Origin of the sequence: Micromonospora trifolii (assembly GCF_022229005.1) — a bacterium.
Lineage (GTDB): Bacteria > Actinomycetota > Actinomycetes > Mycobacteriales > Micromonosporaceae > Micromonospora > Micromonospora trifolii.
The window spans coordinates 1-114,585 of the sequence record NZ_JAKKFD010000027.1; the positions used below are offsets into that span (position 1 = coordinate 1).

At 71.4% G+C, this 114,585-nt stretch carries 106 protein-coding genes; 53 read left to right on the forward strand and 53 right to left on the reverse strand.

The features are described 5' to 3' along the window. Nucleotides 1–34: 34 nt before the first annotated feature. Together NIE79_RS17940 and NIE79_RS17945 are read right to left on the reverse strand one after the other, a co-directional pair. Nucleotides 35–2,503, reverse strand: coding sequence for a transposase (locus NIE79_RS17940; RefSeq protein ID WP_238679777.1), 2,469 nt, complete (start codon nt 2,501–2,503; stop codon nt 35–37). Nucleotides 2,504–2,542: 39 nt separating this feature from the next. Beyond that, a complete protein-coding gene (locus NIE79_RS17945; protein WP_238679662.1) occupies nt 2,543–3,484 on the reverse strand; it encodes a SatS C-terminal domain-containing protein in 942 nt (313 codons plus the stop codon). Nucleotides 3,485–3,644: 160 nt separating this feature from the next. Between NIE79_RS17945 and NIE79_RS17950 the strand changes: the two genes are divergently transcribed. Then, nucleotides 3,645–3,983: a PadR family transcriptional regulator gene (locus NIE79_RS17950; RefSeq protein ID WP_238679663.1), complete on the forward strand. Its 339-nt coding sequence runs from the start codon at nt 3,645–3,647 to the stop codon at nt 3,981–3,983. Nucleotides 3,984–4,004: 21 nt separating this feature from the next. Here the strand turns inward: NIE79_RS17950 and NIE79_RS17955 are convergent, their stop codons facing one another. The 10 genes from NIE79_RS17955 to deoC form a co-directional block, all read right to left on the reverse strand. Next, on the reverse strand, nt 4,005–4,679 hold the full coding sequence (locus tag NIE79_RS17955) for a permease prefix domain 1-containing protein (protein ID WP_238679664.1): 675 nt from the start codon (nt 4,677–4,679) through the stop codon (nt 4,005–4,007). A 69-nt stretch (nt 4,680–4,748) separates the two neighbouring features. Further along, a complete protein-coding gene (gene cydC / locus NIE79_RS17960; protein ID WP_238679665.1) occupies nt 4,749–6,536 on the reverse strand; it encodes a thiol reductant ABC exporter subunit CydC in 1,788 nt (595 codons plus the stop codon). After that, nucleotides 6,533–8,209, reverse strand: a complete 1,677-nt coding sequence (gene cydD, locus NIE79_RS17965) for a thiol reductant ABC exporter subunit CydD (RefSeq protein ID WP_238679666.1) — start codon at nt 8,207–8,209, stop codon at nt 6,533–6,535. Before cydD ends, cydC begins: the two co-directional genes overlap by 4 nt. Beyond that, nucleotides 8,206–9,213 (reverse strand): cytochrome d ubiquinol oxidase subunit II, encoded by a 1,008-nt coding sequence (locus NIE79_RS17970; protein ID WP_238679667.1) that lies wholly within the window; start codon nt 9,211–9,213, stop codon nt 8,206–8,208. The genes cydD and NIE79_RS17970 overlap by 4 nt, the downstream gene beginning before the upstream one ends. A 10-nt stretch (nt 9,214–9,223) precedes the next feature. Further along, the gene (locus NIE79_RS17975) at nt 9,224–10,477 is read right to left on the reverse strand and encodes a cytochrome ubiquinol oxidase subunit I (protein ID WP_238679668.1); all 1,254 of its coding nucleotides are present in this window, start codon (nt 10,475–10,477) and stop codon (nt 9,224–9,226) included. Nucleotides 10,478–10,799: 322 nt separating this feature from the next. After that, nucleotides 10,800–11,705, reverse strand: a complete 906-nt coding sequence (locus NIE79_RS17980; protein WP_238679669.1) for a M56 family metallopeptidase — start codon at nt 11,703–11,705, stop codon at nt 10,800–10,802. Nucleotides 11,706–11,715: 10 nt separating this feature from the next. After that, complete coding sequence (locus NIE79_RS17985) at nt 11,716–12,189, reverse strand: BlaI/MecI/CopY family transcriptional regulator (RefSeq protein ID WP_112601951.1); 474 nt, start codon at nt 12,187–12,189, stop codon at nt 11,716–11,718. Nucleotides 12,190–12,521: 332 nt separating this feature from the next. Continuing rightward, entirely contained in the window at nt 12,522–13,346 is an 825-nt protein-coding gene (locus tag NIE79_RS17990) for an aldehyde dehydrogenase family protein (RefSeq protein WP_238679670.1), read from the reverse strand. Next, nucleotides 13,339–14,769: an aldehyde dehydrogenase family protein gene (locus NIE79_RS17995; protein WP_238679671.1), complete on the reverse strand. Its 1,431-nt coding sequence runs from the start codon at nt 14,767–14,769 to the stop codon at nt 13,339–13,341. The genes NIE79_RS17990 and NIE79_RS17995 overlap by 8 nt, the downstream gene beginning before the upstream one ends. A 6-nt stretch (nt 14,770–14,775) precedes the next feature. Next, complete coding sequence (deoC, locus tag NIE79_RS18000) at nt 14,776–15,735, reverse strand: deoxyribose-phosphate aldolase (protein WP_238679672.1); 960 nt, start codon at nt 15,733–15,735, stop codon at nt 14,776–14,778. Nucleotides 15,736–15,868: 133 nt separating this feature from the next. Between deoC and upp the strand changes: the two genes are divergently transcribed. After that, the gene (gene upp, locus NIE79_RS18005) at nt 15,869–16,501 is read left to right on the forward strand and encodes a uracil phosphoribosyltransferase (RefSeq protein ID WP_238679673.1); all 633 of its coding nucleotides are present in this window, start codon (nt 15,869–15,871) and stop codon (nt 16,499–16,501) included. Nucleotides 16,502–16,574: 73 nt separating this feature from the next. Further along, nucleotides 16,575–17,252, forward strand: coding sequence for a GOLPH3/VPS74 family protein (locus NIE79_RS18010; protein ID WP_238679674.1), 678 nt, complete (start codon nt 16,575–16,577; stop codon nt 17,250–17,252). Nucleotides 17,253–17,265: 13 nt separating this feature from the next. Here the strand turns inward: NIE79_RS18010 and NIE79_RS18015 are convergent, their stop codons facing one another. Both NIE79_RS18015 and NIE79_RS18020 read right to left on the reverse strand, forming a co-directional pair. Beyond that, nucleotides 17,266–18,933: a phospho-sugar mutase gene (locus NIE79_RS18015; RefSeq protein WP_238679675.1), complete on the reverse strand. Its 1,668-nt coding sequence runs from the start codon at nt 18,931–18,933 to the stop codon at nt 17,266–17,268. 48 nt (nt 18,934–18,981) lie between these two features. After that, nucleotides 18,982–21,051, reverse strand: coding sequence for a serine/threonine-protein kinase (locus NIE79_RS18020; protein WP_238679676.1), 2,070 nt, complete (start codon nt 21,049–21,051; stop codon nt 18,982–18,984). 206 nt (nt 21,052–21,257) lie between these two features. On the opposite strand from NIE79_RS18020, the gene NIE79_RS18025 reads away from it, so the two are divergent. Both NIE79_RS18025 and NIE79_RS18030 read left to right on the forward strand, forming a co-directional pair. Beyond that, nucleotides 21,258–22,841, forward strand: coding sequence for an acyl-CoA mutase large subunit family protein (locus NIE79_RS18025; RefSeq protein WP_238679677.1), 1,584 nt, complete (start codon nt 21,258–21,260; stop codon nt 22,839–22,841). Nucleotides 22,842–23,297: 456 nt separating this feature from the next. Next, entirely contained in the window at nt 23,298–24,557 is a 1,260-nt protein-coding gene (locus NIE79_RS18030; protein WP_238679678.1) for an amidohydrolase, read from the forward strand. Here the strand turns inward: NIE79_RS18030 and NIE79_RS18035 are convergent. Continuing rightward, nucleotides 24,514–25,479: a DUF4349 domain-containing protein gene (locus tag NIE79_RS18035; protein ID WP_238679679.1), complete on the reverse strand. Its 966-nt coding sequence runs from the start codon at nt 25,477–25,479 to the stop codon at nt 24,514–24,516. The two genes, NIE79_RS18030 and NIE79_RS18035, sit on opposite strands and share 44 nt — an antisense overlap. Nucleotides 25,480–25,572: 93 nt before the next feature. Between NIE79_RS18035 and NIE79_RS18040 the strand changes: the two genes are divergently transcribed. The 4 genes from NIE79_RS18040 (at nt 25,573) to NIE79_RS18055 (ending at nt 29,054) form a co-directional block, all read left to right on the forward strand. Next, the gene (locus NIE79_RS18040; protein WP_238679680.1) at nt 25,573–26,205 is read left to right on the forward strand and encodes an MBL fold metallo-hydrolase; all 633 of its coding nucleotides are present in this window, start codon (nt 25,573–25,575) and stop codon (nt 26,203–26,205) included. A gap of 5 nt (nt 26,206–26,210) precedes the next feature. Further along, nucleotides 26,211–27,194 (forward strand): hypothetical protein, encoded by a 984-nt coding sequence (locus NIE79_RS18045; RefSeq protein WP_238679681.1) that lies wholly within the window; start codon nt 26,211–26,213, stop codon nt 27,192–27,194. A 104-nt stretch (nt 27,195–27,298) separates the two neighbouring features. Then, complete coding sequence (locus tag NIE79_RS18050; RefSeq protein ID WP_238679682.1) at nt 27,299–28,033, forward strand: SCO6745 family protein; 735 nt, start codon at nt 27,299–27,301, stop codon at nt 28,031–28,033. Between the two features lie 61 nt (nt 28,034–28,094). Further along, nucleotides 28,095–29,054, forward strand: a complete 960-nt coding sequence (locus NIE79_RS18055) for a GNAT family N-acetyltransferase (RefSeq protein ID WP_238679683.1) — start codon at nt 28,095–28,097, stop codon at nt 29,052–29,054. Nucleotides 29,055–29,129: 75 nt separating this feature from the next. Here NIE79_RS18055 and NIE79_RS18060 read toward each other — a convergent pair whose 3' ends face one another. Next, nucleotides 29,130–29,585 (reverse strand): gamma-glutamylcyclotransferase family protein, encoded by a 456-nt coding sequence (locus NIE79_RS18060; RefSeq protein ID WP_091394460.1) that lies wholly within the window; start codon nt 29,583–29,585, stop codon nt 29,130–29,132. A 106-nt stretch (nt 29,586–29,691) separates the two neighbouring features. Here NIE79_RS18060 and NIE79_RS18065 point away from each other — a divergent pair, with 106 nt between their 5' ends. Next, nucleotides 29,692–31,095: an NAD(P)H-quinone dehydrogenase gene (locus tag NIE79_RS18065; RefSeq protein ID WP_238679684.1), complete on the forward strand. Its 1,404-nt coding sequence runs from the start codon at nt 29,692–29,694 to the stop codon at nt 31,093–31,095. Here NIE79_RS18065 and NIE79_RS18070 read toward each other — a convergent pair. From NIE79_RS18070 to NIE79_RS18085, 4 genes are all read right to left on the reverse strand, one after another. Further along, nucleotides 31,073–31,693 carry a DUF998 domain-containing protein gene (locus NIE79_RS18070; protein ID WP_238679685.1) on the reverse strand — a complete coding sequence of 207 codons (621 nt, stop codon included), beginning with the start codon at nt 31,691–31,693 and terminating at the stop codon, nt 31,073–31,075. The genes NIE79_RS18065 and NIE79_RS18070 overlap by 23 nt on opposite strands. Nucleotides 31,694–31,845: 152 nt before the next feature. After that, complete coding sequence (locus NIE79_RS18075; RefSeq protein ID WP_238679686.1) at nt 31,846–32,178, reverse strand: helix-turn-helix domain-containing protein; 333 nt, start codon at nt 32,176–32,178, stop codon at nt 31,846–31,848. Then, entirely contained in the window at nt 32,175–32,543 is a 369-nt protein-coding gene (locus tag NIE79_RS18080) for a type II toxin-antitoxin system RelE/ParE family toxin (RefSeq protein ID WP_238679687.1), read from the reverse strand. Before NIE79_RS18080 ends, NIE79_RS18075 begins: the two co-directional genes overlap by 4 nt. Nucleotides 32,544–32,587: 44 nt before the next feature. Beyond that, nucleotides 32,588–33,214, reverse strand: a complete 627-nt coding sequence (locus tag NIE79_RS18085) for a DedA family protein (RefSeq protein ID WP_238679688.1) — start codon at nt 33,212–33,214, stop codon at nt 32,588–32,590. A gap of 506 nt (nt 33,215–33,720) precedes the next feature. On the opposite strand from NIE79_RS18085, the gene thrS reads away from it, so the two are divergent. Then, complete coding sequence (gene thrS / locus NIE79_RS18090) at nt 33,721–34,938, forward strand: threonine--tRNA ligase (protein WP_238679689.1); 1,218 nt, start codon at nt 33,721–33,723, stop codon at nt 34,936–34,938. 39 nt (nt 34,939–34,977) lie between these two features. On the opposite strand, the gene NIE79_RS18095 is transcribed toward thrS, so the two are convergent. The 4 genes from NIE79_RS18095 to NIE79_RS18110 all read right to left on the reverse strand — a co-directional run bounded on the left by NIE79_RS18095 (nt 34,978) and on the right by NIE79_RS18110 (nt 39,761). After that, nucleotides 34,978–36,903, reverse strand: coding sequence for an ABC transporter ATP-binding protein (locus NIE79_RS18095; protein WP_372471649.1), 1,926 nt, complete (start codon nt 36,901–36,903; stop codon nt 34,978–34,980). Between the two features lie 176 nt (nt 36,904–37,079). Beyond that, nucleotides 37,080–38,813, reverse strand: a complete 1,734-nt coding sequence (locus NIE79_RS18100; RefSeq protein ID WP_238679690.1) for an ABC transporter ATP-binding protein — start codon at nt 38,811–38,813, stop codon at nt 37,080–37,082. After that, nucleotides 38,807–39,289, reverse strand: coding sequence for a MarR family winged helix-turn-helix transcriptional regulator (locus tag NIE79_RS18105; protein ID WP_238679691.1), 483 nt, complete (start codon nt 39,287–39,289; stop codon nt 38,807–38,809). Before NIE79_RS18105 ends, NIE79_RS18100 begins: the two co-directional genes overlap by 7 nt. A 25-nt stretch (nt 39,290–39,314) precedes the next feature. Continuing rightward, nucleotides 39,315–39,761, reverse strand: a complete 447-nt coding sequence (locus tag NIE79_RS18110) for a DoxX family protein (RefSeq protein ID WP_238679692.1) — start codon at nt 39,759–39,761, stop codon at nt 39,315–39,317. An 83-nt stretch (nt 39,762–39,844) separates the two neighbouring features. Between NIE79_RS18110 and NIE79_RS18115 the strand changes: the two genes are divergently transcribed. After that, nucleotides 39,845–40,405, forward strand: a complete 561-nt coding sequence (locus NIE79_RS18115; RefSeq protein ID WP_238679693.1) for a TetR/AcrR family transcriptional regulator — start codon at nt 39,845–39,847, stop codon at nt 40,403–40,405. A 150-nt stretch (nt 40,406–40,555) separates the two neighbouring features. Here the strand turns inward: NIE79_RS18115 and NIE79_RS18120 are convergent, their stop codons facing one another. Then, entirely contained in the window at nt 40,556–41,995 is a 1,440-nt protein-coding gene (locus NIE79_RS18120) for a GuaB1 family IMP dehydrogenase-related protein (RefSeq protein WP_238666740.1), read from the reverse strand. A 97-nt stretch (nt 41,996–42,092) separates the two neighbouring features. Further along, nucleotides 42,093–42,689 (reverse strand): LysE/ArgO family amino acid transporter, encoded by a 597-nt coding sequence (locus tag NIE79_RS18125; protein ID WP_238679694.1) that lies wholly within the window; start codon nt 42,687–42,689, stop codon nt 42,093–42,095. 70 nt (nt 42,690–42,759) lie between these two features. On the opposite strand from NIE79_RS18125, the gene NIE79_RS18130 reads away from it, so the two are divergent. Next, nucleotides 42,760–43,653 (forward strand): LysR family transcriptional regulator ArgP, encoded by an 894-nt coding sequence (locus NIE79_RS18130; protein ID WP_238679695.1) that lies wholly within the window; start codon nt 42,760–42,762, stop codon nt 43,651–43,653. 16 nt (nt 43,654–43,669) lie between these two features. Here NIE79_RS18130 and NIE79_RS18135 read toward each other — a convergent pair whose 3' ends face one another. Next, the gene (locus NIE79_RS18135) at nt 43,670–45,421 is read right to left on the reverse strand and encodes an acetyl/propionyl/methylcrotonyl-CoA carboxylase subunit alpha (RefSeq protein ID WP_238679696.1); all 1,752 of its coding nucleotides are present in this window, start codon (nt 45,419–45,421) and stop codon (nt 43,670–43,672) included. A gap of 150 nt (nt 45,422–45,571) precedes the next feature. Between NIE79_RS18135 and NIE79_RS18140 the strand changes: the two genes are divergently transcribed. The 3 genes from NIE79_RS18140 (at nt 45,572) to NIE79_RS18150 (ending at nt 48,038) form a co-directional block, all read left to right on the forward strand. Continuing rightward, a complete protein-coding gene (locus NIE79_RS18140; protein WP_238679779.1) occupies nt 45,572–46,183 on the forward strand; it encodes a PadR family transcriptional regulator in 612 nt (203 codons plus the stop codon). Between the two features lie 121 nt (nt 46,184–46,304). Then, nucleotides 46,305–47,264, forward strand: coding sequence for an ATP-binding cassette domain-containing protein (locus tag NIE79_RS18145; RefSeq protein WP_238679697.1), 960 nt, complete (start codon nt 46,305–46,307; stop codon nt 47,262–47,264). An 18-nt stretch (nt 47,265–47,282) separates the two neighbouring features. Beyond that, on the forward strand, nt 47,283–48,038 hold the full coding sequence (locus tag NIE79_RS18150) for an ABC transporter permease (protein ID WP_124823257.1): 756 nt from the start codon (nt 47,283–47,285) through the stop codon (nt 48,036–48,038). Between the two features lie 97 nt (nt 48,039–48,135). Here NIE79_RS18150 and NIE79_RS18155 read toward each other — a convergent pair whose 3' ends face one another. The 6 genes from NIE79_RS18155 to NIE79_RS18180 form a co-directional block, all read right to left on the reverse strand. Further along, nucleotides 48,136–48,789, reverse strand: coding sequence for an O-methyltransferase (locus tag NIE79_RS18155; protein WP_238679698.1), 654 nt, complete (start codon nt 48,787–48,789; stop codon nt 48,136–48,138). Then, nucleotides 48,786–49,454, reverse strand: a complete 669-nt coding sequence (locus tag NIE79_RS18160) for a Maf family protein (protein WP_238679699.1) — start codon at nt 49,452–49,454, stop codon at nt 48,786–48,788. Before NIE79_RS18160 ends, NIE79_RS18155 begins: the two co-directional genes overlap by 4 nt. A gap of 299 nt (nt 49,455–49,753) precedes the next feature. Continuing rightward, nucleotides 49,754–50,893 (reverse strand): S8 family serine peptidase, encoded by a 1,140-nt coding sequence (locus NIE79_RS18165; RefSeq protein ID WP_372471650.1) that lies wholly within the window; start codon nt 50,891–50,893, stop codon nt 49,754–49,756. Between the two features lie 29 nt (nt 50,894–50,922). After that, nucleotides 50,923–52,290 carry a hypothetical protein gene (locus NIE79_RS18170; RefSeq protein WP_238679700.1) on the reverse strand — a complete coding sequence of 456 codons (1,368 nt, stop codon included), beginning with the start codon at nt 52,288–52,290 and terminating at the stop codon, nt 50,923–50,925. Continuing rightward, a complete protein-coding gene (locus NIE79_RS18175) occupies nt 52,287–52,745 on the reverse strand; it encodes a hypothetical protein (RefSeq protein WP_091394404.1) in 459 nt (152 codons plus the stop codon). Before NIE79_RS18175 ends, NIE79_RS18170 begins: the two co-directional genes overlap by 4 nt. 91 nt (nt 52,746–52,836) lie before the next feature. After that, a complete protein-coding gene (locus NIE79_RS18180; protein WP_238679701.1) occupies nt 52,837–53,031 on the reverse strand; it encodes an acyl-CoA carboxylase epsilon subunit in 195 nt (64 codons plus the stop codon). Nucleotides 53,032–53,121: 90 nt separating this feature from the next. Between NIE79_RS18180 and NIE79_RS18185 the strand changes: the two genes are divergently transcribed. Further along, complete coding sequence (locus NIE79_RS18185) at nt 53,122–55,149, forward strand: serine/threonine-protein kinase (RefSeq protein ID WP_238679702.1); 2,028 nt, start codon at nt 53,122–53,124, stop codon at nt 55,147–55,149. An 87-nt stretch (nt 55,150–55,236) separates the two neighbouring features. Next, nucleotides 55,237–55,470 (forward strand): hypothetical protein, encoded by a 234-nt coding sequence (locus NIE79_RS18190; RefSeq protein ID WP_238679703.1) that lies wholly within the window; start codon nt 55,237–55,239, stop codon nt 55,468–55,470. Nucleotides 55,471–55,552: 82 nt separating this feature from the next. Here NIE79_RS18190 and NIE79_RS18195 read toward each other — a convergent pair whose 3' ends face one another. Together NIE79_RS18195 and NIE79_RS18200 are read right to left on the reverse strand one after the other, a co-directional pair. Further along, complete coding sequence (locus NIE79_RS18195; RefSeq protein ID WP_091394392.1) at nt 55,553–56,305, reverse strand: GH25 family lysozyme; 753 nt, start codon at nt 56,303–56,305, stop codon at nt 55,553–55,555. Between the two features lie 126 nt (nt 56,306–56,431). Next, nucleotides 56,432–56,983 carry a Uma2 family endonuclease gene (locus tag NIE79_RS18200; protein ID WP_238679704.1) on the reverse strand — a complete coding sequence of 184 codons (552 nt, stop codon included), beginning with the start codon at nt 56,981–56,983 and terminating at the stop codon, nt 56,432–56,434. Between the two features lie 101 nt (nt 56,984–57,084). Here NIE79_RS18200 and NIE79_RS18205 point away from each other — a divergent pair, with 101 nt between their 5' ends. The 4 genes from NIE79_RS18205 to NIE79_RS18220 all read left to right on the forward strand — a co-directional run bounded on the left by NIE79_RS18205 (nt 57,085) and on the right by NIE79_RS18220 (nt 60,282). Then, complete coding sequence (locus NIE79_RS18205) at nt 57,085–57,831, forward strand: M50 family metallopeptidase (protein ID WP_238679705.1); 747 nt, start codon at nt 57,085–57,087, stop codon at nt 57,829–57,831. 54 nt (nt 57,832–57,885) lie between these two features. Continuing rightward, nucleotides 57,886–58,866 (forward strand): ketopantoate reductase family protein, encoded by a 981-nt coding sequence (locus NIE79_RS18210; RefSeq protein WP_238679706.1) that lies wholly within the window; start codon nt 57,886–57,888, stop codon nt 58,864–58,866. Between the two features lie 62 nt (nt 58,867–58,928). Beyond that, entirely contained in the window at nt 58,929–59,429 is a 501-nt protein-coding gene (locus tag NIE79_RS18215) for a SigE family RNA polymerase sigma factor (RefSeq protein ID WP_238679707.1), read from the forward strand. Further along, on the forward strand, nt 59,422–60,282 hold the full coding sequence (locus NIE79_RS18220) for a hypothetical protein (RefSeq protein ID WP_238679708.1): 861 nt from the start codon (nt 59,422–59,424) through the stop codon (nt 60,280–60,282). Before NIE79_RS18215 ends, NIE79_RS18220 begins: the two co-directional genes overlap by 8 nt. Before the next feature lie 32 nt (nt 60,283–60,314). Here NIE79_RS18220 and NIE79_RS18225 read toward each other — a convergent pair whose 3' ends face one another. Next, nucleotides 60,315–61,898 (reverse strand): acyl-CoA carboxylase subunit beta, encoded by a 1,584-nt coding sequence (locus tag NIE79_RS18225; RefSeq protein ID WP_238679709.1) that lies wholly within the window; start codon nt 61,896–61,898, stop codon nt 60,315–60,317. 84 nt (nt 61,899–61,982) lie between these two features. Between NIE79_RS18225 and NIE79_RS18230 the strand changes: the two genes are divergently transcribed. Beyond that, a complete protein-coding gene (locus tag NIE79_RS18230; protein ID WP_238679710.1) occupies nt 61,983–62,858 on the forward strand; it encodes a biotin--[acetyl-CoA-carboxylase] ligase in 876 nt (291 codons plus the stop codon). A gap of 107 nt (nt 62,859–62,965) precedes the next feature. After that, entirely contained in the window at nt 62,966–63,538 is a 573-nt protein-coding gene (locus NIE79_RS18235; RefSeq protein WP_238679711.1) for a PH domain-containing protein, read from the forward strand. Nucleotides 63,539–63,582: 44 nt separating this feature from the next. Here the strand turns inward: NIE79_RS18235 and NIE79_RS18240 are convergent, their stop codons facing one another. The 3 genes from NIE79_RS18240 to NIE79_RS34220 all read right to left on the reverse strand — a co-directional run bounded on the left by NIE79_RS18240 (nt 63,583) and on the right by NIE79_RS34220 (nt 65,576). Then, nucleotides 63,583–64,272, reverse strand: coding sequence for a MaoC/PaaZ C-terminal domain-containing protein (locus tag NIE79_RS18240; protein WP_238679712.1), 690 nt, complete (start codon nt 64,270–64,272; stop codon nt 63,583–63,585). Beyond that, complete coding sequence (locus NIE79_RS18245) at nt 64,269–64,976, reverse strand: GtrA family protein (RefSeq protein WP_238679781.1); 708 nt, start codon at nt 64,974–64,976, stop codon at nt 64,269–64,271. The genes NIE79_RS18240 and NIE79_RS18245 overlap by 4 nt, the downstream gene beginning before the upstream one ends. 63 nt (nt 64,977–65,039) lie before the next feature. After that, nucleotides 65,040–65,576, reverse strand: coding sequence for a GtrA family protein (locus tag NIE79_RS34220; RefSeq protein ID WP_274524284.1), 537 nt, complete (start codon nt 65,574–65,576; stop codon nt 65,040–65,042). A gap of 439 nt (nt 65,577–66,015) precedes the next feature. On the opposite strand from NIE79_RS34220, the gene NIE79_RS18255 reads away from it, so the two are divergent. The 4 genes from NIE79_RS18255 to NIE79_RS18270 all read left to right on the forward strand — a co-directional run bounded on the left by NIE79_RS18255 (nt 66,016) and on the right by NIE79_RS18270 (nt 70,949). After that, complete coding sequence (locus NIE79_RS18255; RefSeq protein ID WP_238679714.1) at nt 66,016–67,860, forward strand: phosphoenolpyruvate carboxykinase (GTP); 1,845 nt, start codon at nt 66,016–66,018, stop codon at nt 67,858–67,860. A gap of 37 nt (nt 67,861–67,897) precedes the next feature. Further along, nucleotides 67,898–68,755: a hypothetical protein gene (locus NIE79_RS18260; RefSeq protein WP_238679715.1), complete on the forward strand. Its 858-nt coding sequence runs from the start codon at nt 67,898–67,900 to the stop codon at nt 68,753–68,755. Nucleotides 68,756–69,004: 249 nt separating this feature from the next. Next, complete coding sequence (locus tag NIE79_RS18265; RefSeq protein ID WP_238679716.1) at nt 69,005–70,147, forward strand: geranylgeranyl reductase family protein; 1,143 nt, start codon at nt 69,005–69,007, stop codon at nt 70,145–70,147. A 31-nt stretch (nt 70,148–70,178) separates the two neighbouring features. Then, nucleotides 70,179–70,949: an isoprenyl transferase gene (locus NIE79_RS18270; RefSeq protein ID WP_091394347.1), complete on the forward strand. Its 771-nt coding sequence runs from the start codon at nt 70,179–70,181 to the stop codon at nt 70,947–70,949. Nucleotides 70,950–70,990: 41 nt separating this feature from the next. On the opposite strand, the gene otsB is transcribed toward NIE79_RS18270, so the two are convergent. The 3 genes from otsB to NIE79_RS18285 all read right to left on the reverse strand — a co-directional run bounded on the left by otsB (nt 70,991) and on the right by NIE79_RS18285 (nt 72,842). Continuing rightward, nucleotides 70,991–71,815 (reverse strand): trehalose-phosphatase, encoded by an 825-nt coding sequence (gene otsB, locus NIE79_RS18275; protein ID WP_238679717.1) that lies wholly within the window; start codon nt 71,813–71,815, stop codon nt 70,991–70,993. Between the two features lie 67 nt (nt 71,816–71,882). Continuing rightward, on the reverse strand, nt 71,883–72,236 hold the full coding sequence (locus tag NIE79_RS18280) for a hypothetical protein (protein ID WP_091394345.1): 354 nt from the start codon (nt 72,234–72,236) through the stop codon (nt 71,883–71,885). A 162-nt stretch (nt 72,237–72,398) separates the two neighbouring features. Further along, the gene (locus NIE79_RS18285; RefSeq protein ID WP_091394342.1) at nt 72,399–72,842 is read right to left on the reverse strand and encodes an XRE family transcriptional regulator; all 444 of its coding nucleotides are present in this window, start codon (nt 72,840–72,842) and stop codon (nt 72,399–72,401) included. Nucleotides 72,843–73,106: 264 nt separating this feature from the next. Here NIE79_RS18285 and NIE79_RS18290 point away from each other — a divergent pair, with 264 nt between their 5' ends. The 7 genes from NIE79_RS18290 (at nt 73,107) to NIE79_RS18320 (ending at nt 80,183) form a co-directional block, all read left to right on the forward strand. Continuing rightward, complete coding sequence (locus NIE79_RS18290; protein ID WP_030328857.1) at nt 73,107–73,451, forward strand: hypothetical protein; 345 nt, start codon at nt 73,107–73,109, stop codon at nt 73,449–73,451. A gap of 31 nt (nt 73,452–73,482) precedes the next feature. Next, a complete protein-coding gene (locus tag NIE79_RS18295; RefSeq protein WP_124854368.1) occupies nt 73,483–73,818 on the forward strand; it encodes a hypothetical protein in 336 nt (111 codons plus the stop codon). A 412-nt stretch (nt 73,819–74,230) separates the two neighbouring features. Next, the gene (gene phoH2, locus NIE79_RS18300; protein WP_238679718.1) at nt 74,231–75,646 is read left to right on the forward strand and encodes an RNA 5'-3' helicase PhoH2; all 1,416 of its coding nucleotides are present in this window, start codon (nt 74,231–74,233) and stop codon (nt 75,644–75,646) included. A 277-nt stretch (nt 75,647–75,923) separates the two neighbouring features. Then, nucleotides 75,924–76,601, forward strand: a complete 678-nt coding sequence (locus NIE79_RS18305) for an aggregation-promoting factor C-terminal-like domain-containing protein (RefSeq protein WP_238679719.1) — start codon at nt 75,924–75,926, stop codon at nt 76,599–76,601. Between the two features lie 105 nt (nt 76,602–76,706). Beyond that, nucleotides 76,707–77,360 carry a rhomboid family intramembrane serine protease gene (locus NIE79_RS18310; protein WP_238679720.1) on the forward strand — a complete coding sequence of 218 codons (654 nt, stop codon included), beginning with the start codon at nt 76,707–76,709 and terminating at the stop codon, nt 77,358–77,360. 106 nt (nt 77,361–77,466) lie between these two features. Beyond that, nucleotides 77,467–78,435 carry an NAD(P)/FAD-dependent oxidoreductase gene (locus NIE79_RS18315; protein ID WP_238679782.1) on the forward strand — a complete coding sequence of 323 codons (969 nt, stop codon included), beginning with the start codon at nt 77,467–77,469 and terminating at the stop codon, nt 78,433–78,435. A 65-nt stretch (nt 78,436–78,500) separates the two neighbouring features. Then, a complete protein-coding gene (locus NIE79_RS18320) occupies nt 78,501–80,183 on the forward strand; it encodes a hypothetical protein (RefSeq protein WP_238679721.1) in 1,683 nt (560 codons plus the stop codon). Here NIE79_RS18320 and NIE79_RS18325 read toward each other — a convergent pair. Beyond that, nucleotides 80,145–80,843: a TetR/AcrR family transcriptional regulator gene (locus NIE79_RS18325; protein WP_238679722.1), complete on the reverse strand. Its 699-nt coding sequence runs from the start codon at nt 80,841–80,843 to the stop codon at nt 80,145–80,147. The two genes, NIE79_RS18320 and NIE79_RS18325, sit on opposite strands and share 39 nt — an antisense overlap. Before the next feature lie 139 nt (nt 80,844–80,982). Here NIE79_RS18325 and NIE79_RS18330 point away from each other — a divergent pair, with 139 nt between their 5' ends. After that, entirely contained in the window at nt 80,983–81,894 is a 912-nt protein-coding gene (locus NIE79_RS18330; RefSeq protein WP_238679723.1) for an NAD-dependent epimerase/dehydratase family protein, read from the forward strand. Between the two features lie 35 nt (nt 81,895–81,929). Here the strand turns inward: NIE79_RS18330 and NIE79_RS18335 are convergent, their stop codons facing one another. Both NIE79_RS18335 and glpX read right to left on the reverse strand, forming a co-directional pair. After that, complete coding sequence (locus NIE79_RS18335) at nt 81,930–82,901, reverse strand: DMT family transporter (RefSeq protein WP_238679724.1); 972 nt, start codon at nt 82,899–82,901, stop codon at nt 81,930–81,932. Continuing rightward, nucleotides 82,898–83,929 carry a class II fructose-bisphosphatase gene (gene glpX / locus NIE79_RS18340; RefSeq protein ID WP_238679725.1) on the reverse strand — a complete coding sequence of 344 codons (1,032 nt, stop codon included), beginning with the start codon at nt 83,927–83,929 and terminating at the stop codon, nt 82,898–82,900. Before glpX ends, NIE79_RS18335 begins: the two co-directional genes overlap by 4 nt. 159 nt (nt 83,930–84,088) lie before the next feature. On the opposite strand from glpX, the gene NIE79_RS18345 reads away from it, so the two are divergent. Then, nucleotides 84,089–84,736: a DUF4245 domain-containing protein gene (locus NIE79_RS18345; RefSeq protein WP_238679726.1), complete on the forward strand. Its 648-nt coding sequence runs from the start codon at nt 84,089–84,091 to the stop codon at nt 84,734–84,736. A gap of 208 nt (nt 84,737–84,944) precedes the next feature. Then, nucleotides 84,945–85,805, forward strand: a complete 861-nt coding sequence (locus NIE79_RS18350; protein WP_238679727.1) for a hypothetical protein — start codon at nt 84,945–84,947, stop codon at nt 85,803–85,805. Nucleotides 85,806–85,848: 43 nt separating this feature from the next. Here the strand turns inward: NIE79_RS18350 and NIE79_RS18355 are convergent, their stop codons facing one another. Next, nucleotides 85,849–86,070: an exodeoxyribonuclease VII small subunit gene (locus NIE79_RS18355; RefSeq protein WP_238679728.1), complete on the reverse strand. Its 222-nt coding sequence runs from the start codon at nt 86,068–86,070 to the stop codon at nt 85,849–85,851. Nucleotides 86,071–86,115: 45 nt separating this feature from the next. Further along, complete coding sequence (gene xseA, locus NIE79_RS18360; protein ID WP_238679729.1) at nt 86,116–87,360, reverse strand: exodeoxyribonuclease VII large subunit; 1,245 nt, start codon at nt 87,358–87,360, stop codon at nt 86,116–86,118. A gap of 154 nt (nt 87,361–87,514) precedes the next feature. Here xseA and NIE79_RS18365 point away from each other — a divergent pair, with 154 nt between their 5' ends. Next, nucleotides 87,515–88,501 carry a 4-hydroxy-3-methylbut-2-enyl diphosphate reductase gene (locus NIE79_RS18365; RefSeq protein WP_238679730.1) on the forward strand — a complete coding sequence of 329 codons (987 nt, stop codon included), beginning with the start codon at nt 87,515–87,517 and terminating at the stop codon, nt 88,499–88,501. A 41-nt stretch (nt 88,502–88,542) separates the two neighbouring features. Next, nucleotides 88,543–88,977 carry a hypothetical protein gene (locus tag NIE79_RS18370; protein WP_238679731.1) on the forward strand — a complete coding sequence of 145 codons (435 nt, stop codon included), beginning with the start codon at nt 88,543–88,545 and terminating at the stop codon, nt 88,975–88,977. A gap of 71 nt (nt 88,978–89,048) precedes the next feature. Here the strand turns inward: NIE79_RS18370 and NIE79_RS18375 are convergent, their stop codons facing one another. Both NIE79_RS18375 and NIE79_RS18380 read right to left on the reverse strand, forming a co-directional pair. After that, nucleotides 89,049–92,345 carry a S8 family serine peptidase gene (locus tag NIE79_RS18375; RefSeq protein ID WP_238679732.1) on the reverse strand — a complete coding sequence of 1,099 codons (3,297 nt, stop codon included), beginning with the start codon at nt 92,343–92,345 and terminating at the stop codon, nt 89,049–89,051. A 149-nt stretch (nt 92,346–92,494) separates the two neighbouring features. After that, nucleotides 92,495–93,655, reverse strand: coding sequence for a DNA recombination protein RmuC (locus tag NIE79_RS18380; RefSeq protein WP_112698465.1), 1,161 nt, complete (start codon nt 93,653–93,655; stop codon nt 92,495–92,497). A 54-nt stretch (nt 93,656–93,709) separates the two neighbouring features. Between NIE79_RS18380 and NIE79_RS18385 the strand changes: the two genes are divergently transcribed. Then, nucleotides 93,710–94,543: a hypothetical protein gene (locus NIE79_RS18385; protein ID WP_238679733.1), complete on the forward strand. Its 834-nt coding sequence runs from the start codon at nt 93,710–93,712 to the stop codon at nt 94,541–94,543. A gap of 69 nt (nt 94,544–94,612) precedes the next feature. Here NIE79_RS18385 and ppc read toward each other — a convergent pair whose 3' ends face one another. Both ppc and NIE79_RS18395 read right to left on the reverse strand, forming a co-directional pair. Next, a complete protein-coding gene (ppc, locus tag NIE79_RS18390; RefSeq protein ID WP_238679734.1) occupies nt 94,613–97,399 on the reverse strand; it encodes a phosphoenolpyruvate carboxylase in 2,787 nt (928 codons plus the stop codon). A gap of 129 nt (nt 97,400–97,528) precedes the next feature. Further along, nucleotides 97,529–98,581 (reverse strand): hypothetical protein, encoded by a 1,053-nt coding sequence (locus NIE79_RS18395; RefSeq protein WP_238679735.1) that lies wholly within the window; start codon nt 98,579–98,581, stop codon nt 97,529–97,531. A gap of 365 nt (nt 98,582–98,946) precedes the next feature. On the opposite strand from NIE79_RS18395, the gene mfd reads away from it, so the two are divergent. The 4 genes from mfd (at nt 98,947) to NIE79_RS18415 (ending at nt 106,173) form a co-directional block, all read left to right on the forward strand. Continuing rightward, on the forward strand, nt 98,947–102,585 hold the full coding sequence (gene mfd, locus NIE79_RS18400; RefSeq protein WP_238679736.1) for a transcription-repair coupling factor: 3,639 nt from the start codon (nt 98,947–98,949) through the stop codon (nt 102,583–102,585). 116 nt (nt 102,586–102,701) lie between these two features. Continuing rightward, nucleotides 102,702–103,457, forward strand: coding sequence for a hypothetical protein (locus NIE79_RS18405; protein WP_238679737.1), 756 nt, complete (start codon nt 102,702–102,704; stop codon nt 103,455–103,457). A gap of 2 nt (nt 103,458–103,459) precedes the next feature. Beyond that, entirely contained in the window at nt 103,460–104,446 is a 987-nt protein-coding gene (locus tag NIE79_RS18410) for a nucleoside triphosphate pyrophosphohydrolase (RefSeq protein WP_238679738.1), read from the forward strand. Nucleotides 104,447–104,553: 107 nt separating this feature from the next. Beyond that, entirely contained in the window at nt 104,554–106,173 is a 1,620-nt protein-coding gene (locus NIE79_RS18415; RefSeq protein WP_238679739.1) for a DUF885 domain-containing protein, read from the forward strand. A 24-nt stretch (nt 106,174–106,197) separates the two neighbouring features. Here the strand turns inward: NIE79_RS18415 and NIE79_RS18420 are convergent, their stop codons facing one another. Together NIE79_RS18420 and NIE79_RS18425 are read right to left on the reverse strand one after the other, a co-directional pair. Further along, the gene (locus NIE79_RS18420; RefSeq protein WP_238679740.1) at nt 106,198–107,049 is read right to left on the reverse strand and encodes an NAD(+) diphosphatase; all 852 of its coding nucleotides are present in this window, start codon (nt 107,047–107,049) and stop codon (nt 106,198–106,200) included. After that, nucleotides 107,046–107,741 carry a hypothetical protein gene (locus tag NIE79_RS18425; protein WP_238679741.1) on the reverse strand — a complete coding sequence of 232 codons (696 nt, stop codon included), beginning with the start codon at nt 107,739–107,741 and terminating at the stop codon, nt 107,046–107,048. Before NIE79_RS18425 ends, NIE79_RS18420 begins: the two co-directional genes overlap by 4 nt. 213 nt (nt 107,742–107,954) lie before the next feature. Between NIE79_RS18425 and eno the strand changes: the two genes are divergently transcribed. The 8 genes from eno (at nt 107,955) to NIE79_RS18465 (ending at nt 114,455) form a co-directional block, all read left to right on the forward strand. Next, entirely contained in the window at nt 107,955–109,238 is a 1,284-nt protein-coding gene (eno, locus tag NIE79_RS18430) for a phosphopyruvate hydratase (protein WP_238679742.1), read from the forward strand. A 32-nt stretch (nt 109,239–109,270) separates the two neighbouring features. Beyond that, nucleotides 109,271–109,909 carry an FtsB family cell division protein gene (locus NIE79_RS18435; RefSeq protein ID WP_238679743.1) on the forward strand — a complete coding sequence of 213 codons (639 nt, stop codon included), beginning with the start codon at nt 109,271–109,273 and terminating at the stop codon, nt 109,907–109,909. A gap of 34 nt (nt 109,910–109,943) precedes the next feature. Next, complete coding sequence (locus tag NIE79_RS18440) at nt 109,944–110,501, forward strand: DUF501 domain-containing protein (protein WP_238679744.1); 558 nt, start codon at nt 109,944–109,946, stop codon at nt 110,499–110,501. Continuing rightward, nucleotides 110,498–111,034: an amino-acid N-acetyltransferase gene (locus tag NIE79_RS18445; protein ID WP_238679745.1), complete on the forward strand. Its 537-nt coding sequence runs from the start codon at nt 110,498–110,500 to the stop codon at nt 111,032–111,034. The genes NIE79_RS18440 and NIE79_RS18445 overlap by 4 nt, the downstream gene beginning before the upstream one ends. A 201-nt stretch (nt 111,035–111,235) precedes the next feature. Next, nucleotides 111,236–112,165 (forward strand): Ppx/GppA phosphatase family protein, encoded by a 930-nt coding sequence (locus NIE79_RS18450; RefSeq protein ID WP_238679783.1) that lies wholly within the window; start codon nt 111,236–111,238, stop codon nt 112,163–112,165. Between the two features lie 224 nt (nt 112,166–112,389). Then, nucleotides 112,390–112,722: a PadR family transcriptional regulator gene (locus NIE79_RS18455; protein WP_074316865.1), complete on the forward strand. Its 333-nt coding sequence runs from the start codon at nt 112,390–112,392 to the stop codon at nt 112,720–112,722. Then, nucleotides 112,719–113,729 (forward strand): HAAS signaling domain-containing protein, encoded by a 1,011-nt coding sequence (locus tag NIE79_RS18460; RefSeq protein ID WP_238679746.1) that lies wholly within the window; start codon nt 112,719–112,721, stop codon nt 113,727–113,729. Before NIE79_RS18455 ends, NIE79_RS18460 begins: the two co-directional genes overlap by 4 nt. Nucleotides 113,730–113,861: 132 nt before the next feature. Beyond that, nucleotides 113,862–114,455, forward strand: coding sequence for an LppU/SCO3897 family protein (locus NIE79_RS18465; RefSeq protein ID WP_238679747.1), 594 nt, complete (start codon nt 113,862–113,864; stop codon nt 114,453–114,455). Nucleotides 114,456–114,585 lie beyond the last annotated feature (130 nt).

Genomic DNA, 114,585 nt, shown 5'->3' on the forward strand with positions numbered 1-114,585 from the left:
GCTGACTGAGGGCGCTCTCACATATGCGCAGGGATCAGGACTGATAACCCGCCGAGCGGTACTCGTACTCCCGGTCGTCGTCGCGGTCTCCGTGGTCACGGCTGAAGTCCCAGCCGCCGGCCGCCTCACGACCGGGCCGACCACCCACCGCGAAACCGCCGATCTCCTGGCCACGACGCCAGCCACGGAAGTAGCCTGTCGTGTTCTCCGCGAGGCTTGCCGCATCACGCACTATCCGCAATGGGCGCTCCTCGCGCAGCGGCGAACCGGGCACCAGGTTGGCCTGCGGCACGCGCTTCGGCAGCCCGGCGTTGGTCTCGGCGCCCACCGCCGGGCGGGCGGCCTGCTCCGCGGCCTGCCAACCGGTGTCGGCGGTGGTCGACCAGTCCAGGTCGGACTCCTCGGCCTGCCCGACGAACCAGGCCGACTTGGCCTGGGCGAAGATCAGCAGATCGCCATCGCCCTCGTCGGCGACCGGCGGCGGCCGGTGCTCCATTGGCGGTGGCCGGTGCTCCAGCGGCGGTGGCCGGTGCTCGACCGGGGGCGCCGGCCGGTGCTCGGTGGCACGCTCGGTGCGGGCGGCCGCCCGACCGTTGCGAGCGGCCTGCTCGCGGTCGACCAGGCGCAGCGGCGGCGTCTCCAGGTGCTGGTCCGCGGGAGGGTTGAGCCCTTCGCGCAGCGCCCTGTCGGCCAGCGGCGGCGGCTCCACCAGCCGCAGCATCGGCGGCTCCGGCGGCAGGTCGTCCGCCAACCACGGCGGGGTGACCCGACCGTCGGCCCGGCCCGGGTCGGTCGGGGCGTCGACACCGCGGCTGCCGCCGTACGAGTAGGCCACCGGGTTGTTCGGTGAGCTGTCGGACGGGTCCTCCGGGTTGTTGACCAGCGGCCAGTTGGCACGGGAGCCGGGCGGGGGTGCGGCCTCCTGCCCGGGTCGGGGGGTCGGCACCGGAATGCTGAGATCGGTGGCGCTGAACCCGCCGGTGGGTGGCTCGTCGACCGGGCGTTGCAGGTGGCTCGGCCGGGGCTCGCCGTTGGTCTTGGGCCGGGGCGGAATGACGGTCCGCTGACGTTCGGCCCGCGCGTTGTTGATCGCGGCAGTCGTCAGGGTCGGGCGGAAGGGCTCGCCGGCCTCGGCCGGCGGCACCATGCCGCGCTGTGCCGGCGCGATCGGGGTGATCCCGGGCGGCGGAGGCGGCGGCGAGGAGACGGGCCGGTTGGTCGGGCCGTCGATCCGGCTGGGGAGCGGTTCGCTGCGACTGGGCAGCGTGGAGGCCGGCGGACCAGCCATCGCCGCCGGCGTCATCGGCGCGGGTGCGACCGGTGGCGGCGTGACCGGCGCCGGGGCGACTGGCGGTGGCCCGAGCGGGCGGGGCGACGCCAACGGCGCGTTACCGGGGACCGGCTCGGGACGACTGCGCCGCCCGACAGCGGGTGCCGGGTCGGCGGCCGGCGGAGTGGGTCGGACAGACCGCAACCCGGCGTTGGTGCCGGCCAGGCCGGTCATCCCGGCACTGGTGCCGGCCAGGCCGGTCAACTCGCCGACGGACTCGCCACGGCGGGCCGCGGCCCGGCGGCCGGGTGCCTGGACAGGCGTGGTGACCCGTGAGCTGAGCGCGCTGACCAGCGCCTCACACCCGGCGTCGCAGGCCCGTACGGAGGCGACGGCCTGGCGGACAGTCTCGGCCACCGCGGACGTGAGCGCCCGGTTGACCGCAGCCCGTCGGGGTGTCTCGGAGATGGCGACCCGCAGGGCGGTGACCGCCTCGTTGATCTCCTCGGCGTCGGCGACCCCGTCCGCGGCGAGGTGCGCGGCGATGGCATCCGCCGCGACCGAAACCTCGCGACCCCGGGCGACGGTGCCCCCGAGCATGCCCGGCTCGGGCAGGGCGTCCAGCACGGCCAGAGAGACCGGCTCGGCCGGGTCCGGGTAGGCGCGCAGGGCCGCCGGGTAGAGCTCCCGCAGAACCTCGCGCAGCGCCACGGCGGCGGAGTGCCGCCCACTGGCCAGAGCGGCGTGTGCGGAGAGCACCTGCTTGTAGCCGGCGAGGTCCCGGGGTGCCGGCAGGGTGACGGCGGAGAGTGCCCCCGCCTGCAACGCGCGGGCGAGGCCGACCGCCCGTCGTTCGGCCGGAGGCGACTGCATCTCCTCAAGGGAGTCGTCGTCGGCGAACCGCTCGGCGAAGTCGTCCACCGAGTCGTCGTCGGCGATCGCCAGGGGCCGCCCCGCCGCGCTCAGCAGCGAGGTGACCGTGTGGTCGTCGCTGTCGGCGGCGATGGCCGCACCGCTCGGCCCGCCCGACCGCTCCACGAGCAGCGCGACGAGCTGGGCGTAGCCAGCGGCGTCATCGCTGATCTCGCAGACATGCAGCAGACGGCCTGCGTCGTCGACCACAGCGGACGTCAGCGTCGAACCGGCGGAGGCCGGTCGGTCAGCCGGATCCGCCGAGGCCAGACCGCAGTAAACGCGCACGAGCGCCACGGCGTCGTCCTCCTCCCGGGACAGGTCTTTCCTCTGCCAGCAACTGATGCTCCCCGGTACGGGTCAGTCGCGCCAGTCCACCACCGCAGAGATCTTGCCGACAATGGTGCGCCAACCCAAACTTGCGGTCTGCGCACCGATCTTCTTCAGCCGTCGCCGACCCATGAACGCGCCGATCCCACCGTTGGCGGTGGCACGCAGCGCCTCGTCCAGGTCGTCGAGGCTGGAGCCGGCGGAGAGCATGTCGAGTACCGCAGGCAGCCGCAATGCGTACGAGAGGTCACGTGCGGCCTCGCCCGCCTCGATCAGCAGGCTCGAATCCCACGTGTCGTGCCCGCCGCGCAGGTTCTCCACGACCAGGTCGAGCTCGTAGGTGTCCTCCTCGAGCGGAGCGATATCTGCCGGCTCCACCCGTTCGGACAATTCATTCCAGCTGTCCAGTTGGGACAGATCGTTTGGCGCACCGGATCGGATGAAACTGACAAGCGACTCGGGGGTCTTGAACAGCAGCAGCTTGCCGCGGTTGCTGAGGAAGACCGGCACCTCCTCGTCGTCCGCCTCGTCCGTGACGGCCTCGTCCGACTCGTCGTCGGTGTCGGCGCCGTCCCGGCGGCGCTTCGACTCGTCGTCGTCCTCGGCGAACTCCTGGGCCAGCTCCTCGTCGAGGATGACGACGGTCTCGTCGTCCTCCTCCTCCTCGATCGCCTGACGGCGGGCGAGGAACGGGTCGTCAAGGTCGCGCTCGGTCACGTCGGTCGGGGTCAGCGAGCTGGCCGGTCGGTACGCCCGGAGCGTGAAGCCGGTGCCGGCGGGCAGGGCGATCTCCACTGGGTCGATACGCAGCTCGTCCCAGAGTGAACGGTCGATCGACGCCGCCGGGCGGTCGGTCTCGGTCTCGTCTGGCTCGGCCGCGCCGGTGGTGTCGTCGAGCTCGGGCTCGTCGGCGTCGGGCCGTTGGGGCGACTGGCGGGCCACGCTGACCTCCGTGTGCTTCGGGTTGCCCACCCACCGGGGTCTCTGACCGGCGAGTGACTCTGGGCACATACCCTAGTCGGCGGCCCTGGGTGACCGATGCCCGCACCCCGGTGGCCGGTTGACGCACGGGTCCGACCTGCTGGTCGTCACCGCTGGCGAAGCGGCGGTTCGACAAGTAGCGTAGCTACGCATGAAGGCCCAGGCGCTGCACGGCCATCTCGACGCTCTGCTGCTCGCCGTGCTCGAACAGGGCGCGCTGCACGGCTACGCGATCATCGAGGCGTTGCGCGCCCGCAGTGACGGCAATCTGGATCTGCCCACCGGCACCATCTATCCCGCGCTCCGTCGCCTGGAACGCGCCGGTCATGTGGCGAGCACCTGGAGCACTGTCAGCGGCCGGGAACGGCGGACGTACCAGCTCACCGACTCCGGCAGGCGGGCGCTGGCCGGGGAGCGGGCCGGTTGGCGCGAGTTCCAACTGACCGTCGGCCGGTTCCTCGATCCCGGCAACCCGCCGACCCCGGCCTGACCCGCTCGGATCCGCCGCCGATCAGCGGGTGGTGGCCAGCAGCCAGCCGCGTGCCGCGCGGGTCAGCGAGAAGTATCCGCCGCCCACCAACACCGCCCCGATGATCATCGGGGGCCAGTGTGCCGCCGCGTCCCAGAGGTTCAGCGACCAGGTGAAGAGGGCGCTGCCGGCCACGATGCCGAGGATCAGGACGCCGGTCAGGCCGGTGCCCACCGCACGCTGGGCCAGAGCCAGGCCCGGCCGGGGCGCCCGCGCGCTCGCCCAGACCACCAGCAGACCGGCCACCGAGAGCAGCAACGCGCTCATCCAGATCCAGTCCACCGAGTTGGAGAGCAGCAGGTAGCCGGTCGGGGGACGTGGGCCCCCACTCCAGCTCGACCCCCGCCAGGTCAGGTCACCGGCGACCACCCCCACCCCGGCGATCGCCAGCATCCGCAGGGAGAGCCCCCGCAGGGCGCCCACCGCCAGCTCGGCCTGCCAGGACGGGAGCACCTGCGCCGGTGAGCCGAACTCCACCACCGCCCGGCGCTGCGCCTCGGTGGGTGGCACCCCGCTCTCGCGGTACGCCTCGACGGCGTCCAGCAACCCGTGCCGGGCCTCGGTCAGCAGGTCGGACTTGAGTCGCGCCGGCCCCTGCAACCGAGCGGCCAGCTCCCGCAGGTGCTCGTCGACCATCACGTCCTCACCGCGCCCCATGGCCACCACAGTGCCACGGAATCCCGCCGGTCGACGTCCGGGAGAACCCTGGTCCGCCCCCGAGTCGGGTCAGGGAGCGAGCGCCAGGTAACCCCGTTCGGCAGCGGCCTGGAGAAGCCACTGGTCCCGGTACCAGCCCGGGGCGGCGACCAACTCGGCGTGCCGGCCGCGCTGGATCACCCGGCCGCCGTCCAGGACCACGATCTCGTCCAGCTCGGCCAGCCCGCTGAGCCGGTGGCTGATCAGCAGCACCGAGTGCCCGGCGGGGGTGGCGGCGAGGGCGGACGCGAGCACCGCGTCCGCGGCGGACGGGTCAAGACCTTCGGTGGGTTCGTCGAGCACCAGCACCGGCGGCGCGGCGAGCAGGGCACGGGCGAGCGCCAGCCGCTGCCGCTGCCCGCCGGAGAGCTGCCCGCCCTCCTCGCCGACCAGCGTGTCCCAGCCCGCAGGCTGGGCGCGGACCCAGTCCAGCAGGCCGGCGGCGGCGGTGGCCGCGGTCAGCTCCTCCTCGCCAGCCGCGGCCCGCCCGAGCAGCAGGTTCTCCCGCACCGTGGCATGGAAGACGTACGCCTCGGCGAGCAGCCCGCCGACCGCGCGGGGCAGCGCCTCCTCGGCGTACGTCGAGAGGTCGTGACCGTCCAGTGTGACCCGGCCGGACGCGGGCCGGACGGTGCCGGTCAGCACGGCGGCCAGGGTGCTCTTGCCGGCGCCGCTCGGGCCGACGACAGCGATCCGACGTCCCGCCGGCAGGTTCAGGTTGACCCCGTCCAGGGCGGGCGCCGCACCGGCCCGGTACCGCACTGTCACGTCGACGAAGCGCAGCTCGTGCGGACCGCTCAGGTCCGTTGGACCGGTCGCGGCCGGCGCGGTCGGCGGGTCGGCGTCGAGCAGGTCGGCCACCCGGGTCAGGCCGGGCCGCAGCTGCGTCCACTGCCGGGCCGCCGCGACAAGCGCCAGCGTCACCTCCACGGCGGCCAGTGTGCCGACGGCCAGGACGCCCACCAGCACCCCCGGCACGTCGGCGGCGAGCGCGACCAGCACCACAGCCGCGGCGGTCACGCCGGCGGCCAGCACGCCGGCCGCGTCCACGGCGAACCCGGTGGCGGCCAGTCGACGTTCCAGCCGGGCCAGCCGGTGGGCGCGCTGCTCGGCGGCGCGCAGCGTGACGTCTGTCGCCCCGAACGCGGCCAGGTCGGCGGCGCCGTGGGTGAGGTCGATCGCGTCGGTGGCCAGCGCGCCCCGCAGGGGGGCCACCTCGGCCGCGCTGCGGCGGGTGACCGCTGTGGCCAAGGCGGGCAGCGCCACCCCGGCGACCAGCAGCCCGACGGCGAGCGCGCCGGCGGCCGGTGGCGAGATCAGCGCCGCCACGGCGACCGCCGACACACCGACCACTGCCGCCGCCGAAGCGGGCACGAGCACCCGCAGCAACAGGTCCTGGACGGCCTCCACGTCGGAGACCAGGCGACTCAGCACGTCCCCCGAGCGGTGCGTCGTGCCACGGCGGGCCGCCAGGGTGGCGAAGACCCGGGCCCGGACGTCGGTGATCATGCGGAGCACCGCGTCGTGCCCGGCGAGCCGTTCGGTGTAGCGGAACACGCCCCGGCTGATCGCCAGCGCCCGGACCGCGACGATCGCCACTGTGAGGCGGTCCAGCGGAGGCTGACCGGCGGCACTCATCAGCAGCCAGGTGGCGGTGGCCATCAGGGCGAGCCCGGCGAACTCGGTGGCTGCCGCCAGCAGCCCGGCTCCGACCAGGCGGCCCAGGTACGGCCGGGCCAGTCGCAGCACCACCCGCTCGGCGGCGGCCCGCCCGGCCGGGGCCGCGTCGGCCAACGCCGGCCCCTGGTCCCCGGTCATCGGGTGGCCTTCCCGGTCGGTTCGGGCGTCAACTCGGTGACCCGACCGTCCTCGATGCGCAGGATCCGGTCGGCGTCGGCCAGCAACGCCGGTCGGTGCGCGACCAGCAGCGCCGTCCGCCCGGCGACCAGGCGGCGGGTGGCGTCGAGCACCACCGCCTCCGCCGCCGTGTCGAGTCGGGCGGTGGGTTCGTCGAGCAACACCACCGGGGCGGCACGCAGGAACGCCCGGGCCAGTGCCACCCGCTGCCGCTGCCCGCTGGACAGCCCGTGACCGCGTTCGCCGAGCAGGGTGTCCAGCCCGTCGGGCAGGCCGGCCACCACGTCGTCCAGGGCGGCGTCGTGCACGGCGGCGGTGAGTGCGTCGGCCGGGGTGTCCGGCGCGCCGAGGCGGATGTTGTCGGCCAGCGAGGCGGCGAAGAGGTGCGCCCGCTGCGGCACCCAGGCGAGCTGACGACGCCAGGCGTCCGGGTCGGCGGTGGCGAGGTCGACCCCGTCCACTGTGATCCGGCCGGTGGTCGGCACCACGAAGCCCAACAGCAGGCCGAGCAGGGTGCTCTTGCCGGCGCCGCTGGGCCCGATGATGGCGATCCGCTCACCCGGCCGGATGGTCAGGTTCACGTCGCGCAGCGCTGTGGTCCGCTCGTACGCCACTGTCACCCCCTCGAACCGGATCTCGGCCCGCGCGTCCGGGACGGAGGCGCCCTCGGCGGCTCGGGGTGCTGTGGGCGCGGCGGAGACGGTCAACGCCTCGTCCAGCGCGGCCAGCCCTTCCATGCTGGCGTGGAAGCGGCTGCCGGCGGCTCGCAGCGGCAGGTACGCCTCCGGGGTCAACAGCAGCACCAGCAGCGCGGTCTGCAGGGCCAGCCCGCCGCCGAGCAGCCGGATGCCGACCGGCACCGCTACCAGCGCCACCGAGAGGGTGGCGACCAACTCGAGGACCAGCGCGGAGAGGAACGCGATCCGCAGCGTCTTCATGGTGGCCACGCGGTGACCGTCGGCCATCCGGCGCACCACGTCGGTCTGCGCCCGGGCCCGCCCGAACGCGCGCAGCGTGGGCAGCCCGGCGACCATGTCCAGGAAGTGCCCGCCGAGCAGTGCGAGCCGCCGCCACTGCCGTTCGGTGGCGGCCTGCGCCTGCCAGCCGAGCAGCGCTCCGAAGACCGGGATCAGCGGCAGGGTCAGCGCGATGATCACCGCCGAACTCCAGTCGGCGAAGACGACGCGCGCCAGCACCGCCAGGGGCACCGTCACGCTGAGCACCAGTTGTGGCAGGTAACCGGTGAAGTACGCGTCCAGCGCGTCCAACCCACGCCCGGCCAGGGTGGCGATCTCACCAGCCCGCTGCCCGGCCACCCAGCCGGGCCCGTGCCGGCCCACAGCGCCGAGCAGGTCGGCCCGCAGCGTGGCCTTGACAGTGGCGGCGACCCGCGCCGAGACCGTGCCCTGCGCCCAGACCAGTGCTGAGCGGGCGGCGACCGCGACCACGAAGCCGGCCAGCGCCGGTCGATCCAGCCGGCCGTCGATCGCTGTGGCCAGCAGCGACGCGAGCGCGGTGGCCTGCGCCACGATCAACCCGGCGGCCAGCACCCCCAGGAGCGCGAGCACGGCAAGATCGCCCCGGGCCGCAGGGACCCGGCGCAGCAGACGCGGGTCGAACGGACGGCGGCTCACCAGTACACCGGTGCCCTACCGTCGGTCCGTCCTCGGAAAACCCACCAGCACATCGCCTGGAAGCCTAGTAGGGCCGGAAGTAGCGGCAGCGCCACCCAGCCCAGCAGCCGCAGTGTCGGCGCGCTGGCGGCGGCGTCGGCCACCAGCAGCGAGGCGCCCGGGTCGGTCGTGGACACCAGAACGTAGGGCCAGAGAGCCGCTCCGACCAGCACCACCGGCAGCGCCAGGGCCGCGCCGGTGGCGACCAGAGCCCACCCTGGCCGCCGCCGGGTCAGCGCCGCGCCGGCCGCCAGCAGCGCCGTCACGAGCAGCACCGGCAGGAGTACGGCCACCGCCGGCCGCTGCACGGCGTCGCGTACCCGGGCGGAAAGCAGGCCCACGACGGTGGCCAGGGCGACAGCGGTGAGCGCCACCGGGACCAGCCGGCGGGCCGTGCGGCCGACCGTGGCGGCGGCCTCGGCCGGCAGCCGCAGGGTGAGGAAGGTCGCCCCGTGCACAGCGACCAGTGTGACCATGGCCAGCCCGGCAGCGGCCGCGAACGGGGTGGCCAGGTGCGTCACCCCGGCGACGTGCCCGTCGGCCTCAAGGGGTACGCCCTGCAGCAGCGCGGCGAGCAGCGCACCCCAGCCCAGCGCGGCGAGGGCGCTGCCGATCACCACGACGCGGTCCCAGCGGGCGCGGATCCGCTCGTGGCTGGGTCGGCTGCGCAGCTGCACCCCGACGGTGACCAGGATGACGCCGACCAGGGCGCCGACGACGACCGGATAGCAGCCGGCGAGCAACTCGCCCTCCAGGAGGGGGAACGCGCCGAAGAGGATGCCCATGGCGGCCACCAGCCAGACCTCGTTGCCGAGGAAGAACGGGCCGAGCGCGGTGAGCGCCTCCCGGCGCCCGGCCGGGCCGCCGCCGCGGGCGAGCAGCAGCCCGACGCCGTAGTCGTAGCCGGCGAGCACCAGATAGCTGGCGAAGAAGAGGCCGAGCAGGGCGTACCAGGCGAGGTCCACTGTCTTCTCCTCAGATGAGGGCGGGTTCGGGGTGGGCCGGCTCGCTGGGCGGTGCCGGTGGTCGGCCGAGCGCCGGGTCGGCCGCGCCGCGCCTGGCGTGCCGGGCGAGCAGCACCCAGTTGGTGACGGCGAGGGTGCCCAGCAGCAGGCTGAACCCGATCAGTGAGGCGAGCATCAGCGGTGCGCTGACCGGGGAGACGGCCTGCTCGGTGGGGAGCAGCCCGTACGCCACCCAGGGCTGACGGCCGACCTCCCGGGAGATCCAGCCGAGGATCACCGCGATGAACGGCAGCGGCAGCGCGAGCAGGATCAGCCAGAGCGGGAAGCGCAGTCGGATGATCCAGTCCCGGAAGAGCAGGGGCAGCAGGAGCCAGACGCAGCCGAGGGTGAAGCCGATCAGGATCATGAACCCCAACCCGACGCTGGCCAGCACCGGCGGGGTGTAGTCGCCGGGGCCGAACCGGGTGGTCCACTCGGCGATCAGCGCCTGGCTCTCCAGGCTGTCGCCGCCGAACTTGGTCGGCTGCACCGAGCCCACCGGGCCGAACTGGGCGAAACCGAAGCCCTGCACCATCGTGATGGCCAGTGCCGCGGTGACCAGGCCGATCCGCAGCGAGGTGCGGAAGAGCGCGAAGTCCGCGGTACGCCGGATCAGGTGCCCGGCGCTGACCGCCGCCATCAGCATCCCGCCGACCAGCAGCGCCGCCGAGACCACGTGCCCGAAGGCCATGCCGAGGCTGGGGTTGGTGAGCAGCGCACCGAAGTCGGTGAGATGGGCGATCCCGTCGCGGACCTCGTAGCCGACCGGGTTCTGCAGCCAGGAGTTGGCCACCATGATCCAGAACGCCGAGGCGTACGCCGTGATCGCCACGCCCCAGAGCAACGCGAGGTGGACGCCCTTGCCGAGCCGGTGCCAGCCGAAGATCCACATCCCGAGGAACGTGGACTCCAGGAAGAACGCCACAAGCGTCTCGATGGCCAGGGGCGCCCCGAAGACGTTGCCGACGTAGCGCGACAGGCCACTCCAGTTCAGCCCGAACTGGAACTCCATCACGATGCCGGTGGCGATGCCGAGCACGTAGTTGATCACGTAGAGCTGGCCCCAGTAGCGGGTCAGCCGCTCCCACTTCGGGTTGCCGGTGAGCACCCAGGCGGTCTGCATGCCCACCAGCAGGGTGACCAGCCCGAGCGTGACGACGACGAACAGGAAGTGGATCGACGTGGTGGTGGCGAACTGCAGGCGGGCGAGGAGCAGGGTGTCCATGACCAGCCCTCCATAGCGTTGGCTGCCTTGTCGTAGCCACCCTACACGTAGCTAGCCTACATAAAAACTCTACTACGCCTTGTCGTAGACAATATTACGACGATGCGTAGTAGCTGCGTTTGCTGGTGGTGCGGCGAGGCAACGCCGGGCGAGGGGGCGGCCTATGCCGCTTCGCCGCCTTTGCTCTGCTTCAACCCACGCAACGGTTCTGCCGCGAAGGTGGTGCGTGGGTTGAAGCAGAGCAAAGGGGGACTCGAACACCTGGCCGTCCGGCCGGCGACACGCCGTCACCCGGGCAGTGGCGTGGGGCGGGGTTGGCGCGTCAGCTCAGGAAGAGGGTGACCGGGAGAGCGACCAGGGTGGCGGCGACCGCGAGGGCGGTGGCGCCCAGCACCCGGGGCGGCCGGTCGCTGACCAGCAGGCGCTGCACCCGTACGTCAAGATCCCGATCACCCATGCCGAGCGCGCCGGCCGGTGTGATCCGGTGCCCGGCGGCGGCGAACCGGCGTAGCGCCCCCGCCAGCGGGGCCTCGGCGTGCAGCTCGCGGGCCTTGTCGTCGGCGCGCATCTCGACCAGCAGGGCGACCCGCTCGTGCGCGTCGCGCACCCAGCCGAACCACGGCAGCGCCCGGCACAGCGCGGTGAACGGCAGCAGCACCAGATCGTGCCGCTCGTGGGCGTGCGCACGCTCGTGACTGAGAACCGCGGCCAGCTCGGCCCGGTCCAACAGGCTCAGGGTGCCGGCGCTGACCACCACCTGCGGCTTCACGCCCGGCAGGCAGTACGCGGCGGCGCTCGGATGATCCAACACCAGCGCGCCCGGCGCCGCCGGGTCGTTCCGGGCGACCAGGGAGAGCAGGTCCCGGTGGCGACGCTGGGCGCGTACGGTGCCGTGGATGCTGCGCACTGTCGTCGTGACCAGCACCGCCCCGATGCCGAAGCCCACGCCGACGCCGGCCAGGTGGAACGTGCCCACCCCGATCGGCAGGGCGCCGTGGGCGAGGTCGTTGGCCAGGGCGAGCAGTGCGCTACCTGTCGGCCGCTCGTACGCGCTCAGCCCGAGCGCCATCGGCAGGCCCATCGCGGAGAGGCCCAACGCCAGCCCGACGGCCTGCCAGCAGACGATCGCCACCCGAGGGCTGCGCCACGTCCAGGTGGAACGGGCCAACACCTGGGCGGTCAGATAGCAGGCCAGCATCGTGGCGGCGAAGTGCACGGCGTAGGCCATGGTGTGCGCCCTACCGCTCCGCTGCTTCGCCGGCGGGTCGTCGGCCCGCCGGGCCGTCCACCCGATCGGTCAGGGTGTCGGCCCCGCCCGCGTCGCCGCCGGTGGAGCCCGGCCCGGTCAGCCCGGCCTCGCTGCCCAGGGCTGCTCGCAGCACCTCGGCCTCGGTGCCGGTCACCGAGCGGGCGAACCGCACCAGCGCGGCGTCCCGGCTGCCGCCCAGGTCGAGGGCGTCGAGCATGAGTTGAGCGATGTGCGCCTCGCGGCTGGCCGCCGGACGGTACCGCCAGGCGCGACCCTCCCGCTCCCGCTGCACCATGCCCTTGCCGGCGAGCCGGTCCAGCACTGTCATCACAGTGGTGTACGCCAGTTCGCGGCCATCGAGCGCGTCGGCCACCTCGCGCACGGTCACCCCGTCCGACGTGCCGGGAACCACGTCCCACAGCACGTCCATCACCGCACGCTCAAGATCGCCCAACCGAGTCACGAACCAATCCTACCCCCGGTAGTAGACCCCCCACCCACCCCACCGGGCCGTCCCACCCCCACCCACCCAACCCAGCGATGATCATGAGGTTGACCGGCTTGACGGAGATCAAACACTCCGCCGACCCCATGATCACCAGTCAGGATGGCCGGTGCCGGCGGCCGACGCCCCGCTAACCGGAAACTCAACCCAAGGCAGAACCGGTGAGCTGACCCACCCGACGAACCCGGCCCACGTCAGGTTTTCCGGGGGAGCCCGCCCACGCAGGGATCAAGCCTGACCGCCCGGAGTGGGCGGGCTCCCCCGGAAAACCCAAAGGCCGAGAAGAACGATTACACCCCCTTGGGGTGCCACACCGTCTTCGTCTCCAACAGCGCCGTCATCCGATCCAGGCCCGGGTCGACCGACCAGTCGTGGTCGGCCGGGGCCGGTCGGAGCACCCGCTTGAGGTTCTCCGCCGCCTTGACCTCCAGGTCGGTGGCGAGCGCGGCGTCGGTGACCCCGGTCAGGTCGATCGCGTTGACGTCCATGTGCGCGGCCAACGTCGGCGCGGTTTCGGTGATCGCGCCGGTGAGGATGTTGACCACACCGCCGGGCAGGTCGGAGGTGGCCAGCACCTCGGCCAACGTCACCGCTGCCAGCGGCTCGCTCGGCGAGGCCGCCACCACCACTGTGTTGCCGGTGACGATCGCCGGGGCGATCACGCTGACCAGACCGAGCAGCGCCGGGCGTTCCGGCGCTACCACAGCGACCACGCCGGTCGGCTCGGGCGCTGAGATGTTGAAGTACGGGCCGGCTACCGGGTTGGCGCCGCCGTACACCTGGGCGAGCTTGTCGGCCCAGCCGGCGTACCAGACCCAGCGGTCGACAGCGGCGTCCACCTCGTCGCCGGGGATGCCCAGGGCGACGAACTGTTCGCGGCGGCCCTCCAGCATCTCGGCGGCCCGGTAGAGGATCTGACCCCGGTTGTACGCGGTAGCGCCGGCCCAGCCCTTGACGGCGGCGCGGGCGGCGACCACCGCGTCCCGGGCGTCCTTGCGGGAGGCCAGTGACACATTCGAGGACTGCACGAGATACGACCGTCCCGACTCGCTGCGCGGGAACTTCCCGCCGATGAAGAGCTTGTACGTCTTGCGTACCGCCACCCGCTCAGACATTGAGGTAGCCCTCCAGCCCGTGCCGGCCGCCCTCGCGACCGTAGCCCGACTCCTTGTACCCACCGAACGGCGAGGTGGGGTCGAACTTGTTGAAGGTGTTGGCCCAGACGACGCCGGCGCGCAGCCGGTCGGCCATCCACAGGATCCGGGAGCCCTTGTCGGTCCAGATCCCGGCCGACAACCCGTACGGCGTGTTGTTGGCCTTCTCCACGGCCTCGGCCGGGGTGCGGAAGGTGAGCACCGACAGCACCGGGCCGAAGATCTCCTCGCGGGCGATCCGGTGTGCCTGGGTGACGCCGGTGAAGATGGTCGGCGCGAACCAGAAGCCCCGGTCGGGCAGGTCGCACGGCGGTGACCAGCGCTCGGCGCCCTCGGCCGAGCCGGCGTCGGACAGTTCGCGGATCCGCTCCAGTTGGGCGGCCGAGTTGATCGCGCCGACGTCGGTGTTCTTGTCCAGCGGGTCGCCGACCCGGAGCTGAGCCATCCGTCGCTTCAGCGACTCCAGCACCCGGTCGGCCACGTTCTCCTGGACCAGCAGTCGGGAGCCGGCGCAGCAGACGTGCCCCTGGTTGAAGAAGATGCCGTTGACGATGCCCTCGACGGCCTGGTCGATGGGTGCGTCGTCGAAGACGATGTTGGCGGCCTTGCCGCCCAGCTCCAGGGTGAGCTTCTTGCGGGTGCCGGCGATCGACCGGGCGATGGCCCGGCCGACGTCGGTGGAGCCGGTGAAGGCGACCTTGTCCACGCCCTGGTGCTCGACCAGCGCGCGGCCGGTGTCGCCAGCGCCGGTGAGGATGTTGACCACACCGGCCGGCAGTTCGGCCTGCTGGCAGATCTCGGCGAAGAGCAGCGCGGTCAGCGGGGTGGTCTCGGCCGGCTTCAGCACCACCGTGTTGCCCGCGGCGAGCGCCGGGGCGATCTTCCAGGCCAGCATGAGCAGCGGGAAGTTCCACGGGATGACCTGCGCGGCCACGCCGATGGGTCGCGGGTTCGCGCCGAAGCCGGAGTGTTCCAGCTTGTCGGCCCAGCCCGCGTAGTAGAAGAAGTGCGCGGCGACCAGCGGCAGGTCGACGTCGCGGGACTCGCGGATCGGCTTGCCGTTGTCCAGTGATTCCAGGACGGCCAGCTCGCGGGAGCGCTCCTGGATGAGCCGGGCGATCCGGTACAGGTACTTCGCCCGGTCCCGGCCCGACATCGGGCCCCAGACCTTGTCGTACGCCTTCCGGGCGGCGCGCACCGCGCGTTCCACGTCCTGGGGGCCGGCCTCGGCGACCTCGGCCAGCACCTCCTCGGAGGCGGGGTTGATCGACTTGAAGCTGTCACCGTCGGTCGGGTCGACGAACGTGCCGTCGATGAACAGCCCGTACGAGGGTTTGAGGTCCACCACCGAGCGGGACTCGGGGGCGGGGGCGTATTCGAACATCGGCTATCAGTCCAGGGTGAAGTAGTCGGGACCGGAGTAGGTGCCGGTCGTCAGCTTGGTGCGCTGCATCAGCAGGTCGTTGAGCAGGCTGGACGCGCCGAAGCGGAACCAGTCCGGGTCGAGCCAGTCCGGGCCGACGGTCTCGTTGACCATCACCAGGTACTTGATCGCGTCCTTGGTGGTCTTGATGCCACCGGCGGGCTTCACGCCCACCTGCCGCCCGGTCGCCTCACGGAAGTCGCGGACCGCTTCCAGCATCACCAGGCTCACCGGCATCGTCGCCGCGATCGGGACCTTGCCGGTGGAGGTCTTGATGAAGTCGCCGCCGGCCAGCATGGCCAGCCAGGAGGCTCGCCGGACGTTGTCGTAGGTGGCCAGCTCGCCGGTCTCCAGGATCACCTTGAGGTGGGCATCCCCGGAGGCTTCCTTGGTGGCCACGATCTCGTCGTAGACCTCCTTGTACCGCCCGGACAGGAACGCACCCCGGTTGATCACCATGTCGATCTCGTCGGCGCCGGCCGCGACGGCGGCCCGGGTGTCGGCCAGCTTGATCTCCAGCGGCGCCTGACCCGACGGGAACGCGGTCGCCACGCTGGCCAGGTGCACGCCCGATCCGCGCAACACCTCGGCCACGTACGGAACCATCGCCGGGTAGACGCAGACCGCGCCGACGTGCGGGCAGGACGGGTCGGCCGGGTCCGGACGAATGGCCTTCGCGGCGAGCGCGCGCACCTTGCCCGGGGTGTCGGCCCCTTCCAGGGTGGTCAGGTCGACCATCCGGATCGCCAGGTCGATCGCCTGGGCCTTGGCGGTGGTCTTGATGGAGCGGGTGCCGAGCTGTGCCGCCCGCTGCTCCGCGCCGACCTGGTCCACGCCGGGCAGGCCGTGCAGGAAGGTCCGCAGAGCGGTCTCGGATCGTCCCAGCTCGGAGAGCTCCGACCGGGCCGACGTCGTTGTCGCCGTCATGCCGAGAAGTCTACGCACCGCACCGCCGAGTGATCTTGCTCACGAGCGCTCGGTGACCTGCCGACGTGAGCGGCGTCCCTGGTCCGACCGCACCCGCACCGCCGCGCGGTACGGACCGGTAGGTTGAGCGATCGTGGACGTACACGTCATTGACCATCCGCTGGCCCAGTCCCGGTTGACTGCCATGCGGGACGCGCGCACCGATTCCTCGACGTTCCGGGCGGCGCTGCACGAACTGACCACCATGCTGGTGTACGAGGCTGCGCGCACCTTCCCCGTCGAGCGGTACCCGGTGCAGACGCCGGTCACCGGCACCGAGGGCACCCGGCTGGCCAACCCGCCGCTGCTGGTCCCGGTGCTGCGCGCCGGCCTGGGCATGGCGGACGCCGCGTTGGGCCTTCTGCCCGAGTCCTCGATGGGGTTCGTGGGCCTGGCCCGCGACGAGGTGACCTACGAGCCTCGCGCGTACATGGAATCGCTGCCACGCGACCTGGCCGGGCTGCCGGTGCTGGTGCTCGACCCGATGCTGGCCACCGGCGGTTCGCTGGAGCATTCCTGTCGGCTGCTGGCCGATCGGGGCTGCACCGACATCACGGTGCTCTGTGTGCTCGCCGCCCCGGTCGGCATCGACCGGCTGAAGCGCTCCGGCTTGCCGTTGCGCCTGGTCACGGCCTCGATCGACGAGGGGCTCAACGACAGCATGTTCATTGTCCCGGGCCTCGGCGACGCCGGCGACCGCCAGTTCGGTGGCATGCCCCGCTTCTGAGGGGGATACCCGGTCGGTGCCGGGTCCGGCGGGTCCGTGCGCGCGGTGCGTGGACCCGCTACCGTCTCCGGCCATGACTGGTGTTGCGCTCGCCGAGGAGTTGCTGCTCCTCGCCTACGACGACACGACCGGCAAGGCGACCATGCCACGGATCAGCCTGGACCTGGGCATGGCCGCCGCGGTGCTGGTCGAGCTGGCTCTGGCCGGCCGGATCGCGTACGCCGACGGGTCCCTGACGGTGATCGATCCGACGCCGACGGGCGAGCCGTTCAGCGACGATGTGCTCAGCCGGATCACCGCCGACACCCCGCACACCCCGGCGTCCTGGGTGCAGCGTCTGCGGCACGGCCTGCGCGACCGGATCCTCGCCGACCTGTGCCGGCAGGGCGTCGTCCGGGACGTCGACGAGACCGAGCTGGGCTTCATCCACGTGCACCGTTACCCGGTCGTGGACACCTCCGTGGAGGCGGAGACCCGGCAGCGGCTGGCCGAGGCGCTGACCGGCGCGGCAGCCCCGGACGAGCGGACCGCCGCGCTGGCCACCCTGGTGGTGGTGCTCCGGATGGAGTCCGCGCTCGGGGTGAGCGGCGAGGCCGCCGCCGACGCCCGCCGCCGCTTGACGGAGATCGCCACCGGCGCCGGGTTCTCCGGCGAGGTGAGCACCGACGACTCGGTGGTCCGCCCGTCGGTCGGCCTGGTCGTCGCCGCCCTGGCCAAGGCCGTCGACCAGGCCCTCGGCCCACGCCGCTGACCCCGCGCGCCGGTCAGAGCCCCAGAGCTGCGGCGATCTCGCCGCGCAGCGCGGCGACCGCCGACGCCGCCCTGCCGCGGGCCGTCTGGACGTCACCGTCCACTACCGGTTCCACCACCTCGAGGTACGCCTTGAGCTTCGGCTCGGTCCCGGACGGGCGGATCACCACCCGGGCCGCAGCGGTCCGCAGGATCACCACGTCCGACTCGGGCAGCAGGTCCCGGACACTGTCCACCGGCTGCCCGAGCAGGGTGGCCGGGGTGACCGCCCGGATCCGGGCCATCGCGTCGGCGATGACCCGCAGGTCGTCCACCCGGGCGGAGAGCTGGTCGGTGTGGTGTACGCCGAACTCGGCGGCCAGCTCGTCCAGCCGGTCGGTCAGCGTACGACCCTGCGTCTTCAGGCCGGCGGCCAACTCGGCCACCGTCAGAGCGGCGGTGATGCCGTCCTTGTCCCGGACGTGTTCCGGGGCGACGCAGTAACCGAGCGCCTCCTCGTAGCCGAAGACCAGCGGCGCGCTCCCGCCGCCGGCCCGCACGATCCACTTGAAGCCGGTCAGCGTCTCGTCGTAGGGCAGGCCCCGGGCCGCGCACATCGCCCGCAGCAGCGACGACGACACGATGGTGGTGGCGTAGAGCCCGGTCACCCCCCGGCGCATCAGGTGGTCGGCGAGCAGGACACCCACCTCGTCGCCGCGCAGCATCCGCCAGCCGTCGCTGTCGTCCCGGACGACCACAGCGCAACGGTCGGCGTCCGGGTCGTTGGCGATGGCGAGGTCCGCGCCGGTGGAGTCGGCCAGGGCGATCAGCCGGTCCACCGCACCGGGCTCCTCCGGGTTGGGGAACGACACGGTGGGGAACGCCGGGTCCGGCTCGGCCTGGTCGGGCACCACCCCGGGGGTCGGGAAGCCAGCGCGGGCGAAGGCGGCGGTGAGCACCGCGGCGCCCACCCCGTGCAGCGGCGTGTACGCCACCGTCAGGTCCCGTGGCCCGTCCGCGTCGATCACCGCGGTGGCCCGTTCGACGTACGAGGCGACCAGGTCGTCACCGAGCACCTGACCGGGCTCGCCCAACGGCACCTGGGCCAGCGGCCCGACCGATCGGATGGCCGCCTCGATACCGGCGTCGGCGGGTGGCACGATCTGCGCGCCGGCGCCCAACTCACCGCCCAGCTCCGCGCCGAGGTAGACCTTGTAGCCGTTGTCCTGTGGCGGGTTGTGGCTGGCCGTGACCATCACGCCGGCGACACCGCCGAGGTGCCGCACGGCGTACGCCAGCACCGGGGTGGGCAGCGGGTGGGGCAGCAGCAGCGCCGGGCGGCCCGCACCGGTGGCCACCTGGGCGGTGCGCTCCGCGAATTGCCGGGAGCCGTGCCGGGCGTCGTACCCGATCACCAGCGGGCCGGTGGCACCCTGGGCCGCGAGCCAGGTGACCAGGCCGGCAGCGGCCTGGGTGACCACGGCGAGGTTCATGCCGTTCGGGCCGGCGCGCAGCGGGCCGCGCAGGCCCGCCGTGCCGAAGGTCAGCGGGCCGGCGAACCGGTCGGCCAGCTCCGGGGCGCTCGCCGGCAGCCCGTTGAGCACCGCCGTCAGCTCGTCCCGGCTGACCGGGTCGGGGTCGTCGGCCAGCCAACGCCGGGCTTGCTCGCGAATGTCGTCGATGTCAGTGGTGTCCGCCGCCATGCCCCTTGATAGCACGGCGGCGGATCACCCCTGTGGGTTCCCTCCGGCTCAGCCGTTTCCGGTGAGCTGGAACGTCCGCGTCATCTCGTCGAAGATCGGCTTGCTCTCCGCGAACTTGGAGTCAGTGGCGGTGAGGTAGAACGAGTACGCCTTGCCGTCCTGCGCCACGCCCCGCCAGACGCCGTGCCGCATCGCGTCACCCTCACCGCAGGTGTACTCGAATTCCGCTGCCGGCTTGCTGGCCAGCTCCGTCTCGGTGGAGGCGATCTGGTTGTACGGCTTGACGCAGGAGGTGCTCCGGGTCTTGAGGCCGTTCTCGGCCGTCTCGGCCCACCGGGTGGAGCTGCTGCTCCACTTCTCGGTGATGATGCGGACCTTGCGGCCGCTGTCCGTCGGGTCGACGTAGTCGGTGTACGAAGGGCCGGTGGCCTTCTTCCAGCCCTTCGGCACCATGACCTGGATTCCGCGCGCCGTGTGCTCCTGCATCTCGACAGTGGGAGCCACCGGGGCGGACGACGTGGTGGGCTGCGCGGCCGGGGTGCTCGGCGGTGCGTCGTCGCCGCCGGAGAGCGCCACGGCGGTGAGCAGCAACACGACGACCAGACCGCCGGCCGCGGCGAGCTGCACCTTGCGCGGCCAGCCCTTGACAGTGGTGACGAGCTGACCACCGGTGGCCCGGACCTTGTCCATCGGGCTGCCGGCCGAAGCGGCGGGCGCGGTCGCCCAGGGCTGGCCGGTGCCCGGCACCGACCACTGGTTGCCGCCGCCGTAGGTGCCGCCGACACGCTGGGTGGCCTCCGGTGCCCCGCCGCCGTACCCGACCTGCTGGGTGGCATCGGCCGGGCTGCCGTAGCTGACCCGCTGGGTGGCGTCGGGGTGCCCGCCGGCGTCCACCCGCTGGGTGGCGTCCGCGTTGCCGCCGTAGGTGCGCCCGGCCGCCGGTCGGCCGGGGGTCGGCATCGCGCCGGTCGGCGTGTGCAGCGGACCGGCCAACGCGTCGGCGCTGGTCTCGTCGAGGCCGCCGATGGCGCCGGCCGCGCGAGATGCCTGGGGACGTTCGCCCCGGCGCAGCGCGGCCAGCCGGTCGGTCAGGGACTCGTCCGGGGCCAGCATCGCCGGGCCACCGATCTGGCTGTCCGGCTTCGGCTCCGGCTGGGCCGGCGGGAGGACGGGGATGGGACGCTGCTGCACCGGCACCACGGCGTACGGGTCGGTGACCGAGTGCACAGCCGTCGCCGTGCTGCCCAGCGGGCCGGCGAGCAGCTCGCGCAGCATCGCCCGGGAGGTGTGCACGTCGAGTCGGCGCGCCGGGTCCTTCTCCAACAGACCCATCAGCACCCGGGTCAGCGGGCCGCTGCGCTGCGGCGGGGCGGGCGGGTCCTCCACCACGGCGTGCATGGTCTCGATCGGGTCGCCCTTGTCGAACGGCGGCCGCCCCTCGACGGCGGTGTAGAGCGTCACGCCCAGCGAGAACAGGTCACTGGGAGGGCCGAACTCCTGGCCCATGGCCCGCTCGGGCGAGATGAAGTGCGGTGAGCCGAGCACCATGCCGGGGGTGGTGAGCTGCACGTCGGTGGGCATCCGGGCGACCCCGAAGTCGGTCAGCACGCAGCGCCCGTCGGTGCAGATCAGCACGTTTGCGGGTTTGACGTCGCGGTGCAGCACGCCGATCGCGTGCGCGACCTCCAACGCGCCGAGCAGCGCGATGCCGATCTTGGCGACGGTGCGGGGCGCGACCGGCCCGTCCTCGATCACCATGTCGGCGAGGCTGCGGGCGTCCAGCAGCTCCATCACGATCCACGGCCGGCCGGCCTCGGTGACCACGTCGTACACCTGCACCACGGCGGGGTGCTGGATGGCGGCGGCGGCGCGGGCCTCGCGCAGGGTGCGTTCGTACATCGCGTCGCGGTCGCTGGGGGCCAGCCCCGGGGGCAGGACGACCTCCTTCACCGCCACGTCACGGCGCAGCAGGGTGTCTGTGGCGCGCCACACCGTGCCCATGCCGCCGTTGCCCACCGAGGACCGCAGCGAGTACCGGCCACCAATGGTGGTGCCGGGCGCCGCTCGTCCGTTGGCGGGACTAACTGGTCCGCCGCTCCACGTCGGGATCTGAGTCACAGAAAAGCCACCGGGGGAAATCGAGGGGGGCTGGGACACAACCCCCCTATCTTGCTGGTTCCGACGCCCGATGCGAAAGCCGACGCGGCGGACGTTTGTCGAAGTCGACAGAACGTGCCCTGTCGTTCACCTGGTGTCGACCGGTCGGGACGCACTGTGCGGTATCCCTCACCCGACGACGTGGCCAGGCGTCCTACCATCCGGGGATGAACCAACGGCGGTCAAGTGAGTCCGGTTTCCCGATCAACGGCGTCTACACGGAGGCCGATCTTCCGGAGGACCTGGACTCCCGGCTCGGCAGCCCGGGCGAGTTCCCGTACACCAGGGGTGTCTACCCCACCATGTACACCTCCCGCCCGTGGACCATGCGCCAGTACGCCGGCTTCGGCACCGCCACCGAGTCCAACGCGCGGTACCACCAGCTGTTGCGGGCCGGCACGATGGGCCTCTCGGTCGCGTTCGACCTGCCGACCCAGATGGGCTACGACTCCGACGAGCCGATCGCGCACGGCGAGGTCGGCAAGGTGGGCGTCGCGATCGACTCCATCGAGGACATGCGGCTACTCTTCGCCGACATCCCACTGGACAAGGTGTCCACCTCGATGACGATCAACGCACCCGGCTCGGTGCTGCTGCTGCTCTACCAACTCGTCGCCGAGGAGAACGGGGTGCCGGGCGCGGCGCTCAACGGCACCATCCAGAACGACATCCTCAAGGAGTACATCGCCCGGGGGACGTACATCTTCCCGCCGAAGCCGTCGCTGCGCCTGGTGGCCGACACGTTCGCGTACTGCCGCAGCGAGGTGCCGAAGTGGAACACCATTTCCATCTCCGGCTACCACATGGCGGAGGCCGGCGCGACGCCCGCGCAGGAGATCGCGTTCACCCTGGCCAACGGGGTGGAGTACGTACGGGCGGCGCTGGCCGCCGGGCTCGCCGTCGACGACTTCGCGCCCCGGTTGTCGTTCTTCTTCGTGGCCCGCACCACGCTGCTGGAGGAGGTGGCGAAGTTCCGCGCCGCCCGGCGGATCTGGGCCCGGCTGATGCGGGACGACTTCGGCGCCAAGGATCCGAAGTCGATGATGCTGCGGTTCCACACCCAGACCGCTGGCGTGCAGCTCACCGCCCAGCAGCCGGAGGTGAACCTGGTTCGGGTGGCGGTGCAGGGGTTGGCCGCCGTGCTCGGTGGCACCCAGTCGTTGCACACCAACAGCTTCGACGAGGCGATCGCGCTGCCCACCGAGAAGGCGGCCCGGCTCGCGCTGCGTACCCAGCAGGTGCTGGCCTACGAGACGGACCTGACCGCCACCGTCGACCCGTTCGCCGGGTCGTACGTGGTGGAGGCGATGACCGCCGAGATCGAGGCCGCCGCCATCGAGTTGATGGAGCGGGTGGCCGACCACGGCTCGGCGGTGGACGCGATCGAGGCCGGGTTCCAGAAGCGGGAGATCGAGCAGTCCGCGTACCGGATCGCCCAGGAGATCGACTCGGGGGAACGGGTGGTGGTCGGGCTCAACCGGTTCACAGTGGACGAGGAGGAGCCGTACGAGCCGCTGCGGGTCGACCCGACGATCGAGGCGGCCCAGGCCGACCGGCTGGCCCGGCTGCGCTCCGAGCGGGACGCCGACGCGGTGGCGCGGGCACTCGCCGATCTTCGGGCCGCCGCCGAGGGCACTGACAACGTGTTGTACCCGATGAAGGAGGCGCTGCGGGCCCGGGCGACAGTGGGCGAGGTCTGCGGGACGCTGCGTGAGGTGTGGGGGTTGTACCGGCCCACCGACCGCTTCTGAGCGCCCGGCCGCCACGGCGGCCTCGGGGCGCGGTGTGTCCGGCGCTCTCAGCGGGTATGCGGTCGGTTGAGCCGGGACGCACACCCTGTGCGCCCACGGTGGGTGGCTGCGTGTGAGCGTCCTTAACCGGCTCGTTGCGGAGTGTGGTCGGCTAATTGTCGGAGTGTCAGTTCATCACCCCGACTAATGCGACAATTTGGCAACGGGGCTCCGACTGGCGCCGGGATTCGTGACCGCCGCGATCGGTTACGCGTTGTAGGAGGTGAGGGGCTGATGACGGCATTCGACCGTGATCTACCTGCTGTCCCTCGCCTCGACGAGCGCCCCCAGCAGGGCATACGTGACTCTGTGCGGTCCGATCATTACCGTAACGAGGTTGCGCAGCGTCACCGTCGGAGGTCTAGGCTGTCTGCTGTCCCCGATGATCCATCCATTCCTAGTGATCGAGAATTCGACGTGACGAGTGCGTTGACGCTGCCCGCAAATGGCCAGCTGGCGTCGTCCTGGCCGGAGACGCCGCCGGGATCCCAGCCCCTGCCCCGCGAGCTGGACCACCTTCTCGCGCTCCGGGCACCGGGGTTGATCGCTACGCGCCGTCACCTCCACTCGCACCCTGAGCTCTCCGGCACCGAGTTCGAGACGGCCGCGCTGATCGCCCGGGAGTTGTCGCTGGCCGGGCTGACCCCGCGCCTGTTGCCCAAGGGCAACGGTGTGATCTGCGACGTCAACGGCAGGCCGGACGGCCCGGTCGTGGCGCTGCGCGCCGACATCGACGCCCTGCCGCTGGACGACCCCAAGGACGTCCCGTACCGGTCGACGGTTGAGGGCGTGTGCCACGCCTGCGGGCACGACGTGCACACCTCGATCCTGCTCGGCGTCGGCATGCTGCTGGCCCAGCTCGCCGACCTCGGTGAGCTGGACGGCCGGGTCCGGCTCATCTTCCAGCCGGCCGAGGAGATCCTGCCCTGCGGTTCGCTGGAGGTCATCGAGGCCGGCGGCCTGGACGACGTGGTGCAGATCTTCGCGCTGCACTGCGACCCGAACCTGCCGGTGGGCCAGGTCGGCCTGCGGGTCGGCCCGATCACCGCGGCAGCCGACAACGTGACGGTCCGACTCTCCGGCCCGGGCGGGCACACCGCCCGCCCGCACCTGACAGTGGACATGGTCGACGCCCTCGGTCGGCTGATCACCGAGGTGCCCGCCCTGGTCAGCCGCCGGGTGCCGGCCAACAGTGGCCTGCTGCTGGTCTTCGGCCACGCCTCGGCCGGCACCCGTTACAACGTCATCCCGTCCGAGGCGAGCGCCTCCGGCACCCTCCGGGTGATGGACCGCGACACCTGGGAGCAGGCTCCCAAGATCGTCGCTCAGGTGGTGCGGGACGTGATCGCACCGACCGGCGCCACCGTCGACCTGGAATATCTGCGCGGCCGGCCGCCGGTGTGCAACGACGCCCGCGCCATCCAGGTGCTGACCGCCGCCACGGCCGCCGCACTCGGCCCGGACGGGATCGCCGAGACACCGCAGAGCATGGGCGGCGAGGACTTCTCCTGGTACCTGGAGTACGTCCCCGGTGCCCTCGCCCGGCTCGGCGTGGGTCGCTCCGGCCCCAACGTCGACCTGCACCGGGCGAGCTTCGACGTGGACGAGCGGGCCATCCCGGTCGGTGTCCGCGTCATGGTGCAGACCGCGCTGCGGGCACTGGCGGCGGCGCGCTGACCGGCGCGACCAGAGCCCGGGTCGTGCGCCGTCGGCGCAGCACCACCAACAGCACCACCAGCGGTACGCCGAACGCCACCAGCCAGGGCAGCAACGCGCCCAGCACCGTGAGCAGGACGGTCATCGAGACGACGAACGCCTTCCAGCCGCCCCTGAGCCCGACCAGGAAGCCGGTCTCGGTTTCCTCCTCGGTGTCCTTTGCCGCCGGCCCGGCCAGCGACACGGTGATCGTGGAGAGAGCGGTCAGGTCGGCCAGGCGTCGCTTCTTGGCCTCCAGCGAGGCCAGGTCGGCCTCCCGTCGGCCCAACTCGTTCTCCAGCGACACCAGGTCGGTGATCGAGGTGGCCCGGGACAGCAACCGGCGGGCGCTCTCCACCCGGGCCCGCTGACTGGTGATCCGGGCGTCCAGGTCGACGGTCTCCTCGGTGACGTCCTGAGTGTTGATCTCCCGGCTCTGCTGCCGACCGAGTTTCGCCATCTCCTCCACCACGTCGGTGAACTTCGCCGCCGGCACCCGTAGCTCCAGCTCCGCCACCGCGTCGTCGTCGTCGGCACTGCGTCGCTCGTCGCCACCGACGAAGCCGCCGGCCCGGGCGGCCACGGCGGCGGCCTCGCGGGCCGCCGAGTCCACATCGTCCACCTGCACCCGCATCGTTCCGGTGTAGATGATCGCCCGCTGGTCGACCCGCAGGTCCGGTGCGCCGGCGCCGGCCCCCTCCGGCGCGCCCGCCGCGGCGTCCCGGCCCGCCTCGCCGCCGTTGGCCGCTGGCGCCTCGGCCGTCGTGCCCGCGCTGTCCTGCGCCCCGCTGTCGCCGGCGCCGCACCCCGTCAGCGCCAGGGCCGCCGCCAGTGTCGTCGCCGCCAGCAGCGCACCGCGGCGTCGTCCCACCTGTCCGTCCATCCCCGCTCCCATCGTCGTCAACCGGTGTGGCGATAGCTCGGACGCGACGCGCACGCCGGCTGGTTCCGGCAGACTGCGCTGAGGACGTCACGATTCGATAATCGAGGAGTCACGATGCGGCTCACCAAGTACGCCCACTCCTGCCTTCGGGTGGAACACGACGGGGGAGTGCTCGTCGTCGACCCCGGTGTGTTCAGCGACGCCGCTGCGGCGCTGGACGGTGCGGACGCGGTGCTGATCACCCACCAACACCCCGACCACCTCGACCTGGCAGCGGTGCGCCGCCAGCTCGACCGGCAGCCGTTCCCGATCCACGGGCCCGCCTCGCTCGGCGAGGCCCTGGGCGACTCGGCCGACGTGTTGCGCCCGGTCAGCGTCGGTGAGTCGTTCACCGCCGCCGGGGTGGCGGTGCGCGCGTACGGGGGGAGGCACGCCGTGATCCACCCCGACATCCCGGTGGTCGACAACCTCGGTTACCTGATCAACGACGTGGTCTACCACCCGGGCGACTCCCTGGTGGTGCCTGACGAGACACCCGTCGACACGCTCTTCGCGCCGATCCACGCCCCCTGGTCGAAGTTCTCCGAGGTGGTCGACTTCATCCGCGCGGTCGCGCCGCGGCGCGCGTACGCACTGCACGACGCGTTGCTCAACGACAACGGGCTGGGCGTGCTCGACCGGCAGTACACCGCGCTGTCCGGCACCGAGTATCAGCGACTGGAGCCCGGTAGCCGGGTCGACGTCTGACCGCGATGCCCGGCCTCTCCGCGGAGCTGGTGCAGCAGCTCTACCGCACCCCACCGGACCGGTTCGTGGCCGCCCGGGACGCCGCTGTGGCCGAGGCCCGCCGGTCCGGCGACCCGACCACCGCCCGGCAACTGGGCCGGCTGCGTCGCCCGACGGTGGCAGCCTGGTTGGTGAACCTGCTCTCCATCCGACGTCCGGAGCTGGTCGCCGATCTGGTGCAGCTCGCCGACGCCCTGCGGGTCGCCCAGCGGGAGCTGCGCGGGCCCCGACTGCGGGAGCTGTCCGCGCAGCGCCGGGCGGTGGTCGGCGCCCTGGTCGCCGAGGTGCGCAAGCTCGCCGCGGCCGAGCCGGACGCGCCACCGGCGAGCCGGCTGCCCCTGGCCGAGGTGGAGGCGACGCTGAACGCGGCGTTCTCCGACGTCGAGGTCGCCGAGCAGGTGCGGGCCGGACGGCTGCTGCGGGCGGCCAGCTACGCCGGCTTCGGTGAGGTGCCCCGGCCGCAACTGCGGCTGGTCACCGGTGAGGACGAGGAGCGTGAGGAGGAACGCCCGGCCCGCCGACCCGGCCCCCAGCGGGGCCGTGCGGAGGCGGTACCCCGCACGGACCGGGCCGCCGAGCGTGCCGAGCAGGCCGAACGGGCCGCACAGCGGGCGGCCCGAGCCGAGCGGACCCGGCAGCGCCGCGCCCTGGACCGGGAGTTGGCGAAGGCCCAGGCCGACCAGGAGCGGGCCGAGGCCGAGCTGACCGAGGCGACCGGGCAGGAGCGCGACGGTGCGGCCGTACTCGATGGTCTTGAGGCCGAGCTGGCCGAGCTGGAGCGGCGGCGCGCGGTCGCCGAGCAGGACCTCAGCCGGGCCAAGCTCGCCCGGCGTGCCGCCGAGCGGGCGGTCACAGTGGCCCGGCGGCGCGCCGGTGAGGTCGAGGCGGCGGTCGAGGCACTGGCGGCCGAAGAGGGGGATGCGGACGCGGGCGATGGCGCGGCAGACTGACCATCGATGGACGACGACGAGTGTGCGGGCCGTACACGGCGGGTGGCCCCGGATCGGGACGTGGTCGTGGTCGGCGGGCCCGGTTGCCCGAGCGGGGCACCGCAGTGACTCCGGAGCAGGTAGCGGCCGCCAGTAAGCCCGTCGTGCTCGACCTGGGCGACGCCTTCAGCCGGGACCCGACCACGTTGCGTCGGGCCCGACTGCTCGGCATTTCCGGCTGGGCCTTCTACATCAGCGGCCGGGCCGGCGCGCTCGGCGATGTGCGGGCCGAGACGGCCGCCGCCGCCCTCGGGTTCATCGCCCCGGACGCGGTCGCCGACGGCTGGGACGCCGCCGCGCGGGTCGTTGCGCCGTTCGAGGTGGCCGCCGCGAGCCTCGCCGAATGCTGCCGGTGGGGGGCCCGGCAACTCGGCCCCCTGCCCGGCACCGAGCGCCTGTCGGCGCTCGTCGAGCGGGCCGTGGTGGCCGCGGAGGCGAGTGCGATGCCGCTCTTCGCCGCGTGGCGGGCCATGCCGCTTCCGGATCTTTCTCCCGGGGCCCGCAGCGCCGCCGGGCTGCGGCTGCTCCGGGAACACTTCACCGGCGCCTACCTGCTGGCGGTACGCGCCGCCGGAATGACCCCGCTGGAGGCCGTGCTGGCCGGGCCGGAGGGCGAGGCCGGGGCGGTGGCCTGTGGCTGGCCGCCGCCGTACCCGCCGATCGGGCCGCTGGTGCGCCGCCGACTCTGGGCGGAGGCGGTGACCAACCGGCTGGCCGCGCCGGCGTTCACGGCCCTCGGCCCCGCCGACGGCGCGGAGTTGGTGGAGTTGCTGCACCGCACCCGGGTCGACCTCGGCTGAGCCTCCCGCCGGCCGGAAAATGGGCGGCGCCGCAGCGGATCGGCTGCCAGGATGTCCTGCCGTGACCCTTCCCGCTGGTTGGACGACGCGCCGGCCCACCCTCGACGACGTGCCGACGATCCTCGCGGTGGTGCACGCCGCCGACACCTTCGCCATCGGCCATCCCGACTTCGACGCCGAGGACGTCGCGGCGTCGCTGACCGCCCCCCACTTCGACCCGACCCGGGACTCCTGGCTGGCCATCGACCCGGACGACACGGTGGTCGGCTGGGCGACCGTGGACAACCCCACCGCTGTGGGCCGCGAGTTCGTGGAGGTCTACGTCGACCCGGTACGGGCCGCCGCCGTCCGCGCGCCGTTGCTGCTCCGCCAACTGGACCGGGTCGCCGAGCGCGCCGCCGAGCGGGGGCTGCCGTCGCTCACCGTCCGCTGCGCGGTCTTCGCCCCGGAACGTGACTGGGAACACACACTGCGCGGGCTCGGGTTCGCCCTGGTGAAGCGGTACGTCCGGATGAGCCGGCAGTTGGACGACCTGCCCGACGAGCCGGCCGGGCCATCGGCCGTGACGGTGCGTCCGGTCCGCCCGGACGACGAGGCCGACCTGGTGGAGTTCCACCGGATCTACGAGGCCGCCTTCGGTGACACCCCGGACCACGAGCCGCTGTCGTACGAGCGGTGGCGGGCCCGGATCGGCGACCTGACCGCCTGGGACGAGTGGTTCGTCGCCGAGGTGGACGGGGTGCCGGTCGGCGCGTTGCAGTCCTCGGATCAGGCGCTCGACCAGCAGTCGGGCTGGGTGAAGAGTCTGTCGGTGCTCTCCGCGTACCGGCGTCAGGGGGTGGGTGCGGCGTTGCTGCGCCGCGCCTTCGCCCGCTACGCCGAGAAGGGGCGTCAGGCGGTCGGCCTGGGCGTCGACCTCACCAACCCGACGGCACCGCTGTCGCTGTACCGGTCGGTGGGCCTGCGGGAAACCCAGTGGACCGACATGTACGAACTTTCCGTTCCGGCGGCCGGTGTGTGATTGACGACCCCGGCCCGGCCCGCCCGGCGCTCCGGTCGACAGCGGTAGCAGACTGGAGGGGTGCGATACGCGCTGCTACGGCGAGGCGGTGCCGGTGGGGCGGGCCCGCAGCTCGGTGACGTAGTCGTCCGGGGCGCCCGCCTTCTCGGCGGCGTTCGCGATCTCCGACAGATACCACGAGGTCGGCAGGCCACCCTCGTACCCGTTGAAGACGTAGATCCACGCGGTCACGTCGCCGTCGAGGGTGGAGACGCGCACGTGCAGCTTGCGGTACGTGCCGGCGGTCACTCCCTCGATCTCGTCGAGCTGGCCCGCGTCGTACGGGTGGATGTCGTAGAGCGCCACGAAGACCCGGTCACCGGGAGACTCGACAAGGGTGCTCACCGCACCCTCCCAGCCGATCACGTCCGCCCCGGCGAAGGTCAGCCGCCAGCCCTCCAGCCAGCCGGTGCCCACCATCGGCGAATGCGGACAGTAGGCGCGCATCCGGGCGGGGTCGAGATTTGAGCCGTAGGCGGCGTGATGACGCACGGCGATGACGATAGCCCGGCCGACGGGTGGGGGAGAATACGACAGTGCGTGTCGAATGCGCTCGGGAGAAGAAAGTCACTGTGACCATGGACGAAGGGCGAACGCTGTGAGCCGGATCGTGATCATCGGTGGGGGGCCGGCCGGGTACGAGGCGGCTCTGGTCGCCGCCCAGCTGGACGCCGATGTCACTGTGGTGGAGGCCGACGGCGCGGGCGGCGCCTGCGTGCTCTCCGACTGCGTACCGTCGAAGACCTTCATCGCCAGCTCGCAGGTGGTCACCGGCTACCGCGACACCGAGGAGTTCGGGGTGCACTCGGACGGCCTGGAGGCGGTCACCGTCGACGCGCGGGCGGTGCACGGGCGGGTCAAGCGGTTGGCCCTGGCGCAGTCCGCGGACATCCACGCCAAGTTGCTGAAGGCGGGGGTCACCTTCGTGGCCGGCACCGCTCGGCTCGGCGAGGACTCCCTCGGGCACACCCACCGGGTCGTCGTCACCCCCGCCGACGGCGGCGAGGAGTACTCGATCGACGCGTCCACAGTGCTGGTGGCCACCGGCTCGACGCCCCGCCAGCTGCCCACCGCCGTGCCGGACGGCGAGCGCATCCTGACCTGGCGACAGGTGTACGACCTGCCGGAGCTGCCCGAGCACCTGATCGTGGTCGGGTCCGGCGTGACCGGCGCGGAGTTCGCCAGCGCGTACCTGGCGATGGGGGTCGAGGTGACACTGGTCTCCAGCCGGGACCGGGTGATGCCCCACGAGGACGCCGACGCCGCCTCCGCCATCGAGCGGGTGTTCCGCAACCGGGGCATGGAGATCCTCAACAACTCCCGGGCCGACGCGGTGCGGCGGACCGCCAACGGCGTCGAGGTGGAGCTTTCCGACGGCCGTAGGGTGACCGGCTCGCATGCGCTGATCACCGTCGGTTCGATCCCCAACACGGCCAACCTGGGCCTGACCGAGTACGGGGTGGAGTTGGGCCGGGGCGGCTACCTGACAGTCGACCGGGCTTCCCGGACCAACGTGCCCGGCATCTACGCCGCCGGCGACTGCACCGGGGTGCTCCTGCTGGCCAGCGTCGCCGCCATGCAGGGCCGGATCGCCATGTGGCACGCCCTCGGCGAGGCGGTCCGCCCGCTGCGGCTGCGTACCGTCGCGGCGAACGTCTTCACCGACCCGGAGCTGGCCACGGTGGGTGTCTCGCAGGACGAGGTGGACGCGGGCAAGGTGCCGGCCCGGCAGGTGATGCTGCCGCTGTCCGGTAACGCCCGGGCCAAGATGGACGACCTCTCCGACGGTTTCGTGAAGCTGTTCTGCCGTCCCGCCAGCGGTCAGGTGATCGGCGGTGTGGTGGTCGCTCCGAAGGCCAGCGAGCTGATCCTGCCCATCACCATGGCGGTGGAGAACAACCTCACAGTCAACGAGCTGGCCCAGACCATCACCATCTACCCGAGTCTCTCCGGCTCCATCACCGAGGCTGCCCGCCAGCTCATGCTGCACGAGCTGGAGTGACCCGCCGGGTCAGGATCATCGCTATCGTGGCCAGGACGGCGACCTCGGTGAGGATCAGAAGGCGTTCGGCCAAGCCGATGAGCATCCGGTCACCGGGATAGGCGGACCAGATCATCGCCGCCGCGAGGGCCAGGCTCAGCAGGACGAGGGCGCGTAGCGTCCGGGCGGCGGGCGTCAGGTCGGGTCGGCGGGCGAGCAACCAACCGGCCGCCGGCAACGCCAGGAAGGCGACCACCGACGCGTACCGGTGCAGGTAGGCGGCGGTGGTCATGGCGCTGCCCGGCTCGTTCGTCGGCACCACGGCGGCCAGCAGCAGCCCACCCACCCATGCGCCGAGCAGCAGCTCGGCCGTTCGACCGGAGCGCGGCCGGGGTGGGCCGGCGCGGCGCAGTCCGTACAGCAACGCCACTGTGGCGAGCGCGAGCACCACCATGGCGACGTCGATGACGCCGCCCCGGTCGGAGACCGCGAAGTCGCTGATGGTCAACGCCCACGGGTTGAGGTCGTCGTTGACTTCGAGGTGGCCGATCACGGTGAGCAGCGCCGCCAGGGCGATCCCGCCCAGGGCCAGCAGGCCGGTACTCCGGGTAACAGGCATGCCTCAGCCTGTCGCCGCGGACACCCCAGCCGAATCCGGGACAGCCACCGAAATCAACCCCCGGGACCACCCCTAGAGGCCTTCCGGCATGTGGCCGTGACGTGCTTCCGCGCATCCGTGAACGTCCGATGGTTGGGAAGACCTTCGCCAGGTCAGGCGACGTTCAGCTGGATGTTCCCAATGCGGGCGACGATGTCGAGATGACCACCCAGGCCGGTGACGTAGGCGCGGAGTGATTCCAGGCTGGTTTGCTCGCCATTCTCGATCTGGCTGATTCTCGCCTGCGTCAGCCCCGCCGCCTCGGCCAGTTGCACCTGAGTCATACCCAGGTGCTTGCGGATCTCTGCCAGCTGCGCCCCACTGACCGCTGCCAGCATCTGCTCACGGTGCTGAGCGCGCCGGGAGACCCGGTCCGGATCTGCCCAGGATGGATCGATCGCGCGGGCCTTCGCCTTGACGTCCTGCCAGTCAGCTCCATCGGTCATCTCTGTGTTTCCCTCAGCCTGGAGAGGTGCTCCTGAAACCGGTCGTCCGCCAACGGGACCGCCGTCTTGTACCAAGTCTGCCACTGGCCCGACTTGTCGCCAGCGACCAGAAAAACAGCTTCTCGAACGGGATCAAAAGCGAAGATCATGCGGACCTCCGTGGAGCCAGTCGACCCAGGTCGCAACTCCTTCATGTGGTGGAAGATGCTGCCTTTGAGGCGGTCAACCAGGGGACGCCCGAGCGCCGGCCCGTGTTCGGCGAGGAGGTCGATGGCCTCGCTGATGAGGTCGGCGCTGGCGGGATCCGTCTTGCAGAGGTGGAGGAACCACTCCTCGACCTCAGGATGAAGTTTGACGTCCCACATGCTGTCAATATAAGTGCAGCTTATACCCGCAGATCCAACGACACTCAGTCGATGGGGACGTCAACCGCGGCGGCGGCGGCGGCGCGGGCGTGGCGAGCGCTCACCACTGTCATCGCCCATCCGGCCGCGGCGAATCCGGCCGCCGCGGCGGTGGCGATGATGGCCAGCCGCCAGGCCGACTCGGTCAGTGCGGTGCCGCCCAGGTGCCCGACCAGCGCACCGTAGGTGGCCCAGCCCAGCGCGGCGACGGCCTCGTAGAGCACGAACAGGCGGTACGGGTAGCGGCTACGCCCGGCCGAGAAGCAGGCCGCCATCCGGCCGCCGGGCACGAACCGGCAGAGCAGGATCACCAGCGGCCCGGGTTGTCGCAGCCCCTGGGTGACCCGGCTGGCCACCCGGCGGGCGCGGCTCAGCTCGGCGTGCCGGGGTGGCCGCCGGTCCGGTGCACTGCGCCCCAGCAGGTAGCAGGCCAGGTCGCCGGCGAACACGCCGAGCGCGCCGACGGCGATGGTGACCGGCAGGCTGAGCCCGCCGTAGACGGTGAGCGCACCACTGGTGATCATGACGATCTGGGTGGGGATCACCGGGACGAAGGCGTCCGCGATCAGCAGCGCGAGCAGCACCAGGTACGCCCACGTCGGCGACGCGACGTCAGTCAGAAGTTCGGGCACGCCTGCCACCTCGCCGGATGCGGCCGATTGGGTGTCTTGAGCCTGACGTCGTGTCCGGCGTCACGGTGGACGGCCCCGGCCCGTCGTGACCGTCGACACGACTGGGCCATCCAGTTGGAACGAGGCCGGTCGCTGCCGGGTGACGGGGTCGGAGGCGGTTCCACCCGTTCGAGGCGGGCGGCAGAACGGCGTTCGTCGGCGTACCGTTGTCGGCGCGGCCACGCCCGTCGGGTCCCCCGTTCCTGACGATTCGGCCGCCAGGGCCGCCGGCGGGTCCCGCGCCGGCGGCCCACCCCTCCGCCGCAAATCCGGGTGCATTCCCGAACGTCGCGCGGGTACGGTCGCCGTATGCGCAGCGCGGTAGTGATGACCACGACGCCGGGTGTCCCCGGCGCCGCTCTGACGTAATCACAGTCGACCAGGCCCCGGGGCGATCCGCCCCGGATGGCCGCGCGGCGTTCGGTGTCCAGGTCGCCTCCGGGTCGTACCCGATCCAGGAGCCCGACATGATCGACCACCGTAGGCTCGGCCGTGAGCTGGACCTCTTCGTCTCCGATCCGCTGGCCGGCGCCGGCCTGCCGATCTGGCTGCCGGCCGGCGCCGCCGCCCGGCACGCCGTCGAGGATTACGTCCGGGAGTTGGAGCGCCGCTCCGGCCACCAGCACGTCTACTCGCCGCCGCTGGGCAAGCGGGAACTCTTCGAACTCTCCGGCCATCTCGGCTACTTCGCCGACGACATGTTCCCGCCGATGCGGCTGAGCGCCGACGACGAGTTCGTGCTCCGGCCGGCGCTCTGCCCGCACCACGCGTTGGTCTTCCGGGCGCGGGGCCGTTCCTACCGGGAGCTGCCGTTGCGGATCGCGGAGCTGGGCGGGATGTACCGCTCGGAGCGCTCCGGGGTGCTCGGCGGGCTGTCCCGGGTACGCGCCATCTCGCTCAACGACGCGCACACCTTCTGCGCCCCCGAGCAGGTCGGCGCGGAGGTCGTCGAGATCCTCGGGCTGATCCGTGCCGCGCACGCCGCGCTCGGTGTCCGGCCGGCCGGGTTCCGGCTGTCGCTGCGCGGACCGGGCGAGAAGTACGTCGGCGACGACGCCCAGTGGGCCCGCGCCGAGCAGTTGCTCCGGGAGGCGCTGGCCGGGGTGGAGTACGTCGAGGCGCCGGGGGAGGCCGCCTTCTACGGCCCGAAGATCGACATTCAGATCGTCGACGCCGCCGGTCGGGAGTCGACCCTCTCCACCATCCAGTTGGACTTCGACAAGCCGGAACGGTTCGACCTGTCGTACACCGACTCGGACGGCAGCCGGCGTCGGCCGGTGATGGTGCACCGCAGCCTGGTCGGCAGCATGGAGCGGCTGTTCGCGTACCTCATCGAGGTGCACGAGGGCGCGTTCCCGGCCTGGTACGCGCCCGTCCAGTTGGTGTTGTTGCCGGTCGACGACGGCCAGGTCGACGCGGCGGCCGACCTGGCCCGACGGGCGGTCGAGGCCGGCCTGCGGGTCGAGGTCGACGCCTCCGGCTCGCTGGGCGCCCGGGTCCGGGACGCGGCCCGCCGCCGCGTCCCGTACCTCGGGGTGCTGGGTGCCCGGGAGGCGGCCGACGGGCGTCTCGCGCTGCGCCTGCGCGGCGGCCGTGCCCTGGCTCCGATGCCCGCCGACGCCGCGCTCGCCCTGATCGGCGGGCAGGTCGCCGCCCGCGCGACCGACCTGCTGCCGTCGGACTGACACACCCACCGATCGCCTCGCGCGCACGGCCGCCCGACCTCAGACCGACGCCGGTTGGGCGGCCGGTTCCTCGTCGACCACCGCTCCGGTGAACTGTGAACGGTAGAGCCTGTGGTACGCGCCCTGGGCGGCGAGCAACTGCTCGTGGGTGCCCTGCTCGACGATCCGACCGTTCTCCATCATCAGGATCAGGTCGGCGTCGCGGATGGTGGAGAGCCGGTGCGCGATCACGAAGCTGGTCCGGTCCGAGCGCAGCGCGGCCATCGCCCGTTGCAGCAACACCTCGGTGCGGGTGTCCACCGAACTGGTGGCCTCGTCGAGGATCAGCAGCGACGGCTCGGCGAGGAACGCCCGCGCGATGGTGATGAGCTGCTTCTCGCCGGCGCTGACGTTGCTGCCCTCCTCGTCGATGACTGTGTCGTAGCCGTCGGGGAGGCTGCGCACGAACCGGTCCACGAAGGTGGCCCGGGCGGCGGCGAGGATCTCCTCCTCGGTCGCGTCCGGCCGCCCGTAGGCGATGTTGTCCCGGATGGTGCCGCCGAACAGCCAGGTGTCCTGGAGCACCATGCCGATCCGGCCACGCAGGTCGTCGCGGCGCATCGTCGTGATGTCCACCCCGTCGAGGGTGATCCGGCCGGCGTCCAGCTCGTAGAACCGCATCACCAGGTTGACCAGTGTGGTCTTGCCGGCGCCGGTCGGGCCGACGATGGCCACCGTGTGCCCCGGTTCGGCGATCAGCGACAGGTCGTCGATCAGAGGCTTGTCCGGCTCGTAGCGGAACGAGACGCGCTCGAACTCGACCCGACCGTGCGGGTCGGTGACCCGGGCCGGCTCGACCGGGTCGGGGGTCTGCTCGTCCGCGTCGAGCACCGCGAAGACCCGCTCGGCCGACGCCACACCGGACTGGAGCAGGTTGGCCATCGAGGCGAGTTGGGTGAGCGGCTGGGTGAACTGGCGGGAGTACTGGATGAACGCCTGCACGTCGCCGAGGCTCATCGTGCCGGAGGCGACCCGCAGCCCGCCGACCACGGCGATCGCCACGTAGCTCAGGTTTCCGATGAACATCATCGACGGCATGATGATCCCGGAAACGAACTGTGCCCCGAAGCTGGCCCGGAACAACTCATCGTTCTTCGCGTGGAACGCGGCCTCGACCTCACGCTGCCGGCCGAAGACCTTCACCAGCTCATGACCGGTGTACGCCTCCTCGATCTGGCCGTTCAACTCGCCGGTGTGCGTCCACTGGGCGATGAACTGCTTCTGCGAGCGCTTGGCGATGCGCTGGGTGACCAGCACCGACAACGGCACCGCGACCAGCGCCACCAGGGCCAGCACCGGCGAGATCCAGAACATCACCGCCAGCACGCCGACGACTGTCAGCAGCGAGGTGAGCAACTGGCTGAGGGTCTGCTGGAGGCTGGTGGAGATGTTGTCGATGTCGTTGGTGACCCGGCTGAGCAACTCGCCGCGCGGCTGCCTGTCGAAGTAGGGCAGCGGCAGCCGGTTGAGCTTCTCCTCCACCTCGGCGCGCAGCCGCAGCACTGTGCGCTGGACGACCCCGTTGAGCAGCCAACCCTGCCACCAGGACAGCAGGCTCGCCGCCAGGTAGAGCCCGAGCGCCAGCAGCAGCACCCGCTTCAGCGCGCTGAAGTCGATGCCCACCCCGGGCACCACGTCCATCCGGGCCAACATGTCGGCGAAGCTGTTGTTGCCGCTGGCCCGGGCCGCCGCGACGGCCTGCTCGGCGGTGGTGCCGGCGGGCAGTTGCCGGCCGATCACCCCGGTGAAGATCAGGTCGGTGGCGTGGCCGAGGATCTTCGGCCCGGCCACGCTGAACCCGACGCTCACCACTGCCAACGTGATGATCGCGGCCAGGTGCAGTCGGTGCGAGCGCAGCCGGCCGAGCAACCGTCGGGCCGACGGCCCGAAGTTCATCGACTTCTCGGCGGGCATGCCGGCGCTCATCCATCCCGGGCCGCCGCGCTGGCCGCCGGGCGGCAGCCGCTTCGGCGTCGCCGCGCCACCGCCGGTCTCCGCCGCGGGCCCCCCGCCGGGTTGCTGCGCGGTCTCATCGGGCGTCCGTCCGTCGCCGGCCGGCTTCTGACTGGGTACGGCCGCGGTGCGCGGCTCGTCACGCTCGCTCATGCCGCCACCTCCGTGGTCTGCTGCGAGGCCACGATCTCGGCGTACGTCGGGCAGGTTTCCAACAACTCCGCATGTCGTCCCACTCCGACGACGCCTCCGTTTTCCAGGACGATGATCTGATCGGCGTCGATGATCGTGGAGACCCGCTGGGCCACGATGACCACTGCCGCCTGCGCGGTGACCGGCCGCAGTGCCGCTCGCAGCCGCGCGTCGGTGCCCAGGTCGAGCGCGGAGAACGAGTCGTCGAAGAGGTAGATCTCCGGTTGCCGGACCAGGGCCCGGGCGATGGCGAGGCGTTGCCGCTGCCCGCCGGAGACGGTGGTGCCGCCCTGCGCGATCGGGGCGTCCAGCCCACCGGGCATCTGGGCCACGAAGTCCCGGGCCTGGGCGATCTCCAGCGCCGTCCACAGTTCCTCGTCGGTGGCGTCCGGGTTGCCGTAGCGCAGGTTGCTGGCGACCGTCCCGGTGAACAGGTACGGCCGTTGCGGCACCAGGCCGATGCGCCGCCACAGCTCGTCCGGCGCCAACTCCCGCACGTCCACCCCGTCGACCAGCACCGCGCCGGCGGTGACGTCGACCAGGCGGGGGATCAGCGACAGCAGGGTCGTCTTTCCCGCGCCGGTGCTGCCGATGATCGCCGTGGTGGTGCCCGGTGTCGCCCGGAAGGAGATGTCGCGCAGCACCGGCTCCACAGCGCCCGGGTACTGGAAGCGCACCCCGCGCAGCTCCAGCTCGGCTCGGGTGGGCAGCTCGGTGACCGGCGCGGCGGCCGGGACCACCGAGGAGTCGGTGTCCAGCACCTCGACGATCCGCTCGGCGCAGACCGCCGCCCTCGGCACCATCATCAGCATGAAGGTGGCCATCATGACCGCCATCAGGATCTGCATCAGGTACTGGAGGAACGCGGTGAGCGCGCCGACCTGGATCGCGCCGGCGTCCACCCGCTGCGCGCCGAACCAGAGCACCGCCACGCTGGAGACGTTCAGCACCAGCATGACCACCGGGAAGATCAACGCCATCAATCGGCCGGTACGCAGAGCGGTGGCCGTCAGGTCGGCGTTGGCGACGCCGAAGCGGTCCGTCTCGTACGGCTCGCGGACGAACGCGCGGACCACCCGGATGCCGGTGATCTGCTCCCGCAGCACCCGGTTGACAGTGTCGATGCGGGTCTGCATCAGCCGGAAGCCCGGCACCATCCGACGGATGATCGCGCCGAGGGCGATGGCCAGCACCGGCACGCTGACCAGCATCAGCCAGGAGAGCCCGACGTCCTCACGCAGTGCCATGAACACGCCGCCGACGCTCATGATCGGTGCGGCGACGAGCATCGTGCAGCTCATCAGCACGAGCATCTGCACCTGCTGCACGTCGTTGGTGTTGCGGGTGATCAGCGACGGCGCTCCGAACCGGGCCACCTCGCGGGCGGAGAAGCGGTTGACGTGCCCGAACAGTTCGGCGCGTACGTCGCGGCCGAAGCCCATCGCGACCCGGGCGCCCAGGTAGACGGCGGCGATCGAGCAGACGATCTGGATCAGGCTGACCAGCAGCATCCAGCCGCCGGTGCGCACGATGTAGTCGGTGTCGCCCCGGGCCACGCCCTGGTCGATGATGTCCGCGTTGAGGCTGGGCAGGTAGAGCGAGGCCATGGTGCCCACGAACTGGAGCAGCACGACCGCCAGCAAAGGTCTCTGGTAGGTGCGCAGTTGGCCGCGCAGGAGTCGGATCAGCACGCCGGGTCCTTCGTTTCGGTAGGGCGTCCGGTCATCCGCGGGTCGTCTCCGCTGCCGATGACCTCAAGCAGGAACTCCCGGATCACCTTGGCCTTCGCCGGGTCGGCGTCGACCGAGGTGAGGGGCCGCCCGGAGTGCATGAGCGCGCCGAGCGCGGCCACCCGTTCCCGCCCGGCGGGGGTGATGGCGAGTCGGATGCTGCGTCGGTCGTTGTCGTCGCGCTGCCGCTCGACCAGACCGTCGCGCTCGAGCGTGTCGACGATGCCGGTCAGCGTCGCCGGGCGGACGAACCCCTTCTCGGCGACCGCCCGGTGCGGCAACTCGCCGTGTCGGGCGAGCGTCATCAGGGTGATCATGCCGGCCTGGGTGAGGCCGTGCTCCTCGGCGAGGTAGCGGTTCCACCGCTGCCCGACCAGGTGCCCGGCCACCACCAGCAGCCGGCCGAGCGGCACGTCCTGGAGGGTCACGAGTTCCACGACAGGTAGGTTAGCTCCCTGATAGTCAGGGGCCAAACGAAATTGCCGCAGCGGTGGCCACGAACACGATCTGTAGGACGGTGCGCTGTGCCAGCGGAGTGACCGGGTGGCCGGCGAGGGTCAGTTCACGACGGGCGGCCGAGACGTTGGCCGGGAACATGGCGAGCATGAGCAGGCCGAGCCCGGCTGCCGCGACCCGGGCGGTCGCCGGCACCAGCAGGCCGACGGCGCCGACCAGTTCCAGCACGCCGGTGACGGCGACCAGCAGGTCCGGTCGGGGCAGTCGGGGCGGGACCATCGCGATCAGGCCGGCGCGGCGCTGGCCGACGAAGTGTGCGACGGCGGTCAGCGTGAACATCACCGCCAGCCCGACGCGCAGCGCGGGGTGCCAGCCGTCCAGTGCAGAGATGCCGGCCAAACCGGCGAGTCGGGCCAGCGCGGTGCCGACGATCAAGGCGATCAGGGGTGCCATCGGAATCCTCCTCGGGAAAACTTGTCAGTGGCAAGATTGCGCGCCAGAGGCGCATCTTGTCAATGGCAAGATAGGATTGGCGCATGACGGACACTCGCGCCTATCACCACGGCGACCTGCGTCGCACCCTCCTCGCCGCGGCGCTGGAGGCCGTCGGGGAGGTCGGGCCCGCCGCGCTGAGCCTGCGCGACCTGGCCCGCCGGGCCGGTGTCTCGCACGCCGCGCCCGCACACCACTTCGGCGACAAGGCATGCCTGCTCACCGCGCTCGCCGCGCAGGGCTTCGACCTGCTGGCCCAGACGTTGACCGAGGCGGATGGCGACCTGTTGGAGGCCGGCGTCGCGTACGTCGACTTCGCCGTCACGCACCGGGCGTACTTCGAGGTGATGTTCCGGCCGGAGCTCTACCGGGCCGACGACGCCGAGTTGACCGCGGCGCGGGGTCGGGCCGGCGCGGCGCTCCGCTCCGGGGTGGCGGCGCTACCCACCGGCGGCGCTCCCGCCGACACCGACCGGGACTCGCTCGCGGCCTGGTCGATCGCGCACGGCTTCGCCACCCTCTGGCTGGCCGGCGCGCTGCCCGACCGGGTGGGCGACAACCCCCGCGAGGCAGCCCGCGCCGTGCTCCGCCGACTGTCAACCTAGAACCAACCCCCCGGGGCCCACGCCCCTCCCCGGGGCTCACGCCCCCACCCGGTTGATCATGAAGTTATTGCCATGACACGCCGACGCGGGAGGCAACAACCTCATGATCAACGAGGGTGGATGGGTGAATGGGTGGGTGGGTGGGTGGGGCTACCAGCTGGTGGGGAGGGGCATTCCTTCGGTGAAGCCGGCGGCGCTCTGCACGCCGACGATGGCCCGCTCGTGGAACTGGGTCAGGTCCCGGGCGCCGGCGTAGGTGAAGGCGCTGCGTACCCCCGCGATGATCTCGTCGATCAGGTCCTCGACACCGGGGCGGGCCGGGTCCAGGTGCATCCGGGCCGAGGAGATGCCCTCCTCGAAGACCGCCTTGCGGGCCCTGTCGTACGGGCTGTCGTCGGCGGTTCGGGCGCTGACAGCCCGAGCCGAGGCCATTCCGAAGCTCTCCTTGTACCGCCGGCCGTCCGCGTCGGTGTAGAGGTCACCGGGAGACTCGTAGGTGCCGGCGAACCAGGAGCCGATCATCACGTTCGACGCGCCGGCGGCGAGCGCGAGCGCCACGTCCCGGGGGTGCCGCACTCCGCCGTCGGCCCACACGTGCCGGCCCAGTTGGCGGGCGGCGGCTGCGCAGTCGAGCACGGCGGAGAACTGCGGTCGACCCACGCCGGTCATCATCCGGGTGGTGCACATCGCGCCGGGGCCGACGCCGACCTTGATGATGTCCGCTCCTGCCTCCACCAGGTCGCGTACGCCCTCGGCGGTGACCACGTTGCCGGCCGCCACCGGGACCCCCGGGTCCAGCTTCCGGACCGCCTGAAGCGCGGAGATCATCCGTGCCTGGTGGCCGTGTGCGGTGTCCACGACCAACGTGTCCACCCCCGCCTCCAGCAGCGCCGAGGCCTTGCCGGTCACGTCCCCGTTGATCCCGACGGCCGCCGCGATCCGCAGTCGGCCCCGGTCGTCCACGGCAGGCGTGTAGAGGGTGGCGCGCAACGCGCCCTGTCGGGTCAGCACCCCGACCAGCCGACCCTCGGCGTCCACCACCGGGGCGAGTCGGCGACGGCCCGCCGAGAGCAGGTCGAAGCCGGTACGCGGATCCGCGTCCGCCGGCACGGTGTGCAACTCGGTGGACATCACGTGACGCAGCTGCGCGAAGCGGTCCACGCCAGTGGTGTCCGCCTCGGTGACCACACCCATCGGCCGGCCGGCGTCGTCGACCACGATCACCGCACCGTGCGAGCGCTTGGGCAGCAGGTGGATGGCGTCACCCACGGTCTCGGTCGGGCCCAGCGTGATGGGCGTGTCGTAGACCAGGTGGCGCTGCTTGACCCAGGCGACGACATTCGCCACCACCTCGATCGGAATGTCCTGCGGAATCACCGTGATGGCACCCCGGCGGGCGACCGTCTCCGCCATCCGCCGTCCGGCGACAGCGGTCATGTTCGACACCACCAACGGAATGGTGGTGCCGGTGCCGTCGCCGGTGGAGAGGTCGACGTCGAGCCGGGAGCCCAGGTCGGAGCGGGCCGGCGCCATGAAGACGTCGGTATAGGTCAGGTCGTGCGCGGGAGCCGCGCCGTGTAGGAACCGCACTCGGCCCATCATCCCCGCTCGTGGAGCGTCCCGCCGCCGGTGGTCGTGGAAAACACTTCCGTCGCCTCCGCTGTCGTCGACGTCGCGTAAGAGCTGGTCAGCCCAGCAGGAGCGCCACGGCGAGCCCGGCCATCACGACGGCGATGACCGCGTCCAGCACCCGCCAGGCCGTGGCGCGGGCGAGCAGCGGTGCGAGGCGCTGGGCGCCGACGCCGAGCGCGGTGAACCAGACCACACTGGCCAGGACGGCGCCGGCGCCGAAGACCCACCGGTGCGGGTGCTGTTGGGCCACGCTGCCGAGGAGCAGGACGGTGTCCAGGTAGACGTGCGGGTTCAGATACGTGAAGGCGGCGCAGGCGAGCAGTGTCGCCCCCAACGTGGCCGGCGGACGCTCGGTGGGCAGCAGGGCGCCGGGACGCAGGGCGCGGCGGGCGGCGAGCCCCGCGTAGCAGAGCAGGAAGGCCGCGCCGCCCCACCGGATCGCCATCAGCAGGCCCGGTCGGCCGGTCACCAGCGAACCGACCCCGGCCACCCCCGCCATGATCAGCAGCGCGTCCGAGGCGGCGCAGGCCAGCACCACGGGTACGACGTGCTCGCGTCGCAGGCCCTGGCGCAGGACGAAGGCGTTCTGGGCGCCGATGGCGACGATGAGCGCGATGGAGATCGAGAAGCCGGCGACGGCGGAGGTGAGCACGGAGTCGACGCTAGGGCCGCCGACAGCCACCAGTCCAACTAAAGATTCTGACGCAACTTAAGCTCAGCTAATGGATGGTCTCGACTCGGCGCAGCTACGGACCCTCGCGGCGGTGGTGGCGGAGGGCAGCTTCGACGCGGCGGCCCGGCTGCTGCACGTCACGCCGTCGGCGGTGAGCCAACGGATCAAGGCGCTGGAGGAGACCGTCGGCCAGGTGCTGGTCCGCCGCGCCCGTCCGTGCGTGGCAACCGACGCCGGCCGCCCGCTGCTGCGCCTGGCCGGCCAGCTCGCGCTGCTCGAACGGGAGGCGCTGGCCGATGCCCGCGGCCCGCTGGCCGGCGGCGGTCGGATCCGGGTCGCCGTGGTGGTCAACGCGGACTCGCTGGCCACCTGGTTTCCCGCCGCGCTGGCCCGGTTGCCGCAGCGGGCCGGGCTCTCGTTCGACCTGCGGCAGGACGATCAGGACCACACCGCCGAGTTGCTCCGCGACGGTTCGGTGACGGCTGCGGTCACCGCCCAGCGGGAGGCAGTGCAGGGCTGCCGGGTGCTGCGGCTCGGGTCCATGCGCTACCGCACACTGGCCACGCCGGAATTCGCGGCGGCCCACTTCGCCAAGGGACTCACCGCCGCCGCGCTGGCGAGCGCCCCGCTTGTCGTCTTCGACCGGAAGGACCGGGTGCAACACCGGTTCATCCGGGCGGTGGCCGGTCGACCGCTCGACCCGCCGGTGCACTACGTACCGTCGATCCCGGCGTTCAGCGAAATGATCAGGCTCGGGTTGGGCTGGAGCATGGTGCCGGAACAGATCGCCGAGGCCGACCTGACCGCCGGCGGCTGTGTCGACCTCGCACCGGGCCGACACCTCGACGTCCCGCTGTACTGGCAGCACTGGCGGCTGGAGTCGGACGTGCTCAACGCCCTGACTGCCGCCGTCCGCGCGGTCGCCGCCGAAACCCTGCGCTGACCGCCCGCCGGGCGGCTCAGGCGATGGTGCAGATGGGGGCACCGGCGGTGATCACGGCGCCGACCTCGGCGCTGAGGCCACTGACCGTACCCGCCTTGTGCGCGTGCAGCGGCTGCTCCATCTTCATCGCCTCCAGCACCACGACCAGGTCACCCTCGGCCACTGTGTCGCCGTCCGCCACCGCGATCTTGACGATGGTGCCCTGCATCGGCGAGGTGAGCGCGTCGCCGCCGACCGGGGCGCCGGCCTTGGCGCCGCCGCCGCGCCGGGTCGGCTTGCGGGAGGCGGGTGCCGCGGTGGTCGTACTCCCGTCGAAGCCGGCGGGGAGGCTGACCTCGATGCGCTTGCCGCCGACCTCGACCACGACGGTGTCGCGCTCGGCCGGCGCCTCGGCGGCGCCGGCGGCGGCGGTGAACGGCGGCACCGTGTTGTGGAACTCGGTCTCGATCCACCGGGTGTGCACTGTGAACGGCTCGGCGGTGAACGCCTCGTCCCGCACGACGAGCCGGTGGAAAGGCAGCGCGGTGGCCATCCCGTCGAGGACCATCTCGTCCAGCGCGCGGCGGGCGCGCTCCAGCGCCTCGGTCCGCGTCTCACCCGTGATGATCACCTTGGCGAGCAGCGAGTCGAAGTTGCCGCCGATCACGTCGCCGGCCGAGATGCCGGTGTCGACCCGCACACCCGGCCCGCTCGGCAGGCGCAGCGCTGTGACAGTGCCGGGGGCGGGCAGGAAGTTGCGGCCCGGGTCCTCGCCGTTGATCCGGAACTCGATTGCGTGCCCGCGAGGCGTCGGGTCCTCGGTGATCCGCAGCTTCTCGCCGTCGGCGATCCGGAACTGCTCCCGGACCAGGTCGATGCCGGCGGTCTCCTCGGTGACCGGGTGCTCGACCTGGAGTCGGGTGTTGACCTCCAGGAAGGAGATGGTGCCGTCGACGCCGACCAGGTATTCCACGGTGCCGGCGCCGTGGTAGCCGGCCTCGCGGCAGATCGCCTTGGCGCTCTCGTGGATCTGCGCGCGCTGGGCGTCGGTGAGGAACGGCGCGGGCGCCTCCTCGACGAGCTTCTGGTGACGTCGCTGCAACGAGCAGTCCCGGGTGCCCACCACGATCACATTGCCGTGCTGGTCGGCGAGGACCTGCGCCTCGACGTGCCGGGGCTGGTCGAGGTACCGCTCGACGAAGCACTCGCCCCGACCGAACGCCGCGACCGCCTCCCGGGTGGCCGACTCGAACAGTTGGGGGATCTCCTCCATCGTGCGGGCGACCTTGAGGCCGCGCCCGCCGCCACCGAAGGCGGCCTTGATGGCGACCGGCAGGCCGTGGTCGACGGCGAACGCCATCACCTCGTCCGGGCTGGCCACCGGGTCCGGGGTGCCGGGGACCAGCGGTGCGCCGGCCCGCTGGGCGATGTGCCGGGCGGTGACCTTGTCGCCCAGGTCGCGGATCGCCTGCGGGGTCGGGCCGATCCAGGTCAGCCCGGCGTCGATGACGGCCTGGGCGAAGTCGGCGTTCTCACTGAGGAAGCCATAACCAGGGTGTACGGCGTCGGCGCCGGCCCGAGCGGCGACGTCGAGCAGCTTGTCGATGCGCAGGTAGGTCTCGGTCGCGCTGTCGCCGCCGAGGGCGTACGCCTCGTCCGCGAGGGTGGCGTGCAGGGCGTCGCGGTCGGAGTCCGCGTACACGGCGACGCTGCCCAGGCCAGCGTCGCGGCACGCGCGGATCACCCGGACGGCGATCTCGCCGCGGTTGGCGATGAGTACCTTGCGCACCTTCGTGGCTCCTCCCGGGCAGGTTACTGACGGGGAGTGTATCGGCCGCCCACAGCGGCCCTAACGATCGCTCAGTGTGGGATGCCGCACTGCACCCGCCACGGCTTAGTCAAACTTGGCTATTACGCTTATCGGGTGTCTTCGACTCGGATGATGATTCTCGGTCTGGTGCGGTGGATGCAGCCCGTGCACGGCTACGACGTGCGCCGCGAGCTGCTGAGCTGGAGCGCCGACAAGTGGGCGAACGTGCAGCCCGGATCGATCTATCACGCCCTGCGCAAGCTCACCGAGGAAGGGCTGCTCCGCGCCGTCGCGACCGAGCAGGTCGGCGCCCGTCCAGCGCGCACCACGTACGAGGTGACCGTCAAGGGGGAGGACGAGTTCGAGACGTTGCTGCGCAACTCCTGGTGGACCATCAGCGAGCCTGCCGACCCGTTCGTGGCGGCCTTCTCCTTCCTGCCGGCGATGCCTCGCGCCGAGGCGGCCGCCGCCCTGCGCAACCGTGCCAACCTGCTGCGCGCCGGCGTGGAGTCGATGCGTGCCTCGCTGGAGTCGGACTGGGTGCGCAACCGCAAGCCGGCCCACGTGGGCTGGATGTTCGAGCTGTGGTCGGCGCGGGCGGAGGCGGAGATGACCTGGTGCGAGCGGATCGCCGAACGGATCGATTCCGGAGTGTCGTACCTGCCTGCTGAGCTGGATGAAGCGCAGGGTTGGTCGGGGTGGAGGGACGGTGCGGAGCAGTCCGACACCGACGCGGAATAATCAACGTTGACTAAAAAAGCTATATCGCGTTAGCCTTCTGCGGCACAGCGGGGGAGTGCGCCGTCCGGCGTCGTCCCACTCGACGGCCGGCCCGACCGGCCCGAAACGACCAGGAGCAGAAATGATCGAGACCAGGGGGCTGCGGAAGTCGTTCCGCTCCCGCGCGGGTCGAGAGACGAAGACGGTGGACGCCGTGCGGGGCGTCGACCTTGACGTTGCCAAGGGCGAGATCTTCGGCTTCCTCGGCCCGAACGGCGCCGGCAAGACCACCACGCTGCGGATGCTCGCCACGCTGATCGAGCCGGACGGCGGCGAGGCCACCATCGCGGGCGCCGACCTGCGCAAGGACCCGGCCGAGGTGCGCCGCCGCATCGGGTACGTCCCGCAGGGCGGCAGCACCTGGGACGAGTCCACAGCCCGCGAGGAGCTGGTGCTGCACGCCCGGATGTACGGCATCAACAAGGCCGACGCGCAACGGCGCGCCGCCCGCGCCCTGGACGCCTTCCAGCTCACCGAGTACGCCGACCGCAAGTGCAAGACCTACTCCGGCGGCCAGCGTCGCCGGGTCGAGATCGCCCTCGGCATCATCCACGAGCCGAAGATCGTCTTCCTGGACGAGCCGACCACCGGCCTCGACCCGCAGAGCCGCGCCCACATGTGGGACGAGATCCGCCGGCTCCGCGCCGACGGGATGACCGTCTTCATCACCACGCACTACCTGGACGAGGCCGACGCGCTCTGCGACCGGATCGCGATCATGGACAACGGCGAGGTGGTGGCCGAGGGCACGCCCACCGAGCTCAAGCGGGAGATCTCCGGCGACGTGGTGCTGGTCGGGCTCGACCTGGCCGCCACCCCGCAGGCCGCCCAGACGCTCGACGGCGAGCCGTACGTCAACAAGCTGGAGACTGTCGACGAGGGCGGCCTGCGCCTCTACGTCGACGAGGGCGCCACCGCCATCCCGCAGGTGCTGCGCCGACTCGACCACGCCGGGCTGGAGCTGCGCTCGATCGAGCTGCATCGACCCAGCCTCGACGACGTCTTCCTCACCAAGACCGGCCGCTCGCTGCGCGAGTCCTGACCACCGGAGACGACTCTCATGAAATTCGCCCGTGACACGTGGCTGATCTTCCAGCGCCAGATCCAACTCCTGCTCCGCAACCCGGTCTGGGTCTTCGTCGGCGTGTTCCAGCCGGTCATGTACCTGCTGCTCTTCGCCCCGCTGCTCAAGCCCGCACTGAACGCGCCCACCCAGGCCGCCGCCTACAAGATCTTCGTACCGGGTCTGCTGGTGCTGCTGGCCATCTTCGGTGGCCTGTTCCAGGGCTTCGGCCTGATCGCCGAGCTGCGAGCCGGCGTCATCGAACGCTCCCGGGTCACCCCGATCAGCCGGCTCGCCCTGCTGCTCGGCCGCTCGCTGCGCGACGTGGTCTCGCTCCTGGTGCAGGCCGTCATCATCACGCTGCTGGCGCTCATCTTCGACCTGCGCGTGTTCATCGGGGACCTGCTGCTGGCGTACCTGATGCTCGCCCTGATCGCCCTCATGACCTCGGCCGTCTCCTACGGCGTCGCCCTCAAGGTCAAGAGCGAGGACGCGCTGGCCCCGCTGATGAACACGGTGGCGCAACCGGTGCTGCTGCTCTCCGGCATCCTGCTGCCGCTGACCTTCGCACCCGGCTGGTTGCAGGGCATCGCCAACTGGAACCCGTTCTCCTGGGCGGTCGACGGCACCCGGGCACTGTTCGCCGGTGACCTGGGCAGCGACAAGGTCTGGCAGGGCCTCAGCATCACAGCGGTCCTCGCCGCGCTAGGCGTCTACTGGGCCGCCCGCCAGTTCGCCCGCAGCGTCCGCTGACGCTGGCTGTTGCTGTTCCTCGATGGTGGGGTGTCCCCTGGCGGGACACCCCACCATCAGTGTTCGGCGGCTGTCGGCAGTCAGCGGTTCCCGGGGCTCAGCGGACCCGGGCGAGGGTCAGGCCGTCCGCGATCGGCAGCATCACCAGGTCCACCCGCACGTCGGCGAGGACCTCGTCGTTGAACGCGGCGATGGCCCGGTCATTGGCGTCCTGCGGGGCGATGACCCGCCCACCACGCAACACGTTGTCGACGGCGATCACCCCACCCGGACGCATCCGGGGCACCAACTCCGCCCAGTAGATCGGGTAGCCGGTCTTGTCCGCGTCGATGAACGCGAAGTCCAGGTGCCGTTCGTGCGGCAACTCCCGCAGCCCGTCCGCCGCCGGGCCGATGCGCAGGTCGATCGAATCCTGCACGCCGGCCCGCGCCCAGTAGCGCCGGGCGATGCCGGTGAACTCTTCCGAGATGTCGAAGCAGGTCAGTCGCCCACCCTCGGGCAACCCGCGGGCGATCGCCAGCGACGAAAGCCCGGTGAACGTGCCGACCTCGACGGCCTGCCGCACGCCGAGCAGCCGGGTGAGGAACGTCAGGAACGCGGCCTGCTCCGGAGCCACCTGCATGGTGGCGTGCTCCGGCAGCACCGACCGGGTCTCCTCGGCCAGGTCACGGATGATCTCGTCCGGCGGGGAGCCGTGTGCGACCAGATAGGCGTGCAGCTCGTTGGTGAGCGGGATCGACTTGGTGGTCATGACCGGACGTTACCGAGCGGCTCGACAGTTTGGCCGCCCGGCGCGACAGTCGTCCACAGGTCGGTGATCCGCAGATCCAGCTCGGCGAGGAGCCGGCGCAGCAGCGGCATCGACAGCCCGACCACAGTCCCCGCGTCACCCTCGATCCGCTCCACGAACGGCCCACCCAGCCCGTCGATCGTGAACGCGCCGGCCACCGCCAGCGGCTCACCCGTGGCAACGTAAGCGGCGATCTCGTCGTCACTGATGTCAGCGAAGTGGACAGTCGTCGACGCGACCGCCTCCGCGCGCCGCCCTGCGGCAACGTCGACCAGGCAGTGCCCGCTGTGCAGAACGCCGCTGCGCCCCCGCATCCGCAGCCACCGCCGGGTCGCGTCGGCCGCATCCGCCGGCTTGCCGAGAATCTCACCGTCGAAGGCGAGCACCGAGTCGCAGCCGATCACCAACGTCCGCTGGTCGGCGGCCGGGTTCAGCCGGGTCAAGACCGCCTGCGCCTTCAGGCGAGCCAACTCCAGGCACAACTCCTCGGCCCGCTCGGTCACCACCAGGGACTCGTCCACCCCGCTGACCAGCACCTCCGGCTCGATACCAGCAGCCTGGAGCAACTTACGACGGGCAGGGCTCGCCGAAGCGAGCACGAGGCGGAGCGGCAAAGTCTCAGACACCAGCCCGACGTTACCGCCCAGGCCCCCACCAAGACCGACACCCCGCCAGCACGGCCATGTACCCGGCCGTCCGGCGGCCCGGGTCGGCAGGTGGCCTGGGTCCGTTGGGTGGCCTGGGTCGGTAGGTGGTCCGGTGGTCCGGTGGTCGGGTGGCCCGGTGGCCCGGTGGCCCGGTGGTGGGGTGGCCCGTGTGGCCCGGGTGGCCTTGATCCACTCGACTTTCAGGAAACCGCGCTATCCCGTCGTCCCGGACACCGCGATTTCCTGAAAGTCGAGTGGATCACCGCCTAGTTGATCGTTCAGCGACTGATTCTGGGTGGAGGATCATCACCGCGCCGCCGTCGCCGCGCCATCACGGCCCACCCGACCCCGGCAGCTACGAGCACTCCGAGAGTGGCCAGCCCACGCGCTGTCGCGCTGTCGCTCTCGTCATCCGGTTGAGCGCCAGCCGTCGTGGTCCGGCCAGCACCGGCCGGGGCGCTCACCGATTCAAACCCGAGGGGCGGTACGTCTGCCGTCAGCGCCGCCACAAGATCGATCACCCCATAGCCGTACTCGTCGTCACGCCCAGGAGGGCCCTTGTCGACGGCGGTAGCCGTGAGCCGGTGCGCCACCTCGCGGGCCGGCAGGTATGGGTACTTGGACCTGATCAACGCAGCCGCGCCCGCAACGATCGCCGTCGCGTCGGAGGTGCCGGTGCCTTTGCGGTACTTGCCGTCGATGCTCGTGCTGTAGATGTCGACGGCGGGCGCAACCACGTCAATCTCCGGCCCAGATACCGAGACGGCAGCGTGAGTGCCGGATTTGTCAATGCCCCCCACGGCGAGGACGCCGTCCTCGGACGCGGGGTAACCAACTTCCGTGTCGGCCGGTCGATTACCTGCAGCGGCGACGACGACAACATTCGCGAGAATAGCTCCCCTGATCGCGCGACGCAGGGCAGGGCTGGAGCCTCCAGCACTGGAAATGCTGATGACGCCAGCACCAGAGGAAACGGCATAATCGATTGCCCTACCCAGATTGTCTGGGCTGCTCTGATTGTCGGCCGTCGAGGAAATAATTGGCAAGACCTTGGCCTTCGGTGCTATACCTCGAGCTCCTCGGCTTCCTTCTTGGCCGTGGGCAGCGATGAGGCCGGCCATCCCGGTGCCGTGGCTATTTCGATCGCTTTGGCCATCATTGCTCCCCCCTTCATTGGTAAGGTCGACTCCGCGGAGGAGATTCGCTCTTAGGTCTGGATGCGGGTAAACGCCTGTGTCCGGTACTGCCACGGTTACGCCCTCACCCTGGCTGATCTCGTTGGCCTCTCCCGAGTTTAGGGTTGCTAAATGCCACTGGTCGGAGCGAACGCGGTTTGGGCCAACGTCAGGCGGCAGGCTGGGTGCCCTCGCGGCGATGGGGCTGGATGATAGGGCGATAATCCCGACGGATATCAGGATCGCGAGGAAGGCTTGTGTGGTCGACCTTTTCACCGGCCGATGCCGATTGCCGGTCCTGGGTCTATTGGCCCCTCGTCGTCGGGAGGGCGGACCACTGGGTTAACTCCCTTTTGCGTTTCCCAAGGATTGTCCGGGTCCCAGCGATTCGGCTCTGCTGTATTGCCGTCGTTCCGCCTAGGATTGCCTGTTCCACTCATCCCAGAACTCCAAGGCCCCGGCGCTCCGCCGATCGGAGGCATTCCGTGTGCACTGGAAAGGCCTCTACCTGCGGAAGGGCGGGATCCGGCCGCGCCAGTAGGGGCAGTTCCGGCGCCACCGCCACCAATCACGCCTCCAACCGGGTTCACTCGTCGTGGGGGAACGCTGTTGCTGTCGGGTTGACGGGGCAGCGATCCGGGAACGCTGCCGATAAGGCCTCCAGGCGGCATCGTTCGCGACGGATCCAGCCCGGGAGCGCGAGACGGGCCATTCGAGCCATTGGGGCCAGGTCTCCCGATCGGTTGCCCGGGCTGGTGGCTCACTTGCGCGGTGGTGGCAGCAGGCGGAAGGACGGGTGGTACCCCCGGCAAGGAAGGGGGATTCGATGCAGTGGACAGGCCGGGCTGTCCTAGGCTGGGTGGGCTTAATGGAGCGCCTGCTACAGCGCCATTAAGAATTGGACCATTTCCGGTCGCTATGGGCACTGGTGCGGCTGCGGTGGGCTTAGTGGCGGACGGGTTCGCCGTCGTCTTTGGTGGCATAGGTGCTGGCAAGATCGGCGGAATGATGGGCGCTGAAGCGCTTCCGTACACATCCGGGTTAGAAATATCCTTACCGGACTGCGGAGGTGCCACGGGTGGTTTTCGGAGGGTTGCTTGGGCTTGTTGGAGTTCGCCGCTCAGGCTGAACATCATGGATCGCGCCTGCACGTTGAGCCGTTCCAGTTCCCCGTCAGCAACAGGCGGCTGGGTTGCCCGATTGGCCATCACCGCTTTCGGGTCGGCGACCATCGACTCGTACGCCTGCTTCTGCTGGAACTTGGTCGCGTACTCCTCGTGGATCTTGCGGAGTGCGGCGCGGGTGGTGCCGATGGCCTGGGTCGCGGCGGACAGCGCTGTGTAGTTCGCGGCGGCGGCGTCGTGGGTGCGCTGCACCTTGTCGATGAGTTCGTCGAGTTCGGCGAGGTACGTGCGGGAGGCGGCGCTGGTTTCGGGAGGCCATGCCTCGGCGAGTCCGCGTCGGTACTGCTGGAGGCGGCCGAGGTGGATTTGCGCCAGGTCGCAGACCTTGCGCCAGCCGGCGACCTGTTTCCAGTGGTTGGCGGTGTCGTGGTCCTGGAGGCAGGCCCACATGCTGTTGACATCCATGAGGTGCCAGTCGGTGAGGCCGGAGGTGCGGCCGGTGCCCCGCTCGATCATGGCAGCACCACCGGCCCTGCGGCGTCGGGGCTGGTCGGGTCGGTGAGGGTCGGCGTCGGACCGCCGGGGAGGACGCTGGCCGGGTTGGCGAGGGCTCGTTGCACGTCGACCACTCGGGCAGCGGTGAAGGCGTCGCTGTCGGCGTAGTGGGTGGCGACCTGGTCGGCGGCGGCGGCGAGGTGGCCGGTGGCGCCTCGGACGGCGTACACCATGTCGGCGGTGGCCTGCTGCGTCTCGTGGTGCGCGTGCAGGAAGGTGACCAGCTCGATGAAGGCGTCGCACGGGTTGGGCAGCTTCGCGGACATGTCCTCGGCGATGTACGACAGGTGCGGCGCGTAGTTGCTCTCGACTTCGGCGGCGAGCCGGTCGGCGAACTCTCTGAGCTGGCTGATGTCGGCTTCGATGCCGCCGTAACCGCGTAGCCAGGGTGCTGGCCGGTCCTCTTCGGGGATCATGGATCCTCCCTACCCGTAACGGCACCGTTTCCCTGAGTGAGGTTAACGGCTCAACGCCACCCTGACAGCCCCCGTACGGCGGTTCTCGGGGTCAGCGGGGAAGGCCGGCGGCACGCCACCCACGGGAGTTGCCCGGTCGACCGCTGCGCGCCCAGGCGGACGCGGGCGCCTCCGCAGGGGCGGCGGCCGGACGGGACCGGATGATGATCGCCCCCACCAGAGCGGCCAACTCCTCGGCGGTGGGCACGCCGCGGACGACCCGGAACAGCGGCTCTTCGGCAGACATGCCGCCAGGGTACGCGGCGCGAAGTTACGCGAAGCGCACAGTGGCGTGCCGGCGGTGTGAGCGTCAGCGGGTCCGGGTACCGTCTCACCGATGTCGAACGCGCTTCCCCAACTCGTCGCTGACCGATACCGGCTTCTGTCGCCGCTCGGCCAGGGTGGCATGGGCCGGGTGTGGAAGGCGCGCGACGAGGTGCTGCATCGAGATGTCGCCATCAAGGAGTTGGTGCCGCCTCCCGGTCTCACCGATGAGGAGCGCCGCGAGATGCGCGAGCGCTCGTTGCGGGAGGCGCGGGCCATCGCCCGGCTCAACCACGCCAACGTCGTCCGCATCTTCGACGTGCTGCGCACCGACGGCGATCCGTGGATCGTCATGGAGTACGTGGCGTCGAAGTCGTTGCAGGACACTCTCGCCGAGGACGGCCCCGTTTCGGTGGCCCGCACTGTGGAGATCGGCCTGGGCGTGCTGGGCGCGCTCAGCGCCGCGCACAAGGCGGGTGTCATGCACCGCGACGTGAAGCCCGGCAACGTGTTGCTCGGCGACGACGGCCGGGTGGTGCTGACCGATTTCGGTCTCGCCACGATCCCCGGCGACCCCAACGTGACCCGCACCGGCATGGTGCTCGGCTCGCCCGCGTACATCTCGCCGGAGCGGGCTCGGGACGGCACTGCCGGGCCGGAGGCCGACCTGTGGTCGCTGGGCGCGACGCTCTACGCGGCGGTCGAGGGCAAGTCGCCGTACGCCCGGCCGTCGGCGATCGGCACCCTGGCCGCGTTGGCGACCGAGCCGATTCCGCCGCCGAAGAACGCCGGTCCGCTCAAGGCAGTGCTCAACGGGCTGCTGCGCAAGGACCCGAACGAGCGGATCACCGCCGAGGTGGCCGAGCGCTTGCTGCGCCGCGCCGCCGGCAAGCGGTCGCGCGGCATCTCACTGCTTGATGGCGTACGCCGGCCTGGGCCGAACGGTCCGCGTGAGCCGCGCCTGCCGGTGGTGCCCGCCCCGCGACCGGCCGAGAGTGCCGACCGGCCGGTGTCGCCGCCGCCGGCCGCCTCCGCGACCGCCTCCGCCGCCACCTCTGCTGCCGCAGCGACCCCCGCCGCCGATGCCACGCCGACGGCCATCGTCTCCTCCGGTGAGGTCGCCGACCCGACCGCGGTCGTGCCGGCCGAGCCGACCACAGCGGCGCCGGCCGAGCCGACCGCCCCGATCGACCGTCCGTCCGATGCCGACCCGTCCGATGCCGAGCCGACCGCGAAGGTCACGGCCGCGCCCGACACGAGCGGCGACGGTACGACGGACGTCGACGACGAGCCGACGGTTGTCGACGGTCCGCCGGTGGCTCCGGAGCAGCGCAAGCCGACCACGCCGACGTCGCTTATGCCGCCGCTGAGCCCGGCCGGCCGCGCTGCGGTGCCGCTGTCGGATGGCACGAAGCCGAACAACACCCGACGCAACCTGCTGATCGGGGCGCTTGTGGCCCTGCTGCTGATCGGCCTCGTGGTGATCGTGCCGATGCTCACCAAGGGCGACGACAACGAGACCCCGCAGACCGGCCCGACGACCGGGGCGGCCGTGACGTCGGCGCCGGCGCAGTCCTCGGCTCCGGCGGCGCCTCCGCCCACCACGGGCGCACCGAGTGCGTCGCCCTCGGCCACGCCGTCGACCGATCCGAACGCGCTGCCGGCGGGTTGGAAGCTGCACAGGGGGCCGACCTTCTCTATTCCGCTTCCACCCGGCTGGAGCGGCCGTCAGACCAGCTCGGACACGGTCGTCTTCAACCAGTCCGGGGGGCCAGGCAAGATGCTGGTCCAGTGGACGCCCAGCCCGAAGAAGGACGCGGTCGCCGACTGGAAGGAGAAGGAACCGGACCGTCGGAGTCTGGTCAGCAACTACCAGTTGGTGGGCAGCATCAAGGCCTGCGACTGGTACCGGACCTGCGCCGACTGGGAGTGGTTGGAGACCCGGGACAACACCCGCATCCACGTGCGCAACCGGGGCTTCGTAACGGCCACCAACCGGGGTTACGCCATCCGGTGGGAGATCGCGGAGAAGGACTGGCAGGCCAACCTCGCCAACTTCGACCAGGTCGTCAAGGGCTTCAAGCCCGATCGGGTCAACTGACAGGCGTTCCGCACCTGCGCGAATCTCTCTCGCATGTTCTTGCGTCGTTCGGGGTATCTGATCTCCAACGACGGAGGGAGGTGCGACATGGGTTACCGATACAGGAACGCCCGGCCCCGGCTGGCACTGTGGATGCTCGTCGCACTCGGCGATGTGGCACTGCTGCTGATCAGCGTTGGGCTTCCGGTACTCGTCGCGCTGTTGGGCGTCGTTGCCATCACCGTTGGTGCGGTGGGCGTCCGGCGGCTCAGCCGGCGGGACGCGCTGGTCCGCGAGGATGCTCCGGTGATGGTGCCGGCGTTGAGCCGACGGCGGGTCTGACCCGTACCCGGTGGGTGGCGGCAGCCGGACCGATTGTCGACCGTGATGGTGACCGTCGATCCCGCTGCCGCCAACGGCCCGGTCAGGTGTTGTTGGCCAACGCGATCAGGCGGCTTCGGTCACCGTTCCAGTAGTTGCGGTCCACGTTGCCGCTGATCCCGGAGACCGCGCCGGTGCTGGTGTACTGCCAGAAGCTCCAGACCGACGCGCCGGCCGGCAGGGCGCCCGGCGTGCTCGACCAGCGGGCCAGCCAGAGCGGGTGGTTCGCCCACGGGCCGGTCCAGCTGCCTGTGCACTGGTTCCACCAGCTCGTGGTGGTGTAGATGACCGCGTACCGGCCGGTGCGGGAGCGGTAGGTGTTCAGGAAGTCCTGCACCCAGTTGCGCATCCCGGTCGTGCTGAGCCCGTAGCAGTAGCCACCGGCGTACGGGTTGCCCTCGATGTCCAGCGCGGCCGGCAGGGTGCGGCTGTCCGCGGACCAGGCGCCGCCGTTGGAGGCCAGGTAGTTGGCCTGGGTCGAGCCGGCGGAGATGTTCGGGCGGGCGAAGTGGTACGCCCCGCGGATCACCCCGGCGTTGTACGAGTTGACGTAGTTGGCGTTGAAGTTCGGGTCCTTGTAGCTGGTGCCCTCGGTCGCCTTGATGAAGGCGAACTGGATGCCCGCGTTGCGGACGCTGGTCCAGTTGATGGTGCCCTGGTAGCGGGACACGTCGACACCGGGTGTGGTGGCGGCGGCCGCCGGTCCGGCGGTCGCGACCAGGGCCGCCGCCGCGGTGGCGAGGACGGTGAGGCCGGCCGCGAGCGCGCGGCGCAGCGATGATCGGGTACGGGCCATGAATGCCTCCAAGGACGTCGCTCTATCGACATTCATCTTTGGAGGTAAGTGCCCTAGATCACAAGGGTGACCGGAAAAAAGCTTCACGGGCGGGGCGTGGAGGTCCGCTGGCCGGGGCGGGACGGATCAGCGCAGTGTGGCCGGGTCGAGTTGCCAGCGGAACGGCTCGACGACGGTCAGCTTCTCGCCGGGCTTGGCCACCTGGTCCTCGACGTAGTGCTCACCATCCAACCGGAACAGCCGCAACGAGTGAGCGTCCCCATCCTGCTCGACAAGCAGATACCAGGGGATTCGCGCAATGGCGTAGAGCTGCATCTTGAGCAGGCGGTCGGCTGCGGCGTTGCCCGGCGAGACGACCTCACCGACGAGAGACACTCGGTCGGAGTCGAGATAGGTGCCGTCGTCGTCGGCGTCGGTGACGACGAGATCCGGGATGACGACCCGGTCGACGCCGAGCCGGACGTTGATCGCGTCATAGACCAGGAGACCGCGAGGCTCTGCTGCTGCCTCGATGCTGTTCGCCAGCCGGCGCGACACCCGCTGGTGCCGTCGGCTCGGTGCAGGGCTCACCAGCAGGCTCCCGTCGAGCAGCTCGATCCGGTCAGGCGTCTCGCCCAAGGCGAAGTAGTCGGCCTCGGTCCACAGGCCGACGTGCGGTTCCAGGGGGGCTGCGCTCACCTGCGTCCACCTCCCGCTTCACTCGCCACCCGATCAGTTTCACAGGATACGAGCCGGTGCCTCGGGAGCGACACGGAACGCCGCCGGTAGGCTCGCGCCCCATGATGTCGATCGACGGGCTGGGCGACCTGTGGGACACGCTGTTCGGCGCGCAGCCGGACCCGCCCGCGCTGCTGGTGCTGATCACCGGGGCCGTCGCGCTGGTGGTGGTCTCCACCCGGCTGCCGTGGCGGATCGCCCGTAACGCCATCACCATCGCGCACGAAGGTGGGCACGCCCTGGTCGCCCTGCTCACCGGCCGCAAGCTGCACGGCATCCGGTTGCACTCGGACACGTCCGGGCTGACGCTCTCCGCCGGCCGCCCCACCGGGCCTGGCATGATCCTCACCCTGCTCGCCGGATACGTCGCGCCGCCGCTCGTCGGGCTGGCCGGTGCCTGGCTGCTCGGTGGTAACCGGATCACCCTGCTGCTGTGGGTGGCAGTGGCGCTGCTGCTGGCCATGCTCGTCATGATCCGCAACGCCTTCGGAGTGGTGTCGTTGCTGATCACGGGGGCGCTGGTGTTCGCCGTCTCGTGGTACGCGACACCGCAGGTCCAGGCCGCCTTCGCGTACGCCGGGGTGTGGTTTCTGCTGCTCGGTGGGGTGCGGCCGGTGGTCGAGCTGCAACGGTTGCGCTCGCGGGGCCGGATGCCCGCCTCCGATGCCGACCAACTCGCCGGGCTCACCCCGTTCCCGCCGCTCTTCTGGGTTGGCGTCTTCGCCATCGTCAACCTGGCGGCGCTGCTCGCCGGCGCGCTGCTGCTCGCCGGCCCGATCCTCACCGACGCCGGCCTGACCACCGGCTGACCGGCGGGCTGAAGGCGCACGGGCGGAAGGCGCACGGGCGGGCAGAATGGGGCCATGCGATACGTGATCATCGGGGCGGGTGCGGTCGGCGGGACCATCGGCGTACGGCTGGCCCAGGCCGACCGGGACGTGACAGTGGTGGCCCGCGGCGCCCACCTGGACGCGATCCGCGCGCGGGGTCTGACACTGCGGCAGCCCGACGGTGAGGTCACCGCCCGGCTCGCGGCGGTGGACCGGCCCACCGACCAGCCGCTGCCAGCGGACACCGTGCTGATCCTCACAGTGAAGTCGCAGGACACCGCCGGCGCGCTGGCCGCCTGGGTGGACGCGCCGGTGGCCGGCGGCGGCACGGCGGGCGAGCGTCTGCCACTGGTGACAGCGCAGAACGGGGTGGCCAACGAGCGGGCCGCGCTGCGCCTCTTCGCCGACGTGCACCCGGTCTGCGTCTGGCTGCCGGCCACCCACCTGGACCCGGGTGTGGTGGTCGCCAACGGGTACCCGCATCCCGGGATGCTCCACATCGGGCGCTACCCCGGGGGCGCCGACGACACCGACCGGGCGGTCGCCGCCGACCTGACCGACGCCGGCTTCGTCGCCCCGGTCCGCACCGACGTGCTGCGCTGGAAGTACGGCAAGCTGCTCAGCAACCTCGGCAACGGCTTACAGGCGTTGCTCGGACAGGACATCCCGGACGCGCTGGTCGAGCGGGTACGCGCCGAGGGCGTCGCCGCGCTCGCCGCCGCCGGCATCTCGCACACCTCGCCGGACGAGAAGGCCGAACGCGGCGACCTGGTCGGGCAGCGCCCGGTCGACGGTGAGGCCCGCTCCGGCGGCTCCACCTGGCAGAGCCTGGCCCGGGGCACCGGATCGACCGAGGTCGACCACCTCAACGGCGAGATCGCACTGCTCGGCCGGTTGCACGGCGTACCGACACCGGTCAACGTCGTCGTGCAGCGGGCCGTACGCCGGGCGGTCCGGGAGCGGATCGGGGCCGGCGCGTTCCCACTCACCGAACTGGAAAAGATGATCGCCTGACCGGGGCAACCGACGACCCCGCCCGGTGCGTGTTCCCAGCGACCGACACGGGGAGGTAACGGGTGCCGGACGTCGACGGGTTCGACGAGTTCTACCGGGGGAGTCGGCAACGACTCCTCGGGTTCGTCTACGCCCTCACCGGCGATCGGGGCGAGGCGCAGGACGCCGTGCAGGAGGCGTACATCCGGGCGTGGCAGCGCTGGTCGACCGTCAGCGGGTACGACGACCCGGAGGCGTGGCTGCGGGTGGTCGCCAGCCGGATCGCGGTCAGCCGGTGGCGCAGTCTGCGGAGCCGGGCCCGTGCGTACCTGCGGCACGGTGCGACCGAGACGGTTCCCGGGCCGGGCACCGACACCGTCGAGGTGGTCGCCGCGCTGCGTCGACTGCCCGAGGAACAGCGCGTCGCCATCGCCCTGTACTACCTGATGGGCATGCCGGTCGCCGAGGTGGCGCGGGAGACCGCAGCCCCGGTGGGCACTGTCAAGGCTCGACTCTCCCGGGGGCGTGCCGCGCTCGCCGGTCTGCTCGCCGTCTCTGACCTGGAGGAGGCAACCGATGCGTGACGACCCGACGTTCGTCGAACAGATCCACCGGGACCTGCGGGACGTGCGGTGGCTCGCCCCGGAGGAGATCCGGTCCCGGGGCCGTCGCCGCAGCCAGCGCAGGATCGTGGTGGCGACCGTCGTGCTGGCCCTCGCCGGGGTTTCCGCTGTGGCGGTCGCCGCCCCGAGGAAGTCTTCGCCGCCGGCCCTGCCGGCCGCCGCGCCCTCCGCCTCGCCGACCCAGCACGAGATCACCACCGACGCCCTGTTGCAGCCAGCCGACCTGCCACAACAGGTCGATGTGCAGCTCAGCCAATCGGGGCTGGGCGAGCCGGTCCTGCTGGACCACATGCTCGCTGTTTGCCGGGCGAGTCAGGGGCACTCGCCCGGCTGGCAGTATTCGATCCTGTCCCGTTCGCAGACCCTGGTGCCGAAGCGCGCTGCGGCAATCCTCACCGAGTCCGATGGTCTGGTCACGCAGGACGTCTTCCGGCTGGCTCCGGACGCGGCCGTCCAGCTACTCGCCAATCTGGACGACCTGGTCGCCCCGTGTGCCGAGTGGAACAGCGTCGGCGAATACAAGGTGGGGGGCGCAACGGGCACCGGGTCGGCGACGCACCGCTGGGCGGTGGTCCAGCGGGACTTCGCCGGCGACGGCGCCGCGCTGCTGCGGCACACCGGTTCGCAGCCAGTCGACCAGAAGACGGGCGAGCCCATCGGTGCACCACCCCGGCCGACCACCACCGCAGTGGTCCGGGTGGGCGACCTGATCACCGTGCTCAGTCTGGGACAGGCCGGCACCGAGCTGGACCTGCGCCGCCTTGCCGAGGTCGCCGCCCGCCGGATGTGCGTCGCCGCCAACCCAGCCTGCTGACCCCGGCTCGGGGCCAGCAGGCAGCGGCGAGATCAGAGCGGGATGTTGCCGTGCTTCTTGGGCGGCAGAGTCTCCCGCTTGGTGCGCAGGACGCGCAGCGCCCGAACGATCTGGGTGCGCGTCTCGTGCGGAGCGATCACCGAGTCGATGTACCCGCGCTCGGCGGCCACGTACGGGTTTGCCAGGGTGTCCTCGTACTCGGCGATCTTCTCGGCCCGGACCGCCGCCGGGTCCTCGGCGCCGGCCAGCTCGGAGCGGTAGAGGATGTTCACAGCGCCCTGCGCGCCCATCACCGCGATCTGCGCGGTCGGCCAGGCGAAGTTCAGGTCCGCGCCGAGGTGCTTGGAGCCCATCACGTCGTACGCCCCGCCGTACGCCTTGCGGGTGATCACGGTGACCTTCGGGACGGTCGCCTCGGCGTACGCGTAGATGAGCTTGGCGCCCCGGCGGATGATGCCGTCCCACTCCTGACCGGTGCCGGGCAGGAAGCCGGGCACGTCCACGAAGGTCAGCACCGGGATGTTGAACGCGTCGCAGGTGCGAACGAACCGGGCGGCCTTCTCCGAGGCGGCGATGTCCAGGGTGCCGGCGAAGTGCATCGGCTGGTTGGCCACCACGCCGACCGGTCGCCCCTCGACCCGGCCGTAGCCGACCACGATGTTCTGCGCGTAGAGCGGCTGGACCTCCAGGAACTCCCCGTCGTCGAGAACGTGTTCGACGACCGTGTGGATGTCGTACGGCTGGTTGGCCGAGTCCGGGATCAGGGTGTCCAACTCCCGGTCCTCGTCGCTGATCGCCAGCTCGGCGGGGGCGTCGACGACGACCGGCTCGTCGAGGTTGTTCGACGGCAGGTACGACAGCAACGCCTTGACGTAGTCGACAGCGTCCTCCTCGTCGCTGGCGAGGTAGTGCGCGTTGCCGCTGCGCGAGTTGTGCGTACGCGCGCCGCCCAACTCCTCCATGCCGACGTCCTCGCCAGTCACCGTCTTGATCACGTCCGGACCGGTGATGAACATGTGCGAGGTCTTGTCGACCATCACGGTGAAGTCGGTGACCGCCGGGGAGTAGACCGCGCCGCCGGCGCAGGGCCCCATCACCAGTGAGATCTGCGGGATGACGCCGGAGGCCCGCACGTTGCGGAAGAAGATCTCGCCGTAGAGGCCGAGCGAGACGACGCCCTCCTGGATGCGCGCGCCGCCGGAGTCGTTGATGCCGACCACCGGGCAGCCGATCTTCATGGCCAGGTCCATCACCTTGACGATCTTCTCGCCGAAGACCTCACCGAGCGAGCCACCGAAGACCGTGAAGTCCTGCGCGAAGACGCACACCTGCCGGCCGTCCACCGTGCCGTAGCCGGTGACCACACCATCGCCGTACGGGCGGTTGCGCTCCAGCCCGAAGGCGGTGGACCGGTGCCGGGCCAGCTCGTCGAGTTCGACGAAGGAGCCCTCGTCGAGGAGCATCTCGATCCGCTCGCGTGCGGTCTTCTTGCCGCGCGAGTGCTGCTTCTCCACGGCGCGAGCCGACCCGGCGTGCACCGCCTCGTCGACCCGGCGCTCCAGGTCCGCCAGCTTGCCCGCGGTGCTGTGGATGTTGGTCCCGGTCTCGGTAGTCACCCAGGGAATATAACGATGGTTCAGGTGGGTGCTGCTGTGCAGTACGCCTCAGTGTCGGCCGGAGCACCGCCGTAGGCTGGCGGAATGTCGGGCTCCCCGTACACCGATCTGGACCGGCCGCCGCTGTCGGTGGCCCGGCTGCGCCGCGCGTTGATCGCGCCGAACGGGCCCTGGGCCCGGCTGGAGTTGCGTGCCGAGACCGGCTCCACCAACGCCGACGTGGCCGAGGCCGCTCGGGCCGACGAGCCCGAGGGTCTGGTAGTGGTCGCCGAGCGGCAGACCGCGGGGCGGGGCCGGCGCGGTCGGGTCTGGCAGTCGCCGGCGCGGGCCGGCATCGCGACGAGCGTGCTGCTGCGGCCCGGCGAGGCCGTGCCGGAGCGCGGATGGCTGCCGGCGACCCCCACCGGGTACGGGTGGCTGCCGTTGCTGGCCGGCGTGGCGCTGGTCGAGGCGGTGGCCCGGCTGGCCGAGCTGGAGGCCACCCTCAAGTGGCCGAACGACCTGCTGATCGACGACGCGAAGTGCGCGGGCGTGCTGGCCGAGGCGGTGCCCGGACGGGCAGCGGACCAACCGCCGGCCATCGTGCTGGGCATCGGGCTCAACGTGACGCTGCGCGCCGACGAGCTGCCGGTGAATCCGACCGGGCTGCCGGCCACCTCGCTCCAGTTGGCCGGCGCGGTGGCCACCGATCGGGATCCGCTGCTGCGGGCGCTGCTGCGGGCGGTCGCCGACTGGTACGACCGTTGGCGTTCGGCGGGCGGCGACGCGGTGGCCAGCGGCCTGCGTGACGCCTACCTGGCGGCCTGCGCGACGATCGGCCGTGAGGTACGCGTCCTGCTTCCCGACGGCGACTCCCTGACCGGCACCGCCACCGGGGTGGACCCGGACGGTCAACTGATGGTCACCACGTCCACCGGCGCCCGAACCCTGGCCGCCGGCGACGTCCTGCACCTCCGCTGAGGACCGGCAAGATCACGAAGAGCCGAGTGGGACCGCGCGGCGGATGTCGCGGTGGGGCTTGGGGGGTTTACCGTCTGCGCGTCCAGAAAATCGCGTTGGAGGTTCCCGTGGCGTTTCCTGAAGACGTGCTCACCGAGGACGAGCACGTCGTGCTGCACCTGCACCCGCACTGGAAGGCGCTGATCCGGCCGATCGCGGTGCTGGTGCTGGCCATCGCCGCGGTGGTGGTCGGCGTGCTCCTGTTGCCCGAGAGTGGCGGCGGTTCGATCGCGCTGGCCGTGATCGGGGCGATCGCCCTGGTCGCGGTGCTCTGGCTCGGCCTGTGGCCGTTCCTGGTCTGGCGCACCACCCACTACCTGTTCACTAACGAGCGGGTCCTGCTTCAGCAGGGTGTGTTTTCCCGGGACCGGCGGGACCTCCCGCTCGCCCGGGTCAACGACCACTCGATGAACCAGCGTTTCGTCGAGCGCCTGCTCGGCTGCGGGACCCTGACCATCGAGTCGGCCGGTGAACGCGGCCAGTCGGTGCTCGCCGACGTGCCGGACGTCGGCAAGGTGCAGACCAGGCTGTACGAGCTGGTCGAGGCACAGCACGACAAGCACTCGCTGGGCGATGGCGAGATGCGCGACATGCTCGCCGACATGCAGGACGGCAAGCCGCTGCGCGACACCACCACCTGAACCGGACGGTTGGGACCCGCCCCTGCCGCACTGTCGGGGGTGGGTCAGTCGGGTCGGTGGGCCTCGGGTGAGTCGCTGCTCTCCGTCGGGGCGCCGTCGGACGACCCGTCGGTGGGCGGGTCCGCTGCGGTCGGGCCACCGTCGGGCTGGTCGACTGCGGGCTGGTCCGCTTCGGGCGCCGGGGCGGCTTCGGGGGCTTCGGCCTCGGGGGCTTCGGCCTCGGCGGGGTCGGCCTCGACCGGTCGTACGGCGAACCAGCCACGGAAGCGGGTCCGCAGCACCTCCTGCTCGGGCCGGTCGTCCGGGCCGAGGCGCAGCATGGTGCCGGTGAGGCTCACGGTGCCGAGCCCGGGGCGGGCGGTCGACGGCCTGGCGCCCATCACGTCGACCCGTACCGCGAGCCGGTCGCCGGCCCGCACGGGCGCGAGCCAGCGCAGCTCCTCCAGGCCGGGGGACGCGTCCGCGGCGGCCCGGGACAGCAGGTGGTCGACGTACGCGCGCATGAACAGGCTCACCGTGTAGAAGCCGCTGGCGATCAGACCGCCGTGTCGGCTCGCGGCGGCCAGGTCGGGGTCGACGTGGTACCACTGCGGGTCGAAGCGGCGGGCGAAGGCGACCATCTCGTCGGCGTCCACGGTGACCACGCCCAGGTCGACGGTGAGCCCCGGGACGAGATCCTCGAAGAACAGCTCGGCCGGTCGTCCAGTGCCGGAGCGGGCGTCGGGCGTCGTCACCGGCGGGGCGCGCGGCGGGTGCTGACGTGCAGCTCCGCGGCGAGTTCCGCGTCCAGGTCGACGGCGGGGCTGACGCTCAGCCGCGGGGGTCGACCCTGAGTGGGTGTGCCGTTGGGGGAGTCGAGGCGTTGCGCCGACTCCGCCTCCTCCAGTTCGGACACGGACTCCGCCAACTCGGCGACCGGGTCCATCTCCGCCATGGTGTCCCACTCGTCGCGCGGAATGTCGTGCCAGGTGGGCTCGGGCTTCGTGGCCTCGTCCTCGGCCGGTGCGACGGGTTGGAAGACGAAGGTGCGGTACGACCAGAACCGGAACAGCGTGGCCAGCATGACGCCGACGGTCTTGGCGAGATTCAGCGCCAGCAGGCCGTGTACGCCCAGGCCGTACTTGGCCGCCGCGACGGCGCCCAGTTCAATGAGCAGGCCAGCGCCGTTGAAAAGGAAGAAAAGCAGATATTCCCGGCGAAGCGCTGATTTCGGGCGATCGCGGTACGTCCAGTGCCGATTCATGAGGTACGACGTGATGGTGGCGACGATGGTCGCGATCACTGTCGCCTTCAACTGACCATTGACGAAAACGGTCAGTGCAAGGGCATTGAACACCGCGTAATTGATGACGGTGTTGATGCCGCCGACGATGCCGAACTTGAGCGCCTCGTGGATGAACTTCTGCCAGCGCTCAGGCAGCAGGCGGACAAGACGCATGCGAAACACCTTAGGGCAGTCGGTGCGGCCGGCGATCACCGGCCGAACGAGATGGGCGGCAGGTCACGCCCCGTGGTCACGGTCGGGATTCACCTGCGGAACGGTCGGGGTTCCCGCTTCGACGAAGACGAACCGCCGGTACGACCAGAATCGAAACAGCGTGGCGAACCCCGTGCCGACGATGTAGCTGGCGAGGTTGTCCGCCAGGCGTGTCTGGAACACCGCCGGCCAGATGGCGCCGAGCCCGTAGCGGCTGAGCGCGAGGCAGGCCACTGTGATGCCGAGACCGACAGCGTTGAAGAAGAAGAAGAGCGCGTACTCGCGGGCCGCGTTGTTGCGCTGGCGGTGCCGCCAGGTCCAGAACCGGTTGCCCACGAAGGCGACGGACGCGGCGATCACGGTGGAGATCGTCTTCGCCGTCAGCTCTTCGACGCCGTGCTTGCTCGTCAGGTAGTTGAAGAGCGCGAAGTCCACGAGGAAGGCGAAGCCGCCCACAGTGGCGAACTTGCTCATCTCGCGGATGAGGTGACCGAAGCGGTCGAGGAGTATGCCGACGAGACCCCGTCGGGTCTGCCGGGGACCCGGTTGTTCCCCGGTCATCGTGGCGGCCACGGAGGGAGCCTACCGGCTGCCGGCCAGTCAGAGGGGTAGCAACGGCAAGCGGGCGTGGTCTCCCGGAGGGGCCCAGCGCCGCGTGCGTAACCGCTGCACAGAGCGTAGCCAATTGGGAGGACTGAGCCGCTCCGGAACGGGAATCCCCGCACCGGTCGGCGGGGCAGGTCCACGGCCCGACCGCAACAAGCGTCCGCCGGGGTGCACAACAAGATTTGCGTGAAACTGCGCGGGAAAGCGGGTATCAGCTCGTGATGCCGCAGCGAGGCCGTAGCTTGTGCAGTTCTTCACAACCTGTCCCACTGACTCGGAAGGCTGCCCGGTTTACGCTGAGGCCAATCCCAGGTTTCCACGAAGGCGACGCATCGCGCCGCCGAGTCTCGTGCATCCCATAGATCGGTCAGCGTCGACCACAAGGAGATGTGTCATGGTTGCTCCGGCTGTTGTGCGGGGTATTGATCAGGCCCCGACGTCCCATCCGAAACTGCTCGCCTGGGTCCGTGAGGTCGCGGAACTGACCACCCCCGACCGTGTCGTCTGGGTGGACGGGTCCGACGAGGAGTGGCGCCGCCTCACCGATGAGCTGGTCGAGGCCGGCACCCTGATCCGGCTCAACCCCGAGAAGAAGCCCAACTCGTTCTACGCCCGCACCGACCCGACGGACGTCGCCCGGGTCGAGGAGCGCACCTACATCTGTTCCGTCGACGAGGCGGACGCCGGCCCCACCAACAACTGGATGGCGCCGGCCGAGATGAAGCGGACGATGACGGATTTGTACCGGGGCTCCATGCGCGGTCGCACCATGTACGTCATCCCGTTCGTCATGGGCCCGGTCGAGGCCGAGTCCCCCATGTTCGGTGTCGAGATCACCGACAGCCCGTACGTGGTCGCCTCGATGCGCATCATGACGCGGATGGGCACCAGGGTCCTCGAGGCCATGGGTGACGACGCGGACTTCGTGCACGCGCTGCACTCGATCGGCGCCCCGCTCGCCCCCGGCCAGCAGGATGTCGCCTGGCCCTGCAACGAGACCAAGTACATCTCGCACTTCCCGGAGAGTCGGGAGATCTGGTCGTACGGCTCGGGTTACGGCGGCAACTCGCTGCTGGGCAAGAAGTGCTACTCGCTGCGGATCGCCAGCGTGATGGGCCGGGACGAGGGCTGGCTCGCCGAGCACATGCTGATCCTCAAGATCACCTCGCCGGAGGGAAGGACCTACCACATCGCCGGCGCGTTCCCGTCTGCCTGCGGCAAGACCAACCTCGCCATGGTGGAGCCGACGATTCCCGGCTGGAAGGTCGAGACCATCGGCGACGACATCGCCTGGATGCGGTTCGGCCCGGACGGCCGCCTCTACGCGGTCAACCCCGAGTACGGCCTGTTCGGCGTCGCGCCCGGCACCGACTGGAAGACCAACGCCAACGCCATGCGCACCCTGGACCGGGGCAACTCCGTCTTCACCAACGTGGGCCTCACCGACGACGGTGACGTCTGGTGGGAGGGCATGGGTGAGCCGCCGGCGCACCTGATCGACTGGAAGGGCAACGACTGGACGCCGGAGAGCGACAGCCTGTCCTCGCACGCCAACAGCCGGTTCTGCACCCCGATCACCCAGTGCCCGATCCTCGCCGACGAGTACTTCGACCCGAACGGCGTGCCGATCGACGCGATCCTCTTCGGCGGACGCCGCAAGGACACCGTCCCGCTGGTGACCGAGGCCCGCGACTGGGTGCACGGTGTCTACATGGGCGCCACTCTCTCCTCGGAGACCACCGCCGCCGCGTCCGGCGCCGTCGGCGTGGTCCGGCGGGACCCGATGGCGATGCTGCCGTTCATCGGCTACCACGCCGGCGACTACTTCCGGCACTGGATCGAGATGGGCAAGGGCACCGACGGCGACGAGGCGAAGCTGCCGAAGATCTACTACGTCAACTGGTTCCGCAAGGACCCGGACGGCTCGTTCCTCTGGCCGGGCTTCGGGGAGAACTCCCGGGTGCTCAAGTGGGTCGTCGAGCGGATCGAGGGCACTGCCGACGCGGTGGAGACCCCGGTCGGCATGGTCCCCGCGCCGGACGCCCTGGACGTCGAGGGCCTGGACATGACCCCGGAGGATGTGCGGATCGCGCTGAAGGTCGACCCGGACGAGTGGCGCAACGAGCTGCCGATGATCACCGAGTGGTTCGAGAAGTTCGGTGACAAGCTGCCCGGCGTGCTCTGGGCCGAGTTGGACGCGCTGCGCGCCCGCCTCGACGCCGCGCAACCGCAGCGGTAGGTGTGAACGAGACCCTTCCCGGGCAACATCGGATTTCATGAGGACGGCCGCCGAGACCCAGGTCCGGCGGCCGTCCGCCGTCCGGGTGCTCACCACCCTGCTGGCGACGACGGCGGCGGCCACCGTCGTGGTCGAGCTGCTCAACTGGTGGTACGCCCCGGAGCAGGGTTTCGGGCTGGCCGTACGGACCGGCTGGGCGATGCTGCGTTCGTTCGGCTTTCTGCTGCTGATCGGGCACGTGCGACGTGGTCGTACCGTGGCTCGCCCGTTCGGGCTGATCCTCGCTGTCACCACGATCTTCGCGGTCGGCCGGCTCATCGTGCCCCGGCAGGGGGTGCCGCCACTGCCCGGCCTGCTCGGCTTCGCCATTCTCACGGCACTCTGCGTCGCGGTGGTCTGGATGCTCTACCGCTCGTCGGCGCTGGCCGGGCACCTGGTCCGGCACCGTCCACGCCTCGTCATCGACCGGGACGGCGTCTCCTGGCGGGAGACCCCTCCGCGCCGACCACAGGCCAGCGCCTGGTTGCTGACCAGCCGCGTGGCGGCCTTCACCTACAGCCCGCTGATGCTGGTGCCGGCCCTGGTGGCCGGAGGCTCCATCCTGGACGGTCGGCTGACCGCGGTGCCGGCGGTGCTGTTCTGGTTCGGCGCCGGCATCACTGCCAGCTACGCGGTGCTGTTCTGCACGGCGTTCCTGATGCGGGGCAAGGACTGGGCGCGTGGCCTGCTGGTCGTCGTCACGGTCGCCGTACTCGCCGTGGACCTGCCGCTGTGCTGGTGGCTGCTCGGCGTGGACGGCCTGGTCCGCGACGGCGGCCCCCTGCTGGCGGCGGCCGGGCTGACCCTCTACGGCCTCCGCCGCGCCGCCCGCGCCCCCGACGCCGCCCCGGCCTGACGCCCCCACCCACCCGTGTCGATCATGGAGTTGTGGTGCCCGGTGCACCGTGATTTGCCGCGTCTGCGACCCACCACGACTCCATGATCGACGGGGTGGGGCCGGCCGGCGCGCCGCGCGGTGCGGTCTGCGCGGGCCGGTACGGGGCAGGATGGCGGGTGGCGTCGGTCACCACGGCCGGCGTTGGCGGCGCAGGTGGATCGTCGGGGCGGTGCGGGAGCAGTCGCGCCGGCTGGAGGGAGGCGCGCGGTGAGTGACGAGTTCGACGTGGTGGTGGTGGGGGCGGGGCCGGCCGGGGCGGCCGCCGCGTTGACGGCGCGCCGGGCCGGTGCCAGCGTCCTGCTCCTGGACCGGGCCGACTTTCCCCGGGACAAGGCATGTGGTGACGGGATCGCCGCGCACTCGGTGGACGTGCTCGCCGAACTGGGGGTGACCGAGGCGGTGGCGGGTTACGCCCCGCTGCCGGCGTTACGCATGATCTCGCCGGGTGGCGGCGCGGTGGCCCGGGCGCTGCCCCGACCCGCGTACACAGTGCCCCGGGAGGTCTTCGACGCGCGGCTGGTGGCGGCCGCGGTGGCCGCCGGCGCGCAGCTGCGCCGGCACACGGTGCGCCAGGTCGAGCCGCGCGCCGATCGCGTGGTGCTCGACGGGCAGGTGTCCGGCCGGGTCGTGATCGGCGCGGACGGCGCCGGCTCGGTGGTGCGTCGGGCGCTCGGCCACCCGCAGAACCCCGACCGACATCTCGCGCTGGCCATCCGGGGGTACGCCCCGGCTCTGCCCGGCCCGTCCGAGCAGCTCATCGTCACCTCGAAGGCGCGCTGGCCGGCGTACGCCTGGTCGTTTCCGATCGGCGACGGACGGGCGAACGTCGGGTACGGGGAGGTCCTGCGAGGTGAGCCGCTGAGCCGCGCGTACCTGCTGGACCGGCTGGCCGCGCTGCTGCCCGGGACCGATCTGACGACCGTGACCGCGTTGCGCGCGCATCACCTGCCGCTCTCCACCCACCGCCCGTCTCCCGGGCGGGGGCGCACCCTGCTGGCCGGGGACGCGCTGTCACTGATCAATCCGTTCACCGGGGAGGGGATCTTCTACGCGTTGCTCTCCGGCGCGCTCGCCGGGTCGGCGGCGGCCCGGTCGCCCGAGGGCGCGGCTGGCCGCTACGCCGACGGGTTGCGTCGCCGCCTCGGTACCCACCTGCGGCACAGTTCGGTGGCGGCCTGGCTGGCCCGGCGACGTCGGGTGGTGGACGCGGCGGTCCGGGCCGCCCGTCGAGACGACCGGGTCTTCTACGACGTGGTCGAGTTGGGACTGGGTGACGGACGCCTCACCGCTCGTACGCTTGCACTGATCGGCGCCGGTCTGGGCGGCGGGGATGGGGCTCCGAGGCAGTGAACTGGCTGAAGGGTCGCTACGCTGCTAGGTGATGACGCTGCGGAACCTTATCTACTCCGTGTACGAGCGCCGGCTCACGGCGAAGCTCGCGGGTAAGCCGGTGCCCCGGCATGTCGGGGTGATGTGCGACGGCAACCGCCGATGGGCGAGGGAGATGGGCTTCGTCGACCCGAATGACGGGCACCGGGTCGGCGCGGCGAAGATCAAGCATGTCCTCGGCTGGTGTGACCAGGCCGGCGTCGGGCACGTGACCCTTTACCTGCTGGCCACCGACAACCTGCGCCGTCCGGCCGCTGAGCTGGACCCGCTCCTCAAGATCATTGAGGATCTGGTGGTGGAGCTCTCCGAGGAAGGCAACCCCTGGCGGCTGCGCATCGTCGGGGCGCTCGACCTGCTGCCGGCGCAGACCGCTGCGGCGCTCAAGGGCGCCGAGGAGCGCACCCGCGAGCGCACCGGCGGCGCGGAGGTCAACATCGCGGTGGGCTACGGCGGTCGCCGGGAGATCACCGACGCGGTCCGTTCGCTGCTGCTGGAGCACGCCGCCACCGGCGGCACTATTGAGGAGCTGGCCGAGGTGCTGGACGTCGAGCACATCGCCGAGCACCTCTACACCCGGGGCCAGCCCGATCCGGACCTGGTCATCCGTACCAGCGGCGAGCAACGGCTGTCCGGTTTCATGCTCTGGCAGTCCGCGCACTCGGAGTTCTACTTCTGCGAGCTCAACTGGCCCGATTTCCGGCACATCGACTTTCTGCGGGCCCTGCGCTCGTACGCCACCAGACAACGCCGCTACGGCGCCTGACCCGGCGGCGACGCTGTCGGTCGCCGCTCGGGCAGGTCAGGTCAGGGCAGGTGGGTCAGTGCCTGGGTGAGGAAGTCGCCCAGGGCGGCCGGCGACTCGATGGTCAGGTCGGCGGCGTTGGCCACCTCGTGCCCGGTCTCCGGGTTGGCCACCGCCACGCAGACGCCGAGGAAGTCCGGGTCGGCGGCGGCGCGAGCGCGCAGGGCGGCGAAGGCCTTGATGTCGGAGACGTCGTCGCCGAAGTACCAGGCGCCGGTGGCACCCTTGATCGCCTCGCCGATCACCATGCCCTTGTCCCGGTCGACCGGCGGCTTGAGCTCCAGCACCATCCGCCCGGCCTGCGAGCGCAACCCCAGACGGTCGGCCTGCGCCTGCCCCCACTGCTGCACTGTCGCGCCGAGTTGCGGGGCGGTACGCCAGTGCAGCGCGACCGAGAGCCGCTTGTACTCCACGAGCGTGCCGGGCGGCAGTTCCGCGCGCGCCAGGTCGGCCAGCTCCGCCATGGTCGGCACCCAGGGCAGCGCGGCCGGTTCGGTGACCGTCTCCCCGCCGGAGTGGCTGTGCTCCAGCCCGTACAGGCCGTAGAGGTCCACGCCGGCGAGCCCGCCGAGCTGATCCCGAAGGAACTCGACGGGTCGGGCGGAGACGATCGCGACCCGCTGGACGACCGGGGCGAGCGCCTCGATCGCGGCCAGCGCCTTGGGAGCCGGGCGTACCGCGGTCGGATCGTCGTCGACGGGCGCGAGCGTGCCGTCGAAGTCGAAGAAGAGCACGGTCCCGGCCGCCCGGCTGGCGGTTATCCGCCAGGCCTGGTCGGCGTTCAACGGGGTTTTCGGCTGCTGATTGCCCAGATTCAACGGCGACACGCGCGTCAGCGTACCCCGGCGATCCAGGCTCATTCCTGGCCGAGCGGACCCATTGAGCGGTACGCGATCAGCGTTCGGCGGCTCCTCGTCCGCGCCGGCCGAACGGCACCACTGCCGCCTCCTGGCCGTGGCTCAACAGGTAGCCCTCCACGAACCCGGTGTTGCGATCGCCGGTGTGGTTCTCAATCTCGTTGAGCCGGGCCACCAGGAACTCGGTGAGCGCGCTGATTCGGTTGTTCAGACGCTCGTGCAGCTCGGCGACGACGGCCAGGACGACCGCGGTGCCGGCGGTGATGAGCGCAAAGAGGTTGACGAGCAGCGGCAGCTGCCCGCCGTCGACCGCCAGGGTCACTGTGTTGCCGGTCGCCCACAGTGTCACCGACACCGTTGCGACCACGACTGCCAACCACTTCAGGGTCATGGACAGACCCCTCCTTCTGTCCCGCAGGGCTGGGTTCGGCCTTGTCCCGTCCCCCCGCCGATGACGAGCCCAAGCAGTACGAATAGGGACGCTAGCGTGCCCGTTCCAGCCCCGGAGGCAAACGAATGAACCTGACCAGGCGTTCTTTCGCTATCTGAGGAACTAGCCTGCCTGATTGCCCCTTTTTCGGACATCGACCGGCAACGTTGGGCGGTATGCGAGGTATCTGATGGTTTCGCGGATGTGGAACTTCTCCGCGTCCGACACCTGCGGATCGACCAGACGGCGCAGCAGCGCCTCCACGTCGGGGTCCATCGGAGGGGCGGCCTGGCCGGTGCGGGGGCCGGCCGCGGCGCGGTCCCAGCCGAGTGCGGCGAAGGCGGCGGCCGGGTTCAACCCCAGGCCCTCGCAGAAGGCGACCACCCGCTCGGCCTCCGGGTCGCTGGCCCAGTCGCCCCGGACCCAGCGGTTGATGGTCTGCCGGGAGACGCCGGTGCGCCGGGACACCTCGGTGCCGCTCCAGGCTCGGGTCGCCCGGGCCTCGTCCAGAGCCCGCCGGACGAAGGTGGCGAAGGCGATCTTCCGCGCATTGGCCGTCTCGGTCACTCCGTGACGGTACGGCCAGCCGGCTGCGAGTGCGTGCCCCGGCTCGCCACTGTCACGCAGACGTGACAATGGGTTCGGATTTCCGGTAAACGAGTCAGTGCCACTGTTGAGGGGTGTCACGCGGGCAGAATAGATGAACGTAGTGGCAAACGTAAGCGGACGAAAAGCTGATACTGTCACGCCCATGGGACAATCTACGGTGTGTCACGTGCATGAGACGATTGGTGCTCACATGCGTCACGCCCCCGGTGCCAGGGGGTCGTGGTGACAGAGCTCGCCACCCGCGCCCAGGCCTTCGGGCTGATCGCCGAGGGGGTCGCCGCCGGGCTGACCGCCCCCTGGCGCCTCTACCTGGCCCGAGGCTGCCGCTACCTGTCGCTGAGCGTCGGTGATCGCGCCGAGTGGAACGCCTGGCGTACCCATCTCGGCTGTCCGGAGCTGAGCGTCCGGGTCTACGACGCCGGCGGCGAGATCCGCCGGTCCTCGGTGGCCGAAGTCGTGCTGGACGGCTGCCGGATCAGCGTCGAGCTGGTCGAGGAGGTCAGCACCGACGACCTGGACCGGCTGCTCGTCGCCGACCCCACCACGATCGAGCCGGAGGAGCGATGACCTGGCGTCCCGGCTGGGCCGGAGCTTTCCGATGAGCCCGTTTCTCGCGGTGTTCCTGGTCCTGGTGCTCGGTGCCACCAGTTACGCGGCCGGCCGGCTGCACGGGCAGCTCAGCTACCGCATCGGCTACCGCTTCGGTTACCGGCAGGGTTACTTCGACGGTGACCGGGGCGCCTGGAACCGGCGTCGTCGGGACGCCCAGGCGGCGATCGCCTCGGCCCTGTCGGTCTCGCCCGCGGGGGTGGTCCGCTCCGCCGGTGCTGTCGAACGCCCCGGCACCACGTACACCGGCTCGTCGTTCAGTGCGCCGGCCGCCCCGATCACCGGGCGGCACCCGACCGGCACGCTCGTCCGACGTAGCGGTTGAGGTCGGTCGGCGGGACTGCCCCGCCGACCGGCGCCACGAACGCGGTGCGTCGTCCGCGGCGGACACGCACCGTCGGGGCCACGTCAGACCGGTGACGGTGGCCCCACCGGCCGGGATGCGCGCAGGGGGCATGCATCCCGGCCGGTTCCGCCGCGCCCGCCAGCGGTCCCACTGCTGGTGAAAGCGGCGACGGAGACCTGTTCACGAGCGCGTCCTGGGAGATCCACGTTCGGCCTCTAGCCGGAAAGGTCCGGCGGGGCTAGCGTCTAGGCATGGCACGGGGTTCTCCCGAGCCAGCCGGTCCGCCCGGATCTGCGACCTCGCGCATGGGGTTCCGCATCCGACCCCGTGTCCCCGGGCACCGGAGGAGGCGGAACACGGGTGGCGGGTGCCCATCCGTCGGAGCAGGCCTGTGACGACTCGCCGTACCACCGCCGGTGCCGACCAGACCCCGGCCGCGACTGCCACGCCCCGCCGAGCCACCAGGAGCCGCCGTTCGGCGGCCGCCGCGCCGGCCGGCCCCAAGGAGCCACGACCAGCCGGCCAGGCCTTTGTCCTGGACACGTCGGTGCTTCTCTCCGATCCGGCGGCGTTCCACCGGTTCGCGGAGCACGAGGTGGTGCTACCACTGGTGGTCATCACCGAGCTGGAAGGCAAGCGGCACCATCCGGAGCTGGGCTGGTTCGCCCGGCAGTCGCTGCGGATGCTCGACGACCTGAGGGTTCGGCACGGCCGACTCGACCGCCCGGTGCCCGCCAACGACGTCGGCGGCACCCTGCGGGTGGAGCTCAACCACACCGACGACGGCGTCCTGCCGCCCGGCTTCCGCACCGAGAGCAACGACGCCCGGATCCTCTCCGTCGCGCTCAACCTCGCCGCCGAGGGGCGGGAGGTGACCCTGGTCAGCAAGGACATGCCGCTGCGGGTGAAGGCGGCGTCGGTGGGCCTGCACGCCGACGAGTACCGCCACGGCCAGGCCGGCGACCCGACCTGGACCGGCATGTCGGAGATGGAGCTGAGCGAGGAGCAGATCGGCCAGCTGTACGCCGGCGAGACACTCGACCTCGACGAGGCGGCCGGGCTGTCCTGCCACACCGGCCTGGTGCTGCACTCGGGGCGTGGATCGGCGCTGGGCCGGGTGCTGCCGGACAAGTCGGTGCGTCTGGTCCGGGGCGACCGGGAGGCGTTCGGGTTGCACGGCCGCTCGGCCGAGCAGCGGATCGCCCTCGACCTGCTGCTGGACGAGTCGATCGGGATCGTCTCGCTGGGTGGCCGGGCCGGCACCGGCAAGTCGGCGCTGGCGCTCTGCGCCGGGCTGGAGGCGGTGATGGAGCGCCGCCGGCACAAGAAGGTGATCGTGTTCCGCCCGCTGTACGCCGTCGGTGGTCAGGAGTTGGGCTACCTGCCGGGCTCGGAGTCGGAGAAGATGTCGCCGTGGGCCCAGGCGGTCTTCGACACGCTCGGCGCTGTGGTGCACGAGAACGTGCTGGAGGAGGTCACCTCGCGGGGCATCCTGGAGGTGCTGCCGCTGACCCACATCCGCGGGCGCAGCCTGCACGACGCCTACGTGATCGTGGACGAGGCCCAGTCGCTGGAGCGCGGGGTGTTGTTGACAGTGCTGTCCCGGATCGGGCAGGGCTCCCGGGTGGTGCTCACCCACGACGTGGCCCAGCGGGACAATCTGCGGGTCGGCCGGCACGACGGGGTGACGGCTGTCATCGAAGCGCTCAAGGGCCATCCGCTCTTCGCGCACGTCACCCTCAGCCGTTCGGAGCGGTCGCCGATCGCCGCTATGGTCACGGACCTCCTGGAGGACATCCCGATCTGACGGGGCTTATGGGGGCTTTTGTCCGCATTTTTGGAGTGGCGCAGATCACAAATGGCCTGGTTGGTTTCCCATCAGCCTCACTGTGCGCAATCGTGTCCCACGAGCGTCCATGCACCACCGGAATCGTTGGTGATCGTTCGTCCCGAGACGGACGACATCGGCGAGGGTCGGTGCGTCGGCGCGACCGGCAACCGGTCGGGGCGCTCGCGGCACGGCTGATGGCCCACCTGTGGTCTGCGCCGCGCCGCGTCCTTGCTCCCGACGAAGGGACCACTTCGTGAGTCGGCTGTGGAGCCGGTTGGGCGCCCGTACGGCTGCTGTAGCACTGCTCTCCGTGGGTGTTGCCGGTGGCTTCTACCTGGGCGAAGACCGAGAAACCCAGCAACAGGGTCTGACCGAGCAGGTCAGTCTCGAGGTCGACCGGGCCGACCTCGCGTACCAGCGCGAGCGGCAGGCCGCCCACCAGGTGCAGTTCTCCAAGCAGCGGGCCGCCGAGTACCAGGCCAAGCTGCGGGCGAAGGAGGCCGCCAAGGAAGCCGCCGAGCGGGCCCGCCGGGCCGAGGCCGCCGCGGCGTCCCGTAAGCGCGAGCGCGCCGCCGCCAACGCGCCCGCCAAGCCGTACGACGGGCCGATCCCGGCGTCCTGCGCCGAGTACAGCGGCAACCGCAAGGTCGGCTGTGCCCTCATGATCGACAAGGGCTTCGGCATCGCCGAGTTCCCCTGCCTGGAGAAGCTCTGGACCAAGGAGAGCGGCTGGAACCACAAGGCCGCCAACTCCTCGTCCGGTGCGTACGGCATCCCGCAGTCCCTGCCGGGCAGCAAGATGGGCTCCGTCGCGTCCGACTGGCGCACCAACCCGGCCACCCAGATCATCTGGGGGCTGGGCTACATCAAGGGCAGGTACAAGTCGCCCTGTGGCGCCTGGACCTACTTCCAGAACAACGGGCACTACTGACGGCTCTCGAAGGCGGGGCGGGTGGGTCTTCACCCGTCCCGCCTTCGCGTACTCCGGACGGGACGTGAGTGGCGGTCGGCCGCTTTTGCTGATAGCAGTTGTGGAGTGACCCTGCACCCGTCAAGCGGCGACCCCTACCGGTTCGGCACCGAGGCGTTCTACGCCGCGCTCGGCCGGGCGTTCGTCGCCATGTGCGCTGTGGTCCCGTTCCTCTTCCTCATCGAGGCCGTCGACCAGGGGCTCGCGTTCGGCCTGGACGCCACCGCCGGCATCATCCCGCAGCGCATCGACGGGCTGGACGGGGTCTTCTTCTCCCCGTTCCTGCACCACGGCTTCGACCACCTCTACAGCAACAGCATCCCGCTGATCCTGCTGGGCACCTTCGTCCTCGCCGCCGGCGCCCGCCGGTTCCTCTGGTCGACCCTGGTCATCATCCTGGTCAGCGGGCTCGGCGTGTGGTTCACCGGCTCACCCAACTCGGTGGTCGTCGGTGCCAGCGGCGTCATCTTCGGCTACCTGGGCATCCTGCTCACCCGGGGCATCGTCGAGCGCAGCTGGTGGAACTTCGCGGTCTTCCTCCTGGTCGGTCTGCTCTACGGCTGGCAGCTGGTCGGCATCCTCCCCACCGACGAGCGGATCTCCTGGCAGGGGCACCTGTTCGGCCTGCTCGGCGGGGTGGTGGCGGCGATCCTGTTCCGTCGACGGCGACCCGCCGTGGACGGCCCGGACTACTCGGGCTCCACGCTCAGCCTGCCCTGAGGCGATTCTCCGGCGCGCCTCTGGGACGTGCTTGCCCGACCGTCGCCGCCCGCTTACGGTCGAGATCAGCACGCGTTGATCCGTGAGCGGAAAGCGACGGTACGCCATGCGCGAGGTCGATGTCGCCGTGATCGGGGCCGGTCCGGCCGGTCTCTTCGCCGCGTACTACGCCGGGTTCCGAGGGCTGTCGGTGGCGGTGATCGACGCGTTGCCAGAGCCGGGTGGTCAGGTCACCGCCATGTACCCGGAGAAGCTGATTCTCGACGTCGCTGGCTTCCCCGCGGTCAAGGGCCGCGACCTGGTGGCCAACCTGGTGGCCCAGGCAGCCCCGTTCGGTCCGCAGTACCTGCTCGGCACCCGGGCCGAGAAGCTCGCGTACGCCGACGGTAGCCCGGTGCTCGGCCTGGCCGGTGGCGAGCAGCTCGCGTGCGGCGCGATAGTGGTCACCGGCGGGCTCGGCAGCTTCAGCCCCCGGCCGTTGCCGTGCGCCGACGGCGCCCCCGGCTCGGGGATCGTCTACTTCGTGACCGAGCCGACCGAGCTGACCGATCGGGACGTGCTGATCGTCGGTGGCGGCGACTCCGCCTTCGACTGGGCGCTGACGCTGCAACCACTGGCCCGGTCGGTGACAGTGGTGCACCGTCGGGAGAAGTTCCGGGCCCACGCCTCGACGGTCGCCCGGGTGCTCTCCCTACCGGTGCGGGTAGTGGTCAACGCCGAGGTCACCAGGCTGCTCGGGGACGGCGCGGTGACCGGTGCCGAGGTGACAGTGCGCGGCGGCGCGACCGAGACGGTGCCGGTGGACACCGTGGTGGCAGCCCTCGGCTTCACCGCCGACCTGGGTCCGCTCGCCGAGTGGGGGCTACGGCTGGACCGCCGGCACATCCTGGTCGACAGCGCGATGGCCACCAACCTGCCCCGGGTCTTCGCGGCGGGTGACATCACCGAATACCCGGGCAAGGTCCGCCTGATCGCCACCGGCTTCGGTGAGGCGGCGACGGCGGTCAACAACGCGGCAGTGGCCATCGACCCGAGCGCCCACCTCTTTCCCGGGCACTCCTCCGACGCCGGCTGAGCGTCGGTATCGGACCCAGACCGACCTGAGTCCGGATCGAGACGGGTCGACCCGATCCTGAGGGGATGACGGGTTCCGAGACACCGCACGACGGCGCACCCACCACGCTGTCCTGGCTCTGCCACCCCGCCACAGTGTTCGCGCTGGTCCTGCTGCTGGTCAACGACCATGTGCTGAAGGCGGCCTTCCCCGGCCCGGTGACCGGCAAGCTGAGCGACGTCGCCGGCCTGGTGCTCGCCCCGCCGCTGGTCGCGGTGCTGCTGACCCTCCTGGTGCCACGGCTGCCGTCCCGGGCCGCCGCGGTGGCCGGCCTGGTCGCCGTGGGCGCCGGGTTCGCTGTCGTCAAATCCAGCGGGTACGCCGCCGAACTCGCCTCCTCCGCCTGGACCGTGCTGGCCGGGCCGTCGCTGGTCCGGGCCGACTGGACCGACCTGCTCACCCTTCCGGCGCTCGGCCTGGCCTGGTGGAGTTGGACGCGGTCACGTCGCCGCCCGGTGCGTCGACGGGCCGCCCGGCTGGTCCGGCTGCTGGTGATGCTGCCACCGGCGGTGCTGGCGGTGGCCGCGACCAGCGCCGTCTACTACCCCTACGCGGTGGGCACAGCGATGCTCGACGGTCACCCGGCTATCTCGTCCGGCTCGGGATACAGCAGTAGGGACTGGCCCACCGGGCCCGCCGACGGGCAGTGGTCGATCAGCGAGGACCGGGGAACCACCTGGCGGCCCGCCACCGACGCCGAGGAACGGCGGTTGTCCCGCCCGGACGCCGGGCAGCGGCAGGCGTGCGTGCCGGCCGAACCTCAGCGGTGCTACCGGGTGGTCGCCGGGCACCTGCGGGTGGAGCAGAGCGACGACGCCGGTGCGACGTGGCGGGTGGCCTGGGAGGTGTCGGACGCGCGCCGTGAGGAGTTGGCCCGACGGTCCTACAACCCGGGCGACATCCACCGGCACTTCGCTTCCCGGGATCTGATCGTCTATCCCGCTGCGGACGGCGGCCACGAGGTGCTCGTCGCCAACGGTCGGGACGGCGTCCTGCGCCGGACCTCGGACGGTGGGTGGCGGCGGGACGGCTTCCTCGACCAGCGGGATCCAGAGGAGTACCGCTGGGAAGAACCACCCCCGCTGGACGGCGGCGGCCCCGGCGACCGCCAGACGGATCTGCTGCTCGTCGTGGCGCTAGCGCTGACCCTCGGCTGCGCGGTCACCGTGCTCGCCGGCCACCTGGCGATCCGCCACGGTGGAGGTCCGCGCTGGTGGGGGATCGCCGGAAGTGCGTCGATGCTTGTCGCGGGGATCGTGTTGGCCGCCGTGTGGGAGCGCGACGATGACAGCGGCACGTCCCTGGCCCTGCTGCTCTTCGTCCTGCCGGTGGGCGTCCTGACGACGGCGGCCCTGATCATCCGAGCCTCCTACCAGGGTGCGCTCGCCCGGTGGATCAGGTGGGCCCTGACCGGGCTCCTGCTCACCGCGCTCCTGTCCGGGCTGCCGTTGGTCGGTTGGCTGTACGGCACGCCGTCGCAGACCCGCTTCGCGGTGGCGCTTGCCCTGCTGGCCGTCGTGCCGGGTGTGCTGCTGGCCATTCGGATCGCCGGGATGGTCGACCCGGCCCGCGCGTTCGAGCGCCGGTACCCGCCGCGTCCGCCCTACCTGCCCTATCCGCACGGGCCCTACCCGCCGGGCCCGCCGGCGGTGCCTGACCCGCCCTACCCGTCAGCGGGGTTGGGGCAGGCCGATCAGGTCGGCCAGTAGCCCAACCTGGTGGTCGAAGTACTCGTCCCGATGCGCGACGGTCTGGTTGAGTCGACCGAACAGCTCGAAACTGATCAACCCGAAGAGCTGGGTCCAGCCAGCCATGCCCCGGGCCAGCAGGGCGGGGGGAATGCCGGTGAAGAAGACGTCGGCCAGCTCGGTCAGGTCGTCGTGCAGCGGCGTCGACAGTTCATCGGCGGGGGGTGGGCTGAGCAGGCCGGTCTCCAGCCCTTCTCGAAGCAGGCCGACAAGGGTCAGTGGGGGGCGCTGGGCCGGGCTGACGGTGTCGTCAGGGGCGGCGTACCCGGGGACCGGGCTGCCGTAGAGCAGCGCGTACTCGGCGGGGTGGGTGAGCGCCCAGTCCCGGGCCGCCCGGCACGCCGCATGCCAGCGGGCGCGAAGGTCGAGCCGGTCGGGGCCGGCGGCAGCCGCCTCCACCGCGTCGCCAAGTGCGTTGTACGCCTCGATGATCAGCGCAGTGAGCAGGTCGTCACGGCTCGGAAAGTAGCGGTAGATGGCGGACGAGACCATGCCCATGTCCCGAGCCACCGCGCGGAGGGAGAGGTTCGCGCCGTCGGTGGCGAGGTGTTGGCGGGCGACCGTTTTGATCTCGTCGAGCATTTCGGCGCGGACCCTGGCGCGTATCGAGGAAGCGGGCATGGAGTCAGTCTGTCATTGATTGAAGCGCCAATCCAAAAAGAGAGCACTGCTCTTGACGCGGCGGTGTTGGCGGGTCATGCTGGGTGAGCAAACGAGAGCAATGCTCTCGACTCATATCACCGCTTCCAGGGAGCTCCCCATGGCACTGCACGTGATCGTCGGCGCCGGCCCGGTCGGCACCGCGACCGCCCACCTTCTCGCCGACCGAGGTGAGCGGGTTCGGGTGATCAGCCGCCGGGGCGCCGGGCCGGAACACCCGTCCATCGAACGGATCGCCGCCGACGCCGCCGACCGGCTCAGCGTGCTGACCGACGGCGCGCAGGCGTTGTACAACTGTGCGAGCCCGGCCTACCACCGCTGGCCCGTCGACTGGCCGCCGCTGGCCGGTGCCCTGCTCGCCGCCGCCGAGCGGACCGGCGCGGTGCTCGCCACGGTCGGCAACCTCTACGGGTACGGACCCGTCGGCGGCCCGATGACCGAGCAGACCCCACTGGCGGCCACCGGCACCAAGGGTCGGGTACGCAACCGGATGTGGGCCGACGCGCTCGCCGCCCACCGCGCCGGTCGGGCTCGGGTCACCGAAGTACGCGGCTCGGACTACTTCGGTGTCGGCGGCACCTCGCTGGCGATGATGGTGCTGCCCCGGGTGCTCGCCGGGCAGCGGGTCTTCCTACCCGTCGACTGGGACGCGCCGCACACCTGGACGTACATCCCGGACGTCGCCCGTACCCTCGTCGCCGCCGCCACCGACCCGCGGGCCTGGGGTCGGGCCTGGCATGTGCCGAGCGCGCCGGCAGCGTCGATGCGTGAGCTGGCCACCCGTGTGGCGGCATTGGCCGGCGTGCCCGTGCCGAGGCTGATCCGGATGCCCTACCCGGTGCTGTGGCTGGGCGGCCTGGCCAGCCCCCTCACCCGCGAACTGCGGGAGACCGCGTACCAGTTCGATCGCCCATTCCTGATGGAGTCGGTCGCTGCCACGGCGGCCCTGGGTATCGAGCCCACCCCGCTGGAAAGCGCGCTGACGGAGACCGTCGAGGCCCTGCGTCGCTGAACCCGCGCCCTTCCCGTCGCCGGCCCGCTGATACCTCAGCGGCGGGCCGGCGGGGCGAGCGCGGCGATCAGCACCGCCACCATGGTCAGCGCCGCCCCGAGCAGGGTGTTCACACCGGGGTGTGAGGCCGCCGTGGGGAGGACGAGGTCCAGCAGGACGGCGCCCACGATCTGTCCGGCGATGGTGGCCAGGCCGAGCAGCAGCACACCTGTGAAGCGCACGATCGCGGCGGCGATCGCGATGAACACGATGCCGATCGGGCCGCCCAGGTAGAACCACGGCTCGGTCGGCAGGTGACCGCCGGGCCAGCCGCGTACGGCGATGTCGATCGCGAACGCGACGAGCAGTGTGACAGTGCCGACGGCGAAGTTGACGAGCGTGGCGGTCAACGCGCTGTCGGCCGCCGCCCGGACCCGGCCGTTGACGGCCTGCTGCCAGGCGATGCCCACCCCGGCGAGCAGCGGCAGCAGGGCCAGCGCCAGCGCGCCCGGGTCGCCGAGTCGGTCGCCGACCGCCAGACCGACCGCCAGCACTGTGAGCACCGCGCCGGCCAGCCGCTGCCGGGTCACCGGCTGCCGGCCGGTCGGCCCGATCCCGGCCCGGTCAACGGCGAGGCTGCTGCCGGTCTGCCCGGCGACCACCGCCACTGTGAAGACCGCCACGCCCAACGTGCCGATGGTGAGCCCCTGGGTGGCCACCAGGAACGCCCCGCACATCCCACCGAGGCACTGCCACGGCCGTAGCGTGCCCGTGCGCAGGGCCTTCCGCGTCGCGACCAACCCTCGCCGACCACCGGGGGTGGCGGGCACCAGCACCAGCAGCACCAGCAGGCCGATGCCGAACGAGACGACAGCGGCGGCGAAACCGTCGTCGAGGCGTACCCCCAGCTCGCCGTTGATGCGCGACTGCACCGCCACAGCGACCCCGGAGGCCGACGCCAGCGCGACGCCGGTGATCCGGCGGGCGGCCGACAGGGTCTGCGGGGTCGCCGTGTCGGCGGTTGTCACTCCTGCTCGGCCAGCGGACGACCATCGAAGTCGACCGCCGAGTAGAGCGCCAGCTTCTCCAGCCGGTGGTACGAGTCGATCACCCGGATGGTGCCGCTCTTCGAGCGCATCACTATCGACTGGGTGTATGCGCCGCCGGCCCGGTAACGCACCCCGCGCAGCAGGTCGCCGGAGGTGACGCCGGTCGCCACGAAGAAGCAGTTGTCGCCGGTGACCAGATCATCGGTGCCCAGCACCCGGTCCAGGTCGTGCCCGGCGGCGATCGCCTTCTCCCGCTCCTGCTCGTCGCGCGGCCAGAGCTTGGCCTGCATCGCACCGCCCATGCACTTCAGCGCGCACGCGGAGATGATGCCCTCCGGCGTGCCGCCGATGCCCATCAGCACGTCCACGTCCGACTCGCCACGGGCGGCGGCGATGGAGCCCGCGATGTCGCCGTCGGAGATGAACCGGATCCCCGCCCCGGTCCGGCGGATCTGCGCGACCAGGTCGTCGTGGCGGCTCCGGTCCAGCACGCAGACTGTCACCTCGGAGATGTCGGTGCCCTTGACCTTGGCGATCCGGCGCAGGTTCTCCGCCACGCCGGCGTTGATGTCGATCACGTCGGCGTACGCCGGCCCGACGGCGAGCTTCTCCATGTAGAACACGGCGCTGGGGTCGAACATCGCACCCCGCTCGGACACGGCGAGCACCGCCACCGCGTTCGGCATGCCCTTGCTCATCAGGGTGGTGCCGTCCACCGGGTCGACGGCGACGTCCACCTCCGGGCCCGTGCCGTCGCCGACCTGTTCGCCGTTGAAGAGCATCGGGGCGTTGTCCTTCTCGCCCTCGCCGATCACCACCACACCGCGCATCTGGATCGAGTTGATCAGCTTGCGCATCGCGTCGACGGCGGCCCCGTCGCCGCCCTCCTTGTCGCCCCGACCGACCCACCGGCCGGCGGCCATCGCCGCGGCCTCGGTGACCCGGACCAGGTCGAGGGCAAGGTTTCGGTCGAGATCCTGTGGGATCCGCGTCCTGGTGTTCGTCATGACGGCTACTCCTCCTCGCGACGGTGCGGGGACGACCGGCGGCGGGGAGGCCCCCACTGCCGGCTTTGTCGCTGATCCTCACACGATGGCCGACCGGGCGTCGGCGCGGGGCGGTGATGGCCCGGATACCGCCGGTCGGGCGGCTGCGAAGATAGCGGGGTGGAACCCGCACAGCCAGCCGACCGCGTACCCGCCGACAGCACGCCGCCCGACGGTCAGCCGCCGGCCGACGTCCCCGCCGGGCACGGTGGTGAGCCCGCCGCGACCGATCCGACCCCACCGAGGCCGGCGGCGTCCGGCAAGTCCGAGCGGTCGCCGAAGGACATGGCGATCTCACTGCTGGTGCTGCTCGTCCCGATCGCGCTGCTGCTGGCGTTCTACCGGGGATTCCTCGGTGGTGACCAGGCCACCACAGTTGATCCGGCGCCCGCCATCGAGCAGGCCCGCTCGGCGAACGTCTTTCCGGTGACCCAGCCGCAGGGGCTCGGCTCCGACTGGACGACGGTCAGCGCCCGCTACCAGACCGTCGAGGGCGGTGCGAACCTGCGACTCGGCTACCTCACTCCGGAGGGGCGGGGCGTCCAACTGTTGCAGAGCAGCGTCCCGGCGGACCGTCTGCTCCCCGCCGAGCTGACCAGTCAGAGCCAGCCGCAGGGCCCCACCGAGCTGGCCGGGCGCACCTGGCAGCTCTACACGGCCCGGGGCAACCAGCAGGCGCTGGTCCTGCTGGAACCGACCCGCACGGTGATCGTCGTGGGCGACGCCCGGGACAACGAACTCCGCGAACTGGCCGGCTCGCTGCGCTGACCGGACCTGGTGGTCGCTGGCTCCGCTGGCACCAAATCTGGGCAACCGGTCCGAAGGGTGATTGTCCGACGCGTCGACAGGGAACAAGGAAGCTGTGATCCGGGCGCGCTGCTCGGCCCGGATCGCGCGACGCAGCCGACGGTGCTGCTGCGTCGCCGGAGTTTCCGGCGCCGTCCAGGTCGTCGGGTGACCCCCTTGGGAGACACGTATGACTGTTCGACGACTCGGCGCCGGCCTGGTAGCCGCCGCTCTGATCACGCCCGCACTGGCCGCCTGCGCCAGCGGAACCGGCACTGGATCGACGCCGTCCCCGACGGTGAGCGCGTCCGGCACGGCGAGCCCGTCCGGTACGGCGGGCCCGTCCGGAGCCCCGGTGGCGGGCGACGCCAAGCAGGCACTGCTCGACTCCACCAAGGAGATCAGCAACGGGAACTTCCGGTTCAGCCTGGCCGGTGCCGGCTCGACGGCGGAAGGGCTGGTGCACCAGCCGAGCCAGAGCGCGGCGATGAAGATCGCGATCGGTGGCCCCTCGTCCGACCTGGCGATGAAGCTCGACGTGGTCCACTACAAGCCGGACAGCTGGGTCAAGCTGGAGCTGACCGGCCCCACCGCCGACAGCCTGCCCGCCATCAAGCAGCTCAACCTCGGCAAGTACCAGCACCTCGACCAGAACCGGATCAAGGGCAACCGCAACCTCGGCTTCGACTTCGAGAAGGTCGACCCGGCCGGTAGCGCGGTGCTCACCCAGGGCATCACCGAGGTCCGCAGCACCGGCACCGGCGCGTACGCCGGCACCATCGACGTCACCAAGGCCGCCGAGGCGGGCTCGCTGAACGCCGCCACGATCGCCGCGCTGGGCACCCAGGCGAAGACCGTCCCGTTCACCGCGAAGGTGGACCCGCAGGGCCGGCTCAGCGAGCTGGTGCTGCAGTTGCCGGCCGCCGGCCAGACCGCGGCCCAGGAGATCAAGATGACCTACTCCGACTACGGTGCCGCCACCGCAGCGCAAAAGCCGCCGGCGGACCAGGTCGTCGAGGCGCCGGCCGAGCTGTACAGCCTGTTCAACTGACGTACCCGGGTGGGGCGGCTCCGGCCGCCCCACCGGCGGTCGGTCAGGAAGCGGGCTCCTGCCGGGCGGCGTCGATCCGCGCCCGCGCACCATCCAGCCAGCGTTGACAGATCACCGCCAGCGCCTCGCCGCGCTCCCAGAGCGCCAGCGCCTCCTCCAGGGACGTGCCGCCGGCCTCCAGCCGCTCCACCACCGAGGCCAGCTCGGCGCGGGCCTGCTCGTAACTGAGCCGTTGGTCCGGCCCGGCCTTCGTGTCGTCAGTCATCGCGTCCATCTCAGCACACCACTCCCCACCGCGCCGCGTCGCCACTCAGCCATCGACAGTGGCGGCCAGCTCGCCGTCGGACAGTCGTACCCGCAGCGGGTCGCCCTTGCCGACCTCGGCGGCCGCGCGGACCACATGGCCGTCCGCGCGCTGCACGATCGCGTACCCCCGGTCGAGGGTGGCGGCGGGGGAGAGGGCGCGCAGCCGCGCGAGGGTGTGCCGCAGGTCGTCCTCGGCGGCGGCGAGCCGATGCTCCAGGCAGCGACCGGCGCGCTGACGCAACGCGGTCAGCTCGGTCGCCCGATGCTCCACCATCACCTGGGGCCGGGCCAGCACCGGCCGGGAACGCAGCCCGTCGAGCCGGTGCGTCTCCCGGTCGACCAGGTTGCGCACCGCCCGTTCGAGACGGTGCCGGGCCTGCCCGATGAGGCGTACCTCCTCGGTGAGGTCCGGGACCACACGCTTCGCCGCGTCGGTCGGGGTGGAGGCGCGGACGTCGGCGACGTAGTCGATCAGTGGGGCGTCCGTCTCGTGGCCGATCGCGCTGACCACCGGGGTACGACAGCCGAACACCGCCCGGCAGAGGGCCTCGTCGGAGAAGGGCAGCAGGTCCTCGATGCCGCCGCCACCCCGGGCGATGATGATCACCTCGATGCTCGGGTCGGCGTCCAGCACCTTGAGCGCGTCGACGATCTGTGGGACCGCGGACGGGCCCTGCACCGCCACGTTGACAGTCCGGAACTCCACCGCCGGCCAGCGCCGACGGGCATTCGTCAGCACGTCCCGCTCCGCCGCCGACGCGCGACCGGTGATGAGCCCGATCCGGCCGGGCAGGAACGGCAGCCGACGCTTGCGGGCGCGGTCGAAGAGCCCTTCGGCGGCGAGCAGCTTCTTGAGCTTCTCCAGTCGGGCCAGCAGCTCCCCGAGCCCCACCTGGCGGATCTCGTCGGCCCGCAGGCTCAGCGTGCCCCGGGCGGCGTAGAACTCCGGCTTGGCGTGCAGCACCACACGGGCGCCCTCGCGGAGCTCCGGCGCACCGGCGTCCAGGACGTCCCGGTTGGTGGTGACGGTCAGGCTCAGGTCAGCCGACGGGTCACGCAGGGTGAGGAAGACGGTGCTGGCTCCGGGGCGGCGGCTGATCTGCGCCACCTGCCCGTCCACCCACACCCAGCCCAGCTTGGCGATCCAGGCTCCCACCTTCTGGCTGACCACCCGTACCGGCCAAGGCTCCTCAGCGCTACTAGCCCCGCCGCCGCCCCCGCCGCTTCCCACCCGCCCACCCTCGCTCACCCGCCCACCCTACGGACCTCCCCCACCTGGCCCGTCGATCATGAAGTTATTGCCCTCTGTGGCGGCGTGTCGGAGCAATAACTTCATGATCAACGCAGTAAGGGGTGGGTTGCGGCCCGGTGGCGGGTGGAGGGGTGGCACGTACGATGGGGTGGTGACTGAGGCTCAGGCGACTCACCGGACCGGCAAGCGCGTGCTCCTGGCCAAGCCCCGCGGCTACTGCGCGGGTGTCGACCGCGCGGTGCAGACAGTGGAGGAGGCGCTGAAGCTCTACGGCGCCCCGATCTACGTGCGCAAGCAGATCGTGCACAACAAGCACGTGGTGCAGACCCTGGAGGCTCAGGGCGCGATCTTCGTGGAAGAGAACGAGGAGGTGCCGGAGGGCGCCACCGTCATCTTTTCCGCGCACGGTGTGGCGCCGGAGGTCTACGAGCAGGCCAAGGCGCGTTCGTTGAAGGCGATCGACGCGACCTGCCCGCTGGTCACCAAGGTGCACCACGAGGCGCGGCGCTTCGCGGCCGAGGACTACGACATCCTGCTCATCGGTCACGAGGGGCACGAAGAGGTCATCGGCACCGCCGGTGAGGCTCCCGCGCACATCCAGCTGGTGGACGGCCCGGACGGCGCCGACAAGATCACCGTACGTGATCCGGAGAAGGTGGTCTGGCTCTCCCAGACCACGCTCTCGGTCGACGAGACGCTGGAGACGGTGGCCCGGCTCAAGCAGCGGCTGCCGCTGTTGCAGTCCCCGCCCAGCGACGACATCTGCTACGCCACCTCCAACCGGCAGCACGTGGTCAAGGAGATCGCCGCCGACTGTGACGTGGTGATCGTGGTCGGTTCGACGAACTCCTCCAACTCGGTCCGCCTGGTCGAGGTCGCTCTGGACGCCGGCGCCCGCGCCGGTCACCTGGTCGACTTCGCGCACGAGATCGACGACGCCTGGCTGGAAGGGGCCACCACGGTCGGCCTGACCTCGGGCGCGAGCGTCCCGGACGACCTGGTCCAGGAGGTGCTGGTCCACCTCGCCGCCCGCGGCTTCGCCGACGTCGAGGAGATCACCACCGCCAACGAGCGGCTCACGTTCTCGCTTCCGCAGGAGCTGAGGCGGGACATGAAGGCCGCCGCGGCGCGCGGCTGAGGCGCGGGAACGAACTCGGGCCGGCGTACGTCAGATTCGGCATGAGGACTTTTCGGCTCGCCGTTCCCGCGCTGGCCGTCTGCGTGGCGCTGAGCGCCTGCGGCGGCCAGGGTGTCGGGGGCGGCACACCCACCCCGACACCGACGGGAGCGCAGCCGGTGACCAGCCAGCCCACGCCCGACCCGACCGCCTCGCCGACGACCGTCACCCCCTCCGCGCCGTCCGGGGTGAAGACTCCGAAGCCGGGCGGCCCGAGCACGCCGCCGGGCGTCGGGGCCACCACCCTGAGCGGCACCCTCCAGGGCGGTGTGGAGCCCGGTTGCGTACTGCTCGACGGTTACCTGCTGCTCGGCGGCCCGCGTGACGTGCTGACGGCGGGCGCGCGCGTCGAGGTCACCGGTCGGGTGGAGCCCGGCATGATGACAACCTGCCAGCAGGGCACCCCGTTCGTCGTCACCGCAGCCCACCGGTCCTGACCACTCACGCCTGACACGCGGGAGCCCGCCCCCGAACGTGGGGGCGGGCTCCCGCCGGTGTTACGAGCGGATCAGTTCACAGCACCGATGATCACGTTGCCGCGACCCACGATCGCGCCCTCGGTGGTGACGATCGCCAGTTCACCGGAGAGCTGACGCCCGTCGGCCGGAACTGCCACAGCGGTCACCGTGCCGGTGATGGTGGCCGACTCGCCGTGCATCAGCGGCACCGCGACGGCCGGAGCGGTGATCGTGCCCAGCGACGCGGACGCGAACGCGTCGTAGTAGTCGTAGGCGGTGCTGGTCCCCGGCCCGTCGACCCCGTACGGCTCCACCACGACGCGGTAGGTGCCGGCGGGCGGGTTGGTCAGCGTGACCGCCTCCTCCGAGTCGCCGTCCGCGGCCCGACCGACCTCGGTGGTGCCCCGGTAGACGAACAGGTCCAGGTCGGCGCCCGCGTTGGCGGGGTTGCCGATCCGGGCGGTGAACGTCGACGTCCCCGCCGGGATCTCGACGGTCCACTCCTGGTTGGGGCCGCCCTCGGTGATGGTCGGACGCTCGGTACGCACACCGGTCAGCGCGCCACTGCGGCCGCTGACCGAGACCGGGCCGAAGGCGTTGGTGACGTTCCAGCTCACCGGGGTCGGCTCGCCGGCCTCGACACTGGGCAGCTCGACCAGCGCCGGCTCGACAGTCAGACCCTGCACCCGCGCCTGGAGCTTGAACGGGTTGTTCAGCGCCGGGGACGTCCGCCGCGACTCCACCTCGATCTCCCAGACCCCGGGAAGCGGGTTCTGGTAGTCACGCTCCTGCGGCTTGCAGACGTTGACGTCGGAGAAGTTGGTGTAGCAGACGGTGCTGGTGGTGGCCTCCACCGGCACACCCAACGGGTTGATCGCGATGAACCGGGTCTGCGAACCGGTGGCGATCCCGGAGAGGTTCACCTGGAGGGCCTTGGCGCCCTCCGGCACGGTGACGAAGTACGACGTGAAGCCGTTCCGGTCGACCGAGCCCTCGTTGGCGTACGAGAAGTTGGGCTTCTTCACGTCGTTCGAGGCCACCACCACCGCGGACACCTCGAAGTCGACCACGTTGGTGGCCGGATCGTCGATCCGCACGATAGTGCCGTGCGCGCCCTCGGTGGCCGGCTTGGCGGTGACGCTGATGGTGACGGCCTTGTTGAGCGGCAGCGCGACGGTCTTCGGCGCCTTGAAGGTGCCGTCGTTGCCCTGGAGCGTGATGTCGTGCTTGATGGTGCCGGCCGGGCCGCTGGTGCGGGTCAGCTTGACCGGGTAGGTCTTGCTCTGGCCGACCTTGTGGCCGCCCTCAGCCGAGGTGCAGCGGTTGTAGACGCCGGTGCCCCGACCCGGGTTCGGCACGAACTTCACACCGTTCCAGATGGTCAGCTGCTCCGCGAGGGGGCTGCAGACCGGCGCGTCGGAGACGTACGAGCGGGTTTCGACGCCCTGGCGCAGCAGCTGCCAGGCGCCCGGAACGTTGACCATGCCGTAGCCCTGCGCGTACGTCGGCACGTCCGCGATCGGCTTGGCGGAGCTGAACAGCGCCCGACGCAACGCGGCCGGGCTGACGCCCCGGTCGGTGGCCTTGGCAGCCGACAGCAGCAACGCGCCGGCACCGGCGGTCTGCGGAGACGCCATCGAGGTGCCGTTCAGCATCGCGTAGCCCGGGGGCAGCGCGTATCCGGCCTCGGGGACCGGGGCGCCGAGCTGCCAGGTCGGCGCGGTGGAGATGGCCGAGCCGGGGGCGGCGATGTTCGGCTTGAAGCCGCCGTCCTCGCGCGGGCCACGGGAGGAGAAGTTGAACAGGGCGTTCTTCTTCTTGACGACCGAGCCGTAGTTGGACAGCCAGGTGTCCTTGCTGATGTTGGCGGCAACGCTGATCACGTTGCTGGCGACGGACGGGTCGCCGACGGTGTTGAGACCCGGGCCGGAGTTGCCGGCCGAGATGACCAACTGCACGCCGTACGTCTCGATCAGTTCGTTGTAGAGGTTCGTCCGCGCGTTGTTGCCATCGTTCAGGCCCGGCAGGCCACCGATCGACATGTTGACGATGTCGACGCCACGGTTGGCCACCAGGTCGATCATGCCGGTGGTGAGGGCCGCAGCGGTGCAGCCGCCGCCCCAGGAGCAGGCGCGGGCGGAGACCAGCTTCGCGCCGGGCGCGGCACCGTCGAAGGCCCCGTTGCCGAGCATGTCGTTGGCGGCGGTGATGCCGGCGACGTGGGTGCCGTGGGTGCTCTCGACGATGCCGATGTTGACGTAGTCGTAGGTGCCCGGCAGCCCGATCGGCGTGGTGTTCACGTTCTTGCGGAACTCGACGACGAAGGGCTGCCGCTCGGCGACCGGCGTGGCCGGGTTGTCGGTGCCGAAGTAGCCGATGTCGTACTTCTCCTTGTACGGCCGCATGACCGGGTCGTCGGTGAAGTTGAGGTTCTGGTTGGCGTCCACCCGGATGTTGTTGGTGGCCGGGTCGAAGAGCACACCCCAGGTGTCGGTCGTGTCGCCGTCGCGGTTGACGTCACCCCGGGCGTCGCTCGCGGTGGTGACCGACTCGCTGAACAGGTTGAACCGGTACGCGCCGGCCGGCGCCGTCCAGGTGCCACCGGCGATGGTGAACGACGGGCCGGCCACCTCGGCCTGCATCCGCCGCCACGAGCCGTCCTCCAGCGGGTCGGTCGCGGTGACCCAGTCGACGATCTTGCGCTCGCCGGTGGTGGTCTGCTGCAACGCCGGGTGGGCCAGGTCCACACCGGAGTCCATGATGCCGATCGTGATGCCCCGGCCGTCCCACGCGGGGTGGGCCGCTGTGAACGCCACAGCGCCGATCTCGTTCGTCGGCATGTAGGGGTTGTCGGCCGGGGTGGTCTCGCCCGGCGCCGCGACGGCGGCCTGCCGCGCGCCGGCGGTGCCGGCGGGGGTGCGTTCCGGGGACGGGTCCGGCAGTTGGATGACCTCGTCCAGGTCGACGGCCGAGACGCCGGGCAGGCGTGCCGCCTTGAGAACCCGGTCGGTCGGGACCTTGGCCAGCACGAAGCCGACCCGGTCCTGCCGCTGGCTGACGGTGCCGCCGAGCTTGGTGAGGCTGTCGGCGACGTCCCCCGCCTCGCCCTTCTCGGTGGCGACGATCAACGTGACCGTCGGTGCCTTCTTGGCGCGGGCCTCGCTGAGCAGTTTGGCGTCGTGGGCGCCCAGCGTCTCGGCGGCGGTGGCCGGGGAAGCGTCCGGTGTGGTGGCGGGAGCGGCGGCCGCGGTGGCGGCACCACCCATCGTCGTCATGGCGCTCGCCGCCAGGACCGACGCGAAGAGCGCGGCTGAGGTGCGCCGGCTCAGGTTTCGGAGTCTGCTCACGTTCTCTTTACCTCCAGAGAACAGGGCCCTTCAGAGAAGGGCGCTCGGGTGAGCAGAATCTTTCGGGGTGTCGGCGAGCACTGTCACTAGTGGTCAGTTCCTTGTGACCACTTCGTGACATGCGGGCATACGCACTGTCACATAGATGGCTAGCGGGCCGAGACCTCGTCGGCCGGATCGGCCAGCTCGGGTGCCTGCGGCTGCCGGGGCGTCAACTCGACCTGTGCCGGCGTGGCCAACTCGTCGTCCGAGACGCCCAACTCGGCGAGCTTGCGCGCGCTGACCAACACCCGGGCCTCCAGCGAGCCGACCGCCCGGTTGTAGGCGGTCACCGCACCGGCCAGCGAGGACCCGAGCTTGCCCACGTGGTCGCCCAGTGTGGAGAGCCGGCCGTACAGCTCGCGGGCCAGTGTGTGCACGGCGAGCGCGTTGCGGGCCAGTGCCTCCTGCCGCCAGGAGTAGGCGACAGTGCGGAGCAGGGCGACCAGAGTGGCCGGCGTGGCGAGCACCACGTTGCGGGTGAAGGCGTGCTCCAGCAGCGTCGGGTCTCGCTGGAGCGCGACGTCGAGGAACGGGTCGGCGGGAACGAAAAGCACCACGAACTCGGGTGAGTTGTCGAACGCCGACCAGTACGACTTGGCGGCCAGGGCGTCGACGTGCCCGCGCAGGTGCCGCGCGTGCGCGTCGAGGTGGGTGTCCCGGCCACGCTCGTCGCGGGCCTCCATGGCTGTCAGGTACGCGTCGAACGGGGCCTTGGCGTCCACCACCACCGAGCGACCACCGTGCAGACGGACCACCAGATCCGGTCGGACGACCTGCTGGTCGGTGGCGGCGGTGACCTGCTCGGAGAAGTCGCAGTGCTCCAGCATGCCGGCAGCCTCGACGATCCGGCGCAGCTGGTGCTCGCCCCAGCGGCCCCGCACCTGCGGTGCACGCAGCGCCGCCACCAACTGCTTGGTCTCGGTGCGCAGCTCACCGGAGACCGCGTTCATCGAGCGGACCTGCTCACGCAGCTCGGCGTACGCGTCGACGCGGTCGTGCTCCAACTCGGCCACCCGCTGCTCATAGCGGCGCAGGGTGTCGTGCAGCGGCGCGACCGCCCGGGCCACCGCCTCCTGGGACTGCGCGGTGGCCTCGTAGCTCAACGCCCGCATGGACTGCTCCAGCCGACCCTCACCCTCCCGGGTGGCGGCCAGGGTGGCATCCAGGCGAGCGATGTCGGCCGCCGACCGGGACCGGGCCGCGAGCCAACCCACCGCCCCGCCGGCGCCGAGGCACACGATCACCAGGAGCAGGGTGGAGACGTCCATCACCGGAGCTTGCCAGACGGATACGACGTGCGAGCCGGGGGTACGTTCGATGGCATGGAACTTGTGCTCTGCCTCGCCGTTGTGCTGGTCGGCGCGCTGGGCGCCGCCGCGCTCATCCGCGCTCAGGCCGGCGCCCGTCGGCGCACCGAGCTCGGCGACGCCCGCGCTGAGGCGCAGCGGTGGTACGAGCGCCTCGGCGGTCAGTTGATGAACCTGCACGGCGAGGAGCCAGCGGTACGCCAGGCGCTGGCCGACGCCGGTGAGCGGTACAACGCGGCGGGCTCCCAGCTGGAGCAGGCGTCCACGCCGCACCAGTTCGGGCTGGCCCGGGAGACCGCGCTGGAAGGTTTGGCGTACATCCGGGCGGCGCGCACGGCCTTGGGAATCGATCCGGGTCCCGAGGTGCCGACACTGGCCGCCGCCCGCGGCGCGGGGCAGCTCACCAAGGAGCGTGAGGTCGATGTGCAGGGGCAGACCTTCCGGGCCGGGCCGCAACCCGGTCGGGAAACGCCCTACTACTACCCCGGTGGGCGGTATCAGGGTCGACCGGTGCCCGCCGGCTGGTATTCGACGCCCTGGTGGAAGACGGCGCTGGGTGCCGGCGCCGGTGTGCTCGGCGGCATCCTGATCGCCGACGCGCTCTTCTCGCCCGCCTTCGCCGACCCGGGGTACGGCTACGACGCCGGCTACCAGGAGGGCTTCGGTGACGGTGCCGACCAGGGCGGCGACGGCGGTGACCAGGGCGGCGACTTCGGCGGCGGCGACCAGGGTGGGGACGTCGGCGGCGGCGACTACGCCGGTGGGGACTTCGGCGGTGGGGACTTCGGCGGTGGCGGCTTCGGCGGAGGCGACTTCGGGGGCGGGGACTTCGGCGGCGGCGACTTCTGACAGTCGTTCCGACCTACCACGTAACGGGCCCCGGTCACAGCGACCGGGGCCCGCTTCCGTACCTGTCGATCAGCCGGTGTTGCGCATCCCGGCGGCGATGCCGTTCACGGTGGTGAGCAGCGCGCGTTCCAGGGCGGTGCCGTCGCTCGGTGCGCGCCGGCCGCCCGGGGCGGTGGCGATCGCCCGTCCGGCGGCCCCCGACTCCCGGTACTGCCGCAGCAGCGCCACCTGGAGATGGTGCAGCGGCTCCAGGTAGGTGTCGCGGACGGCCAGGGTGCGCTGGAGCACCGGCGAGTTCTCCAGCAGGGCCGGTGAGGCGGTCACCGCCAGCACCTCCCGCTTGGTCAGCTCGTACTCCTGCTCGATCTGCTCGAAGATCGGGTGCAGCTTCTTCGGCACCAGCGTCTCGACGTACCGGCGGGCGATGCTCAGATCGGTCTTGGTCAGCATCATCTCGACGTTCGACAGGAACGTGCGGAAGAAGTGCCAGTTGCGGTGCATCTCGGCCAGCACGTCCGCCAGCCCCGCCTCACGGGCGGCGGCCAGCCCGGAGCCGACGCCGAACCAGCCCGGCACGATCTGCCGGGTCTGCGTCCAGCCGAACACCCACGGGATGGCCCGCAGCCCGGACAGCCCGGCGCCGGTGTTCGGCCGCTTCGCCGGCCGGGAGCCGATGTTCAGCGCGCCGAGCAGCTCGGTGGGGGTGGACGCCCAGAAGTACGCGGGCAGGTCCGGGTCCTCGACGAGCGACCGGTAGGACCGGAACGCCGACTCGGAGACCACGTCCATCGTCGCGTCCCAGCGCTCCAACATCTCGGCCGGCTGCCGGGGTGCGGTGTGCAGCAGAGTCGCCTGGAGCACCGCGGCGAGGGTGAGCTCCAGGTTCTCCCGGGCCAGCGAGGGCAGGGTGTACTTGTCGGAGATCACCTCACCCTGCTCGGTCACCTTGATCGCGCCGTCCATGGTGCCGTACGGCTGCGCCAGGATCGCCTCGTGCGTCGGGCCGCCGCCGCGCCCGACCGTGCCGCCCCGGCCGTGAAAGAGCCGCAGGTGCACACCGTGCCGGGCGGCCACGTCGCGCAGCGCGCGCTGTGCCCGGTGGATCGACCACTGGCTGGTGGTGATCCCGGCTTCCTTGTTCGAGTCGGAGTAGCCGAGCATGACCTCCTGCACGTCACCCCGGGCCGTCACCAGCGCCCGGTACGCGGGCAGCGACAGCAGCTCGTCGAGGAGTTCGCCGCCGGAGTTCAGCTCGGCGGGTGTCTCCAGGAGCGGCACGAACCCGACGCGGGCCCGCCCGCTGTGCACGTCCACAAGGCCGGCCTCGCGGGCCAGCACCACGGCGGCCAGCACGTCGTCGACACCCAGGGTCATCGAGATGATGTACGACTCGATCACCTCGGAGCCGAACCGGTCCTGTGCCTCCCGGATGGTGCTGAACACGTCGAACGTCTTGCGGGCCGGCTCGGACAGCGACGTGTCCACCGTCGACAGCGGGCGGCGGCCGGTCAGCTCGTCGGCGAGCAGCTTGGTGCGTTCCAGCCGGGTCAGCGCCGGGTAGTCGGAGACCTCGCCGACCGCCTCGTAGAGCTGCGCGAGCACCGCGTGGTGCGCCTCGGCGTGCTCCCGGACGTCCATGGTGGCCAGGTGCAGGCCGAACGCGGAAACCGTACGGATGGTGGAGGCCAGCCGGCCGACAGCGGTGAGCTGCCCGGAGTTGCGGGCCAGTGAGGCGCGCAGCAGGTCCAGGTCGGCGATCAGCTCGGCGGAGCCCCGGTAGTCCCGGCCGGGTACGTGCGCGGTGCCCTGGCGCAACCGCAGCCGGGTGTTGGCGAGCTTCGCCTTCACGCAGCGCGCCTTGAGCCGGTACGGCTCCTCCGCGTTGACCCGGCGGAAGCGCTGCGCGACCTCGGGCAGCGCGTCCAGGTCGGCGGCGAGGCTGGCGGAGAGGTCCAGGGACACCCCGCGCAGTCGGCGGGACACCGAGACCTCGTTGATCAGGTGGTCCATCGCCTTCTCGGTGGCGGCGATGCCGTGCTCGTGCTGGATGGTCAGCACCTCGCGGGTGACCGCCGGGGTGACGAACGGGTTGCCGTCGCGGTCGCCGCCGATCCAGGTGCCGAAGCTCAGCGGCCGGGCCGTCGGTGAGGTTTCCACGCCGAGCGTGCGCAACGTGTCGGCCAGGTCGTCGAGCACCTGCGGCGCGGCCTCGGCGTACAGGTCACGCAGGTAGTAGATCGCGTTGCGGGCCTCGTCGGTAGGGTCCGGCCGGTCGAGCCGCAGCTCGTCGGTCTGCCACATCAGGTCCAGCAACTCGGCCAGCCGGCGGTTGGCCGGGCCCTCGTCGCTGGCGCCGTAGAGGATCGCGTTTGCGGTCTCGTTGTCCAACTCGTCGGCGATCGCGCGCAGCTTGGACAGGATCGAGCGACGGGCCGCCTCGGTCGGGTGCGCGGTGAAGACCGGTCGCACCGCCAGTCGGCGAGCGGCGTTGGCGATCTCCTCGGCCGGCACCCCGCGCTCGGCGATCATCTTGGCGGCCTGGTCCAGCCAGCCGCCCTGCACCGCGCGGCGGCGGCGCAGATCCCGCGCCCGGTGCACCTGCTCGGTGATGTTGGCCAGGTGGAAGTAGGTGGAGAAGGCGCGGGCCAGCTTGGTGCCGGTGGTCACGTCGAGCCCGCCGAGGCGCTGGGCGGCCGCCGGGGCGTCGGAGCGGACCTGGGCGCGGATCTCCTCGACGAGGTCGAGCAGCGGGCGACCCTCCTGGCGGGCCAGGGTCTGGCCGAGCAGGGTGCCGAGTCGGCGAATGTCGGCGCGCAGTGCGGCGTCGGGGCCGTCATGGTCGTGCTGGTCGGTCACGATGCGCTCCCTTGCGTGGATACGAAGGACAGCGCTGTCCGACTTACTGGATGGTATCCGCGCGCAGGGGATGTCTGGAGGGCCCCCTGGTGATCCACTGCCTCTGGGAGGGTGTTTTCCGGGGTGATCTCAACCACCGTCGCGGTCCGGCGACGGGCCGGGGTGTGTCGCCTCGGGGCTGGAGGGTGCGGCCCGGCGACCCCGGACCAGGCTCGCGCTGATCAGCCCGAGCCCTCCGAGCACGGTCCAGATCCCGAGGGCCGCAGCCGGCCAGCCGGCCGACCGCCAGTCGAAGTACACAGCGGCCTTGGTCAGGTCGTTGGCGAGCCCGGGGATGTTCCAGCGGTGCATGCCGCGCAGCACCCCGGGCAGGAACTCGGGCGCGTAGATGCCGCCGGAGCCCGGGTTGCCGAGCACCACCAGCAGCAGGATGACCAGCGCGGTGCCCGCGACACCGAGCCAGCCCTGGATGGCGCTGGCGAACATGGCGGCGGCGAAGACGGCCAGCGCGCCGATGGCGGCGATCGTCGGTACGTCGTGGTGCCAGATGTCCAGGACGGGTCCGACCACCACCGCGCCGGCGATGCCGAGCAGCACGCTGTAGACCGCCAGGGCGGCGATGCGCAGTCCGGCCCGTCGCGCCGTACGGGGGGTGGTGCCGGCGGATATCCCGAGCACCGTCGAGGCGAGGTAGCCGCCGAGCACGTACCCGACGTTCAGGTAGAAGGGCACCACTCCGCGCGGATCGGCCGGGGTGACCGGCACCTTGTCGACGATCTGCAACGGGGTGCCGGTGCGGCCGGTGGCGGTGCCGAGGACCTCTTTGATGGCGCTGGTGGCAGAGGGGCCGGAGGCGCTCGCCACGGTCAGGAGGAGGCCGTTGTCGGATCCGGTGCTGAGGACGGCGTACACCGCGCGGCTGAGCAGTCCGTGCTCGGCGGCGGCCGGGTCGTCGTACCCGACGGCTTTGAGGATGGTCGTCTGGCCGCGCACGGCGTCGAGCGTCGCCTGGGCGCGTTGGTCGCCGGAGACGACGCCGATCGGCAGGTCGCGGGGTGTGGGCTGGTGCAACGCGCCGACGTAGGCCGCGATGAACGCCGTGGCCAGCACGAGGGTGCCGAGGAGCAGTCCGATGCTGCGCGGCGCCCAGTCGCGAGCTGTGCCGTGCGATTCTTTGTCCACGTTGCTAGCCTATGGTCCGTTTTGTGGACAGCCGGGCGGAACCAGTCGGCCGGGCGGCCGGCGGGGAACGCCACGGAGGCCGGTCCGGGTACGCCTGCCGGCGGCGGTCAAGATCCCCTGGCAACGGTCGGGTTCGATCCCAAGATCGCGCAACATCCAGGATGTAGTGGCCTCGCTGCGTCGATGCGGCCACTACATCCTGGATCGAGCACGATCTCGCCGGAACGCGGGGTGACGCGCGCGGCGCGGACCTGGCCGGAAGGGGGTGGCTGTCGGTCGACGGGGCTAGGCTTGTTGTCGTGCACCCCCCGTCCGGCTGGACGAGGGGCCGCCGTCGTGTGCGTCGACTCCCCGAAAGGTTTCCCTTGCTCACCGGTCTGTTCACCGCCGCACTGGCCGACCCCGGGCTGACCCGGGCGCGTGACCTGGCGCGCTCCGGTGCCGCCCAGGTCGACGGCCTCGACATCACCGCTCCGGCGGCGCTGCGCCCGTTCGCCGTCGCGGCGGTCGCCGCGGACAACGACGGCGCCGGGCGACCGGTGCTGGCGGTGACCGCCACCACCCGGGAGGCCGACGACCTGGCCGCCGCGCTGGGCGGGTTGCTGCCGGCCGAGCAGGTAGTTGTCTTCCCCTCCTGGGAGACGCTGCCGCACGAGCGACTGTCCCCCCGCTCCGACACTGTCGGCCGGCGGCTGGCCGTGCTGCGCCGGCTGGCCCACCCGCAGGCGACCGACGCGCACGGCGGCGCCGGGCCACTGCGAGTGGTGGTGGCTCCGGTCCGTTCGCTGCTCCAGCCGCAGCTCAAGGGGCTCGGTGATCTGGAGCCGGTGCAGCTCGCCGCCGGCGAGGAGGCGGACCTGGAAGAGGTCGCCCGCCGGCTGATCGACATGGCGTACGCCCGGGTCGACCTGGTCACCAAGCGTGGCGAGTTCGCGGTCCGCGGCGGCATCCTGGACGTCTTCCCGCCGACCGATGAGCACCCGTCCCGGGTCGAGTTCTGGGGCGACGAGGTGGAGGAGATCCGCACCTTCGCCGTCGCCGACCAGCGCACCATCGAGCAGGTTCCGCTGCTCTGGGCGCCGCCCTGTCGGGAGTTGCTGCTCACCCCGGCGGTCCGCGACCGGGCCGCCGCGCTCGCCGAGCAGCACCCCGAGCTGGCCGAGATCCTCGACAAGCTGGCCGAGGGCATCCCGGTGGAGGGGATGGAGTCGCTGGCCCCGGTGCTGGTCGGCCCCGACTCGCTGGAGCTGCTGCTGGACGCCATGCCGGCCGGCACCCACGTCCTGCTCTGTGACCCGGAGCGGATCCGCACCCGGGCGCACGACCTGGTGCGTACCTCGGAGGAGTTCCTGCAGGCCAGCTGGGCCGCCGCCGCGGTCGGTGGCCAGGCGCCGGTGGACGTCGGCGCCGCCGCCTTCCGCACCCTCGGCGAGGTACGCGCCGCAGCGGGCAGGCTCGGCCAGCCGTGGTGGACGCTGTCCCCGTTCGGCCTTCTCGAAGGGGAGACCGCCGAGACGCGGCAGCCCTGGGAGGACGCGCCGGAGCAGGCCCCCGTCACCCCGGACGACGCCATCGCTGTCACCCTGGCCGCCCAACCGGCGCCGCTGTATCACGGCGAGACCTCGCGGGTGGTCGAGGACCTCAAGCGCTGGGCCGGCGAGGGTTGGTCGATCGCGCTGGTCTTCGAGGGGCACGGCCCCGCCCAGCGCGCGGTGGAGGTGCTGCGCGACGCCGGCCTGGGTGCCCGGTTGACCGAGGAGGTCCCGACCGCGCCCGTCCCCGGCGAGCTGGTTGTCACCTGTGGGGCGCTGAGCAGCGGGTTCGTCGACGAGGCGTCCCGCTTCGTGCTGCTCACCGGCAATGACGTGACCGGCGGTCGGGGCACCTCGACGCGGGACATGCGCAAGATGCCGAGCCGTCGGCGCAACACCATCGATCCGCTGGAGTTGAAGACCGGTGACCACGTGGTGCACGAGCAGCACGGCATCGGCCGCTACGTCGAGCTGGTGCAGCGCACCGTCAACGGTGCCAGCCGGGAATACCTCGTCATCGAGTACGCGGCCAGCAAGCGGGGCCAGCCCGGCGACCGGTTGTTCGTCCCGACCGACCAGCTCGACCAGCTCTCCCGTTACGTGGGCGGCGAACAGCCGACCCTGCACAAGATGGGCGGCTCGGACTGGCAGAAGTCCAAGGCCCGGGCCCGCAAGGCGGTCCGGGAGATCGCCGCGCAGCTCATCCAGCTCTACGCCGCCCGAAAGGCGTCCAAGGGCCACTCGTTCGGCCCGGACACGCCGTGGCAGCGGGAGCTGGAGGACGCCTTCCCCTGGCAGGAGACGCCGGACCAGCTCGCCGCGATCGACGAGGTCAAGCGGGACATGGAGCAGACCGTCCCGATGGACCGGCTGATCTGCGGTGATGTCGGCTACGGCAAGACCGAGATCGCGGTCCGGGCGGCGTTCAAGGCGGTGCAGGACGGTAAGCAGGTGGCGGTGCTGGTGCCGACCACCCTGCTGGTGCAGCAGCACTACAACACGTTCGCCGAGCGGATGAGCCAGTTCCCGGTCCAGATTCGGCAGCTGTCCCGGTTCCAGACGCCGAAGGAGACCGAGCGGACGCTGGAGATGGTCGCCGACGGCACCGTCGACATCGTCATCGGTACGCACCGGCTGTTGCAGACGGCGACCCGCTTCAAGCAGCTGGGTCTGGTGATCGTCGACGAGGAGCAGCGCTTCGGTGTCGAGCACAAGGAGCACCTGAAGACGCTGCGCGCCTCGGTGGACGTGCTCAGCATGTCGGCCACCCCGATCCCGCGCACCCTGGAGATGGCGATCACCGGCATCCGGGAGATGTCCACCATCGCCACCCCGCCGGAGGAGCGGCACCCGGTGCTCACCTTCGTCGGCGCGCAGGACGACCGGCAGGTGGCCGCGTCCATCCACCGTGAGCTGCTCCGCGACGGGCAGGTCTTCTACCTGCACAACCGGGTCGAGTCGATCGACCGGGCGGCACGGCGGCTGCGGGAGCTGGTGCCCGAGGCGCGGGTCGCGGTGGCGCACGGCCAGATGGGCGAGGACGCCCTGGAGAAGGTCATGGTCGGCTTCTGGGAGAAGGAGTTCGACGTCCTGGTCTGCACCACTATCGTCGAGTCGGGCATCGACATCCCGAACGCCAACACGCTGATCGTGGAGCGGGCCGACCTGCTCGGCCTGGCGCAACTGCACCAGATTCGGGGCCGGGTCGGCCGGGGCCGGGAGCGGGCGTACGCCTACTTCCTCTACCCGCCGGAGAAGCCGCTCACCGAGCACGCCCACGAGCGGTTGGCGACCATCGCCCAGCACACCGAGTTGGGCGCCGGCATGTACGTGGCGATGAAGGACCTGGAGATCCGGGGCGCCGGCAACCTGCTCGGCGGCGAGCAGTCCGGGCACATCGAGGGCGTCGGCTTCGACCTGTACGTGCGGATGGTCGGCGAGGCGGTCTCCGCGTTCAAGGGTGAGCGGCCGGAGGAGGAGACCGACGTCAAGATCGACCTGCCGGTCGACGCGCACCTGCCACACGACTACGTGAGTGTGGAGCGGCTGCGCCTGGAGATGTACCGCAAGCTCGCCGAGGCGCGCGACGAGGAGCGGCTGGGCGAGGTGATCGCCGAGATGACCGACCGGTACGGCGAGCCGCCGGCCCCGGTGCAGAACCTGGTGGAGGTGGCCCGGTTCCGTCTGCTGGCCCGCCGCTACGGCCTGGCCGACGTGTCCATGCAGGGCAAGCACGTACGGTTCGGCCCACTGCCCCTACCGGATTCGAAGCAGTTGCGGCTCAAGCGCTACCACCCGGATGCCGTCTACAAGCAGGCCACCGACCAGGTCAGCGTGCCCCGACCGACCACCCGTCGGATCGGCGGCGAGCCGCTGCGTGACCAGGCGCTGCTCCAGTGGTGCGCGCAACTGCTCTCCGATGTGCTCGGTGCCCCCGCCCCGCTCGCCGTCGCCGCGGGCGCGAGCGTCTGAGCCTGCGGTGTGCTCTCGACCAGGGGCGGTCGCGCGTCGACGCCGTCCCTGGTCGGGGGATCGGCGAAGGTGGGGGGCGTCACAACCCCGGGTGACGGCGTGAGAGAGTGACGGCTATGCGTGCTCGCCGTCTTGCCGCCGTCGCCACTGTGGCGCTCGGCCTCGTCGCCCTCTCCGGTTGCCGTGCTGAGCCTGGTATCGCCGCTTACGTCGGTGACCAGCGCATCACCGACGTTCAGGTCACCGCCGCGATGAAGGACCTGCGGACGAAGAACCCGGCACCGGAGTCCTCCGCCGCCAGCGGGCAGCCCGCGGCGCCGCAACCGTCCCTGCCAAAGGTGGCCGACGTGGTTCGGGCCATGGTGCTGACCAAGGTGTGCGAGAAGCTCTCCGCCGAGAAGAACTACCAGCCGCGCGGCCAGGTGACCGCCGAGCAGGCCGCCCAGCAGCTCAGCCTCGACCCGGAGACCGCGCACGTGCGCGAGGTGGCGAAGTTCTTCACCTGCCTGTCCGGGTTGCCGGCCGAGCCGGTCGAGCCGAGCAAGGAAGAGCTCGCCGACGTGATCGCCGCCGGGCGTGCGGCCGGCAAGATCCCGGCCGAGGTGACCGATGAGGCCGCCACCCAACAGCTCGACGGCGAGCAGCTGCGCGGCGCGCTGGCCACCAAGAGGATCCTGGCCGAGGCGGTCGGTCGTTACGACGTCACCGTCAGCCCTCGGTACCGTCCGCTCGAGTTTCCGCTGCTCAGCTTCAGCGATGACGTACCCGCGGTGAGCGTGCCGTTGGGTGAGCCGGGTTCCGACGCGGTCACCGACATTTCCACCCCGGAGGGCCCGACCGCGACGCCGGAGGCCGAGGGTACGGCCAGCTGAGCATGACCGCACGGATCGTCCTTCTGGTCACCTCACCCCGGTTGCCCGCCGGCCTGTTGACCTCCGCGGCCTGGGACGTCGTACGCCAGAACCCGGTGTTCACCGGCGCGGACAGCGAGTTGACCACGGCCATGCGCCAGGCGGGCGCCGAGGTCACTGTGGTGGACGGCCCAGCGACGCAGCCGTTGCTGGACGCGGTGGCGACGCACGGCACCGTGGTGTGGCTGGCCGGTCCGGCGGGTGACGAGGCGCTGGCCCGGGAGTTGGGTCTGCGGCTGGCCCGGCAGCCGGGGTTGGCCGAGATGGAGTTGATGTACGGCTCGTGGGATCCGCCGGGTGCCCGGCTGCTCGACGCGGTGGCCGTGCTGGATCGACTGGCCTCTCCGGGTGGTGACCCGTGGAAGCGGGCGCAGACGCACCGAAGCCTCGCCGGTTACCTGCTGGAGGAGAGCTACGAGGCGTACGACGCCATCAGCGCCGACGACACCGACGCGCTGCGCGAGGAGTTGGGCGACGTGTTGTTGCAGGTGGTGCTGCACGCGCGGCTCGCCGAGGAGTTGCCCGAGGACGAGCGGTGGACCATCGACGACGTGGCCGGTGGCCTGGTGGACAAGATGATCCGGCGTAATCCGCACGTCTTCGCGGGTGCCGAGGCGGGCACCCTGGAGGAGATCACCGAGAACTGGGAGCGGATCAAGCGCGCGGAGAAGGCGCGGCACTCGGTGTTGGACGGTGTGGCCCTGAGCCAGCCCGCGCTGGCCCTGGCAACGCAGATCCTCGGCCGCGCCGCCCGCAGGGGCATCGAGGTTCCGCCCCCGTTGGCGGACACCCAGGTGGACGCTGAAGCACGGCTGGGCGCCAGCCTGCTGGCAACGGTCGCCGCAGCCCGCGAGGCGGGCATCGACCCCGAAGCAGCTCTCCGCCGCGCCACCCTGGCCTACGCCGAAGCCATCCGCCACGCCGAACCCCCACCCGCCAGCCCACGGTGATCATGAAGTTATTGCCCCGACACGCCGAGGTGGATGGCAATAACTTCATGATCGACGGAGTGGGCGGAACCGGCGGCGGGGCGCACAGCGGTCGGTAGGGTGGGGCGGTGGAAGCGTTTGGGGTGCTGGCTGAGCGGGTCGTCGAGGCATTACTGGAGTCGCGGCCGGGGGTTGCCACCGCTGCCGGGGACCACCGGTTCGACGACCGGCTGCCGGACCTGTCCGCCGACGGGTTGACCGCCGATCGGGCGATGCTCTCCGACGCGGCCAACGCACTGTCCGAACTGGACCCGGACTCGCTCGACGTCGACGAGCAGGTCGACCACGCACTGCTCGCCTCATTCGTGGACCGGGAACTGTTCGAGCTGACCGAGATCCGGTCGCACGAGTGGGATCCGCTGCGCCACAACCCCGGCCCGCTGCTGCACCCGCTGCTGGCCCGCCCGTACGCCCCCGCGGAAGTGCGGCTGACCCAACTCGCCGGCCGGCTCTCCGCCGTACCGGACGCCCTGGCCACCGCCCGCGCGACGCTGCGGGACATGCCGCGCATCCACGCGGAGACGGCGGTCGGGCAGTTCACCGGCACGGCCGCACTGATCCGCGACGAGCTGCCGGCGTTGCTCGCCCAGTCGCCGGGCCACCTCGACCGGGTCGAGCCGGCGGCCACCGCCGCGATCGCCGCGCTGGAGGAGTTCGTCGCCTGGCTGCGCACCGGCCTGGCCGCCGATGCCGGCCCCGGCCGTGACCCGCGACTGGGCCGGCGTCGCTGGGAGGCCCGGCTCTGGCACACCCTCGACACCGAGTTGGGCGCCGCCGAGATCCAGCGTCGCGCCTGGGCCAACCTGGATCGGGTCACCGCGGAGATCCGCGAGGCGGCCGTCGAGCTGGTCGGTGGCCCGGCCGACGACGCGACGGTACGTCGGGCGCTGGACCTGCTCGCCGCCGAGCACCCGAACGACGCGACGATCGTCGAACTGGCCGGGGTGACACTGGACGAGGCGACCGACTTCGTCCGCGCACACGACCTGGTCACACTGGTCGACGACCGGTGCGTGATCCAGGAGATGCCGGAGTTCGCCAGGGGGGTCGCTGCGGCGTACTGCGACGCGCCCGGCCCGCTGGAGACCGCCGCCCTGCCGACCTTCTACTGCATCGCGCCCACCCCGTCGGACTGGTCGGCGCAGCGGGTTGACTCCTTCTACCGCGAATACAACGCTCATATGATCCGCAACCTGACTGTGCACGAGGCGATGCCGGGGCACTTCCTCCAGCTCGCCCACGCCCGCCGCTACGTCGGTGGGACGCGGGTCCGCGCGCTGGCCGAGTCCGGCCCGTTCATCGAGGGCTGGGCGGTCTACGCGGAGGAGGTGATGACGGGGCTCGGCTTCGGCGGCCTGCCGGTGCGGTTGCAGCAGCTCAAGATGCAACTGCGGATGACCATCAACGCGTTGCTCGACCAGTTGGTGCACGCCGAGGACCTGCCCGAGGCCGAGGCGATGGCGTTGATGACCGGGCGCGGCTTCCAGGAGGAGGGCGAGGCGGCCGGCAAGTGGCGGCGCGCGCAACTGACCTCCACCCAGCTCTCCACCTACTTCGTCGGGTACAGCGAGGTGGCCGAGATCGCCGCCGCCCGTCCGGACGGCGTGTCGGTCCGCGACTGGCACGACGCGATGCTCGCCCACGACTGCCCGCCCCCGCGCCACCTGCGCACCCTGCTCGGTCTCTGAGAAGAAACGCCGGGCCGCGCGGGTTCAGCGCCGCCCGGCGCTCACCGTCGCGTCGACGAGCCAGCGCGAGATGGAGTACGCGGGCGGCAGTTGCGCCGGCAGCGCATCGAGGCCGAACCACTGAGCCCTGGTCAGCTCCCGCCCATCGACCACAGGTTCGGCCTTTGGGTCGGCGGCACGGGCGGTGAAGCCGGCGAGCAGCACACCCGGGCCGGAGATCGCCCACGGTTGGCTGCCGAAGTAGGCCAGCCGGTCGACGGGCAGCCCGACCTCCTCGCCGACCTCCCGGTGCACCGCCGCCTCAAGTGTCTCGCCGGCCTCGACGAAGCCGGCCACCAGCGCCCACAGCCCGGTCGGACCGGTGGCGTGCCGGACCAGCAGCAGCTCGTCAGCGTGCACGGGCGGGCCGGGCCGGGTGATCGCCACCAGCACGGCGGCGGAGAGCTGCATCGGCACGTACAGGCCGCAGTCGGGGCACTGGCGGGCGGTCTCGCCGGGCCGGTCAATCAGTTCCGCTCGGCAGGCGCCGCACCACCGGTGGGTACGCCGCCAGGTCAGCACCGCCAACGCCCGGCCGGCGAGCGTGGCGTGCGGCTCCGCTACCTCGGCGGCGAGCGACGCCCAGCCCCGCGCCCGGCCGGGAAGGTCGTCGGCGGTGGTCAGGTCGGCGCCCCAGGCGAGCACCCCGTCGAGCGTGCCCAGCGGCACCCACTCGGTGTCGGCGGGCAGGTCGGCGACCCGGAGGGGTTGGCCGTCGACGCCGGTCAGCAGCTTCGCCCCGGTCACCGGCAGGGCCAGGTCGCCGGGGCCGGGAGGTCGGCTCCGATCGGCTCCCGGCAGGAACCCGCCGGGCGGCGCGGCCGGCGGGTCGGTCACGAGCCGCCGGGGCGGCGGTCGACGACGTCGGCACCGGCGGGCGGTGCGAACGCGCCCTCGTCGACGGTCGCGGAGTAGTTGCTCAGTGCCAGCTCCATCGGCTTGCCGTCGACCGGCCCGGTGAAGCTGCCGAGCACGCCCTCGGTGGTCACGCAGGCGGTGAAGTCGCCGGACGACGAGCTCTGCACCGCGACGCAGGCGGCGTGGTGCCCCGCGACTGTGGTGTCACTCTGCTTGATGACCGCCTGTGGGTCGAGCGCGGCAGCGGTGAGCAGCCCGACCACCACCGGCGGCGTGACGAGGCCCTGCTGGTTGGCCTCGCCGAACAGCGTCACTGTGGGCCTGCTGCCCGGGGTGGGCGGGGTGACCAGCGTGCACTGCGGGCGGGCGCCGGTCGTCGTGCACCGGGTGATGGCCTCCGGGGTGACTGTGAGTCGACCGCCCGGATAGGTGTACGTGGATCGCGCCGGGTCCTGCGCCTGCACGATCGCGGCGCGCTGGCCGCCGGGCAACTGGTAGTCGGCCGAGTAGGTCAACTCCAGTGCCCGATCGAGCCGGGCGGCGAGGTCGTTGACGAGTTCCGAGCGGCCCATGGCGACTCCGGCGTCCTCGAATGTCTGACAGCCGGTGACCGTGAGCGACGCGATGACCGACACGGCGAGCATGCGGAGGGTGGTCGAGGCGGCGGGCATGGCGACCAGCCTGGTGGATCTGGTCCGCGCAGCGCAAACCCGTTGCCGGTTGACGCCCGGAAATCCGGGAATGTCCGTCAGCGCGGGGCGACCCGGGTGCGCGGGCGACGCCGTGCCCGTTCGCGTCGCCCGATACGCTGCGTTCAACACCTGCCTCAGCCGCACCGTCGCGGCCCACCCACGGACGTGATCACAACAACGAGGAGCGACTTAGTGGCAACCATCGAGGGAATCGTCGCCAGGGAGATTCTCGACTCGCGGGGCAACCCGACGGTCGAGGTCGAGGTCGGTCTGGACGACGGCACGGTAGCCCGCGCCGCCGTGCCGTCCGGCGCCTCCACCGGCGCCTTCGAGGCGATCGAGCTGCGCGACGGTGACGCCGACCGCTACCAGGGCAAGGGCGTGGAGAAGGCGGTCTCCAACGTCGAAGACAAGATCGTCGACCAGATCATCGGGTACGAGGCCAGCGAGCAGCGGCTGATCGACCAGAAGATGCTCGACATCGACGGCACGGAGAGCAAGTCGGAGCTGGGCGCGAACGCCATCCTCGGGGTCTCCCTGGCGGTGGCGAAGGCCGCTGCCGGCAGCGCCGAGCTGAGCCTCTTCCGCTACCTGGGCGGTCCGAACGCGCACCTCCTGCCCGTGCCGATGATGAACATCCTCAACGGTGGCGCGCACGCCGACTCGAACGTCGACATCCAGGAGTTCATGATCGCGCCGATCGGCGCGCCCACCTTCCGGGAGGCGCTGCGCTCGGGCGCGGAGGTCTACCACGCGCTGAAGTCGGTGCTGAAGAAGAAGGGCCTCTCCACCGGGCTCGGCGACGAGGGTGGCTTCGCGCCGAACCTGCCGACGAACGCGGCGGCCCTGGACCTGATCGCCGAGGCGGTCGAGAAGGCCGGTTACCGGCTCGGCAGCGACATCGTGTTCGCGCTCGACGTGGCCGCCACGGAGTTCTTCGACAACGGCACCTACACGTTCGAGGGCGCCGCGAAGTCCGCCGAGGACATGAGCACCTACTACACGAAGCTGGCCGACGAGTACCCGATCGTGTCGATCGAGGACCCGCTGGCCGAGGACGACTGGAGCGGCTGGCAGACGCTGACCGCCTCGATCGGCGACCGGGTGCAGATCGTCGGTGACGACCTGTTCGTGACCAACCCGCAGCGCATCGCCCGCGGCATCGCGGAGAAGTCGGCGAACGCGGTTCTCGTCAAGGTCAACCAGATCGGCTCGCTGACCGAGACGCTGGACGCGGTGGACCTGGCCCACCGGGCCGGCTTCAAGTGCATGATGAGCCACCGCTCCGGCGAGACCGAGGACACCACCATCGCCGACCTGGCGGTGGCCACCGGCTGCGGCCAGATCAAGACTGGCGCCCCGGCCCGTTCGGACCGTGTCGCCAAGTACAACCAGCTGCTCCGGATCGAGGAGGAGCTGGCCGACGCGGCGCGCTACGCCGGCGCTGGCGCGTTCCCGCGCTACCGTTCGGCCTGAGACGCACGAAGCCTCGGGGGAGGGGTGTGACGATGCAGCAGCGCCGCACACCGGGTGGTCAGCGTCCCGCCCGCCGGCCGGGTCAGTCCGGTCGGCCGGGCGGCGGGCGCGCCACGCGGGGATCGGTCCGGGAGGCCGGCGTACGCGCCGAGCCGCGCGCCGCCGGCCGTGCGCCGGGTGCTGCCCGCGGCGCCGAAGGCGTGCGCTCCGCGAATCGTCCCGCCGCCGCTCGGCGTACCGCCGCCGCTGGTGCCGTGAAACGGCTCGCCGCACCCAACCCCCGTCGCTTCACCGGCAGGGCCACGGTGCTCTTCGCGGTCCTGATCGCGCTCGCTCTGGCCTACACGTATCCGGTCCGGGTCTACCTGGACCAGCAGGCCGACATCGAGCGGATGGAGGCGGCCCAGGCGGTGCAGGAGCGGGAGATCGCCAAGCTCGCCGCCGAGGCCGCCAACTGGAAAGACCCCGAGTACATCAAGACGCAGGCCCGGGAGCGGTTCTTCATGGGCCGGCCCGGGGAGAAGATGATGGTGGTGCTGCACGACCCGGAGGGCGCCGCCCGGGACGCCGGGAAGTCGGCCGGTTCGGCCCCGCCGGCCGGGCCGGTGACCTGGTACGACACGCTCTGGTCGAGCGTGCGGGCTGCGGACAGCCAGCAGCCGGGCCAGTGATCCACCGACCAGCACACCAGGAGAGATGGGCACCGTGACTGTCGTACCACCGTCGGAGCCGGCGGCGGATTCCGTTCCCCTGCCGCAGCGCGAGCCGGCCACCGAGGCCGACCTGGCCGCGGTGGCCGCGCAGCTCGGCCGGACGCCCCGGGGCACCCGGGCGGTGGCCCACCGGTGCCCGTGTGGCCTCCCCGACGTGGTGGAGACGACCCCCCGCCTCGCCGACGGCACCCCGTTTCCGACGCTCTACTACCTGACCTGCCCCCGGGCCACAGCGGCGTGCAGCCGGCTGGAGTCGGCGGGGCTGATGAAGGAGATGGCGGACCGGCTGACGACGGACCCGGAGTTGGCCGCCCACTACCGCGCCGCGCACGAGGACTACCTCACCCGCCGGGAGGCGATCGGTGAGGTGCCGGAGATCGCCGGCATCTCGGCCGGCGGAATGCCGGGCCGGGTGAAGTGCCTGCACGTGCACCTGGGTCACGCGCTGGGTGCCGGCCCCGGGGTGAACCCGTTCGGCGACGAGACGTTGGAGCTGGTCGAGCCCTGGTGGTCGGCGGGGCCGTGCGTGGACGTGCCGGCGGACGAATGAGCGCGCACATCGGGTCCTCGGCACCCGAGAGTCAGATCCTGGTGCGGCGGGCCCGCACCGGGGACGTGCGGAGCATCCGGCGGCTGGTCGACACCTACACCGACGACCGGCGGCTGTTGAGCAAGGCCACAGTCACCCTCTTCGAGGACGTGCAGGAGTTCCGGGTGGCGGTCCGGGCCGAGGACGACGCCGTGGTGGGCTGCGGTGCGCTGCACGTGATGTGGGAGGACCTGGCCGAGATCCGTACGGTGGCGGTGGATCCGTCCTGCCAGGGCCGGCGGATCGGCCACCGGCTGGTCGGTGAGCTGATCGACTCGGCCCGGGAGTTGGGTGTGGCACGGATCTTCGTGCTCACCTTTGAGACCCGGTTCTTCGGCTCGTTCGGTTTCCGGGAGATCGACGGCGCCCCGGTGCCGCAGCCGGTCTACGAGCAGCTGCTGCTCTCATACGACGAGGGTGTCGCCCAGTTCCTGGACCTGGAGCGGGTGAAGCCGAACACGCTGGGCAACACCCGGATGCTGCTGCGTCTCTGATCAGGCCTTGCGGGGGTGGGCGGCGAAGAACTCCCACATCAGGTCGGTGGCGGACAGCCCGGCGGAGGATGCGGCGAGTTGGCCCGTCGTCGGGGTTGTTGCGGGGCTCGTCGGGCGACCCGGGCGAGCCGTGGCCCACTGCCAACCAAGCCGCCGGGTGGCCGCCCGTCCTGCCGTAAGGTTGCTGCCGTGACGACGCGTGTGGCGGCCATCGACTGCGGGACCAACTCGATCCGACTGCTGGTCGCGGACCTGCCCGACGCCTCGGCCGGGCCGCAGGCGCCGCTGGTCGACCTGACCCGGCGGATGGAGATCGTCCGGTTGGGGCAGGGCGTGGACCGCACCGGCCGACTGGCGCCGGAGGCGATCGAGCGGACCCGGGTGGCGTTGGCGTCGTACGCCGCCGACATCGAGAAGCTGGGTGCGCAGCGGGTGCGGATGTGTGCCACCTCGGCTTCCCGCGATGCCGCCAACGCCGCCGAATTCACCGAGATGGTGCAGGTCACCCTCGGTGTCGCGCCCGAGGTGGTCAGCGGCGACGAGGAGGCCCGGCTGTCGTTCACCGGCGCGGTGCGCGGGCTGCCCGCTGACGCGAAGGAGCCCTTCCTGGTCGTCGACATCGGTGGTGGTTCCACCGAGTTCGTGGTCGGTGGCCGGGCCGCCGGGGTGCGGTCGGCGATCTCGGTGGACATCGGCTGCGTCCGGATGACCGAGCGGCATCTGCCCGGCGACCCGCCGACGCCCGAGCAGGTCGCGGCGGCGCAGGCCGACATCGCGGCGGCCGTGGACCGGGCGCTCGCCGTGGTGCCCGGTCGCGAGGCGGCCACCCTGGTCGGCCTCGCCGGGTCGGTCACCACAGTGGTGGCCCTGGCGCAGGGCCTTCGGGAGTACGACCCGGAGCGCATCCACCACGCCCGGGTGTCCTACGACGAGGTCGCCCGGGTGACCGCGGAGCTGCTGGGTCAGACCCGTGCGCAGCGGTTGGCGAACCCGGTGATGCACCCGGGCCGGGCCGACGTGATCGGCGCGGGCGCGCTGGTGCTTCGTGTGATCATGGAGCGGGCCGGGATGCCGTCGGTGGTCGCCTCGGAGCACGACATCCTCGACGGCATCGCCTGGAGCCTCCAGTAAGCCACCCGCGCTGGCGGGCTTGATCAACTCGCCTTCATTGAAACCGCGGTGTCCGGCCGCCTCAGATGCCCCGACTTCCTGAAAACCGAGTCGATCACCGCCCGGCGCACCCCGGTGCACCCCGTGCCCGGTGCCCGCGCACCCCGCGCACCGCCCCCCGTCATCCATGCGTGTCGTGGCGGGTTCGTTGACGCTACTTCGCATTACGCAGTAGTGTGCAATGCGTGGACACCACACAGTTGCTGAAGGGCGTGCTCGATCTGGCCGTCCTGGCCGTGCTCCGAGAGGAGGACGGTTACGGTTACGACATCCTGCGCCGGCTGCGCGAGGCCGGCCTGGAGGAGGTCGGTGACGCCTCGGTCTACGGGACCCTGCGCCGCCTCTTCGCCGCCGGCCTGCTCACCACCTACGTCGTGCCGAGCGAATCCGGGCCGCACCGCAAGTACTACTCACTCAACGCCGCGGGGCGTGACCAGCTGACGCGCTCCGGCAAGCTCTGGCGCTCGTTCGCCACCACAATGGACAGTCTGCTCGACGATCGGGGGATGGCGGCATGACCGTCGCGGAGCAGGAGATCACCGACTATGTGGCGCGGGTCCGGGCCGCTCTGGCCGACCTACCGCCCGGGCAACGCGACGAGCTGACCGAGGATCTCGCCGACCACCTCACCGAGGTCGCCGCCGAGTCCGAGGGCACCCTGGTCGAGCGGTTGGGCGAGCCCGAGACGTACGCCGCCGAGCTGCGCGCCGCAGCCGGCGCCGCTCCGGGCAGCGGGCGCAACCTCGACCAGCGCGTGGCGAGCGCGATGGCTCGGGTCCGCGGCCGGCTGCGCGCCATGGACACCCGTCTCGGCCCGCCCCTGGGGTACGAGACGGCCAGCGACTTCCTCCGACTGTTGCGCCCGGCCTGGTGGGTGCTGCGCGGCTATCTGGCGGCGATGCTGGTCACTGTGGTCACCACCGGTGGCGAGTTCGGGCTGCTGCCCCGGTTCGGCGGTGAGCTGCTCGCCGGCCTGATCATGCTGATCGGCTTCGTGCTCGGCTCCATCTGGATCGGTCGCCGTTCGGCCCGGCTGACCCGCTGGCCGCGCTCGGTGGTGCAGGTTTCCAGCGCGGTGCTGGTGGTCTTCGCGCTCGCGGGGCTGGTCGACGCGGAGGACGGGCGTGACAACGACTACTACTACGACCAGACCTCGGTCGACAGCCAGTACAGCCAGATCCGGGACGTCTTCGTCTACGACGGTGAGGGCCGGCTGGTAGAGAACGCCCGGCTCTTCGACCAGAACGGCAATCCGATCCGGCTCGGCTACCACCCGGACTGCCCGAGCCCGCTCGACGTCTATGGCCAGCCGTTGCTGCGGCCGTACCCGTACTGCCCGGAGCAGGCTCCCTTTGGGCCTCGCGGCCCGGGGGCGCCTCTCCTGCCGGCGTCACCCACGACCACGCCGAACCCGAGCAGCACCGCCGGCTTGACCGGAACGCCGATGCCAACGGCCACCGGCCAGCCCACGGCGGGCCCGAGCGCGATGCCGAGCGGCATACCGACCCCCACCCCGACGCGCTGAGCCACAGTGTGTGAACTGGATCATGCAGTTGAAGCTGGGAAATAGCTGAACGGACGAGGCGAGCGGGACGGCACCGTAAATCAATGATCGTTACGGTGTCGTCTGCTCATCAACCCCTCGGAAGGAACCCCAGTGCCAGAGCAGGTCGCACCGCCCCCCGCGCCCGACGCCGCAACCCCTGAGCCGGCCGTCGAGACGCCGCAAGCGGCCGCGCCGCAGCAGGCCAAGCCCGAGTCGGCCGCCGAGACGCCGCAACCTGCCGCGCCGCAGCAGCAGCAGCCGGCCGAGTCGGAGCCGGCCGTCGAGACGCCCCAGCCGGCCGAGCCGAAGGCGGAGAAGTCCGGTGCGAAGAAGGCCCTCGGCATCGTCGGGGCGATCCTCGCCGTCCTCGTCGTCGCCGGCCTGAAGTTCGGCGTCGTCTCGGCGATCGGCAACTACTTCAACAAGGACGAGACCGCGGCCGCCAAGACCGGCGACTGCATCGCCGAGCTGCCCGAGGTCACCGGCACCGAGCAGGAGGAGGTCGACGGCGCCAAGGTCGTCGAGTGCACCTCCACCGACGCGGCGTACAACGTGGTCGGTCGGTTGGACGGCCAGAGCGAGGCTCAGGCCAAGGCCGACACCACCTGCACCCAGTTCTTCAAGGAGAGCGAGGAGGGGTACGTCTTCTCCAGCATCGAGCCGGGCAAGACGGGCTACGTGCTCTGCCTGACCAAGAAGGTCTGACCGCAGCGACAGCGCGGTATCGACGGCGGCGGGAACAGACCCCGCCGCCGTCGGCGTACCCGGAGTCACCGGGGGGCGAACAGGAGGTGAATGCCACTGTTCCGGCGTCTTCCCGACGGCCGCGTGGCGT

Bases quoted from the DNA above. Each gene is read 5' to 3' on its own strand.
- NIE79_RS18425 (WP_238679741.1), bottom strand. From the start codon at position 107,741: ATGCCCGCCGCCTCGACCACCCTCCGCATGCTCGCCGTGTCGGTCATC.
- thrS (WP_238679689.1), top strand. From the start codon at position 33,721: ATGATCGACCACCGTAGGCTCGGCCGTGAGCTGGACCTCTTCGTCTCC.
- NIE79_RS17980 (WP_238679669.1), bottom strand. From the start codon at position 11,705: ATGGCCTACGCCGTGCACTTCGCCGCCACGATGCTGGCCTGCTATCTG.
- NIE79_RS18070 (WP_238679685.1), bottom strand. From the start codon at position 31,693: ATGCCTGTTACCCGGAGTACCGGCCTGCTGGCCCTGGGCGGGATCGCC.
- NIE79_RS18410 (WP_238679738.1), top strand. From the start codon at position 103,460: ATGACCGCACGGATCGTCCTTCTGGTCACCTCACCCCGGTTGCCCGCC.
- NIE79_RS18230 (WP_238679710.1), top strand. From the start codon at position 61,983: ATGTCGGGCTCCCCGTACACCGATCTGGACCGGCCGCCGCTGTCGGTG.
- NIE79_RS18195 (WP_091394392.1), bottom strand. From the start codon at position 56,305: ATGGCCCGTACCCGATCATCGCTGCGCCGCGCGCTCGCGGCCGGCCTC.
- NIE79_RS17995 (WP_238679671.1), bottom strand. From the start codon at position 14,769: ATGTTCGAATACGCCCCCGCCCCCGAGTCCCGCTCGGTGGTGGACCTC.
- NIE79_RS18180 (WP_238679701.1), bottom strand. From the start codon at position 53,031: ATGTCTGCCGAAGAGCCGCTGTTCCGGGTCGTCCGCGGCGTGCCCACC.
- NIE79_RS18355 (WP_238679728.1), bottom strand. From the start codon at position 86,070: ATGACTGACGACACGAAGGCCGGGCCGGACCAACGGCTCAGTTACGAG.
- NIE79_RS18210 (WP_238679706.1), top strand. From the start codon at position 57,886: ATGCGATACGTGATCATCGGGGCGGGTGCGGTCGGCGGGACCATCGGC.
- NIE79_RS17950 (WP_238679663.1), top strand. From the start codon at position 3,645: ATGAAGGCCCAGGCGCTGCACGGCCATCTCGACGCTCTGCTGCTCGCC.
- NIE79_RS18175 (WP_091394404.1), bottom strand. From the start codon at position 52,745: ATGATCCCCGAAGAGGACCGGCCAGCACCCTGGCTACGCGGTTACGGC.
- NIE79_RS18015 (WP_238679675.1), bottom strand. From the start codon at position 18,933: ATGGCGGCGGACACCACTGACATCGACGACATTCGCGAGCAAGCCCGG.
- NIE79_RS18140 (WP_238679779.1), top strand. From the start codon at position 45,572: ATGATGATTCTCGGTCTGGTGCGGTGGATGCAGCCCGTGCACGGCTAC.
- NIE79_RS18115 (WP_238679693.1), top strand. From the start codon at position 39,845: ATGACGGACACTCGCGCCTATCACCACGGCGACCTGCGTCGCACCCTC.
- NIE79_RS17955 (WP_238679664.1), bottom strand. From the start codon at position 4,679: ATGGGGCGCGGTGAGGACGTGATGGTCGACGAGCACCTGCGGGAGCTG.
- NIE79_RS17975 (WP_238679668.1), bottom strand. From the start codon at position 10,477: ATGGACACCCTGCTCCTCGCCCGCCTGCAGTTCGCCACCACCACGTCG.
- NIE79_RS18325 (WP_238679722.1), bottom strand. From the start codon at position 80,843: ATGCCCGCTTCCTCGATACGCGCCAGGGTCCGCGCCGAAATGCTCGAC.
- NIE79_RS18330 (WP_238679723.1), top strand. From the start codon at position 80,983: ATGGCACTGCACGTGATCGTCGGCGCCGGCCCGGTCGGCACCGCGACC.
- NIE79_RS18155 (WP_238679698.1), bottom strand. From the start codon at position 48,789: ATGACCACCAAGTCGATCCCGCTCACCAACGAGCTGCACGCCTATCTG.
- NIE79_RS18245 (WP_238679781.1), bottom strand. From the start codon at position 64,976: ATGCGTCTTGTCCGCCTGCTGCCTGAGCGCTGGCAGAAGTTCATCCAC.
- NIE79_RS18255 (WP_238679714.1), top strand. From the start codon at position 66,016: ATGGTTGCTCCGGCTGTTGTGCGGGGTATTGATCAGGCCCCGACGTCC.
- NIE79_RS18435 (WP_238679743.1), top strand. From the start codon at position 109,271: ATGCAGCAGCGCCGCACACCGGGTGGTCAGCGTCCCGCCCGCCGGCCG.
- NIE79_RS18040 (WP_238679680.1), top strand. From the start codon at position 25,573: ATGCGGCTCACCAAGTACGCCCACTCCTGCCTTCGGGTGGAACACGAC.
- NIE79_RS18220 (WP_238679708.1), top strand. From the start codon at position 59,422: ATGCGTGACGACCCGACGTTCGTCGAACAGATCCACCGGGACCTGCGG.
- NIE79_RS17990 (WP_238679670.1), bottom strand. From the start codon at position 13,346: ATGTCTGAGCGGGTGGCGGTACGCAAGACGTACAAGCTCTTCATCGGC.
- NIE79_RS18350 (WP_238679727.1), top strand. From the start codon at position 84,945: ATGACTGTTCGACGACTCGGCGCCGGCCTGGTAGCCGCCGCTCTGATC.
- NIE79_RS18385 (WP_238679733.1), top strand. From the start codon at position 93,710: ATGGAACTTGTGCTCTGCCTCGCCGTTGTGCTGGTCGGCGCGCTGGGC.
- NIE79_RS18045 (WP_238679681.1), top strand. From the start codon at position 26,211: ATGCCCGGCCTCTCCGCGGAGCTGGTGCAGCAGCTCTACCGCACCCCA.
- cydC (WP_238679665.1), bottom strand. From the start codon at position 6,536: ATGACCGGGGACCAGGGGCCGGCGTTGGCCGACGCGGCCCCGGCCGGG.
- NIE79_RS18295 (WP_124854368.1), top strand. From the start codon at position 73,483: ATGAGCCCGTTTCTCGCGGTGTTCCTGGTCCTGGTGCTCGGTGCCACC.
- NIE79_RS18110 (WP_238679692.1), bottom strand. From the start codon at position 39,761: ATGGCACCCCTGATCGCCTTGATCGTCGGCACCGCGCTGGCCCGACTC.
- NIE79_RS18185 (WP_238679702.1), top strand. From the start codon at position 53,122: ATGTCGAACGCGCTTCCCCAACTCGTCGCTGACCGATACCGGCTTCTG.
- NIE79_RS18150 (WP_124823257.1), top strand. From the start codon at position 47,283: ATGAAATTCGCCCGTGACACGTGGCTGATCTTCCAGCGCCAGATCCAA.
- NIE79_RS18405 (WP_238679737.1), top strand. From the start codon at position 102,702: ATGCGTGCTCGCCGTCTTGCCGCCGTCGCCACTGTGGCGCTCGGCCTC.
- NIE79_RS18130 (WP_238679695.1), top strand. From the start codon at position 42,760: ATGGATGGTCTCGACTCGGCGCAGCTACGGACCCTCGCGGCGGTGGTG.
- NIE79_RS18260 (WP_238679715.1), top strand. From the start codon at position 67,898: ATGAGGACGGCCGCCGAGACCCAGGTCCGGCGGCCGTCCGCCGTCCGG.
- NIE79_RS34220 (WP_274524284.1), bottom strand. From the start codon at position 65,576: ATGACCGGGGAACAACCGGGTCCCCGGCAGACCCGACGGGGTCTCGTC.
- NIE79_RS18460 (WP_238679746.1), top strand. From the start codon at position 112,719: ATGACCGTCGCGGAGCAGGAGATCACCGACTATGTGGCGCGGGTCCGG.
- NIE79_RS18315 (WP_238679782.1), top strand. From the start codon at position 77,467: ATGCGCGAGGTCGATGTCGCCGTGATCGGGGCCGGTCCGGCCGGTCTC.
- NIE79_RS18010 (WP_238679674.1), top strand. From the start codon at position 16,575: ATGACTGGTGTTGCGCTCGCCGAGGAGTTGCTGCTCCTCGCCTACGAC.
- NIE79_RS18190 (WP_238679703.1), top strand. From the start codon at position 55,237: ATGGGTTACCGATACAGGAACGCCCGGCCCCGGCTGGCACTGTGGATG.
- NIE79_RS18445 (WP_238679745.1), top strand. From the start codon at position 110,498: ATGAGCGCGCACATCGGGTCCTCGGCACCCGAGAGTCAGATCCTGGTG.
- NIE79_RS18080 (WP_238679687.1), bottom strand. From the start codon at position 32,543: ATGTGGGACGTCAAACTTCATCCTGAGGTCGAGGAGTGGTTCCTCCAC.
- NIE79_RS18370 (WP_238679731.1), top strand. From the start codon at position 88,543: ATGAGGACTTTTCGGCTCGCCGTTCCCGCGCTGGCCGTCTGCGTGGCG.
- NIE79_RS18075 (WP_238679686.1), bottom strand. From the start codon at position 32,178: ATGACCGATGGAGCTGACTGGCAGGACGTCAAGGCGAAGGCCCGCGCG.
- NIE79_RS18280 (WP_091394345.1), bottom strand. From the start codon at position 72,236: ATGACCCTGAAGTGGTTGGCAGTCGTGGTCGCAACGGTGTCGGTGACA.
- NIE79_RS18270 (WP_091394347.1), top strand. From the start codon at position 70,179: ATGACGCTGCGGAACCTTATCTACTCCGTGTACGAGCGCCGGCTCACG.
- NIE79_RS18205 (WP_238679705.1), top strand. From the start codon at position 57,085: ATGATGTCGATCGACGGGCTGGGCGACCTGTGGGACACGCTGTTCGGC.
- NIE79_RS18095 (WP_372471649.1), bottom strand. From the start codon at position 36,903: ATGAGCGCCGGCATGCCCGCCGAGAAGTCGATGAACTTCGGGCCGTCG.
- NIE79_RS18320 (WP_238679721.1), top strand. From the start codon at position 78,501: ATGACGGGTTCCGAGACACCGCACGACGGCGCACCCACCACGCTGTCC.
- deoC (WP_238679672.1), bottom strand. From the start codon at position 15,735: ATGACGGCGACAACGACGTCGGCCCGGTCGGAGCTCTCCGAGCTGGGA.
- NIE79_RS18170 (WP_238679700.1), bottom strand. From the start codon at position 52,290: ATGATCGAGCGGGGCACCGGCCGCACCTCCGGCCTCACCGACTGGCAC.
- NIE79_RS18145 (WP_238679697.1), top strand. From the start codon at position 46,305: ATGATCGAGACCAGGGGGCTGCGGAAGTCGTTCCGCTCCCGCGCGGGT.
- NIE79_RS18380 (WP_112698465.1), bottom strand. From the start codon at position 93,655: ATGGACGTCTCCACCCTGCTCCTGGTGATCGTGTGCCTCGGCGCCGGC.
- glpX (WP_238679725.1), bottom strand. From the start codon at position 83,929: ATGACGAACACCAGGACGCGGATCCCACAGGATCTCGACCGAAACCTT.
- NIE79_RS18025 (WP_238679677.1), top strand. From the start codon at position 21,258: ATGAACCAACGGCGGTCAAGTGAGTCCGGTTTCCCGATCAACGGCGTC.